This window comes from Agromyces sp. H66 (assembly GCF_004959775.1).
Classification (GTDB): Bacteria; Actinomycetota; Actinomycetes; order Actinomycetales; family Microbacteriaceae; genus Agromyces.
Map to the genome: position 1 here is coordinate 57672 of NZ_SJZG01000002.1, position 115343 is coordinate 173014.

The 115343-nt window shown below is 69.8% G+C and carries 105 protein-coding genes, 2 tRNA genes and 5 pseudogenes (1 of these 112 only partly in view); 67 read left to right on the forward strand and 45 right to left on the reverse strand.

Going from position 1 to position 115343, the window contains the following annotated elements; all coding sequences use genetic code 11:
- Positions 1-69 precede the first annotated feature (69 nt).
- Positions 70-1485: a pyruvate kinase gene (gene pyk, locus EZM51_RS03540; RefSeq protein ID WP_136706879.1), complete on the forward strand. Its 1416-nt coding sequence runs from the start codon at positions 70-72 to the stop codon at positions 1483-1485.
- Between the two features lie 31 nt (positions 1486-1516).
- Positions 1517-2500, forward strand: coding sequence for a CapA family protein (locus tag EZM51_RS03545; RefSeq protein WP_136706880.1), 984 nt, complete (start codon positions 1517-1519; stop codon positions 2498-2500).
- Between the two features lie 10 nt (positions 2501-2510).
- Here EZM51_RS03545 and EZM51_RS03550 read toward each other — a convergent pair.
- Positions 2511-2593, reverse strand: a tRNA-Leu gene (locus EZM51_RS03550).
- A 36-nt stretch (positions 2594-2629) separates the two neighbouring features.
- Between EZM51_RS03550 and EZM51_RS03555 the strand changes: the two genes are divergently transcribed.
- The 6 genes from EZM51_RS03555 to coaE all read left to right on the forward strand — a co-directional run bounded on the left by EZM51_RS03555 (position 2630) and on the right by coaE (position 12626).
- Positions 2630-3235, forward strand: a complete 606-nt coding sequence (locus tag EZM51_RS03555; RefSeq protein ID WP_136706881.1) for a response regulator — start codon at positions 2630-2632, stop codon at positions 3233-3235.
- Positions 3236-3321: 86 nt separating this feature from the next.
- A complete protein-coding gene (ppsA, locus tag EZM51_RS03560) occupies positions 3322-5652 on the forward strand; it encodes a phosphoenolpyruvate synthase (protein WP_136706882.1) in 2331 nt (776 codons plus the stop codon).
- A gap of 90 nt (positions 5653-5742) precedes the next feature.
- Positions 5743-8433 (forward strand): DNA polymerase I, encoded by a 2691-nt coding sequence (gene polA / locus EZM51_RS03565; RefSeq protein WP_136706883.1) that lies wholly within the window; start codon positions 5743-5745, stop codon positions 8431-8433.
- A 90-nt stretch (positions 8434-8523) separates the two neighbouring features.
- Positions 8524-10209, forward strand: a complete 1686-nt coding sequence (locus EZM51_RS03570; protein WP_136706884.1) for a DUF885 domain-containing protein — start codon at positions 8524-8526, stop codon at positions 10207-10209.
- A gap of 185 nt (positions 10210-10394) precedes the next feature.
- Positions 10395-11840, forward strand: coding sequence for a 30S ribosomal protein S1 (gene rpsA, locus EZM51_RS03575; protein ID WP_136706885.1), 1446 nt, complete (start codon positions 10395-10397; stop codon positions 11838-11840).
- A gap of 168 nt (positions 11841-12008) precedes the next feature.
- The gene (gene coaE, locus EZM51_RS03580; RefSeq protein ID WP_136706886.1) at positions 12009-12626 is read left to right on the forward strand and encodes a dephospho-CoA kinase; all 618 of its coding nucleotides are present in this window, start codon (positions 12009-12011) and stop codon (positions 12624-12626) included.
- Positions 12627-12663: 37 nt separating this feature from the next.
- Here the strand turns inward: coaE and EZM51_RS03585 are convergent, their stop codons facing one another.
- Positions 12664-13296 carry a TetR/AcrR family transcriptional regulator gene (locus EZM51_RS03585; protein WP_248305448.1) on the reverse strand — a complete coding sequence of 211 codons (633 nt, stop codon included), beginning with the start codon at positions 13294-13296 and terminating at the stop codon, positions 12664-12666.
- Between the two features lie 108 nt (positions 13297-13404).
- On the opposite strand from EZM51_RS03585, the gene EZM51_RS03590 reads away from it, so the two are divergent.
- The 13 genes from EZM51_RS03590 (at position 13405) to EZM51_RS03650 (ending at position 28477) form a co-directional block, all read left to right on the forward strand.
- A complete protein-coding gene (locus EZM51_RS03590; RefSeq protein ID WP_136706887.1) occupies positions 13405-14289 on the forward strand; it encodes an alpha/beta hydrolase in 885 nt (294 codons plus the stop codon).
- Complete coding sequence (locus tag EZM51_RS03595) at positions 14286-14798, forward strand: HPP family protein (protein ID WP_136706888.1); 513 nt, start codon at positions 14286-14288, stop codon at positions 14796-14798. Before EZM51_RS03590 ends, EZM51_RS03595 begins: the two co-directional genes overlap by 4 nt.
- 129 nt (positions 14799-14927) lie before the next feature.
- A complete protein-coding gene (uvrB, locus tag EZM51_RS03600; RefSeq protein WP_136706889.1) occupies positions 14928-16994 on the forward strand; it encodes an excinuclease ABC subunit UvrB in 2067 nt (688 codons plus the stop codon).
- Positions 16995-17121: 127 nt separating this feature from the next.
- The gene (gene uvrA, locus EZM51_RS03605; protein ID WP_136706890.1) at positions 17122-20013 is read left to right on the forward strand and encodes an excinuclease ABC subunit UvrA; all 2892 of its coding nucleotides are present in this window, start codon (positions 17122-17124) and stop codon (positions 20011-20013) included.
- A 4-nt stretch (positions 20014-20017) separates the two neighbouring features.
- Entirely contained in the window at positions 20018-21958 is a 1941-nt protein-coding gene (gene uvrC / locus EZM51_RS03610) for an excinuclease ABC subunit UvrC (RefSeq protein WP_136706891.1), read from the forward strand.
- A 36-nt stretch (positions 21959-21994) separates the two neighbouring features.
- Entirely contained in the window at positions 21995-22873 is an 879-nt protein-coding gene (rapZ, locus tag EZM51_RS03615; RefSeq protein WP_211195809.1) for an RNase adapter RapZ, read from the forward strand.
- A gap of 52 nt (positions 22874-22925) precedes the next feature.
- Positions 22926-23906: a DNA-binding protein WhiA gene (gene whiA / locus EZM51_RS03620; RefSeq protein WP_136706893.1), complete on the forward strand. Its 981-nt coding sequence runs from the start codon at positions 22926-22928 to the stop codon at positions 23904-23906.
- 105 nt (positions 23907-24011) lie between these two features.
- A complete protein-coding gene (locus EZM51_RS03625; RefSeq protein ID WP_136706894.1) occupies positions 24012-24638 on the forward strand; it encodes a superoxide dismutase in 627 nt (208 codons plus the stop codon).
- Between the two features lie 94 nt (positions 24639-24732).
- Positions 24733-25737 carry a type I glyceraldehyde-3-phosphate dehydrogenase gene (gene gap, locus EZM51_RS03630; protein WP_136706895.1) on the forward strand — a complete coding sequence of 335 codons (1005 nt, stop codon included), beginning with the start codon at positions 24733-24735 and terminating at the stop codon, positions 25735-25737.
- An 11-nt stretch (positions 25738-25748) separates the two neighbouring features.
- On the forward strand, positions 25749-26963 hold the full coding sequence (locus EZM51_RS03635) for a phosphoglycerate kinase (protein ID WP_136706896.1): 1215 nt from the start codon (positions 25749-25751) through the stop codon (positions 26961-26963).
- Positions 26954-27742 (forward strand): triose-phosphate isomerase, encoded by a 789-nt coding sequence (gene tpiA / locus EZM51_RS03640; protein WP_136706897.1) that lies wholly within the window; start codon positions 26954-26956, stop codon positions 27740-27742. The genes EZM51_RS03635 and tpiA overlap by 10 nt, the downstream gene beginning before the upstream one ends.
- 103 nt (positions 27743-27845) lie before the next feature.
- Positions 27846-28097 carry a preprotein translocase subunit SecG gene (gene secG / locus EZM51_RS03645; RefSeq protein WP_136706898.1) on the forward strand — a complete coding sequence of 84 codons (252 nt, stop codon included), beginning with the start codon at positions 27846-27848 and terminating at the stop codon, positions 28095-28097.
- 11 nt (positions 28098-28108) lie between these two features.
- Entirely contained in the window at positions 28109-28477 is a 369-nt protein-coding gene (locus EZM51_RS03650) for an RNA polymerase-binding protein RbpA (protein WP_136706899.1), read from the forward strand.
- Between the two features lie 77 nt (positions 28478-28554).
- On the opposite strand, the gene pgl is transcribed toward EZM51_RS03650, so the two are convergent.
- Genes pgl through tkt form a run of 6 tightly spaced genes read right to left on the reverse strand, consistent with a single transcriptional unit; the run spans position 28555 to position 36671 of the window.
- Entirely contained in the window at positions 28555-29325 is a 771-nt protein-coding gene (pgl, locus tag EZM51_RS03655) for a 6-phosphogluconolactonase (protein WP_136706900.1), read from the reverse strand.
- Positions 29322-30281, reverse strand: a complete 960-nt coding sequence (locus EZM51_RS03660; RefSeq protein ID WP_136706901.1) for a glucose-6-phosphate dehydrogenase assembly protein OpcA — start codon at positions 30279-30281, stop codon at positions 29322-29324. Before EZM51_RS03660 ends, pgl begins: the two co-directional genes overlap by 4 nt.
- On the reverse strand, positions 30278-31819 hold the full coding sequence (gene zwf, locus EZM51_RS03665; protein ID WP_136706902.1) for a glucose-6-phosphate dehydrogenase: 1542 nt from the start codon (positions 31817-31819) through the stop codon (positions 30278-30280). The genes EZM51_RS03660 and zwf overlap by 4 nt, the downstream gene beginning before the upstream one ends.
- A gap of 17 nt (positions 31820-31836) precedes the next feature.
- On the reverse strand, positions 31837-33441 hold the full coding sequence (locus tag EZM51_RS03670; protein ID WP_136706903.1) for a glucose-6-phosphate isomerase: 1605 nt from the start codon (positions 33439-33441) through the stop codon (positions 31837-31839).
- Positions 33438-34550, reverse strand: a complete 1113-nt coding sequence (tal, locus tag EZM51_RS03675) for a transaldolase (RefSeq protein WP_136706904.1) — start codon at positions 34548-34550, stop codon at positions 33438-33440. Before tal ends, EZM51_RS03670 begins: the two co-directional genes overlap by 4 nt.
- A gap of 27 nt (positions 34551-34577) precedes the next feature.
- Positions 34578-36671, reverse strand: a complete 2094-nt coding sequence (gene tkt / locus EZM51_RS03680; protein WP_136706905.1) for a transketolase — start codon at positions 36669-36671, stop codon at positions 34578-34580.
- Between the two features lie 326 nt (positions 36672-36997).
- Here tkt and EZM51_RS03685 point away from each other — a divergent pair, with 326 nt between their 5' ends.
- Positions 36998-37918 carry a heme o synthase gene (locus EZM51_RS03685; RefSeq protein WP_136706906.1) on the forward strand — a complete coding sequence of 307 codons (921 nt, stop codon included), beginning with the start codon at positions 36998-37000 and terminating at the stop codon, positions 37916-37918.
- Positions 37919-38033: 115 nt separating this feature from the next.
- Here the strand turns inward: EZM51_RS03685 and EZM51_RS03690 are convergent, their stop codons facing one another.
- On the reverse strand, positions 38034-38972 hold the full coding sequence (locus EZM51_RS03690) for a COX15/CtaA family protein (protein WP_248305449.1): 939 nt from the start codon (positions 38970-38972) through the stop codon (positions 38034-38036).
- A 248-nt stretch (positions 38973-39220) separates the two neighbouring features.
- On the opposite strand from EZM51_RS03690, the gene sufB reads away from it, so the two are divergent.
- Genes sufB through EZM51_RS03715 form a run of 5 tightly spaced genes read left to right on the forward strand, consistent with a single transcriptional unit; the run spans position 39221 to position 43306 of the window.
- Complete coding sequence (gene sufB / locus EZM51_RS03695) at positions 39221-40639, forward strand: Fe-S cluster assembly protein SufB (RefSeq protein WP_136706907.1); 1419 nt, start codon at positions 39221-39223, stop codon at positions 40637-40639.
- A 29-nt stretch (positions 40640-40668) separates the two neighbouring features.
- A complete protein-coding gene (gene sufD, locus EZM51_RS03700; protein ID WP_248305486.1) occupies positions 40669-41823 on the forward strand; it encodes a Fe-S cluster assembly protein SufD in 1155 nt (384 codons plus the stop codon).
- Between the two features lies 1 nt (position 41824).
- Complete coding sequence (locus EZM51_RS03705; protein ID WP_136706909.1) at positions 41825-42151, forward strand: non-heme iron oxygenase ferredoxin subunit; 327 nt, start codon at positions 41825-41827, stop codon at positions 42149-42151.
- A 54-nt stretch (positions 42152-42205) separates the two neighbouring features.
- Positions 42206-42967, forward strand: coding sequence for a Fe-S cluster assembly ATPase SufC (sufC, locus tag EZM51_RS03710; RefSeq protein WP_136706910.1), 762 nt, complete (start codon positions 42206-42208; stop codon positions 42965-42967).
- 9 nt (positions 42968-42976) lie between these two features.
- Entirely contained in the window at positions 42977-43306 is a 330-nt protein-coding gene (locus EZM51_RS03715; protein WP_136706911.1) for a metal-sulfur cluster assembly factor, read from the forward strand.
- A 50-nt stretch (positions 43307-43356) separates the two neighbouring features.
- Here EZM51_RS03715 and EZM51_RS03720 read toward each other — a convergent pair whose 3' ends face one another.
- Positions 43357-45399 carry a M3 family metallopeptidase gene (locus tag EZM51_RS03720; RefSeq protein WP_136706912.1) on the reverse strand — a complete coding sequence of 681 codons (2043 nt, stop codon included), beginning with the start codon at positions 45397-45399 and terminating at the stop codon, positions 43357-43359.
- A gap of 72 nt (positions 45400-45471) precedes the next feature.
- On the opposite strand from EZM51_RS03720, the gene EZM51_RS03725 reads away from it, so the two are divergent.
- A complete protein-coding gene (locus EZM51_RS03725; protein ID WP_136706913.1) occupies positions 45472-46305 on the forward strand; it encodes a methyltransferase domain-containing protein in 834 nt (277 codons plus the stop codon).
- On the opposite strand, the gene EZM51_RS03730 is transcribed toward EZM51_RS03725, so the two are convergent.
- From EZM51_RS03730 to EZM51_RS03765, 8 genes are all read right to left on the reverse strand, one after another.
- Positions 46306-46530, reverse strand: coding sequence for a hypothetical protein (locus EZM51_RS03730; RefSeq protein WP_136706914.1), 225 nt, complete (start codon positions 46528-46530; stop codon positions 46306-46308).
- A complete protein-coding gene (locus EZM51_RS03735) occupies positions 46530-46976 on the reverse strand; it encodes a GNAT family N-acetyltransferase (RefSeq protein ID WP_136706915.1) in 447 nt (148 codons plus the stop codon). The genes EZM51_RS03730 and EZM51_RS03735 overlap by 1 nt, the downstream gene beginning before the upstream one ends.
- An 11-nt stretch (positions 46977-46987) precedes the next feature.
- Positions 46988-49564: a valine--tRNA ligase gene (gene valS / locus EZM51_RS03740; RefSeq protein ID WP_136706916.1), complete on the reverse strand. Its 2577-nt coding sequence runs from the start codon at positions 49562-49564 to the stop codon at positions 46988-46990.
- 142 nt (positions 49565-49706) lie between these two features.
- Complete coding sequence (locus EZM51_RS03745; RefSeq protein WP_136706917.1) at positions 49707-50315, reverse strand: hypothetical protein; 609 nt, start codon at positions 50313-50315, stop codon at positions 49707-49709.
- Between the two features lie 85 nt (positions 50316-50400).
- Positions 50401-52044: an ABC transporter ATP-binding protein gene (locus tag EZM51_RS03750; protein WP_169053781.1), complete on the reverse strand. Its 1644-nt coding sequence runs from the start codon at positions 52042-52044 to the stop codon at positions 50401-50403.
- Positions 52041-52913, reverse strand: a complete 873-nt coding sequence (locus tag EZM51_RS03755) for an ABC transporter permease (protein ID WP_136706918.1) — start codon at positions 52911-52913, stop codon at positions 52041-52043. The genes EZM51_RS03750 and EZM51_RS03755 overlap by 4 nt, the downstream gene beginning before the upstream one ends.
- Positions 52910-53890 carry an ABC transporter permease gene (locus EZM51_RS03760; RefSeq protein WP_136706919.1) on the reverse strand — a complete coding sequence of 327 codons (981 nt, stop codon included), beginning with the start codon at positions 53888-53890 and terminating at the stop codon, positions 52910-52912. Before EZM51_RS03760 ends, EZM51_RS03755 begins: the two co-directional genes overlap by 4 nt.
- Positions 53868-55532, reverse strand: coding sequence for an ABC transporter substrate-binding protein (locus tag EZM51_RS03765; RefSeq protein ID WP_136706920.1), 1665 nt, complete (start codon positions 55530-55532; stop codon positions 53868-53870). Before EZM51_RS03765 ends, EZM51_RS03760 begins: the two co-directional genes overlap by 23 nt.
- A gap of 125 nt (positions 55533-55657) precedes the next feature.
- Between EZM51_RS03765 and EZM51_RS03770 the strand changes: the two genes are divergently transcribed.
- The 5 genes from EZM51_RS03770 to ndk all read left to right on the forward strand — a co-directional run bounded on the left by EZM51_RS03770 (position 55658) and on the right by ndk (position 61842).
- Positions 55658-56053 carry a GntR family transcriptional regulator gene (locus EZM51_RS03770; protein WP_136706921.1) on the forward strand — a complete coding sequence of 132 codons (396 nt, stop codon included), beginning with the start codon at positions 55658-55660 and terminating at the stop codon, positions 56051-56053.
- A gap of 245 nt (positions 56054-56298) precedes the next feature.
- Positions 56299-59610 (forward strand): isoleucine--tRNA ligase, encoded by a 3312-nt coding sequence (ileS, locus tag EZM51_RS03775; protein ID WP_136706922.1) that lies wholly within the window; start codon positions 56299-56301, stop codon positions 59608-59610.
- The gene (locus tag EZM51_RS03780; protein WP_136706923.1) at positions 59607-60983 is read left to right on the forward strand and encodes a folylpolyglutamate synthase/dihydrofolate synthase family protein; all 1377 of its coding nucleotides are present in this window, start codon (positions 59607-59609) and stop codon (positions 60981-60983) included. The genes ileS and EZM51_RS03780 overlap by 4 nt, the downstream gene beginning before the upstream one ends.
- Positions 60980-61423, forward strand: a complete 444-nt coding sequence (locus EZM51_RS03785; RefSeq protein ID WP_248305450.1) for a DUF4233 domain-containing protein — start codon at positions 60980-60982, stop codon at positions 61421-61423. Before EZM51_RS03780 ends, EZM51_RS03785 begins: the two co-directional genes overlap by 4 nt.
- The gene (ndk, locus tag EZM51_RS03790) at positions 61420-61842 is read left to right on the forward strand and encodes a nucleoside-diphosphate kinase (RefSeq protein WP_136706924.1); all 423 of its coding nucleotides are present in this window, start codon (positions 61420-61422) and stop codon (positions 61840-61842) included. Before EZM51_RS03785 ends, ndk begins: the two co-directional genes overlap by 4 nt.
- Before the next feature lie 78 nt (positions 61843-61920).
- On the opposite strand, the gene EZM51_RS03795 is transcribed toward ndk, so the two are convergent.
- Positions 61921-62547 carry a vitamin K epoxide reductase family protein gene (locus EZM51_RS03795; protein ID WP_136706925.1) on the reverse strand — a complete coding sequence of 209 codons (627 nt, stop codon included), beginning with the start codon at positions 62545-62547 and terminating at the stop codon, positions 61921-61923.
- Between the two features lie 428 nt (positions 62548-62975).
- Between EZM51_RS03795 and EZM51_RS03800 the strand changes: the two genes are divergently transcribed.
- Positions 62976-65471 carry an Rne/Rng family ribonuclease gene (locus EZM51_RS03800; RefSeq protein WP_349236056.1) on the forward strand — a complete coding sequence of 832 codons (2496 nt, stop codon included), beginning with the start codon at positions 62976-62978 and terminating at the stop codon, positions 65469-65471.
- On the opposite strand, the gene EZM51_RS03805 is transcribed toward EZM51_RS03800, so the two are convergent.
- On the reverse strand, positions 65460-65741 hold the full coding sequence (locus EZM51_RS03805; RefSeq protein WP_136706927.1) for a DUF4031 domain-containing protein: 282 nt from the start codon (positions 65739-65741) through the stop codon (positions 65460-65462). The two genes, EZM51_RS03800 and EZM51_RS03805, sit on opposite strands and share 12 nt — an antisense overlap.
- Before the next feature lie 217 nt (positions 65742-65958).
- On the opposite strand from EZM51_RS03805, the gene rplU reads away from it, so the two are divergent.
- From rplU to EZM51_RS03870, 12 genes are all read left to right on the forward strand, one after another.
- Positions 65959-66267, forward strand: a complete 309-nt coding sequence (gene rplU / locus EZM51_RS03810; protein ID WP_136706928.1) for a 50S ribosomal protein L21 — start codon at positions 65959-65961, stop codon at positions 66265-66267.
- Between the two features lie 26 nt (positions 66268-66293).
- Complete coding sequence (rpmA, locus tag EZM51_RS03815; RefSeq protein ID WP_136706929.1) at positions 66294-66551, forward strand: 50S ribosomal protein L27; 258 nt, start codon at positions 66294-66296, stop codon at positions 66549-66551.
- Between the two features lie 72 nt (positions 66552-66623).
- Entirely contained in the window at positions 66624-68183 is a 1560-nt protein-coding gene (obgE, locus tag EZM51_RS03820; RefSeq protein ID WP_136706930.1) for a GTPase ObgE, read from the forward strand.
- On the forward strand, positions 68180-68998 hold the full coding sequence (proB, locus tag EZM51_RS03825) for a glutamate 5-kinase (RefSeq protein ID WP_136706931.1): 819 nt from the start codon (positions 68180-68182) through the stop codon (positions 68996-68998). Before obgE ends, proB begins: the two co-directional genes overlap by 4 nt.
- Positions 68999-69007: 9 nt before the next feature.
- The gene (locus EZM51_RS03830; protein ID WP_136706932.1) at positions 69008-70276 is read left to right on the forward strand and encodes a glutamate-5-semialdehyde dehydrogenase; all 1269 of its coding nucleotides are present in this window, start codon (positions 69008-69010) and stop codon (positions 70274-70276) included.
- A gap of 51 nt (positions 70277-70327) precedes the next feature.
- Entirely contained in the window at positions 70328-70549 is a 222-nt protein-coding gene (locus EZM51_RS03835) for a hypothetical protein (RefSeq protein WP_248305451.1), read from the forward strand.
- Positions 70550-70561: 12 nt separating this feature from the next.
- The gene (gene nadD / locus EZM51_RS03840) at positions 70562-71164 is read left to right on the forward strand and encodes a nicotinate-nucleotide adenylyltransferase (protein ID WP_282568129.1); all 603 of its coding nucleotides are present in this window, start codon (positions 70562-70564) and stop codon (positions 71162-71164) included.
- On the forward strand, positions 71161-72345 hold the full coding sequence (locus tag EZM51_RS03845; RefSeq protein ID WP_136706934.1) for a hypothetical protein: 1185 nt from the start codon (positions 71161-71163) through the stop codon (positions 72343-72345). The genes nadD and EZM51_RS03845 overlap by 4 nt, the downstream gene beginning before the upstream one ends.
- A 43-nt stretch (positions 72346-72388) precedes the next feature.
- On the forward strand, positions 72389-72763 hold the full coding sequence (gene rsfS, locus EZM51_RS03850) for a ribosome silencing factor (RefSeq protein ID WP_136706935.1): 375 nt from the start codon (positions 72389-72391) through the stop codon (positions 72761-72763).
- Between the two features lie 92 nt (positions 72764-72855).
- Positions 72856-72931: transfer RNA gene (locus EZM51_RS03855), tRNA-Ala, on the forward strand.
- Between the two features lie 671 nt (positions 72932-73602).
- Positions 73603-74148 carry a hypothetical protein gene (locus EZM51_RS03865; protein ID WP_136706936.1) on the forward strand — a complete coding sequence of 182 codons (546 nt, stop codon included), beginning with the start codon at positions 73603-73605 and terminating at the stop codon, positions 74146-74148.
- Positions 74149-74181: 33 nt separating this feature from the next.
- Positions 74182-74580, forward strand: a complete 399-nt coding sequence (locus EZM51_RS03870; RefSeq protein ID WP_136706937.1) for a hypothetical protein — start codon at positions 74182-74184, stop codon at positions 74578-74580.
- Positions 74581-74681: 101 nt separating this feature from the next.
- Here EZM51_RS03870 and EZM51_RS21005 read toward each other — a convergent pair.
- Positions 74682-75058 (reverse strand): annotated as a pseudogene (locus tag EZM51_RS21005) (integrase core domain-containing protein); the annotation flags it as partial.
- Between the two features lie 145 nt (positions 75059-75203).
- Between EZM51_RS21005 and EZM51_RS03880 the strand changes: the two are divergent.
- Positions 75204-76496: an IS30 family transposase gene (locus tag EZM51_RS03880; protein ID WP_248305452.1), complete on the forward strand. Its 1293-nt coding sequence runs from the start codon at positions 75204-75206 to the stop codon at positions 76494-76496.
- A gap of 4 nt (positions 76497-76500) precedes the next feature.
- Here EZM51_RS03880 and EZM51_RS03885 read toward each other — a convergent pair.
- Positions 76501-76905: pseudogene (locus EZM51_RS03885) on the reverse strand (DDE-type integrase/transposase/recombinase); the annotation flags it as partial.
- A gap of 496 nt (positions 76906-77401) precedes the next feature.
- Here EZM51_RS03885 and EZM51_RS03890 point away from each other — a divergent pair.
- Entirely contained in the window at positions 77402-78088 is a 687-nt protein-coding gene (locus EZM51_RS03890) for a hypothetical protein (RefSeq protein ID WP_136706939.1), read from the forward strand.
- 202 nt (positions 78089-78290) lie between these two features.
- Here EZM51_RS03890 and EZM51_RS03895 read toward each other — a convergent pair.
- Positions 78291-78554 (reverse strand): annotated as a pseudogene (locus EZM51_RS03895) (ATP-binding protein); the annotation flags it as partial.
- Positions 78555-78623: 69 nt separating this feature from the next.
- On the opposite strand from EZM51_RS03895, the pseudogene EZM51_RS03900 reads away from it, so the two are divergent.
- Positions 78624-79795 (forward strand): annotated as a pseudogene (locus EZM51_RS03900) (IS3 family transposase).
- A 33-nt stretch (positions 79796-79828) separates the two neighbouring features.
- Here the strand turns inward: EZM51_RS03900 and EZM51_RS03905 are convergent.
- The 3 genes and pseudogenes from EZM51_RS03905 to istB all read right to left on the reverse strand — a co-directional run.
- Positions 79829-79930, reverse strand: a pseudogene (locus EZM51_RS03905) (AAA family ATPase); the annotation flags it as partial.
- 933 nt (positions 79931-80863) lie between these two features.
- Positions 80864-81652 carry a hypothetical protein gene (locus tag EZM51_RS03910; protein WP_136706940.1) on the reverse strand — a complete coding sequence of 263 codons (789 nt, stop codon included), beginning with the start codon at positions 81650-81652 and terminating at the stop codon, positions 80864-80866.
- Positions 81653-82108: 456 nt separating this feature from the next.
- Positions 82109-82909 carry an IS21-like element helper ATPase IstB gene (gene istB / locus EZM51_RS03915; RefSeq protein ID WP_136706941.1) on the reverse strand — a complete coding sequence of 267 codons (801 nt, stop codon included), beginning with the start codon at positions 82907-82909 and terminating at the stop codon, positions 82109-82111.
- 152 nt (positions 82910-83061) lie between these two features.
- Between istB and EZM51_RS03925 the strand changes: the two genes are divergently transcribed.
- Both EZM51_RS03925 and EZM51_RS03930 read left to right on the forward strand, forming a co-directional pair.
- A complete protein-coding gene (locus EZM51_RS03925) occupies positions 83062-83682 on the forward strand; it encodes a TetR/AcrR family transcriptional regulator (RefSeq protein WP_136706942.1) in 621 nt (206 codons plus the stop codon).
- A 138-nt stretch (positions 83683-83820) separates the two neighbouring features.
- A complete protein-coding gene (locus tag EZM51_RS03930; protein WP_169053782.1) occupies positions 83821-84357 on the forward strand; it encodes a peptidase inhibitor family I36 protein in 537 nt (178 codons plus the stop codon).
- Between the two features lie 22 nt (positions 84358-84379).
- On the opposite strand, the gene EZM51_RS03935 is transcribed toward EZM51_RS03930, so the two are convergent.
- Complete coding sequence (locus EZM51_RS03935) at positions 84380-84904, reverse strand: hypothetical protein (protein ID WP_136706944.1); 525 nt, start codon at positions 84902-84904, stop codon at positions 84380-84382.
- The gene (locus tag EZM51_RS03940) at positions 84901-85626 is read right to left on the reverse strand and encodes a sigma-70 family RNA polymerase sigma factor (RefSeq protein ID WP_169053783.1); all 726 of its coding nucleotides are present in this window, start codon (positions 85624-85626) and stop codon (positions 84901-84903) included. Before EZM51_RS03940 ends, EZM51_RS03935 begins: the two co-directional genes overlap by 4 nt.
- 432 nt (positions 85627-86058) lie before the next feature.
- Here EZM51_RS03940 and EZM51_RS03945 point away from each other — a divergent pair, with 432 nt between their 5' ends.
- The 5 genes from EZM51_RS03945 to EZM51_RS03965 are packed head-to-tail and all read left to right on the forward strand — an operon-like array spanning position 86059 to position 89652.
- Positions 86059-86313, forward strand: coding sequence for a hypothetical protein (locus EZM51_RS03945; RefSeq protein ID WP_136706946.1), 255 nt, complete (start codon positions 86059-86061; stop codon positions 86311-86313).
- A gap of 28 nt (positions 86314-86341) precedes the next feature.
- Positions 86342-86815: a hypothetical protein gene (locus tag EZM51_RS03950; RefSeq protein WP_136706947.1), complete on the forward strand. Its 474-nt coding sequence runs from the start codon at positions 86342-86344 to the stop codon at positions 86813-86815.
- Between the two features lie 8 nt (positions 86816-86823).
- Positions 86824-87999, forward strand: a complete 1176-nt coding sequence (locus EZM51_RS03955) for a peptidoglycan-binding domain-containing protein (RefSeq protein ID WP_136706948.1) — start codon at positions 86824-86826, stop codon at positions 87997-87999.
- Positions 87990-88628, forward strand: a complete 639-nt coding sequence (locus EZM51_RS03960) for an ATP-binding cassette domain-containing protein (protein WP_136706949.1) — start codon at positions 87990-87992, stop codon at positions 88626-88628. The genes EZM51_RS03955 and EZM51_RS03960 overlap by 10 nt, the downstream gene beginning before the upstream one ends.
- A gap of 43 nt (positions 88629-88671) precedes the next feature.
- Positions 88672-89652 (forward strand): hypothetical protein, encoded by a 981-nt coding sequence (locus EZM51_RS03965; protein WP_136706950.1) that lies wholly within the window; start codon positions 88672-88674, stop codon positions 89650-89652.
- Positions 89653-89747: 95 nt separating this feature from the next.
- On the opposite strand, the gene EZM51_RS03970 is transcribed toward EZM51_RS03965, so the two are convergent.
- From EZM51_RS03970 to EZM51_RS03985, 4 genes are all read right to left on the reverse strand, one after another.
- The gene (locus tag EZM51_RS03970) at positions 89748-90143 is read right to left on the reverse strand and encodes a hypothetical protein (protein WP_169053784.1); all 396 of its coding nucleotides are present in this window, start codon (positions 90141-90143) and stop codon (positions 89748-89750) included.
- Positions 90144-90151: 8 nt separating this feature from the next.
- Entirely contained in the window at positions 90152-90988 is an 837-nt protein-coding gene (locus tag EZM51_RS03975; RefSeq protein WP_136706952.1) for a hypothetical protein, read from the reverse strand.
- 353 nt (positions 90989-91341) lie between these two features.
- Complete coding sequence (locus tag EZM51_RS03980) at positions 91342-91614, reverse strand: hypothetical protein (protein WP_136706953.1); 273 nt, start codon at positions 91612-91614, stop codon at positions 91342-91344.
- A gap of 894 nt (positions 91615-92508) precedes the next feature.
- Positions 92509-92994, reverse strand: a complete 486-nt coding sequence (locus EZM51_RS03985; protein ID WP_136706954.1) for a GNAT family N-acetyltransferase — start codon at positions 92992-92994, stop codon at positions 92509-92511.
- A 371-nt stretch (positions 92995-93365) separates the two neighbouring features.
- Between EZM51_RS03985 and EZM51_RS03990 the strand changes: the two genes are divergently transcribed.
- The 7 genes from EZM51_RS03990 (at position 93366) to EZM51_RS04020 (ending at position 99308) form a co-directional block, all read left to right on the forward strand.
- Positions 93366-93995, forward strand: coding sequence for a hypothetical protein (locus EZM51_RS03990; protein ID WP_136706955.1), 630 nt, complete (start codon positions 93366-93368; stop codon positions 93993-93995).
- A 29-nt stretch (positions 93996-94024) separates the two neighbouring features.
- Complete coding sequence (locus EZM51_RS03995) at positions 94025-94210, forward strand: hypothetical protein (RefSeq protein ID WP_136706956.1); 186 nt, start codon at positions 94025-94027, stop codon at positions 94208-94210.
- Between the two features lie 3 nt (positions 94211-94213).
- A complete protein-coding gene (locus EZM51_RS04000; protein ID WP_136706957.1) occupies positions 94214-95746 on the forward strand; it encodes a multicopper oxidase domain-containing protein in 1533 nt (510 codons plus the stop codon).
- 236 nt (positions 95747-95982) lie between these two features.
- Positions 95983-96594: a TetR/AcrR family transcriptional regulator gene (locus EZM51_RS04005; protein ID WP_136707289.1), complete on the forward strand. Its 612-nt coding sequence runs from the start codon at positions 95983-95985 to the stop codon at positions 96592-96594.
- Positions 96595-96735: 141 nt separating this feature from the next.
- Positions 96736-98115, forward strand: coding sequence for an MFS transporter (locus EZM51_RS04010; RefSeq protein WP_136706958.1), 1380 nt, complete (start codon positions 96736-96738; stop codon positions 98113-98115).
- Between the two features lie 77 nt (positions 98116-98192).
- The gene (locus tag EZM51_RS04015; protein WP_136706959.1) at positions 98193-98690 is read left to right on the forward strand and encodes a glutathione peroxidase; all 498 of its coding nucleotides are present in this window, start codon (positions 98193-98195) and stop codon (positions 98688-98690) included.
- 87 nt (positions 98691-98777) lie between these two features.
- Positions 98778-99308 (forward strand): hypothetical protein, encoded by a 531-nt coding sequence (locus tag EZM51_RS04020; RefSeq protein ID WP_136706960.1) that lies wholly within the window; start codon positions 98778-98780, stop codon positions 99306-99308.
- Between the two features lie 42 nt (positions 99309-99350).
- Here EZM51_RS04020 and EZM51_RS04025 read toward each other — a convergent pair whose 3' ends face one another.
- From EZM51_RS04025 to EZM51_RS04050, 6 genes are all read right to left on the reverse strand, one after another.
- On the reverse strand, positions 99351-100850 hold the full coding sequence (locus EZM51_RS04025) for a dihydrolipoamide acetyltransferase family protein (RefSeq protein WP_248305453.1): 1500 nt from the start codon (positions 100848-100850) through the stop codon (positions 99351-99353).
- Positions 100838-101860, reverse strand: a complete 1023-nt coding sequence (locus EZM51_RS04030) for an alpha-ketoacid dehydrogenase subunit beta (protein WP_136706961.1) — start codon at positions 101858-101860, stop codon at positions 100838-100840. The genes EZM51_RS04025 and EZM51_RS04030 overlap by 13 nt, the downstream gene beginning before the upstream one ends.
- The gene (gene pdhA / locus EZM51_RS04035; protein ID WP_136706962.1) at positions 101857-102999 is read right to left on the reverse strand and encodes a pyruvate dehydrogenase (acetyl-transferring) E1 component subunit alpha; all 1143 of its coding nucleotides are present in this window, start codon (positions 102997-102999) and stop codon (positions 101857-101859) included. The genes EZM51_RS04030 and pdhA overlap by 4 nt, the downstream gene beginning before the upstream one ends.
- Before the next feature lie 109 nt (positions 103000-103108).
- A complete protein-coding gene (locus EZM51_RS04040) occupies positions 103109-103603 on the reverse strand; it encodes an Lrp/AsnC family transcriptional regulator (RefSeq protein WP_136706963.1) in 495 nt (164 codons plus the stop codon).
- Positions 103600-104430: an oxygenase MpaB family protein gene (locus tag EZM51_RS04045; protein WP_136706964.1), complete on the reverse strand. Its 831-nt coding sequence runs from the start codon at positions 104428-104430 to the stop codon at positions 103600-103602. The genes EZM51_RS04040 and EZM51_RS04045 overlap by 4 nt, the downstream gene beginning before the upstream one ends.
- Positions 104430-105572 (reverse strand): hypothetical protein, encoded by a 1143-nt coding sequence (locus tag EZM51_RS04050; protein WP_136706965.1) that lies wholly within the window; start codon positions 105570-105572, stop codon positions 104430-104432. Before EZM51_RS04050 ends, EZM51_RS04045 begins: the two co-directional genes overlap by 1 nt.
- An 80-nt stretch (positions 105573-105652) precedes the next feature.
- On the opposite strand from EZM51_RS04050, the gene EZM51_RS04055 reads away from it, so the two are divergent.
- On the forward strand, positions 105653-106819 hold the full coding sequence (locus tag EZM51_RS04055) for a glycoside hydrolase family 3 N-terminal domain-containing protein (protein ID WP_136706966.1): 1167 nt from the start codon (positions 105653-105655) through the stop codon (positions 106817-106819).
- Positions 106820-106939: 120 nt separating this feature from the next.
- Complete coding sequence (locus EZM51_RS04060; RefSeq protein WP_136706967.1) at positions 106940-107503, forward strand: YceI family protein; 564 nt, start codon at positions 106940-106942, stop codon at positions 107501-107503.
- 53 nt (positions 107504-107556) lie between these two features.
- On the opposite strand, the gene EZM51_RS04065 is transcribed toward EZM51_RS04060, so the two are convergent.
- Positions 107557-108663, reverse strand: coding sequence for a winged helix DNA-binding domain-containing protein (locus EZM51_RS04065; protein WP_169053785.1), 1107 nt, complete (start codon positions 108661-108663; stop codon positions 107557-107559).
- Between the two features lie 130 nt (positions 108664-108793).
- On the opposite strand from EZM51_RS04065, the gene EZM51_RS04070 reads away from it, so the two are divergent.
- Positions 108794-110392, forward strand: coding sequence for an ABC-F family ATP-binding cassette domain-containing protein (locus EZM51_RS04070; RefSeq protein ID WP_136706969.1), 1599 nt, complete (start codon positions 108794-108796; stop codon positions 110390-110392).
- Positions 110393-110433: 41 nt separating this feature from the next.
- Here the strand turns inward: EZM51_RS04070 and EZM51_RS04075 are convergent, their stop codons facing one another.
- Genes EZM51_RS04075 through EZM51_RS04085 form a run of 3 tightly spaced genes read right to left on the reverse strand, consistent with a single transcriptional unit; the run spans position 110434 to position 111856 of the window.
- The gene (locus EZM51_RS04075; protein WP_169053786.1) at positions 110434-111270 is read right to left on the reverse strand and encodes an SURF1 family protein; all 837 of its coding nucleotides are present in this window, start codon (positions 111268-111270) and stop codon (positions 110434-110436) included.
- The gene (locus tag EZM51_RS04080) at positions 111267-111515 is read right to left on the reverse strand and encodes a hypothetical protein (RefSeq protein ID WP_248305454.1); all 249 of its coding nucleotides are present in this window, start codon (positions 111513-111515) and stop codon (positions 111267-111269) included. The genes EZM51_RS04075 and EZM51_RS04080 overlap by 4 nt, the downstream gene beginning before the upstream one ends.
- A complete protein-coding gene (locus EZM51_RS04085; RefSeq protein WP_136706971.1) occupies positions 111512-111856 on the reverse strand; it encodes a DUF3099 domain-containing protein in 345 nt (114 codons plus the stop codon). The genes EZM51_RS04080 and EZM51_RS04085 overlap by 4 nt, the downstream gene beginning before the upstream one ends.
- 165 nt (positions 111857-112021) lie before the next feature.
- Here EZM51_RS04085 and fabG point away from each other — a divergent pair, with 165 nt between their 5' ends.
- Positions 112022-112732 carry a 3-oxoacyl-[acyl-carrier-protein] reductase gene (gene fabG / locus EZM51_RS04090; protein ID WP_136706972.1) on the forward strand — a complete coding sequence of 237 codons (711 nt, stop codon included), beginning with the start codon at positions 112022-112024 and terminating at the stop codon, positions 112730-112732.
- Positions 112733-112743: 11 nt separating this feature from the next.
- On the opposite strand, the gene EZM51_RS04095 is transcribed toward fabG, so the two are convergent.
- The 3 genes from EZM51_RS04095 to EZM51_RS04105 form a co-directional block, all read right to left on the reverse strand.
- Positions 112744-113694, reverse strand: a complete 951-nt coding sequence (locus EZM51_RS04095) for a superoxide dismutase (RefSeq protein WP_136706973.1) — start codon at positions 113692-113694, stop codon at positions 112744-112746.
- Between the two features lie 74 nt (positions 113695-113768).
- On the reverse strand, positions 113769-114431 hold the full coding sequence (gene serB / locus EZM51_RS04100; protein ID WP_248305455.1) for a phosphoserine phosphatase SerB: 663 nt from the start codon (positions 114429-114431) through the stop codon (positions 113769-113771).
- On the reverse strand, positions 114428-115343 hold the 3' portion of the coding sequence (locus EZM51_RS04105) for a glucose-1-phosphate adenylyltransferase (protein WP_136706974.1). It continues 332 nt past the right edge of the window; only the last 916 of its 1248 coding nucleotides appear in the window; the start codon falls outside the window, past its right edge; it ends in the stop codon at positions 114428-114430. The genes serB and EZM51_RS04105 overlap by 4 nt, the downstream gene beginning before the upstream one ends.

Genomic DNA, 115343 nt, shown 5'->3' on the forward strand with positions numbered 1-115343 from the left:
CCCCCGGGCGCCTGACGGCGTCCCGTCACCACCCCGCGCCTCGGCGCAGAACATGGGAGCACACACCACATGAGACGTGCGAAGATCGTCGCCACCCTCGGGCCGGCGACATCGAGCTACGAGCAGATCCGCGCGATCATCGATGCGGGCGTCGACGTCGCGAGGATGAACCTCAGCCATGGCACGCACGACGTGCACGAGGCCGTCTACCAGAACGTGCGGAAGGCTGCGAACGACTCGGGTCGTGCGGTCGCGGTGCTCGTCGACCTGCAGGGGCCGAAGATCCGCCTCGGCAAGTTCGCCGACGGACCGTACGAGCTCGCCGAGGGCGACATCTTCAAGATCACGACCGAAGACGTCGTCGGCAGCAAGGAGATCGTCGGCACGACGTTCAAGGGCCTCCCGCACGACGTGGAGCCGGGCGATCACCTCCTCATCGACGACGGCAAGGTCCGCGTCGAGGTCGTCGAGACCGACGGCACCGTCGTCACCACGCGCGTCGTCGTCGCCGGCCCCGTGTCGAACAACAAGGGCATCAACCTCCCGGGCGTCGCCGTCAACGTGCCGGCGCTGTCGGAGAAGGACGAGGACGACCTCCGCTGGGGGCTCGAGCTCGGGGCCGACCTCATCGCGCTCTCGTTCGTGCGCAACGCCAACGACATCGAGCGCGTGCACGAGATCATGGAAGAGGTCGGCCGTCGTGTGCCGGTCATCGCGAAGATCGAGAAGCCGCAGGCCGTCGAGGCGCTCGACGGGATCATCGAGGCGTTCGACGGCATCATGGTCGCGCGCGGCGACCTCGGCGTCGAACTGCCGCTCGAGGCGGTGCCGATCGTGCAGAAGCGCGCCGTCGAGATCGCTCGGCGTCTCGCGAAGCCCGTCATCGTGGCGACGCAGATGCTCGAGTCCATGATCCACAGCCCGGTGCCGACGCGCGCCGAGACCTCCGACGTCGCGAACGCGGTGCTCGACGGTGCCGACGCCGTGATGCTCTCGGGCGAGACGAGCGTGGGCGAGTATCCCGTCGTCACCGTGGAGACGATGGCCCGCATCGTGGCGTCGACCGAGCGGCACGGCCTGGAGCGCATCCCGCCGCTCGGCACGAAGCCCCGCACGCAGGCCGGAGCCATCACGCTCGCGGCCGTCGAGGTCGCGGACTTCGTCCAGGCGAAGTACCTGTGCGTCTTCACCGAGACGGGCGAGTCGGTCAGGCGGATGGCGCGCATCCGCTCGGTCATCCCGATCCTCGCGTTCACGCCCTATCCCGCCATCCGCCGGCGGATGGCGCTCAACTGGGGCGTCGAGTCGTTCGTCGTCGATCGCGTCACGCACACCGACCAGATGGTCGGGCAGGTCGACGAGGTGCTCGCCAAGACCGGCATGGCGGAGGCCGGCGAGAAGGTCGTCATCATCTCGGGTTCGCCTCCCGGCATCCCCGGCACGACGAACGACGTGCGCGTGCACGTCGTCGGCGACGTACTCTAGGAGCATCCCAAGCCCCGGCGGAGGAGGATCAATGGAGATCGCCTTCGTCGGTGACGTGATGCTCGGCCGGCTCGTGGCGGAGGAGCTCCGCCGACGGCCGCCCGAGTTCCCGTGGGGCGACACGCTTCCGCTGCTGCGCGGGGCCGACGTCCTGGTGGGTAACCTCGAGTTCGTGCTCGCCCGCGACGGGCGGCCGTGGCCCGGCAAGGTCTTCCACTTCCGCGCCGACCCCGAGGCCGTGGCGTGCCTCGAGGCGGCCGGCTTCGACCTGGTCTCCGTGGCGAACAATCACGTGCTCGATTTCGGAGCGGATGCCGCGCTCGAGTCCCTCGGGATCCTGGAGGCACGCGGCATCCGCTTCGCCGGTGCCGGGCCGGATGCCGCGTCGGCGCGCCGTCCGGCCGTCATCGACCGCGACGGCGTGACCGTCGCCATGCTCGCGTTCACCGACAACGAGCCCGGCTGGGAGGCGGGCGCCGATTCGGCCGGGGTGCGGCACGTGCCCGTCGACCTCGGCGACTCCAGGGCGACGGCGGTCGTCGACGACGTCCGCGAACTGCGCGAGGCCGCCGACCTCGTCGTCGTGTCGGCGCACTGGGGCGGCAACTGGGGCGTCGACGTGCCGACGAGCCACCGACGGTTCGCGCACGCGCTCGTCGACGCCGGCGCCGACGTGGTGTTCGGGCACTCGCCGCACATCGTGCGCGGCGTCGAGGTGTACCGGGGTCGGCCGATCCTCTACGGTGCCGGCGACTTCGTCGACGACTACGCCGTGGATCCGGTCGAGCGCAACGACCGCGCCTTCGTGTTCAGGCTGCGCACCGACGGGCCGGTGCCCGCACGGTTGTTCCTGCACCCGACCGAGATCGTGGGCTTCCAGGCCCGAATGGCAGGCCGGGACGCCCCTGAGTTCGCCCAGGAGATGACGCGACGCTGTGCCGCGCTCGGCACGCGCGCCGTCTGGGACGAGGGCCACCGATGCCTGACGATCGACCTCGTCGACCACGCCGAATGAGTCGGTTCGGTGCCGGTGGTGGGGGTCGAACCCACACGCCCTTTCGGGCAAAGCATTTTGAGTGCTCCGCGTCTGCCATTCCGCCACACCGGCCAGAGGCCTCGCCCAGAATACCGTAGGCTTTCCTGCGTGACAGACAGCGAACAGACCCAGCCGGTGCCGCGCCGCGTCGTCGTGGCGGAGGATGAGTCGCTCATCCGCCTCGACATCGTCGAGATCCTGCGCGACAACGGCTTCGAGGTCGTCGGCGAGGCCGGTGACGGCGAGACCGCGGTCGCGCTCGCGACCGAGCTGCGCCCCGACCTCGTCATCATGGACGTGAAGATGCCCCAGCTCGACGGCATCTCGGCCGCCGAGCGCCTCTCCAAGGGCCACGTGGCCCCGGTGGTGCTGCTCACGGCGTTCAGCCAGAAGGAGCTCGTCGAGCGGGCGAGCGAGGCGGGCGCCCTCGCCTACGTGGTGAAGCCGTTCACGCCCAACGACCTGCTGCCCGCGATCGAGATCGCCCTGGCGCGGCACGCGCAGATCATCGCGCTCGAGGCCGAGGTCGGCGACCTCGTCGAGCGATTCGAGACCCGCAAGCTCGTCGACCGGGCGAAGGGCCTGCTCAACGAGAAGATGGGCCTCACCGAGCCCGAGGCGTTCCGCTGGATCCAGAAGGCGTCGATGGATCGCCGCCTCACCATGAAGGACGTGTCGCAGGCGATCATCGAGCAGCTCGCGCCCAAGAAGTAGGACCTCCGTCCCCCGGCCCTCCCCGACGTCGTGGAACGATGTGGGAGTCCGGGCGCTCGAGCCCGGCCCGAGTCGGGGGAGCACACATGTCGGGCGACGCGCGATCCACTCTGGTCAGTCGGTTCGAGGAGGTGCGTCTCGGCGACGCCGCGTCGGTCGGCGGCAAGGGGGCCAATCTCGGGGAGATGACCTCGGCCGGCCTGCCGATCCCGCCGGGGTTCGTGGTCACGGCGGAGGCGTACCTCGAGGCGATCGACCACGCCGGCATCCGGCAGCAGCTGCTCGACGGGTTCCGCGAGGCCGCCGCGGCGGCCGACGATCCGGCGAGGCTCGCGAGTTCGGCCGCCGCCCTGCGGGAGGCGGTGCGCGCCGTCCCCATCCCCGACGACGTTCGCGCCGCCATCCTCGCCGAGTACCACCGCCTCGGTGAGGACGTCCCCGTCGCGGTGCGATCCAGCGCCACCTCGGAGGACGCCGAGGGCACGTCGTTCGCGGGAATGCACGAGACCTACAACAACGTCGTGGGCGACGACGCCGTGCTCGCGCGGCTCCGCGACTGCTGGAGTTCGCTCTACGGCGACCGCGTGATCTCCTATCGCGCGAGCCAGGGGATGGCCGAGGAGCCCGTGCTGGCCGTCGTCGTGCAGACGCAGGTCGTCTCCGACCGCTCCGGCGTGATGTTCACGGTCGACCCGTCGACCGGCGCCCGCGACCGGCTCGTGATCGAGGCCGCCCTCGGACTCGGCGAGGTCGTGGTCTCGGGCGCCGTCGAGCCCGACACCTACATCGTCGCCAAGGACGGACCGCGGATGCTGTCGGCCCGCGTCGGCCGGCAGACCCATCGACTGGTGGCCGACCCCGACGGGACGGTGCGCCGGGAGGAGCTCGAACCGGCGCGAGCGGACGCCCGCGTGCTGACCGACGAGGAGGTCCTCGCGGTGGCCGCGCTCGGCCTCGAGGTCGAGGCCCACTACGGCGAACCCCAGGACACCGAGTGGGCGTACTCCGGCGGGCGCCTCTACATGTTGCAGTCCCGACCCGTCACCACCCTCGGCGGCGGACCGGCACCGTCGGCGGACGCCGTCCCTCCGGGCGGAAGCGCACCCGCCGGCACCGTCCTGCTGCGCGGCCTCGCCGCGGCACCCGGTCGGGTCACGGGCCGCGTGCGCATCCTGCAGAGCCCGGCCGATGGTGCATCGCTCCAGGCGGGCGAGATCCTCGTCGCGCCGATGACGAACCCCGACTGGGTGCCGACGATGCGCCGGGCCGCGGCGGTCGTCACCGACGGCGGCGGCATGACCTGCCACGCCGCGATCGTCGCGCGCGAGCTCGGGGTGCCCGCCATCGTCGGCGCGCGCACCGCCACGACCGTGCTCCGCGACGACGAACTCGTCACGGTCGACGGCGCGAAGGGCGAGATCATCGAGGGAGCGGATGGCGCGGCATCCGCTTCGGGCGCTGCTCCCGCCGTCGTCTCCGCCGCGGCCGCGCCCGCCGTGCCCGAACCGCTGGCGACGAAGCTGTACGTGAACCTCGCCATCGCCGAACGTGCCGAGGAGACCGCCGCGCTCGACGTCGACGGCGTCGGCCTGCTGCGCGCGGAGTTCATGATCACGGATGCGCTCGGCGGCATGCATCCGCGTGAGATGCTCGCCCGCGGCGAGCGCGAGGACTTCCTCCACCGCATGACGGAGTCGTTGCTCTCGGTCACCCGTGCGTTCGCCGGGCGTCCGGTCGTCTACCGCACGATCGACTTCCGCAGCAACGAGTTCCGCGGACTCGAGGGTGGCGAGCGCTTCGAGCCGCAGGAGAACAACCCGATGATCGGCTACCGCGGCGCCTACCGCTACGTCAAGGAGCCCGAGCTGTTCGACCTCGAGCTGGAGTTGCTCGCCCGGGTGCGCGAGGAGACGCCCAACCTCCAGGTGATGCTGCCGTTCGTGCGCACCACCTGGGAACTGGAGGCCTGCCTCGAGCTCATCGACGCCAGTCCGCTCGGCCGCCAGCGCGGACTCAAGCGCTGGGTGATGGCCGAGGTGCCGTCGGTCGTCTACCGCATCCCCGAGTACGCCGCGATGGGGATCGACGGGGTGTCGATCGGCTCGAACGACCTCACCCAGTTGATGCTCGGCGTCGACCGCGATTCGGAGATCTGCGCGGAGCTGTTCGACGAGGCGGATGCCGCGGTGCTCGACGCGATCGAGCGCATCATCACCGCGTGCCGTACGGCGGGCATCACCTCGTCGCTCTGCGGGCAGGCACCATCGAACAATCCCGCATTCGCCGAGCACCTCGTGCGCTACGGCATCGACTCGATCTCGGTGAACGCGGATGCCGCGGACCGCACGCGCCGCGTCGTCGCCGCCGCCGAGCGGCGCATCCTGGTGGAGGCGGCGCGCGGGGCCGTGGGCGGCTGAGCCCCGAGTCGGGATGCCGCGGGGCCGCCCGCCGCCGGCGACGGTTCGGCCGCGACATCCGGTGACGGTGGCCGCTTGTAGTCTTGGTGGGTGCCGGACGCAGACAAGCCCACCCTCCTCGTGATCGACGGCCATTCGCTGGCCTTCCGAGCCTTCTTCGCCCTCCCCGTCGACAGCTTCTCGACCCGCGACGGGCAGCACACGAACGCCATCCACGGGTTCCTGTCGATGCTGCTCCTCCTGCTGCAGAACGAGAAGCCCACGCACCTCGCCGTCGCGTTCGACAAGTCGCGCGTCTCGTTCCGCACGCGCGAGTACGCGGAGTACAAGGGCACCCGAAGCGAGACGCCGCCCGAGTTCAAGGGCCAGGTGCCGCTCCTTCAAGAGGCTCTGCAGGCCATGCACATCCGCACCCTCGAGATCGACGACTACGAGGCCGACGACATCCTCGCCACGCTCGCCAGGCGGGGGCAGGCCGAGGGGTACCGGGTGCTCCTCGTCTCGGGCGACCGCGACACGATCCAGCTCGTGAACGACGACGTCACGCTGCTCTACCCGAACACGCAGGGCGTCTCGCAGCTCAAGCGCTACGACGTCGCCGCGGTCATGGAGCGCTACGGCATCCGCCCCGAGCAGTACCCCGACGTCGCGGCCCTCGTCGGCGAGACGAGCGACAACCTCATCGGCATCACGAAGGTCGGCGAGAAGACCGCGGTGAAGTGGCTCGGCCTCTACGGCGACCTCGACGGCATCATCGCGCACGCCGACGAGATCAAGGGCGTGGTCGGGCAGAACCTGCGCGACCAGAAGGAGAACGCGATCCGCAATCGGCGGCTCAACAAGCTCGTCACCGACGTCGAGCTCGACGTCGCGCTCGACGAGCTCCGCGCGCGGCCGATCGACCTCGAGTCGGTGCGGCCGATCTTCGAGCGCCTCGAGTTCCGCACGCTGATGGAGCGCCTCACGAAGATCGCCGCGGGGGAGGCCGCCGGCAACGGCGCCGCGACCGCCGCGGTCGCCCGCCCCGCCGAGGCCGCACAGGTCGCGCCGCTCGCGCCGACGCCGGCACGGCTCGTGGGCGAGGAGCTCGCGGCGTGGCTCGAACGCGCGACGGCCGCCGAACCCGCGGGCCTCGGGCTCAGTCTCGACGTGCTCGACGGCCGCGTGATCGGCGCCGGCATCGCGACCTCCACCGAGACGGTGCACCTGTCGTGGGAGCCCGGGCGCGGCGAGCTGGCGCCGTTCGAAGCATGGCTCGCGGGCGATGCGCCGAAGATCATGACCGACGCGAAGTCGCAGCTCAAGGCGCTCACCCGCTCGGGGCTCGCCCTCGACGGCCTCGTCGTCGACACCCTCATCGCCGGCTGGCTCGTGCGCCCGAACCTCACCGAGAAGTCCCTCGCCGACCTCGTGTCGTTCCATCTCGGCGAGACCGTGCCGCAGGCCGATCCGGCCCAGCTCGTGCCCGAGGAGGGCACCGACGCCGGCGCACCCGAGTACGCGTGGTATTCGCTCCGACTCGCGCCCGTGGTGCTCCGGGCCCTCAGCGAGGCCTCGCGGCGACTGCTCGCCGAGGTCGAGATGCCCCTCGTGCCCGTTCTCGCTGCGATGGAGCTCCGCGGTGTCACCGTCGACCACGCCGAGCTCGCGGCGCTCTCGTCGGAACTCGGCGATCGTGCGGCGGCGCTCGCGGCATCCGCCTACGCCGAGATCGGCCGCGAGGTGAACCTGGGCTCGCCCAAGCAGCTCCAGGAGGTGCTGTTCGACCAGCTCGGCATGCCGAAGACCCGCGCCACGAAGACGGGCTACACGACCGATGCCAGCGCCCTCGCCGATCTGCAGGAGTCCAACCCGCACCCGTTCCTCGGGTTCCTGCTCGAGCATCGCGACGTGACGAAGCTGCGCCAGATCGTCGAGTCGCTCGACAAGTCGATCGGCGCCGACGGCCGCATCCATACGACGTACTGGCAGATCGGGGCGGCCACCGGCCGCATGTCGTCGAACGACCCGAACCTGCAGAACATCCCCATCCGCACCGAAGACGGCCGCCGCATCCGCAAGGCGTTCCGCCACGGCCCCGAGTTCGCGGAGCTCCTCACGGCCGACTACTCGCAGATCGAGATGCGCATCATGGCGCACCTCTCGGGCGATCCCGGCCTCATCGAGGCCTTCAACGCCGGAGAAGACCTCCACCGCTTCGTCGGCGCCCGCGTGTTCGGCGTCGACCCGGCCGACGTGACACCGCTCATGCGCACGAAGGTCAAGGCGATGTCGTACGGCCTGGCCTACGGGCTCAGCGCCTTCGGCCTGTCGAAGCAGCTCCGCATCGAACGCGCCGAAGCGACGCAGTTGATGAAGGAGTACTTCCAGCGGTTCGGCGCCGTGCGCGACTACCTGCGCGGAGTCGTCGAGCAGGCGAAGATCGACGGCTACACCGAGACGATCTTCGGTCGGCGCCGCCCGTTCCCCGATCTCGCCAGCCCCAACCGGGTGCACCGCGAGAACGCCGAACGCGCCGCGCTCAACTCGCCCATCCAAGGCTCCGCCGCCGACATCATGAAGATCGCGATGGCGACGGTCGAGGCCGACATCGCCGAAAAGGGGCTCGAGAGCCGGATGCTGATGACCGTGCACGACGAGCTCATCTTCGAGGTCGCGCCCGGTGAATCCGATGCGCTCGAGTCGATCGTCCGCGATCGGATGGCCCACGCGGCCGAGCTCCTCGTGCCGCTCGACGTGCAGATCGGTCGGGGCTCGAACTGGGACGACGCGGCGCACTGACCGGGGTGCATACGCGGCGCGGCATCCATTCGTCGATCGTCGACGGGATCCCGTCGATGCGTGTCGGCGCGGTGTCATAGGCTCGCTCGCATGGCATTGAATGAACGCATCCCGACCGACGTCGACCGCATTGCCGAGCAGTGGGTCGACACTGCCGTCGAACTGAATCCGACCCTCGGCACGTACATCGGTCGCGCCGAGTCCGATTCGCGATTCGGCGACTACTCGCCCGAGGGTCTCGAACGCTCGGCCGAAGCGGTCCGGCGCACCATCGCCGCCCTCGACGCGGCGACGCCCGTCGACGAGGTCGACATCGTCACCGTCGCCGACCTTCGCAGTGAACTCGTCCTCGACCTCGAGTCGCACGAGGCCGGATTGCCGCTGCGCAACCTCAACGTGATCGCCAGCCCGGCGCAGGAACTCCGTGACGTCTTCGACCTCATGTCGACCGAGGGCCCCGACGACTGGGCCACGATCTCGACGCGGCTCGCGGCCCTGCCGGCCGCCCTCGACGGCTACATCGAGACGCTGCGACTCGGCATCGAGCGCGGAGTGGTGCCCGCGAAGCGCCAGGTGCGCGAGGTCGCGGCCCAGGCCCGCAAGCACGAGCGAAGCGACGGCTTCTTCGGCGAGTTCGTCGGCGGCGCACCCGAGAGCCTGCCCGACGCACTCCGGCGCGACCTCGACGCCCGCGCGCAGGGCGCCGGCGCCGCCTATGGTCGGTTGGCCGAGTTCCTCGAACAGGAGCTGCTCCCGTCGGCGGGCGAGCGCGACGCGGTCGGTCGCGAGCACTACGCGCTGCAGTCGCGCCGGTTCCTCGGCGCCGTCATCGACCTCGACGAGACGTACGAGTGGGGCATCGAGGAGCTCGCGCGGATGGTCGCCGAGCAGGAGGCGATCGCGAAGGAGATCCTGCGCGGTGCGCCTTCGGCGGGTTCGGGGAACGTCGTCGCCGAGGCGATCGCCTTCCTCGACGGCGATCCGAGCCGCAAGCTGCACGGCACCGATGCGCTCCAGCGCTGGATGCAGGAGACGAGCGACCGGGCCGTGGCCGAACTCGGGGCGACGCAGTTCGACATCCCCGCAGAGATCCGTACGCTCGAGTGCCTGATCGCGCCCACGCAGGAGGGCGGCATCTACTACACCGGTCCGACCGACGACTTCAGCCGGCCGGGTCGCATGTGGTGGTCGGTGCCCGAGGGCGTGACCGAGTTCGACACGTGGCGCGAGTTGACGACGGTCTACCACGAGGGCATGCCCGGGCATCACCTGCAGATCGGGCAGGCAGTCGTGAACCGGGGCAAGCTCAACACGTGGCGGCGCCAGCTCGCCGGCACGTCAGGGCATGCCGAGGGGTGGGCGCTCTACGCCGAGCGCCTCATGCAGGAGCTCGGCTATCTCGACGACCCCGCCGACCGGCTCGGCATGCTCGACGGGCAGCGCATGCGCGCGGCTCGCGTCGTGCTCGACATCGGCGTGCACCTCGGCAAGCAGCGGCCCGACGGCGAGGGTGCGTGGACGGGGGAGTACGCGTACGAGTTCCTCCGCGGGAACGTCAACATGAACGACGGATTCGTGCGCTTCGAGGTGAATCGCTACCTCGGTTGGCCGGGTCAGGCCCCCTCCTACAAGGTGGGGCAGCGCATCTGGGAGCAGCTGCGCGACGAGTTCCGGCGCCGCGAGGGCGATGCCTTCGACATCCGCGAGTTCCACCGCCGCGCGCTCGATCTGGGCGGTGTCGGCCTCGACACGCTGCGCAGCGCGCTGCTCGGCTGAGCGACGCACCCAGGCTGCGGGAGGCTCCGGCGCCGTGCGATCCGCGCGGTTGCCGGAGTCTCCGCCGTTCGGCTAGGATGGAGCGTCACTCGTGTGACATCCCTGTCCGCATGCCCATCGCGGAACCACACAACGCTCTACCGCCGCGATGGGCTCGATTTTGTCCTTTACGGAGCATTCACTACATGACAACCGCAACGACCAAGGCGCCCAAGCAGGTCGCGATCAACGACATCGGATCTGCTGACGATTTCCTCGCCGCGGTCGAGAAGACTTTGAAGTTCTTCAATGACGGCGACCTCATCGAGGGCACCGTCGTGAAGATCGACCGCGACGAGGTCCTCCTCGACGTCGGCTACAAGACCGAGGGCGTCATCCCCTCGCGTGAGCTTTCCATCAAGCACGACGTCGACCCCAGCGAGGTCGTCGGCGTCGGCGACACCGTCGAGGCCCTCGTTCTCCAGAAGGAGGACAAGGAAGGCCGTCTCATCCTGTCCAAGAAGCGCGCCCAGTACGAGCGCGCCTGGGGTGACGTGGAGAAGATCAAGGAAGCCGACGGCGTCGTGACCGGTACGGTCATCGAGGTCGTCAAGGGCGGCCTGATCGTCGACATCGGCCTCCGCGGCTTCCTCCCGGCCTCGCTCATCGAGCTCCGCCGCGTGCGCGACCTGACGCCGTACCTCGGCCAGGAGATCGAAGCCAAGATCCTCGAGCTCGACAAGAACCGCAACAACGTCGTGCTCTCGCGCCGCGCACTGCTCGAGCAGACGCAGTCCGAGTCGCGCTCGACGTTCCTCGCGAACCTCCACCCGGGCCAGATCCGCAAGGGCGTCATCTCGTCGATCGTCAACTTCGGCGCGTTCGTCGACCTCGGCGGCGTCGACGGTCTCGTGCACGTCTCCGAGCTGTCGTGGAAGCACATCGAGCACGCCAGCGAGGTCGTCGAGGTCGGCCAGGAGGTCACCGTCGAGGTGCTCTCCGTCGAGCTCGACCGCGAGCGCGTCTCGCTGTCGCTCAAGGCGACGCAGGAGGACCCGTGGCAGGTCTTCGCCCGCACCCACGCGATCGGCCAGGTCACCCCGGGCAAGGTCACGAAGCTCGTTCCGTTCGGTGCGTTCGTTCGCGTCGCCGACGGCATCGAGGGGCTCGTGCACATCTCGGAGCTGTCGGGCCGTCACGTCGAGCTCGCCGAGCAGGTCGTGTCGGTCGGCGAGGAGGTCTTCGTCAAGGTCATCGACATCGACCTCGAGCGTCGCCGCATCTCGCTCTCGCTCAAGCAGGCCAACGAGGGGGTCGACCCCGAGGGCACCGAGTTCGACCCGGCGCTGTACGGCATGCTCACCGAGTACGACGAGCAGGGCAACTACAAGTACCCCGAGGGCTTCGACCCCGAGACCAACGAGTGGCGCGAGGGCTTCGAGGCCCAGCGCGAGAAGTGGGAGCAGGACTACGCTGCCGCCCAGGCTCGCTGGGAGGCGCACAAGAAGCAGGTCGCCCAGGCTGCCGCTGCCGCTGCCGCCGACGACTCGTTCTCGGCCGGCGCCTCGTTCTCGAGCGACTCGACCGGCACGGGCACCCTTGCCGACGACGCGTCGCTCGCGGCACTTCGCGAGAAGCTCTCGAGCAACTGACGCATCCGCGATCCACGAACCGGAAGGCCGGTCCCCTCGGGGGCCGGCCTTCCGGCGTTCGAGGGGCTGCCGGCGACCGGCGGATGCCCCTGCCGCACGCGGCGCGCTCGGCGTCGCCGTACGACCACGACGACGAGGGTCGCAGTGGCGCACGGATAGAGTGGAGTCGTGTATCTGATCGGTCTCACGGGCGGCATCGCCTCAGGCAAGTCGACGGTGGCGAGGCGGCTCGTCGAGCACGGGGCGGTGCACATCGACGCCGACGAACTGGCGCGTCGCGCCGTCGAGCCGGGCAGGCCCGCCCTCGCGCAGATCGTCGAGGAGTTCGGCGCCGAGGTGCTCCGTCAGGACGGCACGCTCGACCGAGCGAAGCTGGGTGAGATCGTGTTCGGCGACGAGGCAGCGCGCGCGAAGCTCAATGCGATCGTGCACCCGGCCGTTCGCGCGCTCACCGGCGGGCTGATCGAGCGGGCCGTCGCCGAGGACCCCGATGCGGTGATCGTGTACGACGTGCCGCTCCTCGTCGAGGCATCCGTGCCCGACGACCTCCGCTTCGATCTCATCGTGGTGACGAACGCCCCGCGGCGCACCCAGGTGAAGCGACTCGTCGAGGAGCGCGGGTTCGAGACGATCCAGGCGGAGGCGCGCGTGGACGCGCAGGTCGGAAACACCGAGCGCCTGGCGATCGCCGACGTCGTCATCGACACCGATGGATCGATGGCGCACACCATGAGCCAGACCGACGCCCTGTGGCAGCGGATCCGCCAGGAGCGGGCGAGGGCCTGACGGCCATCGGACGCGCGACGGGCGCACCGGCCGTCGTTCACGGTCGGCCGTGCGGCGCCGCCGTCGGCATGTGCGTCGCCGCCTCGATGAGCACGCGTGCGACCTCCCTGGCCTCGAGGGCGGTCGCGGGCGACCCCGTGACGGGGGCCGTCACCAAGGCGCCGTTCGCCAGGATGTAGACGCGTTCCGCGAGCGCTTCCGACTCGACGTCGTCGAGTCCGAGCTCTCCGACGAGCTCCCGGATCAGGGCGCGGAAGGCGCGCTTGTGGTCGCGAACCGGCCCGGCGACGTGGGCGGCATCATCGCCGAGTTCGCCGAACGCGTTCAGGAACGCGCATCCGCGGAACGCGTCCTCCGCGAACCAGTCGTGCATCCAGTCGAACACGGCCAGGAGACGACCGGCGGGGGAGTCCTGCGTCCGGCCGGCGAGGAAGCGGCGCACCGATCCGGTGAGGTCGGCGTCGCGCGTGCGCAGCGTCGCCTCCACGAGGTCGTCCTTGGAGCGGAACGCCCGGTAGACGCGCTTCAGCGGGACGCCGGCCTCGGCACGCACCGCGTCCATGCCCACCGCCTGGATGCCGTGCGCGTAGAACAGGTCGGATGCCGCGGCGACGAGTGCGGCCCGGTCGCCGTCCACGTCGGCGACGGCGGTGCGGGATGACTCCGACACGATGTCCTCCTCGGTCACTGTTGCGCGAAAACGGTCGTTCTCATATTATGGCGTCCGACGAGAGAACGCACGTTCTCTCGCGACATCCGCATCTCTGGAGGAGATTCCATGCCGACCTTGCGCTACCGGACCGCCGTGGTGGACGGCCACACCCTCGCCTATCGGGAGGCGGGCGACCCCGAGCGCCCGAGCCTCGTGCTGCTGCACGGCTTCCCGACGAGCTCGCACATGTTCCGCGGACTGATCGCCGAGCTCGCGGACGAGTACCACCTCATCGCGCCCGATCATCTCGGGTTCGGGGCGAGCGACGCGCCCGACGCGGAAACGTTCCGCTACGGCTTCGAGCCGCTCACCGCACTCACCCTCGGGCTCCTCGATCGACTCGGCGTCGATCGGTTCGCGCTCTACGTGCAGGACTACGGCGCCCCGATCGGGTTCCGCATCGCCGCCCGCCATCCCGATCGGGTCAGCGCGATCATCACCCAGTCGGGCAACGCGTACACCGACGGATTCACGCCCTTCTGGGAGCCGCTCGTCGCGTTCGCCACGGCGCGTGCCGCCGGCGAGCGGCCCGACGACACCGCGGTCCGCGCGCTGCTGACGGCGGAGGCGACGCAGTGGCAGTACACGCACGGCGTGCCCGACGACCGGCTGGAGCGGATCGCGCCGGACACGTGGGCCCTAGACCAGGCGCGACTCGATCGCCCGGGGAACGAGGCGATCCAGCTCGACCTGTTCGCCGACTACCTGTTCAACCTCGACGAGTACCCGACCTTCCACGAGTACTTCCGAACCCATCGGCCGGCGTTGCTCGCCGTGTGGGGCCGCAACGACGAGATCTTCGGGCCCGACGGCGCGAGGGCGTTCAGCCGTGACCTTCCCGACGCCCAGGTGCACCTCCTGGACGCCGGGCACTTCGCCCTCGAGTCGCACCTCGACGAGATGGTCGCACTCATCCAGCCGTTCCTGCGGTCGGCGCTCGCCGCCTCGTGACCGCGTCGATCTCGGAGCATCGGCCCGGTCGCACGGCGGGACGCATCGCCGCGATCAAGGTGGCGGCGGCGCTCGTGCCGGGAGGCCTCGCGGCGGGGATGCTCGCGGCCCTGGCGGGACTGTCCTCGCTCGGACTCGACGCGTTCTCGATCCCGTTCGCCGCGACGGCCGCGGTGCTCGCGATGGCCCCGGCGAGTCCGCTCGCCCGCCCGCGCACGGTCATCATCGCGTACGCGGCGTCGACGATTCCGGCACTGGCGGCGGTCGCCGCCGTCCCGGCGTCGGTCGTCACGGCGACCGTGATGGCCGGCGTGGCGATCATCCTCATGGTGCTGCTCCGGGCCGTCCATCCGCCCGCGGCGGCCGGTGCGGCGATGATCGGGCTCCACGGCGGCGACTGGATGTTCCTCGTCGTCGGCGTCGTGCCGGCGCTCACGGCCGTCCTCGCGATCGCGCTGGCGGCCGGGGCGCTCATCCCGCGGTACGGGTACTCGTGGAGCTCGCGCTGATGACGTCGTCGCCCCGTTCCGATCCGTTCGTGGCAGTGCCCCGAGCGGGTCGGGACGGGTGGGTGGCCGGGTCGGAGACCGCGGCAACGCCCGGACCCGATGTCGGTGGGCGAACCTAGACTGGAAGGCATGCAGGCCACCCGATCCGTCCGCCCGTTCGAGGTGGTGAGCGAGTACCGGCCGAGCGGCGACCAGCCCACGGCGATCGCCGAGCTCGCCGGGCGCATCAACGCCGGCGAGACCGATGTCGTGCTGCTCGGCGCGACCGGAACCGGCAAGTCGGCCACCACCGCCTGGCTCATCGAACAGGTCCAGCGACCCACGCTCGTGCTCGCGCACAACAAGACCCTCGCGGCGCAGCTGGCGACCGAGTTCCGCGAGCTCATGCCGAACAACGCCGTCGAGTACTTCGTCTCGTACTACGACTACTACCAGCCCGAGGCCTACGTGCCGCAGACCGACACCTTCATCGAGAAGGACTCGTCGATCAACGCCGAGGTCGAGCGGCTGCGGCACTCCACGACGAACTCGCTGCTCAGCCGGCGCGACGTGGTCGTGGTCTCCACGGTGTCGTGCATCTACGGCCTCGGCACCCCCGAGGAGTACCTCGCCGCGATGATGCCGCTCCAGGTCGGGCAGCGGGTCGACCGCGACTGGCTCATCCGCAAGTTCGTGTCGATGCAGTACCAGCGCAACGACGTCGACTTCTCCCGCGGCACGTTCCGGGTGCGGGGCGACACGATCGAGATCATCCCGATCTACGAGGAGCTCGCCATCCGCATCGAGATGTTCGGCGACGAGATCGAGGCGCTCTACCATCTGCATCCGCTCACCGGTCAGGTGGTGGCGAAGCTCGACGCCGTGCCCGTCTTCCCCGGGTCGCACTACGTCGCCAGCACCGACGTCATGCAGCGGGCGATCGGCACGATCCGCACCGAGCTCGAGGAGCGCCTCGCCGAGCTCGAGCGCGAGGGCAAGCTCCTCGAGGCGCAGCGGCTGCGCATGCGCACGACGTTCGACCTCGAGATGATGGAGCAGATCGGCTTCTGCTCGGGCATCGAGAACTACTCGCGGCACATCGACGGCCGGGCCCCGGGCGAGGCGCCGAACTGCCTCCTCGACTACTTCGCCGACGACTTCCTCGTCGTGATCGACGAGTCCCATGTCACGGTGCCGCAGATCGGGGCGATGTACGAGGGCGATTCCTCCCGCAAGCGCACGCTCGTCGAGCACGGGTTCCGGCTCCCGAGCGCGCTCGACAACCGCCCGCTCAAGTGGGACGAGTTCAAGGCCCGCGTGGGCCAGACGGTGTACCTCTCGGCGACGCCGGGCCGCTACGAGATGGGCATCGCCGACGGCGTGGTGGAGCAGATCATCCGTCCCACCGGTCTCGTGGACCCGCAGATCGTGGTGAAGCCCTCGAAGGGGCAGATCGACGACCTCCTCGAGGAGATCCGCATCCGGTCGGAGCGTGACGAGCGCGTGCTCGTCACGACGCTCACGAAGCGAATGGCCGAGGAGCTCACCGACTTCCTCACCGAGGCGGGCGTCCGGGTCCGCTACCTGCACTCGGATGTCGACACGCTCCGACGGGTCGAACTGCTCACCGAGCTCCGCGCCGGCGTCTACGACGTCCTCGTCGGCATCAACCTGTTGCGAGAGGGGCTCGACCTGCCCGAGGTGTCGCTCGTGGCGATCCTCGATGCCGACAAGGAGGGCTTCCTCCGGTCGTCGACCTCGCTCATCCAGACGATCGGCCGGGCCGCCCGCAACGTGTCGGGTGAGGTGCACATGTACGCAGACACCCTCACCGACTCGATGAAGGCGGCGATCGACGAGACCACGCGTCGCCGCGAGAAGCAGCTCGAATACAACCGCGCCAACGGCATCGACCCGCAGCCGCTGCGCAAGCGCATCGCCGACATCACCGAGGTGCTCGCGCGCGAGGAGGCCGACACCGCCGAGCTCCTCGCCGGCCGTGACGCGCGCGCCAAGGCACCCGTGCCGAACCTCCGGCGCGAGGGCATCGCGGCGGCCGGCGCCAACGACCTCGAGGAGCTCATCCGCGACCTCAACGAGCAGATGCTCGAGGCGGCCGGCGAACTGAAGTTCGAGCTGGCCGCGCGCCTGCGCGACGAGGTCTCGGAACTCAAGCGCGAGCTCCGGCAGATGGAGAAGGCGGGTCACCTCGGCTGAGCCACCGCGCGCACGTCGGATCCACGGGCGGCCGCCTGCCTGTGAATCCGACCGAATCGAACGTATGTTCGCTGAGAGCACGCGCCCTCGCGGGGGCCGTGTCGGTGGCGCTCTCTAGACTCGTAAGGTGCCAGTTTCACGTCTCGATGCCCATTCGCGCCTGAGTGTCCGCGGTGCCCGCGTGCACAACCTGCAGAACGTCGACGTCGAGATCCCGCGTGATGCGATGGTGGTGTTCACGGGTCTGTCGGGCTCGGGCAAGTCGTCGCTCGCGTTCGACACGATCTTCGCCGAGGGGCAGCGCCGATACGTCGAGTCGCTGTCGGCCTACGCGCGTCAGTTCCTCGGCCAGGTCGACCGGCCCGACGTCGACTTCATCGAGGGCCTGAGCCCCGCGGTCTCGATCGACCAGAAGTCCACGAATCGCAACCCGCGTTCGACGGTCGGCACGATCACCGAGATCTACGACTACATGCGCCTGCTGTGGGCGCGCATCGGCGTGCCGCACTGCCCCGTCTGCGGTGAACGCATCCAGCGGCAGACGGTGCAGCAGATCGCCGACCAGCTCATGGAGCTGGCCGAGGGCACGCGCTACCAGGTGCTGAGTCCCGTCGTCTCCAAGAAGAAGGGCGAGTTCGTCGACCTGTTCCGCGAGCTGGCCGCCGGCGGATACTCGCGTGCGATGGTCGACGGCGAGCTCATCCGGCTCGACGAACCGCCCCTGCTCAAGAAGCAGGTGAAGCACGACATCTCGGTGGTGATCGACCGGCTCGTGGCCGGCCCCGACGTGCTCGGCCGACTCACCGATTCGCTCGAGACGGCCCTGCGCCTCACCGACGGCCTCGTGCAGGTCAACTTCGTCGACGAGTCGGGTCCCGACGCCTGGGCGACGTTCTCCGAGAAGCTCTCCTGTCCGAACCAGCACCCGATCCAGCTCACCGAGATCGAGCCGCGCACCTTCTCGTTCAACGCACCGTTCGGGGCCTGCCCCGAATGCTCCGGCCTCGGCACGCGGATGTCGGTCGACGAGGGCCTGCTCCTCGGCGACCCGTCGCTCAGCATCGCCGAGGGAGTCATCCTCCCGTGGACGTCGCAGGGCAAGAGCCTCTACAACTACTACGAGAAGCTGCTCGACGGACTCGCCCGCGACCTCGGCTTCTCGCTCGACACGCCGTGGGAGGAGCTCGACGAGACGGCTCGCGACGCGGTGCTGCGCGGTGACAACTTCGAGGTCAAGGTCCGCTGGCGCAACCGCTACGGCCGGGAGATGAGCTACACGTCGGGCTTCGAGGGCGTGGTCCCGTACATCGAACGCCAGTACGTCCAGGCCGAGACCGACGTGCAGCGCGCGCGGTGGGCGGAGTACCTCCGCGAGGTGCCCTGCCCCGTCTGCGGCGGCAAGCGGCTGAAGCCCGAGGTGCTCTCGGTGCTCATCCACGATCACAGCATCGCCGACGTGGGCGAGCTGAGCCTGACCGACGCTCGCAGCTTCATGGACCGCCTCTCGCTCACCGAGCGCGAGCAGGCGATCGGCGCACAGATCCTGCGCGAGATCAAGGTGCGGCTCGACTTCCTCATCCGGGTCGGCCTGAGCTATCTCGACCTCGCGCGCGCGGCCGGCACCCTCTCGGGCGGCGAGGCGCAGCGCATCCGGCTGGCGACCCAGATCGGCTCGGGCCTCACCGGCGTGCTCTACGTGCTCGACGAGCCCAGCATCGGCCTCCACCAGCGTGACAACCGCCGTCTGATCGACACCCTCGTCGCGCTCCGCGATCTCGGGAACACGCTCATCGTCGTCGAGCACGACGAGGACACCATCCGCACGGCCGACTGGATCGTCGACATCGGCCCGGGTGCCGGCGTCAACGGCGGCACGGTCGTGCACTCGGGCAGCTACGCCGACCTGGTGAAGAACACGCGTTCGCTCACGGGCGACTACCTGTCGGGCCGGAAGGAGATCCCGCTCCCGGCCCGCCGGCGTCCGATCGACCCCCAGCGCATGATCTCGGTGCAGGGCGCCGAGGCGAACAACCTTTGCGGCATCGACGTCGACTTCCCGCTCGGCACGTTCACCGCGGTCACCGGCGTGAGCGGCTCGGGCAAGTCCTCGCTCGTGAACGACATCCTCTACCGCGTGCTCGCCAATCGCCTGAACGGTGCCCGCAAGGTGCCCGGCAGGCACCGCCGGGTCAGCGGTCTCGAGCACCTCGACAAGGTCGTGCACGTCGACCAGGCGCCGATCGGGCGCACGCCGCGGTCGAACCCGGCGACGTACACGGGCGTCTTCGACCGCATCCGCACGCTCTTCTCCGAGACCACCGAGGCGAAGGCACGCGGCTACCTGCCCGGACGATTCAGTTTCAACGTCAAGGGCGGCCGGTGCGAGGCGTGCTCCGGCGACGGCACGATCAAGATCGAGATGAACTTCCTGCCCGACGTCTACGTCGCGTGCGAGGTCTGCGGCGGCAAGCGGTACAACCGCGAGACGCTGCAGGTGCACTACAAGGGCAAGAACATCGCCGAGGTGCTCGAGATGCCGATCAGCGAGGCGGCCGAGTTCTTCGAGCCGATCTCCGCGATCCACCGCTATCTGAAGACGCTCGTCGACGTCGGCCTCGGCTACGTGCAGCTCGGCCAGAGCGCCACCACCCTCTCGGGGGGTGAGGCGCAGCGGGTGAAGCTCGCCACCGAGCTCCAGCGCCGCTCGAACGGCCGCAGCGTGTACGTGCTCGACGAGCCGACCACCGGCCTCCACTTCGAGGACGTCCGCAAGCTCCTGAAGGTGCTCGGCAGGCTCGTCGACAAGGGCAACACCGTGATCGTGATCGAGCACAGCCTCGACGTCATCAAGTCCGCCGACTGGATCATCGACCTCGGGCCCGAGGGCGGCTCCGGTGGCGGGCAGGTCGTCGCGACGGGCACGCCCGAGCAGGTCGCGCGGGTGCCCGAGAGCCACACCGGGTACTTCCTCCGCGAGATCTTCGACGCGGCATCCGTGCACGCCGAGGTCGCCAGCTGAGGCGATGGACACCGCATTGCCGAAGAACGAGGGCGTCCCGTATCGCCCGAAGGCGGGGGAGATCCCCACCGCTCCGGGCGTCTATCGCTTCCGCGACGCCGAGCGACGCGTGCTGTACGTCGGCAAGGCGAAGAACCTGCGCGCGCGCCTGTCGAACTACTTCGCGCCCCTCCGCACCCTGCACGAACGCACGCGTCGCATGGTGACCAGCGCCGCGTCGGTGGAGTGGACCGTGGTCCGCACCGACGTGGAGGCCCTGAACCTCGAGATCACCTGGATCAACGAGCTGAAGCCCCCGTTCAACGTGCGGTTCAAGGACGACAAGTCGTACCCGTACCTCGTGGTGACGCTCGCCGACGAGGCGCCGCGCGCCATGGTCTCGCGCAGACGCGGCATCCCGGGCGCCCGGTACTTCGGCCCGTACCCCAAGGTCTGGGCGGTCAACGAGACGCTCGACCTCCTCATCAAGCTGTTCCCGATCCGCACCTGCAAAGACAGCGACTACCGCCGCGCGATGGCGTCGGGCAAGCCCTGCTTCGCCGGCCAGATCGGACGCTGCTTCGGCCCGTGCTCCGGCCGGGTCACGATCGAGGAGCACCGTGCCAACGTCGACCGGTTCGTGGCGTTCATGCAGAACCAGGATCCGCGCATCCTCGACGACCTGGAGCGCGAGATGCGGTCGGCGGCGGCGGTGCAGGACTACGAGACCGCGGCGCGGCGTCGTGACCAGCTCCAGGCGGCGCGGGCCTTCTTCGAGAAGAGCGCCATGGTGCTCGGCGACCGCGTCGACATCGACGTGTTCGGCGTCGAGCACGACGAGCTCGCCGCCGCCGTGCAGCTGTTCGTCGTGCGCGGCGGCCGGGTTCGCGGCGTGCACACGTGGACGGTCGACAAGGAACTCGACGTGCCGCTCGGCGAGCTCGTGGACTCCGTCGTGCAGAACGCGTACGTCGACGGGCTCACCCCCGCGCGCGAGGTCATCGTGCCCGAACTCCCCGACGACGCCGAGGCGCTCGAGACGTGGCTGGCCAGCCTGGCAGGCCGAAAGGTCCGGCTCCGCGCCGCGCAGCGCGGCGACAAGGCGGCCCTGCTGCAGACGGCGACCCAGAACGCCAAGCAGTCGCTCATGCTCTACAAGACCAGGCGCAGCGCCGACTTCACGACGCGCTCCCGCGCGCTCGAGGACATCCAGGAGGCCCTCGGCATGGCCGACGCGCCGCTTCGCATCGAGTGCTTCGACGTGTCGCACCTGAGCGGCACCAACATCGTCGCCTCGATGGTCGTCTTCGAAGACGGGCTGCCACGCAAAGACGAGTACCGCCGGTTCACCATCCCGAACTCGACCGACGACACCGACTCGATCCACCAGGTGCTGACGAGGCGGCTCGCCTATCTCGCGCCGAGCACGGCCGACGACCCGCCGGCCCCGACGGATGACGCGCCAACGCCCGGCGACGAGGCCCCCGCGACATCCGAGCGGCGGAAGAAGTTCGCCTACCGCCCGAACCTGCTCGTGGTCGACGGCGGCCAGCCGCAGGTCGCCGCGGCCGCCCGCGCGCTCGAGGCGTCGGGAGTCGAGGGCATCTACCTGTGCGGCATCGCCAAGCGCCTCGAGGAGATCTGGACCCCCGACGCCGACTTCCCGGTGATCCTGCCGCGCAACAGCGATGCCCTCTTCCTCTTCCAGCGCGTGCGCGACGAGGCGCATCGGTTCGCGATCACGCACCAGCGCCAACGGCGCAAGCGCGACATCGGCACCGTCCTCACCGAAGTCCCGGGTCTCGGGCCGGCGCGCGTGAAGGAGTTGCTCCGCCACTTCGGCTCGGTCTCGCGGCTGCGAGCGGCGACCGAGACCGAGATCGCCGAGGTCAAGGGCATCGGCCCGACCCTCGCGGCCACCGTGCATGCGCACCTGCGCGCCGACGGCGCGCCGGCGCCCCGGTAGGCTGGAGTGTCGACGCGCGGAAGGGGGCCCGAGACGATGGCAGCGGAGGCTGAGCAGCAACAGGAGGTGCTCATCGTCACCGGGATGTCGGGGGCGGGCCGTTCGACCGTCGGCAACGCGCTCGAGGACCTCGGCTGGTACGTGGTCGACAACCTCCCGCCGCAGATGCTCCGCCCGCTCGTCGAGCTCGTGGAGCGTGCGGGCGCCTCGCTGCCGCGTATCGCCGCCGTCGTCGACGTGCGCGGTCGCGACTTCTTCTCCGAACTGCAGGACATCATCCAGGCCCTTCGCACCGGCATCAACGTGCGCGTCGTCTTCCTGGATGCGACCGACGCGGTGCTCGTCCGGCGCTTCGAGTCGGTGCGTCGTCCGCACCCGCTGCAGGGCAACGGCACCATCCTCGACGGCATCGAGGCCGAACGGATCCGGCTCGCCGAGCTCCGGGAGTCGAGCGACATCGTCGTCGACACGTCCGATCTCAACATCCACCAGCTCGCGACGCTCATCACCGAGACCTTCGCCGAGGAGGGGCAGGCCGGCCTCCAGCTGACCGTCCTGAGCTTCGGCTTCAAGTACGGGCTGCCGGCCGATGCCGACCTCGTCGCCGACGCGCGATTCCTGCCCAACCCGTTCTGGATCCCAGAGCTCCGGCACCTGAGCGGCGAGGACGCCGCCGTGTCCGAGTACGTCCTGAGCCAACCGGGCGCCCGCGAGTTCATCGACGCCTACGCGACGGCGCTCGCGCCCGTGCTCGCGGGCTACCAACGCGAGAACAAGCGGCACGCGACCATCGCGATCGGCTGCACCGGCGGCAAGCACCGTTCGGTGGCGATCGTGCGCGAGCTCGCCGAACGGCTCGAGCAACTGCCGGGGGTCGTGGTGAACGTGAAGCATCGTGATCGGGGTCGTGAATGACCGGTACGAACGCACCGCGACACGACAGGATCGACGAAGGAGAGGATGCGACGTGGCGCTGACGGCCGACGTGAAAGAGGAGCTCGCGCGGGTCGAGGTGTCGAAGACGAGCGTCCGGGCGGCCGAGCTCGCCTCGGTGCTCCGCTTCGCGGGCGGACTGCACATCATCTCGGGACGAATCGCCATCGAGGCCGAGCTCGACTCGCCGACGATCGCCCGGCGGGTGACCCGCGACCTCGGTGAGCTGTACGGCGTGCGACCGGATGTCTCGGTCATCTCGCCGTCGGGCATCCGCCGCTCGAACCAGTACCTCGTGCGCGTGCTCGACGGCGGCGAGACGCTGGCTCGGCAGACGGGCCTGCTCGACGCGCGGCGCCGCCCGGTGCGCGGCCTGCCGAACAAGCTGACCACCGGATCGCGGGACGACGTCGCCGCGGTGTGGCGAGGCGCGTTCCTCGCGCATGGCAGCCTCACCGATCCCGGTCGATCCGCGGCCCTCGAGGTCACATGCCCCGGCAACGAGACGGCGATGGCGCTCGTCGGGGCCGCGGGCCGCCTCGGCATCTCGGCGAAGGCCCGCGAGGTGCGCGGTGTCCACCGCGTCGTGATCCGCGACGGCGAGGCGATCAGCGCCATGCTCGCGCTCATGGGAGCGACCGAGACCGTGCGCAACTGGGAGGAGTTGCGTCAGCGGCGCGAGGTGCGGGCCACGGCCAATCGCCTCGTCAACTTCGACGACGCCAACCTCCGCCGTTCCGCCCAGGCGGCCGTCGCGGCGTGCGCCCGCGTCGAGCGTGCGATGGAACTGCTCGGCGACGACATCCCCGAGCACCTGCGATACGCCGGCGAGCTCCGCCTCGCGCACCGCGAGGCGAGCCTCGACGAGCTGGGCCACCACGCCGATCCGCCCATGACGAAGGACGCCGTGGCCGGACGCATCCGTCGTCTCCTCGCGATGGCCGACAAGCGTGCCGTCGAGCTGGGCGTCCCCGGCACCGAGGCCAGCCTCCCGGCCGACCTCGACGACGTCTGAGGTCGTCAAGCCCCGGCGCGGGCGGAAGCCTCGGGCATAGGCTAGGGGATGCCGCGCTCGGACCGGGTAGAGGCTCGGTTCCCCGGCATCTGACAAGGAGAAGCAATGGCTGACTACACCCTCCCGGATCTGCCCTACGACTACTCGGCACTCCAGCCCGCGATCAGCGGCGCGATCATGGAGCTGCACCACTCCAAGCACCACCAGGCCTACGTGACCGGCGCGAACACCGCCCTCGAGCAGCTCGCCGAGGCCCGCGAGTCGGGCAACCTCGCGAACGTCAACAAGCTCGAGAAGGACCTCGCGTTCAACCTCGGCGGCCACGTCAACCACTCGATCTTCTGGACCAATCTCTCACCCGACGGCGGCGACAAGCCCACCGGCGACCTCGCGTCGGCACTCGACGACGCGTTCGGCTCGTTCGAGAAGTTCCAGGCCCACTTCACGGCGACCGCGCTCGGCGTGCAGGGCTCGGGCTGGGCGGTGCTGGCGTGGGATGCGGTCGGGCAGCGCCTCATCGTCCTGCAGTTCTTCGACCAGCAGGCGAACATGCCCGCGGGCATCGTGCCGCTCCTCATGCTCGACGTGTGGGAGCACGCGTACTACCTCGACTACAAGAACGTGCGCGCCGACTACGTCAAGGCGTTCTGGAGCATCGCCAACTGGGAGAACGTGCAGCAGCGGCTCGCGACCGCACGCGAGAAGACCTCAGGGCTGCTGCTACTGTCATAGCGGATGGGGTCCCCGGACGCCGTCCGGGGACACCCGCCGTCCGATCAGTACCCGTGCAAACGCGCTCTCGCGCTCGTTGAACAGGAGACTTCCCGTGCCCGTGAAGATCGGCATCAACGGCTTCGGCCGTATCGGCCGCAACTACTTCCGCGCCGCGCTCGCACAGGGCGCCGACCTCGAGATCGTGGCGGTGAACGACCTCACCGACAACAAGACGCTCGCGCACCTGCTGACGTACGACTCGGTCCTCGGGCGTCTCGACGCGACGGTCGACTACGACGACGAGCACATCATCGTGAACGGCAACGCCATCAGGGCGTTCTCGGAGCGCGATCCGGCGAACCTGCCGTGGGGCGAGCTCGGCGTCGACATCGTGATCGAGTCGACGGGCTTCTTCACGAAGGCCGCCGACGCCCGCAAGCACCTCGCGGCGGGCGCGAAGAAGGTGCTCATCTCGGCCCCGGCGACCGACGAGGACGCGACGTTCGTCATGGGCGTCAACGAGCAGACCTACGACCCCGAGCGGCACCACATCATCTCGAACGCGTCGTGCACGACGAACTGCCTCGCGCCGCTCGCGAAGGTCTTCAACGACGCGTTCGGCATCGAGCGCGGCCTGATGACCACCGTGCACGCCTACACCGCCGACCAGAACCTCCAGGACGGCCCCCACCGCGACCTCCGCCGTGCTCGCGCGGCGGCGATCAACATCGTTCCCACCTCGACCGGTGCCGCGAAGGCCATCGGCCTCGTGCTTCCCGAGCTGGTCGGAAAGCTCGACGGCTTCGCCCTCCGGGTGCCGGTGCCGACCGGCTCGATCACCGACCTCACCGTCACGTCCTCGCGTCCGGTGACCGTCGACGAGGTGAAGGCCGCGTACCGGGCGGCCGCGGACGGCCCGCTCAAGGGCATCCTGAAGTACAGCGAGGACGAGCTCGTGTCGAGCGACATCGTCTCCGACCCCTACTCCTGCATCTTCGACTCCGGGCTCACCCGGGTGATCGGCGACCAGGTGAAGCTGTCGGGGTGGTACGACAACGAGTGGGGCTACTCCAACCGCCTCGTCGACCTGACCGAATACGTGGCCGAGCGCCTCTGAAACGAGTGAATGTGACCCTGCGAACGATCGAGTCCCTCGGTCCGCTCGCCGGCAAGCGCGTCGTCGTCCGTTGCGACCTCAATGTCCCTCTCCAGGGCGAGGTCATCACGGACGACGGGCGTGTGCGGGCGTCGGTGCCGACCATCCAGGCCCTCACCGGCCAGGGAGCCCGCGTGATCGTGGTCTCTCATCTGGGCCGCCCCGAGGGCGCGCCCGACCCGAAGTACAGCCTCGCGCCCGTGGCCGCCCGCCTCGGTGAGCTGCTCGACGGACCCGTCGCCTTCGCGACCGACACGGTGGGTGCGGATGCCGCGGCCAAGGTCGCCGCGCTCGGCGACGGCGAGGTGCTCGTGCTCGAGAACCTGCGCTTCAACCCGGGCGAGACCTCGAAGAACGACGCCGAGCGCACCGCGTTCGCCGGCGAGCTCGCCGGCTTCGCCGATGCGGTCGTCTCCGACGGCTTCGGCGTCGTTCACCGCAAGCAGGCGAGCGTCTTCGAGCTCGAGGAGCTGCGGCCGAGCGCGGCGGGGCTCCTCATCGCCTCGGAGCTCGACGTGCTCGACCGGCTCACGGAGTCGCCCGAGCGGCCGTACACCGTCGTGCTCGGCGGATCGAAGGTGTCCGACAAGCTCGGCGTCATCGCCCACCTCCTGCCGCGCGTCGACACCCTCCTCATCGGTGGCGGCATGCTGTTCACGTTCCTCGCGGCCCAGGGCCACAAGGTCGCGTCGAGCCTGCTCGAGGCCGACCAGATCGACACGGTGAAGGGCTACCTCGCCGAGGCCGACGAGCGCGGTGTCGCCATCGTGCTCCCCACCGACGTCGTGGTCGCCGCCTCGTTCTCGGCCGATGCCGAACACGTCGTCGCGCCGGCCGACGCCATCGAGGAGACGGCGTTCGGGGCATCCGGCCTCGGCCTCGACATCGGACCCGAGACGGCGGCAGCGTTCGCCGCACGCATCCGCGACTCCAAGACGGTGTTCTGGAACGGGCCCATGGGCGTGTTCGAGCTCGCGCCGTTCGCGGCGGGCACTCGTGCCGTCGCCGAGGCGCTCACCGAGGTCGACGGCCTCAGCGTCGTCGGCGGCGGGGACTCCGCGGCGGCCGTGCGCCGACTCGGTTTCGCGGATGACGCATTCGGACACATCTCGACGGGCGGCGGCGCGAGCCTCGAGTTCCTCGAGGGCAGGAAACTCCCCGGACTGGAGGTCCTCGGATGGCAGTGAGCCGCACCCCGTTCATCGCCGGCAACTGGAAGATGAACCTCGACCACCTGCAGGCGATCGCATTCGTGCAGAAGCTGGCATGGGCGCTCGCCGACGCCAAGCACGACTTCGCCGACGCCGAGGTGGCCGTGTTCCCTCCGTTCACCGACCTGCGTTCGGTGCAGACGCTCGTGGCGGCGGACTCGCTGCCCATCGCGTACGGCGCCCAGGACGTCTCGGCCCACGACTCGGGCGCGTATACGGGCGAGGTGTCGGGGGCGTTCCTCGCACACCTCGACTGCGCCTACGTCATCATCGGGCACTCCGAGCGGCGCCAGTACCACGGCGAGTCCGACGCGGACGTCAACGCGAAGGTGCTCGCCGCGCACCGCCACGGGCTCGTGCCGGTGGTGTGCGTGGGCGAGACCGCGGAGGACCTCGAGGCGCATGGTCCGAGCGCGGTCCCCGTCGCCCAATTGCGCGCCGCGCTCGCAGGCGTCGACGGTGCCAAGGGGCTCGTCGTGGCGTACGAGCCCGTGTGGGCGATCGGCTCGGGCCAGGCCGCGACCCCCGAACAGGCCGAACAGGTCTGCGCCGCTCTGCGCGTCCTCATCGGCGAGCTGCTCGGCGAGGAGGTGGCCGCCTCGACGCGCATCCTGTACGGCGGCTCGGTGAAGGCGGCGAACATCGCGTCGTTCCTCCGCGAGCCGAACGTCGACGGTGCCCTCGTCGGCGGTGCCAGCCTCGACATCGACGAGTTCTCGAGCATCGTCCGGTTCAAGAAGCACGTCGGCGCGTGACATCCGGCCGCCGCCTGTGGACGCGAGTCCCCGGGCGGCGGCGAACGTCCCGTTATACTGATCAACGGCCCGACCCACTGCGTCGTGCCCGGAAAGGTTCACCGTGGAGATTCTCCAGGTCGTCCTGCAGGTGCTGCTCGGTCTCACGAGCCTCCTGCTGACACTGCTCATCCTGCTGCACAAGGGCCGCGGCGGCGGTCTCTCCGACATGTTCGGCGGCGGCGTCACCTCGAGCCTCGGTGCGTCCGGCGTCGCCGAGCGCAACCTCAACCGCATCACGATCATCCTCGGACTCGTGTGGGTGACCTGCATCGTGCTGCTCGGCCTCATCACCAAGTTCGACGCCGGAATCTGACGGGGAGAGACATGGCATCCGGAAACAGCGCCATCCGGGGCTCGCGCGTGGGCGCGGGCCCGATGGGCGAACAGGACCGCGGCTTCCACGCCGATCGCGTCGCGGTGAGCTATTGGGACGCCCAGGGGAACGAGACCGTGCGCTACTTCGCGGCGAACCTCCCCGAGGAGGAGATCCCCGACATCATCGACAGCCCCTCCACCGGCCTTCCCGCGGGCCGCGACAAGGAGAACCCGCCGTCGGTGTCGAAGCTCGAGCCGTACAAGACCCACCTCGCGTACGTGAAGGAGCGACGCTCCGACGAGGAGGCCGCCGCGCTGCTCGAAGAGGCGCTCACGCAGCTTCGCGCCCGCCGTGGGCAGGCCACCCCGCAGGACTGACGCCCGCAGCCACGAACCCGAGAAGGGGGCCAGCCGTTCGGCTGGCCCCCTTCCTCGTCGTTCGGTGCGACGCCCGGTCAGTCATCGCGCGAGATGAGCTCCTCGGGAACCTCGGCGGCGGCATCCGCGTCGACGAAGAACACCGTGCGGCGGCGCCCCTTGATCCCCGCGACGGGGACCTCGTCGCGACTCGCACCCGCGAGCGCCAGGCCGAGCGCCGAGGCCTTGTCGGCGCCGGCGAGCACGAGCCACACCCGTTGCGAGGAGTTGATGACCGGCCGCGTCAGGCTGAGACGCTCGGGCGGCGGCTTGGGGGAGTTCCGCACGGGGATGACCGTGCGATCGGCCACCTGGATGCCCGAGCGGTGCGGGAAGAGCGAGGCGATGTGCCCGTCGGGACCCACGCCGAGGAACGTGATGTCGAAGATGGGATGCGGCAGCCCGTCGACGCCGTGCACCGAGAGTTCCGCCGCGGCCGCATCGGCCGCCTCGTCGAGCGTCATCCCGGAATCGGACGCAGGCAGCGGGTGCACGTTCTCGGCGGGCAGGTCGAGGTCGTCGAGCAACGCCTCCTGCGCCTGCCGGTCGTTCCGCTCGGCGTCGCCGGCGGGCACCCAGCGTTCATCGCCCCACCAGAAGTGCACCCGCGACCAGTCGATCGAGGTGCGTGCGGGCGAAGCGGCGACCGCCTCCAGTACGGCGGCGCCCATGGAGCCGCCGGTGAGCACGACGTGAGCCACGGCCTGCGCGTCGAGGATGTCGAGCATCTTCGTGATGAATCGCGCAGCGACGGAACTCGCCAACGACGCCTTGTCGGGATGTACGATCACGCGTCGTTCATTCGTCATGCATGGACTCCTTCGGCCTCCGTGGCATCCAGGAGCGCGAGGCCCCTCGTGATCACTTCACCGTACAGCTCATCGGGGTCGAGGCGGCGGAGCTCGTCCGCGAGGCAGTCACGGAGGCTGCGCCGGGGGAGGGCCACGTCGTGCACGGGTTGGCCGGGCTGGCGCAGCGTGGCGACGCCGGGGAGGTCGCGCACGAGCTCGATGCTCCCGATCGAGCGATCGAGTCGGACGCCGTGGATGCCGTGGGATCCGGAATCGATGCTCGTCAGCACGCAGGTGCTCGGTGCATCGAGCTGCAGGCGGAGCCACGCGGCCAGCAGCGTCGTCGACGGCGAGTCGATCGCGCCCGTCACGGTGACGCCGATGACCGGCTGGTACGGCGGTTGGTCGAGCACCGCGGCGAGCTGGGCCCGCCACAGCGTGAGCCTCGTCCACGCGAAGTCGGCGTCGCCGGGGCGGTAGCTCGCCGCGAGGGCGTGCAGCGCCGCCTGCGGGTCGTGCTGCGTCGAGGCATCCGTGATCCGGCGCTGGGCGATGCGTCCGAGCGGCGCCTCCGCGGGGACGGCGGGCGCCACGCCGGGCCACCAGGTGACCACCGGGGCGTCGGGCAGCAGCAGGCCCATGACGAGACTCTCCTCGTCGAGCGCGGCGTCGCCGCACGCCCGCAGCACGATGACCTCGCTTGCGCCGGCGTCGCCGCCGACGCGGATCTCCGCGTCGAGTCGAGCAGGCAGGCCCGGGGCCTCGTTCGGGTCGCTCGAGATCACGATGACCCGCATCGGATGCTCCCGCGACGCGTCGTTCGCGGCCTCGATGGCCTCCTCCTCGCCGCCCGGCGCGGTCGCGATCACGAGGGTCAGCACGCGCCCGAGGGCGACCACGCCGCCCTCTTCGCGGATCTTCACGAGCGTCTTCGAGATCTGGCTCGTGGTGGTGTCGGGAAGGTCGACGATCATGGGCGCCTCCAGGTTCGTCCGTCGCGGGCGAGCAGCTTGTCCGCCGAGGCGGGACCCCAGGTGCCCGGCCGGTACTGCTCCGGCCGGCCCTGGCTCGCCCAGAACTGCTCGATGGGGTCGAGGATCTTCCAGGAGAGCTCGACCTCCTCCTGGCGGGGGAACAGCGGCGGGTCGCCGAGCAGCACGTCGAGGATGAGCCGCTCGTAGGCTTCGGGGCTCGCCTCGGTGAAGGCGTGACCGTAGCCGAAGTCCATGGTGACGTCGCGCACCTGCATGCCGGCGCCCGGCACCTTGGACCCGAATCGGATCGTGACGCCCTCGTCGGGCTGCACGCGGATGACGAGCGCGTTCTGGCCGAGTTCCGAGGTCTGGCTGTCGGCGAACACCTGTTGCGGCGCACGCTTGAACACCACGGCGATCTCGGTGACGCGACGGCCGAGCCGCTTGCCCGCGCGCAGGTAGAACGGCACGCCCGCCCATCGCCGCGTGCCGATCGTGAGCTTCATCGCGGCGTAGGTCTCGGTGGTGGATCGGGGGTTCATGCCGTCCTCGTCGAGGAAGCCGACGACCTTCTCGCCGCCCTGCCACCCCCCGGAGTACTGCCCGCGGGCCGTGCCGGTGGCGAGGTCCTCGGGGAGCCGCACGGCCGCGAGGATCTTCTCCTTCTCGGCGCGCAGGTCGCCCGCCTCGAACGAGATCGGTTCCTCCATGGCCGTGAGGGCGAGCAGCTGCAGGAGGTGGTTCTGGATGACGTCGCGCGCGGCGCCGATCCCGTCGTAGTAGCCCGCGCGACCGCCGACGCCGATGTCCTCGGCCATCGTGATCTGCACGTGGTCGACGTAGTTGGCGTTCCAGATCGGCTCGTAGAGCTGGTTCGCGAAGCGCAGCGCCAGGATGTTCTGCACCGTCTCCTTGCCGAGGTAATGGTCGATGCGGAACACCGAGTCGGGCGGGAACACCGAGGCCACGACGTCGTTCAGCTCGCGGGCCGACTGCAGGTCGGATCCGAACGGCTTCTCGATGACGACGCGACGCCACTGGTCGTCGCGCTGCTCGGTGAGGCCCGATCGCTTCAGCTGCTCGGTGACGAGCGGGAACGACTTCGGCGGAATCGACAGGTAGAACGCGTGGTTGCCCATCGTGCCGCGCTCCCGGTCGAGCTCCTCGACGACCGCGCGCAGGCGATCGAACGCGGCATCGTCGTCGAAGTCGCCCTGCACGAAGCGGATGCCCCGGGCCAGCTGCTTCCACACGTCCTCACGGAATTCGGTGCGCGCGTACTGCTTCACCGAGTCGTGGACGACCTGCTCGAAGTCCTCGTCGACCCAGTCGCGTCGCGCGAACCCGACGAGCGCGAACCCGGGCGGCAGCAGCCCGCGGTTGGCGAGGTCGTAGACGGCCGGCATGAGCTTCTTGCGCGAGAGGTCGCCGGTGACGCCGAAGATGATGAGACTCGACGGTCCGGCGATGCGGTTGAGGCGGTAGTCCTTGGGCGAGCGCAGCGGGTTGTGCTGCGCCGAGATCGCGGTCGGAGCCATTCGGGTCTTCCCTCGGGTCAGCCGACGGCGTCGAAGAGCGCCGGGATGTTCGATGCGGGCTCCGTCAGGGTGAGCGTCAGCACGGGCCTGCCGTGCTCGGCGAGCACGCTCGCGTCGCCCGAGGCCTGGGCGGCGATGAGCTCGCCGAACGTGAACGGGCGCTCGGGGATCTCGAGGTCGTCTGCGGCGACCTCGGTGATCTGCAGGAACGCGCCGACGGCGGGGCCGCCCTTGTGGAACTGTCCCGTCGAGTGCAGGAACCGCGGACCCCAGCCGAAGGTGACGGGGCGGCCGGCCCGGGCCGCGAGCGCGTCGCGAAGTTCGGCGAGCTCGGGGTGGGCGACGCGGTCGACGTACGCCTGCACCGACAGGTAGCCGTTCGGCGGGAGCTCTTCGAGGAGCACGTCGATGGCCGAGGCGAGGTCGCTCGATGCCCCGATCACGTCGGGCGTGCCGCGCACCTCGATGCCGTCGGCCACGAACGCCGCGGGTGCCGGCTCGGGACGCGCGTCGAGGAGGCCGCGTGCCGCGATCTTCGCCGACTCGACGTCGGGCTGGTCGAACGGATTGATCCCCAGGAGCCGGCCGGCGACGGCCGTCGCATACTCCCAGACGAGCAGCTGCGCGCCGAGCGTGCCCGACACGCGGATGTCGCCCGTCGGGTCGTCGACGAAGATCTCGTCGCCGGCGTCGTCGACGAGTCGCACGACCTGCACGTCGGGGAGGGCCGCGGTGAGCTCGGGGGCGTCGGTGTCGAGGACCACGGGCAGGATGCCGGTGCCCGCCTTGCCCGTCGACTCGGCGATGAGCTGTTCGGCCCAGTCGGCGAAGCCGACGATGTGCGTGCCGTCGGCCACGATCGCGAGCTTGTCGCGAAGCGGGGCGGTGGCGGCGATCGCCGCTCCGAGCACGAGTCCCGGGTTCTCGGCGGTGTCGACCGCGAGCGACAGCTCGATCGTCTCGGCCTCGTCGAGGATCTCGGCGATGTCGACGCCGGCGAGGCCCGAGGGCACGAGTCCGAACGCGGTGAGCGCGGAGTACCGGCCGCCCACGTCGGGATCGGCGTTGAACACGCGGTAGCCGGCGGCGCGGGCCGACTCGTCGAGCGGTGAACCGGGGTCGGTCACGACGATGATGCGGGAGGCGGGGTCGATGCCCGCGTCGCGGAAGGCCCGCTCGTACACGCGGCGCTGGCTGTCGGTCTCGACGGTCGAGCCCGACTTCGACGAGACGACGAGCGCGGAGCTCGCGAGGCGGTCGGCGAGCGCTGCCCGTACCTGCCCGGGCTCGGTCGAATCGAGCACGGTGAGCCCGACCCGCGTGGTGCGGGTGATGACCTCGGGAGCCAGGGAGGAGCCGCCCATGCCCGCGAGCACGATGTGGTCGACGCCGTCGGCCTCGAGCTGCTCGCGGAGCGCCTCGATCTCGGCGACGAGCGGCCGCGAGACCGCCACCGCCTGAGTCCACCCGAGCCGCTTGGCGGCCTCCGCCTCGGCGGCGGGCCCCCAGAGGGCCGCGTCCTGCGCGGTGATGCCGCTGGCGACGAGGTCGGCGACGAGCTGGGGCACGACCCGCCGCACGGCGACGGCGGCGGCGCCGCTGACCGAGATGCGGAAGCTCATCGCGCCGCCTCCAGCGCGCCGCGGACCGTGTCGAGCAGTTCGTGCCAGGAGACGATGAACTTCTCGACGCCCTCGCGCTCGAGCACCGCCGTGACGTCGTCGTAGTCGACGCCGACGCGCGCGAGCGCGTCGAGCACGCCGCCCGCGTCGGTGTAGGCGCCCGTGACCCTGTCGCCCTCGATGACGCCGTGGTCGAAGGTGGCCTCGAGGGTCTTCTCGGGCATGGTGTTGACGACGCCGGGCGCGACGAGCTCGGTCACGTAGAGGGTGTCGGGCAGCGAGGGGTCCTTCACGCCGGTCGAGGCCCAGAGCGGGCGCTGGCGGTGGGCGCCGTCGTCGAGCAGGGCGGCGGCGCGCTCGGTGGCGAACTGCGCGACGTAGAGCTCGTAGGCGAGACGCGCGTTCGCGATGCCGGCCTTGCCCTTCAGCGCGAGGGCCTCGTCGGTGCCGATCTCGCCCAGGCGCCGGTCGACCTCGGTGTCGACGCGCGACACGAAGAACGACGCGACCGAGTGGATGCTCGACAGGTCGAGTCCCGCCGCCTTCGCCTGCTCGAGGCCGGTCAGGTACGCGTCGATGACCTGGCGGTACCGCTCGAGGCTGAAGATCAGGGTGACGTTGACGCTGATGCCGGCGCCGATCGCCGCGGTGATCGCGGGAAGTCCGGCGAGGGTCGCCGGGATCTTGATCATGACGTTGGGCCGGTCGACCTTGTCCCAGAGGCGGTGCGCCTCGGCGATGGTCGCGTCGGTGTCGTGCGCGAGGTCGGGGGAGACCTCGATGGAGACCCGGCCGTCGTAGCCGTCGGTGGTGTCGTAGACCGGACGGAAGAGGTCGGCCGCGGCGCGCACGTCGGCGGTCGTGGTCTCGAAGACGGCCGTGTCGACGTCGGCGCCGCCGGCGGCGAGCTCATGCAGCTGCTCGGTGTAGCCCTCGCCCTTCGCGAGGGCGCCGGCGAAGATGGTCGGGTTGGTGGTGACGCCGACGACGTTGCGTTCGGCGATCAGCCGCTCGAGGCCGCCCGACGTGATGCGCTCACGCGACAGGTCGTCGAGCCAGATGCTCACGCCGGCGGCGGACAGCGCGGCGGTGGGGGAGGTGGTGGTCATGAGGTGTTGTCTCCTTCGTTGCGCGCGTCAGTCGGACGCGAGCGTCTCCTTCGCGGCGGCGACGACGGCGTCGGTCGTGAAGCCGAACTCGCGGAACAGGGTCTTGTAGTCGGCGGAGGCGCCGAAGTGCTCGATCGAGACGCTCCGTCCGCGGTCGCCGACGTAGCGGCGCCACGTGAGCGCGACGCCGGCCTCGACGGACACGCGGGCGGTCACCGACGCGGGAAGCACGGACTCGCGGTAGGCGGCATCCTGCTCCTCGAACCATTCGAGGCTGGGAGCCGACACCACGCGGGCCTGGATGCCCTCGGCGGCGAGCGCCTCGCGCGCGGCGACGGCGAGCTGGACCTCGGAGCCCGTCGCGATGAGGATGACCTCGGGCGTGCCCGAGGGGGCCTCGGCGAGCACGTAGGCCCCGCGCGCGACCCCGGCGGCCGAGGCGAGCGTGTCACCGGATGCCTCGCCCTCGCCGCGCGCGAACACCGGGATGTTCTGGCGGGTGAGCGCGATGCCGACGGGGGCGTCGCGGCGCTTCACGATCTCGAGCCACGCCTGGGCGACCTCATTCGCGTCGGCGGGACGAACGACGGTGAAGCCGGGGATGGCGCGCAGGCTCGCGAGCTGCTCGATGGGCTGGTGGGTCGGGCCGTCTTCGCCGAGGGCGACGGAATCGTGCGTCCACACGAAGATCGACGGCACCTTCATGAGGGACGCGAGCCGCACCGCGGGGCGCATGTAGTCGCTGAAGATGAGGAACGTGCCGCCGAACGCGCGGGTCTTGCCGTGCAGCACGATGCCGTTCACGATCGCCGCCATGGCGTGCTCGCGGATGCCGAAGTGCAGCACCCGCCCGTAGGGATTGCCCGAGAACTCGTGGGTGGAGTGCTCGGTCGGGATGAACGACGGCGCGTCGTTGACGGTCGTGAGGTTCGACTCGGCGAGGTCGGCCGAGCCGCCCCAGAACTCGGGGAGGACGCCGGCGAGGGCGTTGATGACCTTGCCGGATGCCGCGCGGGTGGAGAGGTCGGTGCCGCCCTCGAACACGGGCAGCACGGACTCGATGCCGTCGGGCAGCTCGCCGGCCTCGAGGCGGTCGAGGAGCGCCTTGCGCTCGGGGTTGGCCTCGGCCCAGGCGTCGAACGCGACCTGCCAGTCGGCTCGCGCCGCCGAGCCTCGCTCGCGTGCGCCGCGCGTGTGCTCGAGTACGTCGTCGGCGACGACGAAGCTCTGCTCGGGGTCGAAGCCGAGCGCCTCCTTGGTTGCGGCGAGCTCGGCCGCCCCGAGGGCGGATCCGTGGATCTTGCCGGTGTTCTGCTTGCCGGGGCTCGGCCAGCCGATGATGGTCTTCAGGATGATGATCGACGGCTTCGAGGTCTCGTCCTTCGCCGCCTCGATCGCCCGGTGCAGTTCGGCGACGTCTTCGACGTAGTCGCCCGTCTTCTTCCAGTCGACGGTCTGCACCTGCCAGCCGTAGGCCTCGTAGCGAGCGGCGACGTCCTCGGTGAACGCGATGTCCGTGTCATCCTCGATCGAGATCTGGTTCGAGTCGTAGATCACGACGAGGTTCCCGAGCTGCTGGTGGCCGGCGAGTGAGGATGCCTCGCTCGTCACGCCCTCCTGGAGGTCGCCGTCGCTCGCGATGACGTAGACGAAGTGGTCGAAGGGGCTCGTGCCGGCCGGGGCATCGGGGTCGAACAGGCCGCGCTCGAAGCGCGCGGCGTAGGCGAAGCCCACTGCCGAGGCGAGACCCTGGCCGAGCGGGCCGGTCGTGATCTCGACGCCGTCGGTGTGTCCGTACTCGGGGTGTCCAGGGGTCTTCGAGCCCCAGGTGCGAAGCGCCTTCAGGTCGTCGAGCTCGAGGCCGTCGCCGGCGAGGTAGAGCTGCACGTACTGGGTGAGCGAGGAGTGGCCGGCCGAGAGGATGAACCGGTCGCGCCCGAGCCAGGCGTGGTCGGCCGGGTCCCGTCGCATCACCTTCTGGAACAGGAGGTACGCGGCGGGGGCCAGGCTCATCGCGGTGCCTGGGTGCCCGTTGCCGACCTTCTCGACGGCGTCGGCCGCGAGCACGCGCGCCGTGTCGACCGCGCGCTCGTCGATGGGTTCCCACTGCAGATTTGCCACGAGGTGCTGTTCCTTCCGATCGTGACGGCGTCGGAAACCGTCGGGCCCGACCCGCCGAGGACGTTGCGGCGCGGTTTCGCCTGGCGGCGGATTCGCCGGGGCACGCGTTCGCGAACCGCCCGGTTGGTCGAACCCGTGGAGCCGGGCGCGCATTCCTCAAGTATATGGATGCAGGGGCACTCTATGACGGGCTGTGACTCACATGCGAGTCCGCGGGATGTGAGGCGGAAAACGCATTCCGATCGTCGTCCGCGCGGCCATGTCCTAGAATCGTGTGGGGTCGCGCGGAGTCTGGCCCGAACGTGCCCGCGCCCGGAAGAGGAACGATGCAGACAGCCCTACACATCCGCGAGTCGCGACCGCCCATGACGGTCCGGCGCAAGCTGTCCGCCTACCTGGCCCTCACGAAGCCTCGGGTCATCGAGCTGCTGCTCGTGGTCACCGCGCCCACGATGATCCTCGCCCAGGACGGACTGCCCGACCTCTGGCTGCTCGTCGCCACCCTCATCGGCGGTGCGATGAGCGCCGGTTCCGCCGGGGCGTTCAACTGCTACATCGACCGTGACATCGACCGCGTGATGAAGCGCACGCAGGGACGTCCGCTCGTCACCGGCGAGCTCACCGACCGCGAGGCGATCGTCTTCGCCTACGGCCTCGGCGCGGCATCCATCGTCTGGCTCTGGGTCTTCACGAACTGGCTCGCCGCCCTGCTCTCGCTCGTCGCGATCCTGCTGTACGTCGTCTTCTACAGCCTCATCCTCAAGCGTCGCACCGCCCAGAACATCGTCTGGGGCGGCATCGCCGGCTGCATGCCGGTGCTCATCGGATGGGCGGCCGTCACCGAGAGCCTCACCTGGACGCCCTTCATCCTCTTCCTGATCATCTTCCTGTGGACGCCGCCGCACTACTGGCCGCTGTCGATGAAGTACCGCGACGACTACGCGGCCGCCGGCGTGCCCATGCTCGCGGTCGTTCGCGGTCGCGCCCAGGTCGGGCTGCAGGTGATCCTCTACGCCTGGGCGACCGTCGCGTCGTCGCTCCTGCTCATCCCCGTCGCGGGCATGGGTCTCGTGTACTCGACCATCGCGTTCGTCACGGGCGCGTGGTTCATCTACGAGACGCACCGCCTCTACAATCTCGCCATCCGGCACGAGCAGGTCTCGCCGATGCGCGTGTTCCACGGCTCGATCGTGTACCTCTCGCTCCTGTTCCTCGCGATCGGCGTCGACCCGCTCCTGCCGTTCTAGCCCAGCCGCTCGGCTGGTGCAGGAGATCAGGACCCATGTCGCGCGTGGTGCGGGGATGGGGCCCCTTCTCCTGCACGAGCTGATCGAGCAATGCGAGGTCAGCGGCAGTGCGAGGTCAGCGAGCGGATGCCGCCACTGCGGTGCCGTCGGCCGACACGCCGGCGCCGGCCGGCCGCTTGAGTCCCAGCACGACCACGGTCATCGTCGCGGCCATCAGCGCCGCGAGCACCATGTGCACCCCGACCGCGAGCGGGGGCAGGCCGTTGCGGGCCTGGTACAGGCCGACGGCGATCTGAACGACCACGACGGCGAGGAGCACGACGACCCACCTGAGCGTGGGGAGCTGCTGCCGCCATGCGGCGACGAGCAGCACGAGGGTGAGCGCGAACAGCGCGTAGCCGGGCCACGCATGCACGTGCTCGAGCAGCTCGGAGTCGAAGCCGCTGCGGCCGGCGTTCGCGTCGCCCGAGTGCGGCCCGGAGCCGGTGGTGAGGATACCGAACACGATCGTGAGCGCGAGCACCGCCGAGGTGGCGTGGGTGAGACCCGCATACCAACCGGGCACCGCCGGTTCGCGCGGACCCGGCTCGGCGTCCATGCGCACGATGAAGGCGGCGGCGACGCAGACCAGCAGGAGCGACGAGACGTAGTGGAAGCCCACGATGTACGGGTTCAGCCCCGTCCAGACCGTGACGCCACCGACGATCGCCTGGGCCACGACGCCGCCGAGGACGACGAGCGAGAGGACGTACAGGTCGCGCTGCTCGACGCGCAGCCGCCACACGAACACGACGAGCAGCAGCGCCACGATCCCGACGACGCCGGTCATGAGCCGGTTCCCGAACTCGATCAGCGAGTGGTAGCTGAGTTCGTCGGTCGGCACGAGCGAGTCGGCCGTGCAGGTGGGCCAGGTGGGGCATCCGAGTCCGGAGCCGGTGAGCCGCACGGCGCCGCCGGTGGCGATGATGGTCGTCTGCGCGATGAAGGAGAGCCACGCGACGACCCGCACGCGGCGATCGATGCGGTCGGGCAGCCACTCGGTGAAGCGATTCACGCTCGTCGGTCCTGATCCGGGTCGGACTGTGACGGCACTGGGAGTACGGCCCGGGCGTCGGTTCGACCCTATAGACTTGATGGGTTGGCGATTCCGCGAGGCGCGCGTCGTGCGCGATGCGGGTTCCCAGCCATCTTAGGTTCGCACTGGAGCCACCCGCACATCATCGCCCACTCACCGAGCACCTCGACTCGCGAGGGGAATGAGCCGGACTGATAGCCGGTCGCACGGGAGGGAAGAGGAAGAGCATGACGGACGTACTGATCGACCGCCCAGAGCTGGAAGGGCTCGGCACCTACGAGTTCGGCTGGGCCGACTCCGATGTCGCCGGCGCATCTGCGAGGCGCGGCATCTCTCCCGAGGTGGTCGCCGACATCTCGAGGCTGAAGGAAGAACCCGAATGGATGCTCCAGCGCCGCCAGCGCGCGCTGCAGCTCTTCGAGCGCAAGCCCATGCCGACGTGGGGCGCAGACCTCTCCGAGATCGACTTCGACAACATCAAGTACTTCGTCCGCTCGACCGAGCGGCAGGCCCAGACGTGGGAGGACCTGCCCGACGACATCAAGAACACCTACGAGCGCCTCGGCATCCCCGAGGCCGAGCGGCAGCGCCTCGTCGCGGGCGTGGCCGCCCAGTACGAGTCCGAGGTCGTCTACCACCAGATCAACGAGGAACTCGAGCGCAAGGGTGTCATCTTCATGGACACCGACACGGCGCTGAAGGAGCATCCCGAGTTCTTCGAGGAGTACTTCGGCACGGTGATCCCGGCCGGTGACAACAAGTTCGCCGCACTGAACACGGCCGTCTGGTCGGGCGGCTCGTTCGTGTACGTGCCGCCGGGCGTGCACGTCGACATCCCGCTGCAGGCCTACTTCCGCATCAACACCGAGAACATGGGCCAGTTCGAGCGCACGCTGATCATCGCCGACGAGGGCAGCTACGTGCACTACATCGAGGGCTGCACCGCCCCGATCTACAAGAGCGACTCGCTGCACTCGGCCGTCGTCGAGATCATCGTGAAGAAGAACGCCCGCGTGCGGTACACGACGATCCAGAACTGGTCGAACAACGTCTACAACCTCGTGACCAAGCGGGCCACCGCCGGCGAGGGCGCGACCATGGAATGGATCGACGGCAACATCGGCTCGAAGGTCACGATGAAGTACCCGTCGATCTTCCTCATGGGCGAGCACGCCAAGGGCGAGACCCTCTCGGTCGCGTTCGCGGGGCCGGGCCAGCATCAGGACGCCGGCGCGAAGATGATCCACATGGCGCCGTACACCCAGTCGTCGATCGTCTCGAAGTCGATCGCCCGCGGCGGCGGTCGTGCCGGGTACCGCGGCGAGGTGCGGGTCGACGCGAACGCCCACCACTCGGCGAACACCGTGCGCTGCGATGCGCTGCTCGTCGACACCATCTCGCGCTCCGACACGTATCCGGCGATCGACATCCGGGTCGACGACGTGCACCTCGGCCATGAGGCGACCGTCTCCAAGGTGAGCGAGGAGCAGCTGTTCTACCTCATGTCGCGCGGAATCCCCGAAGACGAGGCCATGGCCATGATCGTGCGCGGATTCATCGAACCCATCGCGCGCGAGCTGCCGATGGAGTACGCGATGGAACTCAACAAGCTCATCGAGATGGGCATGGAAGGCAGTGTCGGCTAGGAATGACCGCGCAGATGACCAGCACAGCCATGCCCACAGCCGAGCAGCACGGCTTCCGACCCCACTCCGACGGGCCCTTCGTGCCCGTGCAGACCCGATCGGAGCGGTTCCGCTCCGTGAACGTCGACGACTTCGAGCCGGTGAACGGCCGCGAACACGAGTGGAAGTACTCGCCGGTCGCGGTCTTCGCCGACCTCACCTCGGGTGAGCTCGACGGTTCCCGCATCGAGATCGAGTCCGCGGATGTCGCGGGCGTCGACATCTCGTGGATCGGTCGCGACGACGCCCGCATCGGCCGTGCCGGAATCCCCGAGGAGCGTGCCGCCGCCAACGCGTGGAGCTCCTTCGGCGAGGCGCTGCTCGTCACGGTGTCCGGGGAAGACGAGAAGACCGCCGTCGTCAGCCGTCACGGCCTCGGCCGCGCGCCGCGCGCCGCGCACACCGTGATCGAGGCGGCGCCGAACAGCCGCGGCCTCGTCGTGCTGCGCGGCACCGGCGATGCGCGCCTCAGCGAGAACGTCGAGATCGTCGTCGGCGAGGGCGCATCGCTCACCGTCGTCTCCCTGCAGGAGTGGAACGACGACGCCGTGCACCTCGCGAGCCACTTCGCCCGACTCGGGCGCGACTCGTTCCTCAAGCACATCGTCGTCTCGCTCGGCGGCAAGGTCGTGCGCGTCAATCCGTCGACGCACCTCGCCGAGCAGGGCTCCGATGTCGAGGCGCTCGGCCTCTACTTCGCCGACGCCGGGCAGCACCTCGAGCAGCAGGTCTTCGTGCACCACGACGCCCCGCACACCCGCTCGCGCGTGACCTACAAGGGAGCGCTGCAGGGCGAGGGCGCCCGTACCGTCTGGATCGGCGACGTGCTCATCGGCAACTCGGCCGTCGGTACCGACAGCTACGAGCAGAACCGCAACCTGGTGCTCACCGACGGTACGCGAGCCGACTCGGTCCCGAACCTCGAGATCGAGACGGGCGACATCGAGGGGGCCGGGCACGCGAGCGCGACCGGCCGCTTCGACGACGAGCAGCTCTTCTACCTCATGGCCCGCGGCATCCCCGAGGGGGAGGCGCGCCGCCTCGTCGTCCGCGGATTCCTCACCGAGATCATCCAGAAGATCGGCTCGCCCGAGCTCGAGGAGCGGCTGAACGCCGCGCTCGAGGCCGAGCTGCAGGGGAGCTGACGTGGCATCCGTACGTGTCTGCGCGATCGACGACCTCGGCGTGAACGAGGCGGCCCGCTTCGTGATCGAGGGCGTGCCGATCGCGGTCGTGAAGGACGCCGCCGGCGAGATCTTCGCCATCGGCGACACCTGCACCCACGGCGACATCTCGCTCTCCGAGGGGTTCGTCGAGGACGACACGCTCGAATGCTGGGCCCACGGCTCCAAGTTCTCGCTCAAGACGGGCAAGCCGCTCACGCTTCCCGCATATGAGCCCGTCCCGGTCTACCAGGTCGAGCTCAAGGACGGCGACGTCCACATCGACCCCGCGGTCAAGCTGGCCGTCTGAATCATCCGCTCCGGTCAGCGCACGGCCGGCAACCGAAAGTGATCACCCACCACCATGTCCGTACTCGAGATCAAGAACCTCCACGTCAACGTCGAGACCGACCAGGGGACCCGCGAGATCCTGCGCGGCGTCGACCTGGTCATCAACGAGGGCGAGATCCACGCCGTCATGGGCCCCAACGGCTCCGGCAAGTCCACGCTCGCCTACACGATCGCCGGTCACCCGAAGTACACCGTCGTCGAGGGCGAGATCCTCCTCGACGGCGAGAACGTGCTCGACATGACCGTCGACGAGCGCGCCCGCGCCGGCCTCTTCCTCGCGATGCAGTACCCGGTCGAGATCCCCGGCGTGACCGTCACGAACTTCCTGCGCACGGCCAAGACGGCCATCGACGGCACCGCGCCCTCGGTTCGCACGTGGGTGAAGGACGTGCGCCAGTCGATGTCGAACCTCCGCATGGACTCGAACTTCGCCGAGCGCAACGTCAACGAGGGCTTCTCGGGCGGCGAGAAGAAGCGCAACGAGATCCTCCAGCTCGAGCTCCTGAAGCCGCGGTTCGCGGTGCTCGACGAGACCGACTCCGGCCTCGACGTCGACGCGCTGAAGATCGTCTCCGAGGGCGTGAATCGCGCCATGGAGAACACCGGCCTCGGCATCCTGCTGATCACGCACTACACTCGCATCCTGCGCTACATCCACCCCGATTTCGTGCACGTCTTCGTCGCGGGCAGGATCGCCGAGCAGGGCGGTCCCGAGCTCGCCGACCGTCTCGAGGAAGAGGGCTACGACCGCTACCTCGAGCCGGTTGCGAAGTAGACTGACGCCATGGTCACCTCACTCGCTCCCGAGCGCTTCGACCAGGTCACCGAAGCCCTCAAGGACGTGATGGACCCCGAGCTCGGCGTCAACATCGTCGATCTCGGGCTCATCTACGACCTCGGCTGGGACGACGAGAACGACGCGCTCGTCATCCACATGACGCTCACGAGCGCCGGATGCCCCCTCACCGACGTCATCGAGGAACAGACCGCAGAGGCGCTCGACGGCGTCGTCGACGCGTTCCGCATCAACTGGGTGTGGATGCCGCCGTGGGGTCCGGAACGCATCACCGACGACGGCCGCGACATGATGCGCGCCCTCGGCTTCGCGATCTGACCGAACGACTCCCGATGCCCCGTGCCGACGCACGGGGCATCGGTCGTTCCTCACTCGAGCAGACGGCGGCTTCGGAGCAGCGGCTCGACGCCGGCATCGCGCCCGCGGAAGGCGCGGTACGCCTCGAGCGGGTCGACGCTCCCGCCGGGCTCGAGCAGCATGCGCCGGAACCGCTCGCCGTTCTCCCGGGTCGCCCCACCGTGCTCCTCGAACCATTCGACGGCGTCGGCTCCGGGCACCTCGCTCCAGATGTACGAGTAGTAGCCCGCGTCGTATCCGCCCGCGAACACGTGCGCGAAGTACGTGCTCGAGTACCGCGGCGGCACGAGCGGGTGATCGAGCCCCGCGGCGGCGAGCGCTTCGCGCTCGAACGCGGCGACGTCGGCGACCTCGTCGTCGGGAGTGATCCGGTGCCACGCCTGGTCGAGCAGCGCTGCGGCGAGGTACTCGGCGGTGCCGAAGCCGGCGTTGAAGCCGCGGGCGGCGATGAGCCGGTCGACGAGGTGCTGCGGCATCCGCTCGCCCGACTCATGGTGCACCGCGTACCCGTCGAGGATCTCGGGGCGCAGCATCCACAGCTCGTTGACCTGGCTCGGGAACTCGACGAAGTCGCGGTAGACGTTGGTGCCGGCCTGCGACGGGTAGCGCACTCGGGCGAGGAGCCCGTGCAGGGCGTGGCCGAACTCGTGGAAGAGGGTCTCGGTCTCGTCGAACGTGAGCAGCGTCGCCTCGCCCGCGGCCGGCTTCGGCACGTTGAGGTTGTTCACCACCACGGGCAGCGTGCCGTCGAGCTCGGACTGCTCGACGAGCGAGCTCATCCACGCGCCGCCCCGCTTCGAATCGCGCGTGTACGGGTCGAAGAGGTAGAGGCCCACGGGCGCGCCGTCGTGCTCGAACACCTCGAACACGCGTGCGTCGGGGTGATGGGCCACGAGGTCGGATCGTTCCTCGAAGCGCAGACCGTAGAGCAGGGTCGCCGCGCGGAACACCCCGTCGACGAGCACGCGATCGAGCTCGAGGTACGGGCGGATGTCGCGCAGGTCGAGGTCGTGCCGCTCGGCACGCACCTGCTCGGCGAGGAAGGCCCAGTCGGATGCCTCGGGTGCGCGCGCGCCGCTCCGGGCCGCTCGCGCCGCGAGCTCCGCCTCCTCGCGCGCCACGTTGCGGACGGCGGGCGCGACGAGCTCGGTGAGCAGGGCCGCGACGGCGTCGGGTGAGCCGGCGGTCTCGCCCGCCGTCACGGCCGAGGCATGGTCGGCGAAGCCGAGGAGCCGTGCGCGTTCGGCGCGGAGGTGCACCAGCTCGAGGAGCGTGGCGCGGGTGTCGTGCGCGCCGCCGCGGCATCCGCGTGCCCGAGACGCGGCGAGGAGCCGGTCGCGCACGTCTGGCCGTTCGAGCGCGGCGAGGGCCGGCTGTCCCGTCGGCAGGACCAGCGTGATGAGCCAGCCGGGCAGGCCGCGCGCGGCGGCCGCCTCGCGTGCGGCCGAGCGTGCGCCGGCGTCGAGCCCGGCGAGCTCGGCCTCCTCGGTGAGGTGCAGCGCGAGGTCGTTCGTATCGGCGAGCAGGTGCTGCTGGAAGGCGGTCGCGAGCGCGGAGATCCGCTCGCCCAGCCTGGTGAGTCGCGCGCGGTCCGTGGCGTCGAGCGCGGCACCCGCCAGCACGGCCTCGCGGTGCACGCGTTCGAGGAGGTACGCCTGGTCGGGCTCGAGCCCGAGGCTGTCGCGCGTCGAGTGGAGCGCGTCGATGCGGGCGAAGAGGCGCGGGTCGAGTCGGATCGCATCCCGGTGGGCGGAGAGCCGCGGAGCGAGTTCCGCTTCCAGGGCGTCGATGGCCGTGTTCGTGTCGGAGGAGCTGGCGTTCTCGAACACGGGCAGCACACGCCGGAGCAGTGACCCCGATCGTTCGAGCGCGACGAGCGTGTTGTCGAAGGTCGGGGCGGCCGGATCGGCGGCGATGGCCTCGACCTCCGCGAGCTGTTCGGCCATGCCCGCCTCGATCGCCTCCCGGTAGTGCTCCGGACGAACGAGCGCGAACAGCGGCAGGTGGTAGGGGAGCGGGCTGGCCTCGAGGAACGGGTTGGATGGTTCGGTCACCCGACCACGATAGGGCGTCGGCGGGTGACGCGGATGCCGCCTCCCACGCGCCGCGGTCGTAGGCTCGGAGGTATGCAGCCCGAGGACGAAGCCATCGAGATCGCGCCGGCCGAGGCGTACACGCACGGCCACCACGAGAGCGTGCTTCGCGCCCACTCGTGGCGCACGGTGGAGAATTCGGCGGCCTACCTCGTGCCGCACCTGCGCGAGGGCCTTCGCGTGCTCGACGTCGGAAGTGGACCGGGCACGATCACGATCGACCTCGCGCGCCGCGTGCGTCCAGGGCTCGTGACGGGCGTCGATGCGGCCGACGACGTCGTGGCCCGGGCCGCGGGGCTCGCCGCGAGCGAACGCGTCGACAACGTCGAGTTCCGCGTGGGCGACGCCTACGCGCTGCCGTTCGACGACGGTTCCTTCGACCTCGTCCATGCGCACCAGGTGCTGCAGCACCTCGCGCGGCCGGTCGACGCGCTCCGCGAGTTCCGGCGCGTGCTGAAGCCCGGGGGCCTGCTGGCGGTGCGCGAGGTGGACTACGGCGGGGTCATCTGGAGCCCGGCCTCACCGGGCCTCGCACGCTGGCTCGAGCTCTATCACGACGTGCACGAGGGCAACGGGGGCGAGCCCGACGCAGGCCGCCACCTCAAGCGCTGGGTGCGCGAGGCGGGCTACGGCCGGATCGAGACCACGGCTTCCACCTGGGTGTTCTCCTCGGACCTCGAGCGCGAGTGGTGGGGCGGTTCGTGGGCCGAGCGGGCGACGCAGTCGCAGTTCGCGGCCCACGCCATCGAGCAGGGACACTCGAACCCCGACGAACTCGAGCGGATCGCCGCCGCATGGCGCGACTGGGCGGCCGACGAAGACGGCTGGCTGCTCATGCCGCATGGCGAGGTCATCGCCCGGGCGTGATCACCAGTCCTCGTCGGCGTCGTGCGCGTCGACGATCGCGTCGCTGACGCGGGTGCCGTCGTCGAGTTCGACGATCGGGCGTCCCTCGAGCCACGTGAGCGTCCAGTGCCGGCCGGCCACGGGTCCGGGGTGGGCCGCCTCGGCGGCCGCGATGCGCGGGCGCAGGTCGGCGGGAACGGAGGCCGGCGGCTCCGCGCCGAACTCCCATCTCGTGCCGAGTCGCATCAGGCCCCCATCTCGTACATCACCCAGTCCGTGCGGAGGGCGAGCGTGTCGTACAGGCGCTGGGCGTCGGCATTGTCGGCCGCCGTGATCCAGCTCACGCCGCCCGAACCGACCTCGAGCGATCGGGCGTGCACGAACTCGATGAGGGCGCGTCCGACGCCGCCGCCGCGCGCCTGCTCGTTCACGTACAGGTCGTCGAGGAAGACTCCGCGCGTCGCGCGCAGCGTGTCGGGCACGACGCGGAACTGGGCGAGACCGACGGGCGTGCCCTCGTCGTCGACCGCGAGGGCCGCCTCGAGCGGGTCGTTCTCGTCGCGGATCCAGTTCCACACGATCAGCGCCTTGGCGTCGTCGAGTTCGGTCTCGTAGAACTCGCAGTATGCGGCGAACAGGGGCAACCAGCCGAAGAAATCGTCGTCGCCCGCCATGCGGATCTCGTGTGCCATCGCGTCTCCCGTCACGGTGCCTCGAGCATGATGTCGCGTACCCCGAACACGTCGGCCTCGGTGAAGTCGAGCCCGGCGATGCGCCCGACCGCGCGCAGGTCGGACTCCGCGGATCGCAGCAGCGCGATCGCCGCGGCGGGGGCGGCGATCACGGCGCTCACCACGGGGGTCTTCTGCGATGCCTTCGCGTCGGTCTTCGCGCGTCGGATGCCGGTGAGGGCGAGGCTCGTGAGCTCGAGCAGCTCCACGCCGGCCTCGCCGCGGGCGTCGAGCTCGTCGAGTGTCGGCCACTCGGCCACGTGCACCGACTCGTCGTGCGACCAGCGCCACGCCTCCTCGGTCGCGAACGGGATCACGGGCGCGAAGAGGCGCAGCAGCACCCCGAGCGCGGTCTTCAGGGCGGCGACCGCCGAGGCCTGCTCGGGGCTCGGCTCGCCGTAGGCGCGCTCCTTGACCAGTTCGAGATAGTCGTCGCAGAACGTCCAGAAGAACGTCTCGGTGACCTCGAGCGCGCGGGCGTGGTCGTAGCCCTCGTACGCGCGGGTGGCGCTCGCCACGACGTCGGCGAGCCCGGCCAGCATGCTTCGGTCGACGGGCACGGTGACCGGGGCATCCGACCGCCCCTCGAAGCCGAGGATGAACTTCGCGGCGTTCAGCACCTTGATCGCCAGGCGCCGGCCGATCTTCACCTGCGTCGGGTTCTGCGGGTCGAAGGCCGCGTCAGTGCCGAGCCGCGAGGATGCCGCCCAATATCGCACCGCGTCGGAGCCGTGCTGCTCGAGCAGGCCCGCCGGCGTCACGACGTTGCCCTTCGACTTCGACATCTTCTTGCGGTCGGGGTCGACGATGAAGCCCGAGATCGCGGCGTTCGCCCACGGTGCGACGCCGTGCTCGAGTTGGGCGCGCAGGGTGGTCGAGAACAGCCACGTGCGGATGATGTCCTGTCCCTGCGGGCGGAGCGCGTACGGGAACACGAGGTCGAACAGCTCGGGATCCCGCTCCCAGCCGCCGGCGAGCTGCGGCGTGAGCGACGAGGTCGCCCACGTGTCCATGACGTCGTGCTCGCCGATGAAGCCGCCGGGCGCGCCGCGCTGCGACTCGTCGTAGCCGGGCGCCGGCGCCGAGGAGGGGTCGACGGGCAGCAGGTCGCGCGTGGCCACGATGGGCTCGTCGAACAGCGGGTTGCCGTCGCCGTCGAGCCGGTACCACACCGGGATCGGGACGCCGAAGAACCGTTGGCGGGAGACCAGCCAGTCACCCGAGAGGCCGCCCACCCAGTTGTCGTAGCGGACGCGCATGAACTCGGGATGCCAGTCGATCTCGCGACCGCGTTCGAGGAGGTTCGCCTTCAACGCCTCGTCGCGCGCGCCGTTCACGATGTACCACTGTCGCGTGGAGACGATCTCGAGGGGCCGGTCGCCCTTCTCGAAGAACTTCACCGGGTGCGTGATGGGCTTCGGGTCGCCGAGGAGGTCGCCCGACGCACGCAGCTGCTCGACCACCGCCTGCTTCGCCGAGTACGCCGTCTTGCCCGCGAGCTCGGCGAACGCGGCGCGGCCGGTCTCGGAGGTGATGGCCTCGGGTGCCTCGGCGATGATGCGGCCGTCGAACCCGATGATCGCGCGGTTCGGCAGGTCGAGCTCGCGCCACCACACCACGTCGGTCACGTCGCCGAACGTGCAGATCATGGCGATGCCCGTGCCCTTGTCCTTCTGCGCCAGGTGGTGCGCCACGACCGGCACCTCGACGCCGAACACCGGCGTCGTCACGGTCGTGCCGAACAAGGGCTGGTATCGCTCGTCGTCGGGGTGCGCGACGAGCGCGACGCAGGCGGGGATGAGCTCGGGGCGGCTCGTCTCGATCTCGACGGTGCCGCCGTCGGCGCGGTGGAAGGTCACGCGGTGGTAGTGGCCGGGCTGTTCCCGGTCCTCCAGCTCTGCCTGGGCCACGGCGGTGCGGAACGTCACGTCCCACAGGGTCGGGGCGAGCGCCTGGTAGGCCTCGCCGCGCTCGACGTTGCGGATGAACGCGAGCTGCGAGGTGAAGATCGCCTCGTCGGCGATGGTGCGATAGGTCTGCGTCCAATCGACCGAGAGCCCGAGCGAGCGCCACAGCGCCTCGAAGTGCTGCTCGTCCTCCACCGTCAGCTTCTCGCAGAGCTCGATGAAGTTGCGGCGGCTGATGGGCGCCTGGTCGGCGGCCCGGACGCTCTTGCCCTCGGCGCCCTCGAGCGGCGGCACGAAGTCGGGTTCGTAGGGCAGCGAGGGGTCGCAGCGCACACCGTAGTAGTTCTGCACGCGGCGTTCGGTGGGCAGGCCGTTGTCGTCCCAGCCCATCGGGTAGAACACGTGCCGGCCGCGCATGCGCTGGTATCGCGCCATGAGGTCGGTGTGCGTGTAGGAGAAGACGTGGCCGATGTGCAGCGATCCCGAGGCGGTGGGCGGCGGGGTGTCGATCGAGTAGATCGACTCGCGAGTGGCCTCCTCGCGATCGAACCGGTAGGTGCCGTCAGCCTCCCAGACACCGCCCCACTTGGCTTCGAGGCCCTCGAGCGCGGGCTTGTCGGGGATGCGGGCGTTGTCGGTCATGATGCTCCGGTTCGATATGTGCGGCACCGAGTCCGTGATGAGGTGCCTGAGTATGCGACGCTCCAGAATACCGGACCGGACTGCGTTCCCGAGCGCGCGGCGAGCGCGCATCGACCCGGGAGCCGGCGGTCGCCCATCGGCCTCAGCCCCGCACGATCGTCACGGAGTGGTGCGTGACGCCCGTCGGCCCGCTGATCGTGACCGTGTAGACCTGGCTCTCCTCCGAGCACTGGAACGCGAGGTTCGAGTAGCCCGACGCCGACGTCGGCACGGTCTCGTACGGGGCGGCCTGCGCGTCCGTGGTGCCGACGCCGATCCAGGCCTCGGTCGCGTCCTCGCTCGACCAGCTGAACACGAGGGGGACGGATGCCGCGCCGCCCGAGCAGTCGGCCGTCGCCGGCTCGGCGGTGAACGAGGTGAAGACCGGCCCGGTGGCCGGCGGCGGCGCGGGCTCCGTGGTGGGCTCGGGCGTCGGCTCGGCCGGGGGCGGGGTCGGCGTCGCACTCGGCGTCGCGCTCGGGGTCGGCGTCGCGGTCGCGTCGCCGGCGGGCGTCGGGCCGGGTCGGAGGAAGAGCAGGACGAGCAGCACCACCACGGCGAACGCGAGCACGCCGATGACGGCCCACAGCCAGTTCATCCGGCGCTCCTCGGCGGGGGGCGCCTCCCCGCCGGGTGCGGCGGCGGCCGGCGTGCCGATCCGCTCGGTCGCGGGCTCTCGCGGAACCGGTCGTGTCGCGTCATCCTCGCTCATGGCGCCTCCCTGGGTCGCCCTGATGCTAGTGGCGTCGCGGTTCGGTGGGCAATGCCCGTTCCGGGGGGCGGACTCACCCGCAACGTCATGGCGTCAGGCGCGGCGCGTCGGCGACGAGCTGGGCGGTGTACGGATGCCTCGGCTCGGCGAAGACCGCCTCGGTCCCGCCCGACTCGACGATGCGCCCCGAGCGCATCACCGCGACGTGGTCGCTCATGTGTCGTACGACGCCGAGATCGTGCGAGATGAACAGCATCGCCAGGCCGCGTCGGCGCTGCAGCCGGTCGAGCAGGTCGAGGATCTGCGCCTGGATCGTCACGTCGAGAGCCGAGACGGGTTCGTCGCAGATGAGCACGTCGGGCTCCGCGGCGAGTGCGCGCGCGATCGCGACGCGCTGGCGCTGGCCGCCCGACAGGTTCAGCGGGCGGCGCCCGGCGACGGATGCCACGAGTCCCACCTGGTCGAGCAGATCCTCGACGCGCGGGGCGGGCCGGCCGGTCCCGCGCGCGCCGACCGATGCCGCGTCGGCGAGGATGCGTCCGACGCTCCATCGCGGGTCGAACGAGCTGAGCGCATCCTGGTAGATCGCACCGATCCGCCGGCGCATCGGGCGGCGTTCGCGTTCGGGACGGCTCGACCACGCCTCGCCGTCGAGTAGTACCACGCCGGAGTCGGGGTCGGTGAGACCGAGGGCGAGCCGCGCCACCGTCGTCTTGCCCGACCCCGACTCGCCCACGAGGCCGAGGGTCTCGCCGGGGCGCAGCTCGAGCGATACGTCGTCGACGGCGAGGAGGCGACCGCCGGGCACGCTGAAGCCCTTCGCGACGCGGTCGAACCGGAGGAGCGGCGGTCGCTCGGGTGCGTCGGAGCCGGTGGGCACCACGGCCGGCGGTGACTCCGGGATGGCGACCGGGGCGGACCTGGCGACGGCCAGCGCGGTGCCACGCGGCCGGTCCGTGGGCACCGCGGCGATGAGCGCCCGGGTGTAGGGCTCGCGCGGCGACCCAAGCACGTCGTCGGCGGCGCCCTCCTCGATCACCTCGCCGCGACGCATCACGAGGATCCGGTCGGCGAGTCGGCTGACGACGGCGAGATCATGGCTGATGAGCAGGATGCCCGTGCCGGCCTTGCGGATCTCGCCGAGCAGCGACAGGATCCGCGCCTGCACGCTCACGTCGAGTGCCGTCGTGGGCTCGTCCGCGATGACGAGCGGTGGATCGAGGGCGAGCGCCGACGCGATCAGCGCGCGTTGGCGGAGCCCGCCCGACAGTTCGCCGGAGCGCCGACCGGCCGCGAACTCGGGATCCGGCATGCCGACTCGGGCGAGCAGTTCGAGGACGCGGGCGCGACGCGCGGCGGGCGGCATCCGCTCGTGGATGCGCAGCGGGTCGTCGATCTCGCGGCCGATCGGGCGCAGCGGATCGAGCGACACGAGCGCGTCCTGGAGGATGAGGCCGACCCGGCGGCCGCGCACGTCGCGCCAGATGCGCTCACTCGCATCACCGAGCTCCCTGCCGAGCACCTGGAGCCGATCGGAGCGCGTTCGAGCGCCGGCGCCGGCCATGCCGAGGAGCGCACGTGCGGTGACGCTCTTGCCCGAGCCCGACTCGCCGACGATCGCGACGCACTCACCGGCATCGATCCGGAGGGAGACGCCGTGCACGACCTCGTGGTCGCCGAAGGCGACGCGAAGCCCGGCGATGTCGAGGAGCGGCATCCGGTCGCTCAACGTCCCTCCCTCCCGCGGCGCGTGAGCGCCCGGCCGAGCATGGTCGTCGCGATCGTGGTGCCCACGATCATGAGCCCCGGGAACACGGTGAGCCACGGCGCGGTCGCCAGGTACGTGCGGCCGGCCGCGAGCATCGCCCCCCATTCCGCGGCGGGCGGCTGCGCGCCGAGGCCGAGGTAGCTGAGCGCCGCCGCCCACACGATCGCCTGTCCGACGCCCAGCGTCGCCAGCACGAAGAGGGGTACGAGCGCATTGGGCAGCAGGTGGCGCGCGAGGATGCGACCGGGGGAGTGGCCCAGCACCCGGGCGGCCTCGACGTAGTGCGAGGAGCGGATGCCGACGAGCTGCCCGCGGATGATGCGCGCATAGCCGGGCGCCGTCGACAGCCCGACCGCGATCGTCGCCGTCACCGGTCCGGGGCCGGCGACCACGATGACGAGGAGCGCCAGCAGGAGTCCGGGGAACGCGAAGAGCACCTCGATCACCCGGCCGACCCCGAAGTCGAGGGCTCGGCCGCCGAAACTCGCCAGCACGCCGAGCACGAGCCCGAGGGCGAGGCCGATGAGGGTCGCCGAGACGCCGATGAGGAGCGACGTCGCGGTGCCGGCGATGACTCGGCTGTAGACGTCGCGGCCCGACTCGTCGGTTCCGAACCAGTGCGCGAGCGACGGCGACTCGAAGGCGTCCGCGGCGGCGATCCGGTTCGGATCCTGGGTCCAGACGAGCGACGGCGCGACGGTGGCGACGGCCAGGAACGCGACGAAGGCGACGGCGAGCACGGTGCCGGCACGCGGCATCCGTCGCCGGCGCGGCTCGAGGTGCTCGGCGGATGCCTCGACCGTCGTCTGCCGCAGTTCGAGTTCGCTCATCGGGCGCCCTCCTGCCGCAGCCTGGGGTCGGCGAGGCGGGACGCGACATCCGTCACGACCGTCATGATCACGTAGACGAGCGCGACCAGGAGCACGACGCCGGTCACCACCGGCACGTCGCGCAGGGTGACGGCCTTCAGCAGCGTGCGGCCGAGCCCCGGCATCGCGAAGATCGTCTCGACCACGACCGCACCCGACAGCAGCCAGCCCAGCGCCCAGCCCGAGAGGCTGATCGCCGGCAGCGAGGCGTGCCGGATCGTGTGCCGGAGGCGGATGCCGGTCGTACTCTCGCCGCGGGCGCGCGCCGAGACCACGAACGGCTGCTGCATCGCGTCGAGGAGGCTCTCGCGCATGACCTGGGCGAGGAATCCCGCGAGCGGGATCGCCAGGGTGGCCACCGGCAGCACGAGGCCCGCCGCCGTGCCCGTCGCGACGGGCGGGAACCAGCCGAGGCCCGTGCTGAAGATCGCGATGAGCACGGCGGCAAGCCAGAAGTGCGGGAGGGCGGCCGCGGCGAGCTCGACGCCCTCGCCGACGGCGCCGGCCACGCGCCCGCGGCCGGTCGACCAGAGGGAGAGGCCGAGCGCGAGGACCCATGCGACGAGGAGTGCGAGCACGGCCAGCAGCATCGTGCCGCCGAGCTGACCGCCGAGCAGGTCGGCGACCGGCGTCCTGAGCGCATACGAGGTTCCGAGGTCGCCCGTGACGAGGCGCGCGAGCATGGCGAGGTACTGCACGAACAGCGGCCGGTCGAGTCCGTAGTCCCGGCGAACCTGGTCGAGTGCCTCCTGGGAGGCCTGCGAGCCCGGCCCGCCGAGGATCGCCTGCGCAGGGTCGCCCGGGATGAGCCGGATCGCGAAGAAGGTCAGCGTCGCGACCGCCCACATGACGAAGACCGCTCCGGCGGCCAGCACGGCGACGCGGCGCAGGATGCCGCCGCGTCGCCGCCGCGGGTCAGCCGGCGAGCCAGGCGTCATAGAACGTCGGGGTCGAGACGGTCGGCATCGCGCGCGCACCCTCGACCCGGGCGTCCAGCAGGAAGCTGTTCTGCTGGTCGTAGAGCGGGAGCAGGTAGTACCCGCCGAGGATGCGCTCCTGCGCCTGCCGGTACAGGTCGGCCCGCGCCGCCTCATCGCTCGTCGATGCGGCCTCGGTCAGGAGGGCGTCGACCTCGGGGTCGTCGAGCTGCGCGAGGTTCGCGAAGTAGCCGCTCGGAGCCGGCGTGATGCTGTCGGAGTGGTACAGGATGCGCAGCACGTCGGGGCCGACCTTCGTGTAGGGAGCGCTCACGATCTCGTACTCGTGCGCGAACAGCGCGCCGTACCAGCTCGACAGGTCGAGCAGCTCGATCACGACGTCGAACCCCGCCTGCTTCGCGGTCGCCTGCACCTGCTCGAAGAGCGACTGCTCGGCCGGGATCGACTGGTTGGTGCTGACGGGGAAGCGCAGCGTGAGGCGGACGCCCTCCTTCATGCGGGTGCCGTCGGCGTCGCGCGCGGTCCAGCCGGCCTCGTCGAGGAGCGCGTTCGCCGCGTCGAGGTCGGGATCGAAGAGCGCCTCGTCGGAGTAGGCGAGCTGCTCGGCCGAGGACAGGGCCGAGTACGAGCGCTCCGCGGTGCCGAAGAAGAGGGCGTCGATGCCGTCGTTCACCTCGACCGCTCGGATGAAGGCCTCGCGCACCCGCTCGTCGTCGAAGGGCGTCTGGCCCGAGTTCAACTCGATGCGGTTCGCGGCGCCGGGCCGGGGCGCGTCGATCCAGGTGAACGCGTCGTCGCCCTCGGCGGCGGCGATGGTGTCGGGCTGCGGGTTGTCGATGACATCGACCTGCCCGCCCTGGAGCGCCGCGTACCGCGACGCGGAATCGGGCACGAACCGCCATTCGATCGCCTCGAGGTAGGCGGGGCCGTCGTGGCCGGAGTCGGCGGGCGGCGAGCTGTAGTCGTCGTTCCGCACGAGGGTGACATGGTCCTGCTTGACCCACTCGTCCACGATGAACGGGCCGGTGCCGACCGGTGCCTCGCAGTTCTCCTCCATGCCGCGGGCGATGCCCGCGGGCGACTGCATGGCGGTCCACGGCTGGCTGAGCGACTCGAGCAGCGCACTGTCGGGAGCGGTCAGCACGAAACGGGCGGTGCGCTCGTCCACCGCCTCCACGCGGTCGACCTTGCCCATCGCGAGGTAGCCGGTGGACGACTGCGTCGCCGGGTCCTTCAGGTGCTCCACGTTGACCGCGACGGCCTCCGCGTCGAAGGGGGTGCCGTCGGTGAACGTCACGCCCTCGCGCAGCGTGAACTCCCACGCGAGTCCGTCGTCCGAGGGCTCCCACGACTCGGCGAGCCACGGAATGATCTCGCCCGATGCGTCGCGCGAGACGAGCGACTCGAGGAACTGCCCCGCGAGGAGGGCCTGCGGGTAGTTCCCCCCGACGTGCGGGTCGAGACAGGTCGGTTCGGCGTCTCCGCTCGCGTAGACGAGCGTGCCGCCCTCGACCGGGTCACCGGATGCCTCGTCGGGCTCGGCTGCCTGGCACCCGACGAGGGTGACGGCCGATACGAGCGCGATGGCGGGGAGGGCGATTCGCCGCCAGGGGCGGCGAGTGGTCACGGTTGCAGTGGGCATCGAGATCCTTGTGGGAGGGGAGAGGTGGACTGGGGTGCGTCGTCGGAGCCCGATTCATCCTGTCACCGGCCGGAGGGGGCGACAACCGACTTGTTCGACTATCGATAGAACAATAAACTCAATGCGTGCGCATCCGCATCGACCCGACCCTTCCGACACCGCTGTTCGAGCAGCTCGCCGGCGCCGTGCGGTCCGCGATCATCGACGGCCGCGTGATCGGCGGCGAACGCCTCCCGGCCGCCCGTCGGCTGGCCGAGGGCCTCGGCGTGAACCTGCACACCGTGCTGCGCGGCTACCGGCTGCTCCGCGACGAGGGCCTCATCGAGCTGCACCGGGGCCGCGGCGCCGTGGTCGCGACCCGCATCGGCGGGCATGCCGCGCTCGCGGGCGCCGTCCACGACCTCGTCGACGAGGCGAAGCTGCACGATCTGCCCGAGAGCGCCCTGCTCGCCCTCGTCAGCGAGGCCTATCGATCGGCGCCGTCGGCTCCGGGGGTGCTCCGCACCGGGCCGACGCGGTAGTCTGGAGGGCAACGACGTCGATCCGGCCATCACCGGGGAGTCTTCGGAAGAACGCGAACGGATGTCACGAGGCATCCGTTCGTCAGTAGAACCGAACGGGGCAGGCCCGTCACAGCCCGAGCAAGAGCGGCGAATCGGTCCCTGAGCCCGTCGAAGGGCCCGATTCGCAAGCGAGGTGGTACCGCGGCGGAGCTCGACGAGCGGCCGGCGTCCTCGCAGAGGCATCCGTCCCGCAAGGAGCGAGCGTGTACCCGCGCACCCCCGACGACCACGGCGTCGCCCCGTCACCCGACTTCCCGGCCGTCGAGCGCGACGTGCTCGCCTTCTGGAAGCAGGACGACACCTTCCAGGCGTCGATCGACCAGCGCGAGGGTGCCCCCGAGTGGGTGTTCTACGACGGCCCGCCGTTCGCCAACGGCCTGCCGCACTACGGGCACCTCCTCACCGGTTATGCGAAGGACCTCTTCCCGCGCTTCCAGACCATGCGCGGCCACCAGGTGCACCGCCGCTTCGGCTGGGACACGCACGGCCTGCCCGCCGAACTCGAGGCCGAGCGGCAGCTGGGCATCACCGACAAGAGCCAGATCGAGGAGATGGGCATCGCGGCCTTCAACCAGGCCGCGCGCGACGCCGTGCTCCGGTACACGAAGGAATGGGAGGAGTACGTCACCCGGCAGGCGCGCTGGGTCGACTTCGCCCACGACTACAAGACGCTCGACCTCACCTTCATGGAGTCGGTGATCTGGGCGTTCAAGACGCTGCACGACAAGGGCCTCGCCTACGAGGGCTACCGCGTGCTGCCGTACTGCTGGCGCGACCAGACGCCGCTCTCGAACCACGAGCTGCGCATGGACGACGACGTCTACAAGAACGTGCAGGACCAGACCGTCACGGTCACCTTCCCGCTCGTCGGGGCCAAGGCCGAATCGCTCGGGCTCACGGCCGTGCGCGCGCTCGCATGGACGACGACGCCGTGGACCCTGCCGACGAACTTCGCGCTCGCGGTCGGTCCCGACATCGAGTACGCGGTCGTCCCGGCCGGCCCCAACGGCACGCCCGACGCGACCGTGCTGCGGGAGAAGGCCGGCGACGGGGCATCCGACACCGAGGTGCTCGGCGCCGAGTACCTGCTCGCCCGCGACCTCGTGGGCGGCTATGCGAAGGAGCTCGGCTACGAATCGGCCGACGACGCGCGTGCGGCCGTCTCGCGCACGCTGCGCGGCGCGGAGCTCGAGGGCGTCACCTACGACCGGCTCTTCGACTACTACGCCGACGTCGAGCACCACGGGCTGCAGAACGCCTGGCAGGTCCTGGTCGCCGACTACGTCACCACCGACGACGGCACGGGCATCGTGCACCAGGCGCCCGCCTATGGCGAGGAGGACCAGCGGGTCGGCGAGGCGGCCGGCATCCCCGTGATCATCTCGCTCGACGAGGGTGGCCGGTTCCTGCCCGAGGTGACGGATGTCGCGGGCCTGCTCTGGAGCGACGCGAACCGTCCGCTCATCAACGTGCTGAAGGCCGAGGGCCGGCTGCTGCGCGAGGCGAGCTACGTGCACTCGTACCCGCACTGCTGGCGATGCCGGAACCCGCTCATCTACCGGGCGGTGTCGAGCTGGTTCATCCGGGTGCCCGAGTTCCGCGACCGGATGGGCGAGCTCAACCAGGAGATCAACTGGGTGCCCGACAACGTCAAGGACGGGCAGTTCGGCAAGTGGGTCGCGGGCGCGCGCGACTGGTCGATCAGCCGCAACCGGTACTGGGGCTCGCCGATCCCGGTGTGGAAGAGCGACGACCCCGCGTATCCGCGCATCGACGTCTACGGTTCGCTCGAGGAGCTCGAGCGCGACTTCGGCCGGCTGCCGCGCAACGCGCACGGCGAACCCGACCTGCACCGCCCGTTCATCGACGAGCTCACCCGACCGAACCCCGACGACCCCACCGGTCGCAGCACCATGCGGCGCATCCCCGACGTGCTCGACGTGTGGTTCGACTCGGGCTCGATGCCGTTCGCGCAGGTGCACTACCCGTTCGAGAACCAGGAGTGGTTCGACTCGCACAACCCGGCCGACTTCATCGTCGAGTACATCGGGCAGACGCGCGGATGGTTCTACACGCTGCACGTGCTGTCGACGGCGCTGTTCGACCGGCCGGCGTTCAAGAACGTCGTGAGCCACGGCATCGTGCTCGGCAGCGACGGGCAGAAGATGTCGAAGTCGCTGCGCAACTACCCCGACGTCTCCGAGGTGTTCGACCGCGACGGGTCCGACGCGATGCGCTGGTTCCTCATGTCGAGCTCGGTGCTGCGCGGCGGCAACCTCATCGTCACCGAGGAGGGCATCCGCGAGGGCGTACGGCAGCTCATGCTGCCGCTGTGGAGCACGTGGTACTTCTTCTCGCTCTACGCCAACACGGCGCGCCCGGGCGGCTACGAGGCGACCCGGCGCACCGATTCGACCGACGTGCTCGACCGGTACCTGCTCGCGAAGCTCCGCGACCTCGTGACCGCCGTCACCGCCGACCTCGACGACTTCGACTCGCCGCTCGCGGCGCAGAAGCTCCGCGACTTCGGCGACGTGCTCACCAACTGGTACGTGCGCCGCTCGCGCGAGCGCTTCTGGACCGGCGTCGGCGACGACGGCTCGGGCACCGAGGCCTTCGACACGCTGTTCACGGTGCTCGAGACGCTCACGCGCCTCGCCGCTCCGCTGCTGCCGCTCGTCACCGAGAAGATCTGGCGCGGGCTCACCGGCGGCCGCAGCGTGCACCTGGCCGATTGGCCGGATGCCGCGGAGTTCCCGGCCGACGATGCGCTGGTCGCCGCGATGGACGCCGTGCGCGAGATCAGCGGCGCCACGCTCGCGCTGCGCAAGCAGGCCGGACGCCGGGTGCGCCTGCCGCTCGCCAACCTCACGGTCGTGACGACGGATGCCGCGACACTGCGCCCCTTCGACGCGATCCTCCGTGACGAGCTCAACGTGAAGTCGGTCGACCTCGTCGAGCTCGACGAATCGAGCGCCGCGGCCTATGGCGTCACGAAGCGGCTCAGCGTGAACGCGCGCGCCGCGGGTCCCCGCCTGGGGAAGGGCGTGCAGCAGGCCATCCGGGCCGCGCGGGCGGGCGACTGGACGCTCGACGGCGACGCCGTCGTCGCGGGCGGCATCGCACTCGTGCCGGGGGAGTACGACCTCGTGCTCGAGGCCGGCGGCTCCGGCGACGGCTCGCGTGCGCTCGGCCTGCTGCGCGACGGCGGCTTCGTGATCCTCGACACGGCGACCACGCCCGAGCTCGAGGCCGAGGGCCTCGCGCGCGACGTGGTCCGCGCCGTGCAGGACGCCCGCAAGGCCGCGGGACTCGAGGTGGGCGACCGCATCCGGCTGGCGCTCACGCTCGATGCCGAGGGTGCGGCCGCGGCATCCGCCCACCATGTGCTCATCTCCCGCGAGACCCTCGCGGAAGAACTCGACATCGCGACGAGCGTCGACGTCTCGGGTGCGGCCGCGGCCCGCCCCGTCGGCGACGGCTCGTCGCTCCTCGTGGACCTGGAGAAGCTGTGACGGACGCCGACGACTACGACGACGCGGAGGCGCGCGACGCGGCCGACGCCGTGTACGAGGAGCTGATCGCGCGCGTCGGCGAGGGATCGCCGCGGCCGCGACTCGCGCCGACCCGGCGGGCGGTCGAGCTCCTCGGCGACCCGCACCGCGCGGCGCCCGTGATCCACATCACGGGCACGAACGGCAAGACCTCGACGAGTCGCATGATCGAGGCCATGCTCCGGGCGTCGGGCCTGCGCACCGGACTGCTCACGAGTCCGCACCTCGAGCGGTTCACCGAGCGCATCCGCATCGACGGCGAACCCATCTCGGATGAGGCCGTCGCGCGCAACTGGGACGAGATCCTCCCGTTCATCGCGATCGTCGACGCGGAGCTCGAGGGGGCCGGCGAGGAGCCGCTCACGTTCTTCGAGGTGCTGACGGTGCTCGCCTTCGCCTGCTTCGCCGACGCCCCCGTCGATGTCGCGGTGCTCGAGGTCGGCATGGGCGGGGAATGGGATTCCACCAACGTCGCCGACGGGCAGGTCGCGGTGTTCACGCCCATCGACCTCGACCACCAGGCGCGCCTCGGCTCGACCATCACCGAGATCGCCCGCACCAAGTCGGGCATCATCAAGCCCACGGCCGCCGTCATCACGGCCAGGCAGCCCGACGCGGCCCTCGCGGTGCTCGAGGAGGCCGCCGAGCTCACCGAGTCGAGCCTCGCCGTCGAGGGCGACGCCTTCGACGTGCTCGAGTCGCGCGTCGCCGTGGGCGGTCAGCTCGTGTCGGTGCGCGGCCTGGCGGGGGAGTACCGCGACGTGCCGTTGCCGTTCTTCGGCCGCCACCAGGCCGAGAACGCCGCGGTCGCGATCGCGGCCGTCGAGGCGTTCATCGGCGGCGGCGCGGTGCGGCTGGCCGACGAGGTCGTCGAGGGCGGACTCGCCGCCGCGACCTCGCCCGGCCGAATGCAGGCGATCGCGGCCGATCCGGTGGTGATCGTCGACGCCGCGCACAATCCGCACGGTGCGGCCGCCCTCGTCGCGGCGCTCGACGAGTACTTCGACTTCGACGAGGTCATGATCGTGCTGGGCGTGCTCGGCGACAAGGACGCCACCGGCATCGTCGATGTGCTCGCCCGCGCGAACGCGTCGTTCATCGTGACGAGACCCGACTCCGAGCGTGCCCGCGAGGTGTCTGAGCTCGCGGCGCTCGTGGCCGCCAGGGTCGGCACCGACGGCGTGCACGTGGCGGAGCGACTCGACGACGCGCTCGACGAGGCCCGCGCCTGGGCCGCCGAGGCGCCGAAGCGCGCCGTCGTGGTCACGGGCTCGGTCGTGCTCGTCGGCGAGGCGATGGCCATCGCCGCCGATCGGGGTTGGGGGCGAGCGTGAGCGACACCGACCCGCAGCCGGTCCCCGAGCCGGCGGCCGGCCCGCCCCGCCCCGCACGGCCGGCGCGCTCGGCGCGCCAGACCCTCGGCACCATGCTGCTCGGATTCGAGGTCATCGTGGTGTTCCTCGCCGCGCTCGTCATCTGGGGCCTCGCGCCCACCGAGAACAGCACGTTCGACCTGCCGCCGTGGGTCGCCCTCGCCGCGGGCGGTGTGCTCATCGTCGGCCTCATCGGCACGATCGGCCTGCTGCGGTTCTCGTGGGGCTTCGTGCTGGGATGGGTGCTGCAGGTGCTCATCATCGCCGCCGGATTCCTGAATCCGGCGATGTTCATCGTGGGCGCGATCTTCGGCGGCATGTGGTGGTACGGCATGATCGCGGGCGCCCGCATCGACCGAGACAGGACGGCGATCGCCGATCCGGGGAAGGAACAGGAATGACCACCGACATCGAGGAGACCCTCGTGCTCGTGAAGCCCGACGGGGTCGCGCGCAACCTGACCGGCGAGATCCTCCGGCGCATCGAGGCCAAGGGCTACTCGCTCGTCGACCTCCGCATGGTCCAGGCCGACCGCGAACTTCTCGCGAACCACTACGCCGAGCACGAGGGCAAGCCGTTCTACGAGCCGCTCATCGAGTTCATGCAGTCCGGACCGACCGTCGCGATGCGGGTCGCGGGCAACCGCGTCATCGAGGGGTTCCGCGTGCTCGCGGGCACGACGGACCCGACGACCGCGGCGCCCGGCACCATCCGCGGCGATTTCGGGCGCGACTGGGGCCTCAAGGTGCAGCAGAACCTCGTGCACGGCTCGGACTCCGTCGAGTCGGCCGAGCGGGAGCTCGCCCTCTGGTTCTCCTGAGCTCCTCGCGGTTCCCGAGCGTGCAGTCGCCGCCCTTCCGAGGGCGGGAACTGCACGGTCGACAGCGAGGCGCGCGCGTCAGCGGAAGAGGTTGCCGATCTCGATGATCGCCAGCGGAATCGCGTTGAGCTGCAGCTGCGCGAGGACGACGACGATCACGTAGCAGACGACCGTGATGAGCGGGATCCACCTGAACCACTCTCCGGCGAGCCGGCGGACACGTTCCGACGCCGGAATATGTCCCTCGCGCAGGTTGTGCAGGGTGACCGCGAAGAACGTCGGGATCGTCACCGCCCAGGTGAGCATGCACCAGGGGCAGAGCACGCCGAGCACGTAGATGCTCTGGGCGATGAGCCAGCCGACGAAGAGGATCGCACCGAGCACGCCGACGTTGAAGCCCAGCCAGAACCAGCGCGCGAAGCGGGCGCCGGCGAGCATCGCCACCCCGATCGTGATGACGACGGGCCAGGCCATGAGGCCGATGAACGGGTTCGGGAATCCGAACAGTGCGCCCTGCCACGAGCCGAGGTTGGTGCTGCAGCTCACGAGGATGCCGACATTGCAGTTCGGCACGTGCCCGGGATCGGCCAGCACGAGCACCTTCTCGAGGGAGAGCTCGAACGCGGCGAGGAGGCCGAGGGCCCCGGCGACGACGAGGAAGACCGCGAGTCCCGTGGATCGGGACCGGCTGGGGGTGTCCGGCATGGTCGTTATTCTGGCATGCCGGTTCCACACGTCGCTGTGAGACCGTGCGATAATCGAAGGAGTCGTCCGGGCCGCGCCCGGCACGACGCCAATGAAGGCTTTGAGGATGCACCGCATCCGAGTGAGCGGACGCATGCGCCGCGAGACGTGGCGACACAGGCACCCTGCCGGTCGCAGCAGTGGAGGATTGGCGGTTCCGCACAGGGCGCGAACCGCTCGAGACGAGAACGGAGACGGATGGCGCGGCCATCCCGATCCGTCGTAGGAGTGCACCAGAGATGGTGGAAGGCAACGACAACACGACCAATGATCCCGCAACCGGCGACAGCACACCCAGGCGACGAGGCGGCCTCTTCGGCGCCCGTCGCGGTGCGCGCGGTCGAGGCGCGCCCGCGCGAGCGGACCTGAACGGGGAGGTCGAGGCCCCGGTGGCTCCGGCAACCGGCGACGAGACGCGACCTGCCGAGCCACGGCAGCCGGCGGAGGCGGCTCCCGCCGACGCCGAAACACCCCCGGTCGCCGACGCGCGCTCCGCCGCCGAGGCGACGACCGCCAGCGCGGTGGCGAGCTCCGACTCCGATGGGGATGCCGCGGCGCCCGAGCCGTCCGCGGAGGGCCGGCCCGAGGCATCCGACGCCCCGGCGGAGCCGACCTCCGAGATCCCGGCGTCGCCGATCCCGGCTGCGCTCACGACCACCTCGCTGATCTTCCACGCGCCGCCCGTGTTCACGCCCGTCGAGCGGCCCGACCGCGCCGGCGACGAGGAGGAGGCGTCGAGCGCGCGCCGCCGCACGCGTCGACGCAGCGGCGACGAGGCACGCTCGAACGGCGACGAACCCGCGAACACCGTGGTCAAGGTCCGCAAGCCCCGCGAACCCGAGCTCATCACCGAGCCGCAGAAGGTCAAGGGATCAACGCGCCTCGAGGCCAAGAAGCAGCGCCGTCGCGACGGCCGGGATGCCGGCCGCCGCCGCGCCGTCATCACCGAGGCGGAGTTCCTCGCGCGCCGCGAGTCGGTCGACCGGCAGATGATCGTCCGCGCGAAGGACGGCCGCATCCAGATCGGCGTGCTCGAAGACGGCGTGCTCGTCGAGCACTACGTGGCCCGCAACCAGGACGCCTCGCTCATCGGCAACGTCTACCTGGGTCGTGTCCAGAACGTGCTGCCGAGCATGGAGGCCGCCTTCGTCGACATCGGCCGCGGCCGCAACGCCGTGCTGTACTCCGGCGAGGTCGACTGGGACGCCGCCGCCGAGAACGGCGAGAAGAACCAGCCCCGCCGCATCGAGCTCGCGCTGAAGCCCGGCGACCGGGTGCTCGTGCAGGTCACGAAGGACCCCGTCGGCCACAAGGGAGCCCGGCTCACGAGCCAGGTGTCGCTGCCCGGCCGTTACCTCGTGTACGTGCCCAACGGGTCGATGAACGGCATCAGCCGGAAGCTCCCCGACACCGAGCGTGCCCGCCTGAAGAAGATCCTCAAGGAGGTGCTCCCCGACAACGTCGGCGTCATCGTGCGCACGGCCGCCGAGGGCGCCACCGAGGAGCAGCTCACGCTCGACGTGAACCGCCTCATCGCGCAGTGGGCCGACATCTCGACGCAGCTCGAGAAGGCGCAGGCGCCCGCGTTGCTGCACTCCGAGCCCGACCTGCTCATCAAGATCGTCCGCGACGTCTTCAACGAGGACTTCCAGAAGATGATCATCTCGGGCGACGACGCGCGCGAGACCATCGAGCGGTACCTCCGCGCCGTCGCGCCCGACCTGCTCGAGCGCGTCGAGGCGTACACCGGCGAGCGCGACGCGTTCGACGAGTTCCGCATCACCGAGCAGATCGAGAAGGCGCTCGACCGCAAGGTGTGGCTGCCCTCGGGCGGCTCGCTCGTCATCGATCGCACCGAGGCGATGACGGTCGTCGACGTCAACACCGGCAAGTTCGTCGGCTCGGGCGGCAACCTCGAGGAGACCGTCACCAAGAACAACCTCGAGGCGGCCGAGGAGATCGTGCGGCAGCTCCGTCTGCGCGACATCGGCGGCATCATCGTGGTCGACTTCATCGACATGGTGCTCGAGTCGAACCGCGACCTCGTGCTGCGGCGGCTCGTCGAGTGCCTCTCGCGCGACCGCACGAAGCACCAGGTCGCCGAGGTCACGTCGCTCGGCCTCGTGCAGATGACACGCAAGAAGCTCGGCCTGGGACTGCTCGAATCGTTCAGCGAACCCTGCGAGGTCTGCGCCGGGCGCGGCATCATCGTGCACCACGAGCCGATCATGAAGCACCGCGCGCCGCAGCAGCCCGAGCGCGGTCGCGGCCGCAGCCGCGGCGGACAGCAGCAGGCGCCCGCCTCAGAGCCCAAGCCGCACACCGGCACCCACGCGATCACCGAGGACGTCAAGCACGCCCTCGCGCAGATCGCCGCGTCGACGATCCCGCATGCCGACCACAAGCCCGCCGAGCCTGCACCCGCCGGCGCGCCGGCGGCCGAGCCGGCCGCGTCGGCTCCGGCCGAGACCGAGCCGCAGGCGGGCACGGGACGTCGTCGCGGCCGCCACCGCCGCGTCACGCAGGAGCAGGGCGCGGCGACGGCACCGGATGCCGCGGCCCCGCCCGCCGAGCCGGCCGCCGTGTCGCCCGCGGCCGATGCCCAAGCCTCGTCTCCGGCAGGCTCGGAGGCTTCGGCCGCTCCGATCGTGGAACTCCCGCCCGTCGTCGCCGCGGAGCGCAAGCGTCCCGTCCGGATCGAGGACGCCGAAGTGCTCCTCGACTCCGTGCTCGACGCGCTTCCCGCCCCGAAGAAGGCGGGCGAGGGTCGTGCTCGCAGCCGACGGGTGTCGACGGCCGCGCTCAGCCCCGCGGGCGGTCCGCCGGTGATCACCCGTCCCGACAGCTCCACGTCCGCGACCGAGGAGTCGGCGTCAGGTCGTTGACCTGTCGCGACGCTCGCGCGGCGTGACCCGGAGCCCGCTGGCGGCCAGCCGGCGCACGAGCTCCCGTGGCGACACGGGCTCGGCGCCGGCGGCCACCAGTTCGTCGTAGCGCTCGACGGGCACGTCGTAGTGGTCGAGGTCGAACCCGCGCCGGGGGAGCCCCACCCGCTCGGCGAATGCCTGGAGCTCGTCGATCGAGCGGTCGCTCACGAGGTGCGCCCACACGGTGCCGTGCTTCGGCCAGAGGGGCGTGTCGATGAGCACCGTCATGCCGCCGATCCTACGCGTGGGCGCGCCCGACCCGCCGTCGCGCGCGTTTGACCGGCCACGGGACATCCGTGTAAACTCGACCGTTGGTGCCACCGCTTATCCCGGTGTGCCCACACAGTTTTCTGGCAGATGACCCTCCTTCCCGCTGGGGTCTCGCGCGCAGTGACATCCCCTTCACACGAACGGAGCCCTGGCTCCCCAGAGATAGGTACGAGTAGTGGTTTACGCAGTAGTGCGCGCCGGCGGTCGGCAGGAGAAGGTCGAAGTCGGCACCATCGTGACGATGGACCGCATCAAGGCTGACAAGGACGGCAACGTCCAGCTCACCCCGGTGCTGCTCGTCGACGGCGACAAGATCACCTCCGACGCCAAGTCGCTCGCGAAGGTCACGGTCACGGCTGAGGTCCTGAACGACCTTCGCGGCCCCAAGATCGTGATCCAGAAGTTCAAGAACAAGACCGGCTACAAGAAGCGCCAGGGCCACCGTCAGGAGCTCACGCGCGTCAAGGTCACCGGCATCAAGTAGCACGCGGCTCGCAAGGAGAGACAGACATGGCACACAAAAAGGGAGCGAGCTCGACTCGCAACGGTCGTGACTCGAACGCGCAGCGCCTCGGCGTGAAGCGCTTCGGCGGCCAGGTCGTCGGCGCGGGCGAGATCCTCGTCCGCCAGCGCGGCACGCACTTCCACCCGGGCGCGGGCGTCGGTCGCGGTGGCGACGACACCCTGTTCGCGCTCGAGGCGGGCGCCGTGCAGTTCGGCACCAAGGGCGGCCGCAAGGTCGTCAACATCGTGGCGGCCGGCGAATAGTCGATCGAACGGTTTCGTGAGGGCGGGCTTCGGCTCGCCCTCACGCGTTTCCAGCTCAAGGGAGGATGCAGCATGGTCAGCTTCGTCGACGAGGTGACGCTGTTCGTGCGCGCCGGTCACGGCGGGAACGGCTGCGTCTCGGTGCGCCGTGAGAAGTTCAAGCCGCTCGCCGGTCCCGACGGGGGCAACGGCGGACACGGCGGCGACATCGTGCTCGTCGCCGACCCGCAGGTGACCACGCTCCTGGCCTACCACGGCCGGCCGCACCGCTCGTCGGCGAACGGGCAGCCCGGCATGGGCGACAACCGGTCGGGCGCGGCGGGCGAGACGCTCGAGCTGCCGGTGCCGGTCGGCACCGTCGTGAAGGACCCCGACGGCACCGAACTGGCCGACCTCACCGAGCCCGGGATGCGCTTCATCGTCGCACCCGGCGGGCAGGGCGGCCTCGGCAACGCCGCGCTCGCCTCGACCAAGCGCAAGGCTCCCGGCTTCGCCCTGCTCGGCACGCCCGGCTTCGAGGGCGAGGTCACGCTCGAGCTGAAGACCATCGCGGATGTCGCGCTCGTCGGCTTCCCGTCGGCCGGCAAGTCGAGCCTCATCGCCGCGCTCTCGGCGGCGCGGCCGAAGATCGCCGAGTACCCGTTCACCACGCTGCACCCCAACCTCGGCGTCGTGCAGGCGGGCGATCACCGCTTCACCGTGGCCGACGTGCCCGGCCTCATCGAGGGCGCGAGCGAGGGCAAGGGCCTCGGCCTCGAGTTCCTGCGCCACGTCGAGCGCTGCTCGGCACTGCTGCACGTCATCGACTGCGCCACCCTCGACCCCGGACGCGACCCGATCAGCGATCTCGAGGTGATCCTCCGCGAACTCGCGGCCTACGAGGTGCCCGAGGGGCAGACGCCGCTGCTCGAGCGTCCGCAGCTCGTCGCCCTCAACAAGATCGACGTGCCCGAGGCGCGCGAGCTCGCCGAGTTCGTGCGGCCCGAGTTCGAGGCGCGCGGCTACCGCGTGTTCGAGATCTCGACGGTGAGTCACGAAGGGCTGCGTCAACTCGGATTCGCGCTCGGAGAGCTGGTCGACCGGGCGCGTGCGGAGGCGGCATCCGCCCCCGTCGCACCGCGCCTCGTCATGCGCCCGAAGCCGGTCGACGAGGCCGAGTTCGTGGTACGGGCCGAGGGCGGCAGCTACGGCACGATCTACCGCGTGCTCGGGGCGAAGCCCGAGCGCTGGGTCGCGCAGACCGACTTCACGAACGACGAGGCCGTCGGCTTCCTCGCCGATCGCCTCGCGCGGCTCGGCGTCGAGGACGAGCTGGTGCGCGCGGGTGCCGTCGCGGGCTCCACGGTCGTCATCGGCCCGGGGGCCGGCGTCGTGTTCGACTGGGAGCCCACGCTCACGTCGACGGCGGAGCTCATCACGTCGCCGCGCGGCTCGGACTTCCGCCTCGACGAGGGCCGCCGCGCCACGCGCGCGGAGCGGCGCAGCGAGTACCACGAGCGCATGGACGCCAAGGCCGAGGCGCGCGCGGAGCTCCAGCGCGAGCGCGAGGCGGGCATCTGGTCGGACGACGAGCCGGTCGACCGTGGCGACGAGCCACGCTCCGACACCGATGGCGAGGAGGGCGAACGGTGACCCCGCGCACGCGCGCCGACATCCCGCACGCCAGGCGCATCGTGGTGAAGGTCGGCTCGTCGTCGATCAGCGGCGACAACGCCGGGCAGATCGGCCCCCTCGTCGACGCCCTCGCCGATGCGCACGAGCGCGGCACCGAAGTCGTGCTGGTCTCGTCGGGCGCGATCTCCACGGCGATCCCGTTCCTCGACCTCGCGTCGCGTCCCACCGACCTCGCCACCCAGCAGGCCGCCGCCGCGGTGGGCCAGAACGTGCTGATGTGGCGCTACCAGACGAGCCTCGACCGCTACGGCATCATCGCGGGACAGGTGCTGCTCACGGCGGGCGACCTCGAGCACGCGACGCCGCGCTCGAACGCGCAGCGTGCCATGGACCGGCTGCTCGCCCTGCGCGTCCTGCCGATCGTCAACGAGAACGACACCGTCGCGACCCACGAGATCCGGTTCGGCGACAACGACCGGCTCGCCGCGCTCGTCGCCGAGCTCATCGGCGCCGACCTGCTCGTGCTGCTGTCCGACGTGGACGCGCTCTACACCAGGCCGCCGCACCTCGAGGGCGCCGAGCGGATCGCGCACGTGCCCTTCGGCGACGCGCTGACGGGCGTCGAGATCGGCTCGATCGGGCGCGCCGGCGTCGGCACCGGGGGAGCGGAGACGAAGGTCTCCGCCGCCCGCATCGCCGCCGAGTCGGGCGCCGCCGTGCTCATCACGGCGACCACCCTCGTCGCGGAGGCGCTCTCGGGTCGCGAGGTCGGCACCTGGTTCGACGCGGCCCGCGAGGGTCACACGGCGACCGGCGACGCGGCGCTCGCCTAGGCTGGTCGCATGGAGCACTCCGACCTCGATGTCACGGTGATCGACGCACGCCTCGCAGCCGCGAAGCAGGCCTCCTACCGACTCGCGCAGGCGACGACGGCCGAGAAGGACGCCGCGCTCGAGCGCATCGCCGAACTCCTCCGCGAGCGATCCGACGACATCATCGCGGCGAACCGGCTCGACCTCGAGGCGGGCCGCGAAGCGGGCCTCGCGGCGGGACTCCTCGACCGACTCACCCTCGACGAGCGCCGCGTGGGCGCCCTCGCCGACGCGGTGCTGGAGGTGATCGGCCTCACCGACCCCGTCGGCGAGACCGTCAGCGGCAGGTCGTTGCCGAACGGCGTGCGCATCGACCAGGTGCGCGTGCCGCTCGGCGTCGTCGGCGCCATCTACGAGGCCCGTCCGAACGTCACGGTCGACATCGCCGTGCTCGCCCTCAAGAGCGGCAACGCCGTGGTGCTCCGGGGCGGCACGGCCGCCGAGCAGACGAACCGGGTGCTCCTCGGCGTGCTTCGCGACGCGCTCGATTCCGTCGGACTCCCCGCCGACGCCGTGCAGACGGTCGACGACTTCGGTCGCGCCGGTGCACGGCACCTCATGCAGGCCCGCGACTACGTCGACGTGCTCATCCCGCGCGGCAGCGCCGGCCTCATCCGCGCCGTCGTCGACGAGGCGAAGGTGCCGGTCATCGAGACGGGTGCGGGCGTCGTGCACATGTACCTCGACGCGAGCGCCCGCGAGGACTGGGCCGTCGAGCTCGTGCACAACGCGAAGGTGCAGCGCCCGAGCGTGTGCAACGCCCTCGAGACGTTGCTCGTGCACCGCGATGCGGCGGAACGCCTCCTGCCCACCGTGATCGATCGGCTCGAGGCATCCGGCGTCACCGTGCACGCCGACGAGCGCGTTCGGGCCCTCCGCCCCGAAACGGTGCCCGTGACCGACGAGGACTGGGCGACCGAGCACATGAGCCTCGACCTCTCGGTCGGGATCGTGGATTCGATGGATGCCGCGCTCGAGCACATCCGCCGGTTCTCCACCAAGCACACCGAGTCGATCATCACGAACGACCTGGCGAACGCCGAGCGGTTCCTCAACGAGGTCGACGCCGCCGCCGTCATGGTGAACGCCTCCACGCGCTTCACCGACGGTGCCGAGTTCGGCTTCGGCGCCGAGGTGGGCATCTCCACGCAGAAACTGCACGCGCGGGGTCCCATGGGGCTGCCCGAACTCACGAGCACCAAGTGGCTCGTCCGCGGCGCAGGGCACGTGCGCACCTGACCTCGCTACAATGACTCGAGCACGACCCGAAGGATTCGAAAGGAACGGCGAATGAGCCTCACGACCGCGGTGCTGACCGGCACGGTGCTGACCGAGACGGTGCATGCGAGGGAGCTGCCCATCGAGCCGTGGGTGTACGGCCTCATCGCCCTCGTCCTCTTCGCCGCGCTGGCATTCGTCACCGCGTCGTATCGGGATGTCGCGAATCGCCACCGCAGCAAGGCGGAGGCGTACGCGGCGCGTCATGGCGGGGGCGAGCACGGCGGACACTGAGCGGGACCTCGCGTGACGACGCGCCTCCGACGCCGACCACGCATCGGCGTGATGGGTGGCACGTTCGACCCCATCCACCACGGGCACCTCGTCGCCGCGAGCGAGGTGGCGCAGTCGCATGGACTCGACGAGGTCGTGTTCGTGCCGACCGGCGCGACGACGTACAAGTCGGACGTCACGTCGGCCGAGCACCGCTACCTCATGACGGTCATCGCGACCGCGTCGAACCCGCGATTCACGGTGAGCCGGGTGGACATCGACCGCAAGAAGCCGACGTTCACGATCGACACGCTCCGCGACATCCGGCGGGAACGGCCCGATGCCGACCTGTACTTCATCACCGGCGCCGACGCCATCGCGCAGATCCTGTCGTGGAAGGACGTCGACGAACTCTGGGAGCTCGCGCACTTCGTTGCTGTGAGTCGCCCGGGACATGTGCTGTCCGTTTCGGGATTACCTGAGCAGGACGTAAGCTTGTTGGAGGTTCCGGCACTTGCGATCTCGTCGACCGACTGCCGGGACAGGGTGCGCCGGGGTTTCCCGGTGTGGTACTTGGTGCCCGATGGGGTCGTACAGTACATCTCCAAGCACCACCTCTACCGGAGTGTCGAATGACGTCGTCGCAGGAACCGCCGCTGACGCGCCGCGAGATGCGCGAGCGCGAACGTCTGCTGGCCCAGCAGGCGGAATCGTCGACCGCCGATGCCGTCCCGGCGCCCATGCCGCCGACCTCGTCGCCCGTGCCGCAACAGGCCTTCCCGTCTGCCCCGGTCCCGCAGCCCGCGCCGGTGGTGCAACCCGCGTCCATTCCCCAGCCGGCCGCGATGCCGCCGGTGGCGCCGACGCCACCACCGCAGCGACCGACCCCGTCGGCTGCTCCTCTCCCGCCCGGTTACGGCGCCGCCCGGTCGCCCGGCGGTTTCGGCGACCAGGCCTCGGCCTTCGGGGGAGCCATCGCGTCACCGGCTCCGTCGAATCCGTTCGCGCCGAGGCCTGAGCCCGTCGCCCCGGCCCCGCCGCCGGCGGCGCTTCCCGAGCCGACGACACCCGAACGAACGCTGACCCGGCGCGAGCTCCGCGCGATGCTGGAGGCGCACTCCGGCGAGGGCTTCGACGAGTTCGATCTGGATGACCCAGTCGCCGCCCCCGCACCTGATCCCGCTGCGCCGCAGCAGGTCGCGGCGTTCCCGCCGCAGCAGGCGGCTCCGTTCCCGCCCCAGACAGCGCCCGCCCCGCCGCAGTCCGCGCCGTCGCGCGCGCCGGCGCCGCACCAGGTCGCCGCGTCGTCGTTCGCCGACGAGTCGTCGGCTGCTCCGAAGCCGGTCGGGCACTGGACCGACCAGCTCAACGCTCCCGTCGAGCGGGCCGAGCCGTTCGACCAGCTCCTCTCTCGTGGCGGCATGAGCCATGGCGTGCCGACGACGACCAATGCCCTGATCCTGCCGACCCTTCCCGACCACAGCCCCATGGGCAATTCCTTGGCCCCGAGCGGGGAGGTGATCGTCACCGGCTCGATCGACCTGCCGCGCACCTTCGGGGCGACGGGTGCGCACCCCAGCCAGATCGACTCCTCCGATGTGGACCGCCTCTTCGATCAGGTGGAGGATGGCGCGGGCGTCGGCGCCCCGGTCTCCGCCACGCGTGCGATCAGCACCCAGAGCGCCTCGCGCGCGATGATGGCACCGCCGAAGAAGGAGGGCATGAACGTTCCGCTCGTGCTCGCCGTTACCGCCGGCGTGCTGGCGCTCGGCGTCGTCGCGACCCTCGTCATCGGGGCCGTCTCCGGACTGTTCTGATCCGGACCCTGAACTTCGATCTCCGATACCCGGAAGTGAGCGTATGACCGCATCCGACCAGGCACTCGACTCGCTCGCACTCGCGGTGCGGGCAGCGGACTCGAAGGGCGGCGAAGATCTCGTCGCCCTCGACGTGTCCGGGCCGCTCCCGTTCACCGACGTCTTCCTCCTCGTCACGGGCAACTCCGAGCGCAACGTCATCGCCATCGCCGACGAGGTCGAGGACGCGCTCCGCGAGGCAGGCGCGAAGACGCTCCGACGTGAGGGGCACTCCGCCGGGCGTTGGATCCTCCTCGACTTCGGCGACCTCGTCGTGCACGTGTTCCACCGCGAGGAGCGGCTGTACTACGGCCTCGAGCGCCTGTGGAGCGATTGCCCGGTAGTGCCGGTCGCCCCGTTGCTGGCCGCCGGCAGCTGAGGCACGGAGCATCCGCCGACCGAGGCTCGCTCGATTTCTTCCGAGAGCCGCGGCTGGTGTAAGCTCGTTCCGTTGCCCCGAACGGGGCGTCCGGGTCTGTGGCGCAGCTGGTAGCGCACCTGCATGGCATGCAGGGGGTCAGGGGTTCGAGTCCCCTCAGATCCACCAAATCCCTGATGAATCGATGATTCTCAGGGATTTTCGTGTTGGGGAGCGCTTTCCTGCGGCTCTTTTGGGGCCTTTTGGTGCCGTGCTGGGGATGCCACAGGCATCCACATCCGATTCCCACTGACCGACGCTCGTGCCGTGGTGATCGCGACTGCGGGCGTATTGCGCGCCGATGCTGACGTCGGGACATAGCTGACACCGCGGCCCACGGCCGAAGAGCGTCCTAATGTTACCGATCCGCTGACCAACGAACTGTCACCGAGGTACTGATGCAGGCCCGTCACCGTCGCGCGGATCGAACTTGGCCGTTTTCAGCTCGATGACCACGTAGCGCAGCTGCTCGACGTGGAAGAAGAGCAGGTCGAGGTTATGCCGACCTCGGCATAACCTCGATTGTTCCGATTCCCGGATTATCCGGAGCACGCTCGAGATTCGGCGCCTGATCGCGCTGTGATGACAGCAACGGCTGTGTGGCGGTCCGCCGGCGATCGGGATAATCCGGTCATGCAGTGAGCCCGCAGAGTCGCCGAATGACCGGATCCCGAATATGGAACCGATCGACGGTGCCGGACATCCATGTGTAGGCGGGACTCCCTCGCCACGATTGGAGTGATTCAAAGATGAGAAGAAGTCCGCTGGCCCTCGCCCCGGCTGCCGCAAGAGGAGTAAAGGTGCGACGACGCACTACTTCGATCACATTCGCCGGCGCGGTAGTCGGACTGATCGCTTCGTTGATGGCGGGCCCCGCATTCGCGGCTGATCCAGGAGACGGGCCGGATGGAACGCCATCGCCGGAGATCACGGTTCAGAATTTGCCGTACGAGGAACCCGCAGTGGTGCCGGCGCCCGGCAAGGAGGTGACCATCGTCGGCGCGGAAGGCGTCACGACCTACTACGGGATCACCGCGAGCTGTACCGAATCGGTCACCGCGAATAACCCGTACAAGTCCTCGGGCAAGGCGGTGGCCCACGTCCAGTTCCAGCGCAGTTCCGGATGCGTAGGCAGCAAAACCGGCACTGCCCTGCTCGATTCCTATACCATCTGGTGGAGCGAGTACAACCGTAAGGCGACGACGGTTAACCCGGGAGTCAACGTCGTCCTTACCGTCTCCTACCCCTGCCAGAACAGCAACTCAACCAGTTGGCGTTCTGGCGGACTCTTCAACAACGGCAGCGTGACGTACTCGGCGTCGACCTCGCTCTCATGTGGGCACTAATTGAGTCTCATGACTGCAGAGTCAATTGAAGGCGTGAAGGAGCACACCGTGGCTGTGACTATTGGTCGAATCGTGGTAGGCGTGGCGATCGGTGCCGTTACGTTCGGAATCATCAGCCTCATCTCCCTTTGGGCGACAGTGGACGCCTCGACGATTGCGATCGCCCTCGCGGTCGTCGCGGGAGCGTGCCTCATGCTGCTTCTTCGCCGAGCCGACCGCGTGCTGGCGTGGTCTATCGCGGGCAGCTTGGCGACGCTGTTCATCGTGGCCTTCGCATTCGGGTTCGATTCGTCGGCAGTCGGCAGCGTCAGCCCGGCTCCGACGACACTTCTCCGCCATGGCGGTCACAGTGCGGCCGTGGCGATCGTCGTTGGCGCCGTCGTCGCGACAGCAATACGGCCGCGTCGCCAACGCTCGGAGGAATCGGTATAAGTGCTGCGCTGGCCGCCCCCGCAAGCGATCTCAGCTCGGATCGCGGGAGCGGCCCGCGCTCGCTTCTGGCTCCATGAAGCGCCCCGGGTTTGATGCCGCTCCTATGCGGGTTGCGGCTCTCGGGTGAGGGTCGCGTAGTGGGCTTGCTCGAACTCGGCGGGTGGGACGTAGCCGAGGCTCGAGTGAAGCCTACGACTGTTGTACCAGTCGACCCAGCCGGCGGTCGCGAACTCGACGTTGACGGCGCTCGCTGAAATTCCCCGAGCAACTCTGGGGAGATTCGCTGAGCGCCGTCAACGTCCGCGATCGTGCGGTAGGGGCCATCGTGGAACACGGTCGTGCGGATGCATTCGGCCTAGTAGAGGCCGTTGATCGTCTCCATCAGCGCGTTATCGAACGCGTCGCCGACGGACCCGATCGAGGGTGCGATGGCCTCGAGGGCCAGGTTCTCGGTAAACGCCAGGGAGACGTATTGACTGGGCTCAACCGGTGGAAGCAACACCTGATCGGAGGGTGTTGTGGGAAGACCATCGAATTGGATGAGAGACGTGACCGGGCGTGCGCCGTTGCGGTCGCCGGGTGCTCCATCACATCCGCGTGCGCGGGAGCGCGAGTTCTGGGAGATGATCAGCACGGGCATGCTCCCGACCGAGGCGGGCATCGCGATCGGCGTGGCTCCCGTTGTCGGGTCACGGTGGTTCCGACAATCAGGCGGTATGTCACCGTATTCATGGCCGGCGCCGTCGGGCCGGTATCTGTCGTTGGCTGAGCGCGAGGAGATCGCGATCCTCAACGCGACCGGCAGCGGAGTCCGTGAGATCGCGAGGGCGCTGCATCGCAATCCGTCGACGATCTCGCGAGAACTGCGCCGCAACGCCGCGACGCGGGGCGGGAAGCTGGACTACCGGGCGTCTGTCGCGCAGTGGAAGGCTGAGCTGTTCGCTCGAAGACCGAAAGTCGCGAAGCTGGCCGCGAATCCGCGGTTGCGGGAGTACGTGCAGGAGCGGCTGTCGGGCCAGATCCGACGCCCAGATGATCGTGTCGCTCCAGGGCCGCAGCCGCCGCGATGGACAGGGCAGAACAAGCCGCATCGGAAGGACCGCGGCTGGGTGCAGGGCTGGAGTCCCGAGCAGATCGCGAACCGGATCAAGCTCGACTTCCCCGATGATGACAGCATGCGCATCAGCCACGAGGCCATCTACCAGGCGCTGTTCATCGAAAGCCGCGGAGCGCTCAAGCGAGAGCTCATCCTGTGTCTGCGCACCGGCCGAGCCCTGCGCATGCCGCGGGCGCGATCGAAGCGGGTGCCCTGGGCTCACGTCACCGCCGACGTCCTGATCAGCGAGCGACCCGCCGAGGCTGAAGACCGCGCGATCGCCGGTCACCACGAGGGCGACCTCATCATCGGCATCAACAGATCCGCGATCGGGACCGTCGTCGAGCGGACGACGGGCTTCACGACATTGGTCCACCTTCCTCGAGAAGATGGCTGGCGAGAACAGCCGATCGTCAAGAACGGCCCGGCGCTGTCCGGCTACGGCGCAGTCTCGATGAACCGGGCACTTGCGAACGCGATGAGCACCCTGCCCGCGGAACTCAAACGTTCCCTGACCTGGGACCGCGGGAAGGAGATGTCCGCGCATGCTGAATTCGCGATCGACACCGGGCTGAAGGTCTACTTCGCCGACCCTCACAGCCCGTGGCAGCGCGGCACGAACGAGAACACGAACGGGCTGCTCCGACAGTACTTCCCGAAGGGCACCGATCTTTCACGCTGGTCCCCGGACGACCTCGCCGCCGTCGCCCATGCGCTGAACACCCGGCCACGCAAACGCCTCGGCTGGCGCACCCCAGCAGAGGCGCTCAATGAGCACCTACATTCGTTACAAACAGGCGGTGTTGCGACGACCAGTTGAATTCGCCTTGCGACCCGGCGTCCGAGTGCGCTCGGAGCTGATCGGGTAGGACCGGGTGGCCTTGCCGGCCGCGCTCCCAGAGCCCCATCCGCAGCGGGATCATCACGAGCTCGACATGCTTGGTGGTCTGCGCATGCCATGCCACGATGCGCTGCGAGAAGACATCGACGATGAACGCGACGCACACCCACCCAGCCCACGTCCGGCAGTAGGTGAAGTCCATCACCCAGGTGTGATCGGGCCGCAGCGCGGTGAAGTCCCGGTTCAACAGATCCCCGGCGCGTACCCCGTCTTTGGCGGGAACCGTGGTCCGCACGCCCTTGTCGCGGCGGATGCCAGACAACCCGAGGGCGCGCATGGCCCGGTCGATCGCTCCTCGCGAGGCGTTCGGGATCCGGGTGCGGCGGATCAGCCCCTTGCTGGCCAGATCTGCGATCTGTATCCGCTCTTCCTCGGACAGGAAGCGAGGCGAGATGGGGCGCAGCGCGAGCGGTTCGAGCGGAAGCGCACGACTTTCACCGTGCCATCCTTCCGACGAACCGTGGTGCCGTCCCGCCAATGTATGCGGCGGTCCGGCTCACACCGACCTCTCGAGCGGCCGCCATCAGCGGCCAGCCCTGCGCGAGCAGTTCCATGAACCGGCTCCGCGCCAGCGAGTTCGGCCGCCGGCCCGGACCCTTCGGAATACGACGAGACGACAACAACATGACCTCCGATTGACGTGATCACGTTGCGACCATCACTGGAAACCACCCCGCCGCTACTGTCCAGTTTTCAAGCGTCGTCGACAAAGGCGCCTGTGGCAGCTGGAGGCAGTTCTCAGAAGGTTGCAACCGCTCAGCATGGTTCGGACATCAGTGATTAAGACCCGGCATCGCGCCGCGTCCAAGACTGGAGGGAACACAATGGCAAAACTGGTGAGAATGGGGGCCGCAGTCGCGGCGGCATCACTCGCGATGGGGCTTCTGGCCACGTCGCCGACATTCGCAGATGAGCCGTATCCGGACGCCACACCCGGTCAACTCACGGCGATCGCCGACGCAGGCGACTTCCTCACCGAGTACGGCGTCGATCAGGCCACACAGGACGCTCTCTTCGAGAAGTTCCTCGCCGGCGAATCGTGGGAGTCGTTCACGAGCGCTTCCACGCCGGTGCGCGTCGAGGAGTCCGTCGAGGACGGCCACAACAAGACCGTGTCGTACTACTCGGACGGCTCCGTGGCGGTGTCTCGAATCGAGATCCCGGTGGCCAAGGCCAGCAGCGGCGGCGTCAGCACCATGAGTGAGCCGAACGGCTGCACCATCGGCAGCGGGGGCGCACGCACGAACTGCAACGTCGACACCTGGGTCGGGCTCATTTCGATGGGCTTCAAGGCCAACTACAATGTCGTGACCAACACTGTTTCCAGCGTTTGGGGTGCATCATGGACTATCGGCGGCTCGTGCTCGTCGTCTCTGGCTTACCTCGGGCGCCCGAACAGCTACACCGGACTCGAGACCGTTTCGGCCCAGATGTGCGGTGTGCCGTACGCCACGTCGTTCAACCTCCAGGTGCAGGTCAGGGGCGGAGTGGCAACCGAAAGCTGGTGGTGATCTAGATGGTCGAATGGCATCTGCTCGTCGCAGGGCAAGTCGTCCTGCTCGCTGGCGTGGTGACCGCACTCGTGATCTGGGTGCGTCGTCGCAACCACGCTCGGCAGCGGTAGCTCGAACTCACAACGAAGGGCGGCTCTCCTCAAGGAGGGCCTGCCCTTCGTGCGCACCTCCGGGTGTCGTAGCGTAGCTCAGCGATGCCTCAGCCCGAGCTGGCCGCACCACGTGGGTGCTGCCGCCATGCGTGGTTGAGCCGGCAGGAGGTGGTGCCGGTTTCGGTGATAGTGCCGTTGAAGGTGAGCCGGTCGACGATCGCGGCGCACAGCCGCGGGTCGGTGAAGGTCTTCGTCCATCCGCTGAAGGCTCGTTCGACGCGATCGCTACGGACGCCTTCTCTTCGCGTTCAGGTGAGGACCTGGAACAGCAGCTCGGCGCCCCTTCGGTCGAGTTCCATGTAGCCGAGTTCGGGTCTGCTGCACGGATAGGTGACATCTGAGTTGGCTTGCCCTGCGGGGTGGGCTGGAAGGATGTTGCTGTGCCCAAGCCTTACCCGAGTGAGTTCCGTGATGACGTGGTCCGTGTCGCACGGAACCGCGAGCCCGGCGTGACGATCGAGCAGATCGCGCACGACTTCGGGGTCCATCCGATGACGCTGCAGAAGTAGCTCCACCGCGCCAAGGTCGACGAAGGGTCGGCGCCCGGCCAGACCCGGACCGAATCGGCGGAGTTGCGTGAGGCGCGGAAGCGGATCCGGCTCCTCGAGCAGGAGAACGAAGTCCTGCGGCGGGCGGCAGCGTATCTGTCGCAGGCGAACCTGCCGTCAAAAAGTTCTACCCGCTCGTGAAGGAGCTCGCCGAGGACAGGAAGATCCCTGTCTCGGTGACGTGCCGGGTGCTCAAGCTCGCCCGCCAGCCCTACTACCGGTGGCTGGCCGACCCGATCACCGACGCCGAACTGACGGAGGCGTACCGCGCGAACGCGTTGTTCGACGCCCACCACGACGACCCCGAGTTCGGACACCGGCTCCTGGCCGACGAGGCCCGCGACGCCGGCCAGGCGATGGCCGACCGGACCGCGTGGCGGATCTGCGCGGACAATGGCTGGTGGTCCGCATTCGGGAAGAAGAAGGCCCGCGGGAAAGGCCGGCGCCCCGGGCCGCTGGTGCACGACGACCTCGTCGGCCGCGACTTCACCGCCCACGCCCCGAACCAGCTGTGGTTGACGGATATCACCGAGCACTGGACCGGAGAGGGCAAGCTGTACCTCTGCGCGGTCAAGGACGTCCACTCGAACCGGATCGTCGGCAACTCGATCGATTCGAGGATGAAGTCCCGCCTGGCCGTCATCGCGATCGAGAACGCCGTCGCCCGCCGCGGTGACGTCGCCGGCTGCATCGTCCACTCCGACAGGGGCAGCCAATTTCGAAGCCGGAAGGTGCTCCGCACCCTGGCCCGTCACCACATGGTCGGATCGATGGGCAGGGTCGGCGCCGCCGGCGACAACGCGGCCATGGAAAGCTTCTTCAGCCTGCTGCAGAAGAACGTCCTCAACCGACGCACTTGGGACACCCGTGAGGAGCTCCGGATCGCGATCGTGACCTGGATCGAGCGGACCTACCACCGGCGCCGCCGCCAACCCCAGCTCGGGCGTTTGACCCCGATCGAGTTCGAGGCCATCATGAACACGCCAGCCGCACTGGCTGCGTGACTACAACCTGTCACCTATCCGTGCAGCAGACCCTTCGTCGATGCAGAGCAGGTCGACGCGGCCGTAGCGGGCGATGGTGCGGGCGAGTTGTTTCTCGTCGGCGGCTTCGACGAGCTCGTTGACGAGCTTGGTCGCGGGCATCACGCCGGATGCGTGTGAACAGGTCCACGCGCCTTCCCATCTGACCGACTCCTGATTCCGCGCCGCATCGTCCGGGGCGCGGACAACCGTCGGAGGTGGTCCTGACTCAAGCCGGGCTCGATTCAGGACCACCTCGTTTGTTGAAAGGTCATGATCGATTTGCTCCGTGGTCGCGCAAGGTCGTCAGGACGTTCGTGCGTCGACCGCTGGGTATTTCTGGGCCCAGTGGGAAGCCACCCGTAAAAGACGTGGCTCGCATAGTGAGATGAGAAGTCTGGCTTCGACCTGTTTGGCAACGAGCTGATGGTCAGGCGTGAGCTCCGCTTCGGCAGAATTTCCGCCCACCGCCCAACCCGTATTGATCAGGGAGCCCGCTACCGCATCCGAGCTGTGCACGATTTCGCGCCGCACCCCAAGCCAAACGGCGGGGTGCGGCCCGAAGCGTTCGAGTGATTCGGCTATTGACCAATGTCTTCGAATTGGCTCCTCGGTATCGGTTCAGTCAACAGAGGAATCGTGCCGGTGCTGTACTGGGCGCCACAGTCGATAACGCCGCCGTACCCGGCGGATGAAATTCCCGCTGCGTCTGGTGGATTGAACGTGACGCTTACGCCGCCCGCCGTGCATCCCCACTGGCCTGCAACGGCGTCCCACGGCACCCGGTCCCACCATGAGGCGACGGCCCTCCAATACTCGTTCCGCCCATCGGCAGATTGAGCGAAGTCGCCACTTTCGGGCCGCGGATTCTCGTGAAGAAACTCGACGAGAACCGCCTCGAACTCAGATTGGGAAGCCGGACTCAGGACGGGCTGATCAACGGGCAGGGGTTCGGTCGCTGCCGCAGCAACTCCACTAACCGCACCGGCCGCTAGTAGGCCGATCCCGAGTATCGTCGTCCATCGTCGTGAGTGCATCTCGGACCCCCAATCACATCCAAGCGCAGAAAATCCCGTACTGCGACCCGCCGACGACGAATGCAGACGAGAATCTCCCGCTGTACGCTGCTGACCCTGTCGCATACCAGGTCGCATACAGTCCGCCCGTGCCCAACGCGCTGATGGCGACCTGGGTGCCCTGGGTGCACGAGGACGGAGACGAGTTGCCGAGGCGAACCTTCCCGGTGATCGTGGAGTTGTATCCGCGCTGATAGCTTGCGGTCAGCGTCGGGCTCCCGCTCGAAGGCCGCGTCAGGCAATAGTTGTCGTATCCCGGGAGATCGCAGGTCTGCACCGATGCGATGCCAACGTCACTGCGCGTTGCCTCATCGATCGCCGCGCGCTGCATCGAACGAGTCTCCGGAATCCCGATCCGACCACTGGTGGCCTGGTCCGTCTTGCGATCGCACTTTGCAAAGCCGCCGTACTGCGCGGTGATCGCGCCATCGGCCGATTCGATCAGCTCCACCTCCGTGGTGCCCGGCTTGCAGCCCCACTGCTCAGCAACGGCATCCCACGGAACCTGCTTCCACCAGTGATACATATCCGTCCAGTACACGTTCCACTCTGCCTGCGGAGCGCTCTGCGCCGGCGGCGTGGGTTCTGGGTTCGCGGATCGGAATGACTCGAGCTCGCTCTCAGCGATGCGTGCCGCACCGTCCGGATCCGGCTCTGACGCAACCGCAGGCGCGTAGCCCGCGCCCACGATCAGCGCTCCGATCGAGGCGGTCAAGATGACGATCCTCCGCAGCATCCGTCGCTGCAGCGTGGCGTTCTTCATGTGCCAACCCTTTCAACTTCGTTGTCGACACGAGGTCCTATACGAACTCTCGTGAAGGGGCCCCCAGTGTGGCTCAATAGGGGATGTCCGGGAGTGGCCAGAAGGTTCCAAAATCTGAGTCCGCGCAGAATCGCCAGAGGATCGTCACGGACATGCGTAGCATTGTGGAATGGACAGGGAAGACCACAGCGAGGTTCCGTCTTCCGCGGAGGAGCCCCCGTATCAGGCGATCGCCCCGAACCTCGATAAGTTCTCGCGTGCATCGCTCCAACCGGGCAGCGTAAGCCGGCGGCGAATCGGACGAGCGGTTATCGTGCTCAGTGTCCTGCTACTCGCAGTGATTGCCTTCGTTGCCTGGTCGATATACCTCGCGTAGACCCTCCCAGTCCTTTGCACCGTTACCCATAGGACGCCCTACTGCAGCTTTCACCCGAGCCGAATCGCCGATCCGGATGGCTACCGCTGCCGCCGTGCGTGGTTGAGGCGGTAGGAGTCGGTGCCGGTTTCGATGATGGTGCCGTTGAAGGTGAGCCGGTCGACGATCGCGGCGCACAGCCGCGGGTCGGTGGGGGTCTTGGTCCAGCCGGAGAAGGACTCGTTGGAAGCGATCGCGACGGAGGCCTTCTCCTCGCGTTCGGTGAGGACTTGGAAGAGGAGTTCCGCGCCGCGGCGGTCGAGCTCCATGTAGCCGAGTTCGTCGATGCAGAGCAGGTCGACGCGGCCGTAGCGGGCGATGGTGCGGGCGAGTTGTTTCTCGTCGGCGGCTTCGACGAGTTCGTTGACAAGCTTGGTCGCCAACGTGAACTTGACGCAGTAGCCGTGTTCGGCGGCCGCGGTGCCGAGCCCGATCAGGAGGTGGCTCTTGCCGGTGCCGGAGTCGCCGATCAGGCAGAGCGGGTCGCCGCGGCGGATCCAGTCGCCGGTGGCGAGCGTGTGGATGGTGGCGGCGTTCACGTTTGGGTTCGCGTCGAAGTCGAAGTCGCCGAGCCACTTGCTCCGGGGGAAGCCCGCGGCTGAGACGCGGCGGATCGTGGAGCGGCGGTCGCGGTCATCGCATTCGGCGAGGAGGAGCTCGGCGAGGAAGCCGTGGTAGGAGAGCTGTTCCCGTTCGGCGATGCGGATTGCTTCATCCATCACCGCGCGCATGGTCGGAAGCCGGAGCCTTCGGCAGGCTTGGTCGACGGCGGCCGCGGCGGCTTCCTCGGTCATCCCGCGTTGCCGGCGGAGGGTGGTGGTGATCTTCGTGGGGGCGCTCATGTTCCGGCCACGTCGGACGAGCCGATGGATGTCTCGATGCGCATCCTGCTGGGAAGGCTGCGCGAGCGGCACGGAGATGCACTCGCCCCGCTTCGCGCGGCCGGCCTCGGCGACGAGACCATCGCCCGGCTGCAGGCTCGGGCGCTCACGGCATGAGTGCCGCCGTGAGCGGAGCCGCGACCGTGCGCCATCGGGGCCCCGGCCGGCCACGCGACGACGATCTCGACGACCAGATCATCGCGGCGACCCTCGCGCTGATCGACGCCGAAGAAGAGGTCACGGTCGCGAGGGTCGTCGCAGCCAGCGGCGTGAGCAGGGCGGCGCTGTATCGCCGGTGGCCGTCGCTCACCACGCTCATCGCTGCGGCACTGGTCGTCGGCCGCACCGTGCCACCGGAGATCCCCGCGTACGGCGACCTCCGCGAGGCGGTGTTCGCCTCGATGCTCGAAGAACCCAGATCAGTGACCGCGGCCGGGTACTCCGAGGCGAGGTTCCGGCAGCGGATCCGGCTCGTGATGGCCGACCGGCAGCTGCAGAAGGCGTACTGGTCCTCGCATGTCGCCAGGCGCCGCGTCCCGATGGAGACCGCCCTCCGCACCGGCATCGAGCGAGGCATCCTGCGCGCCGACCTCGACGTCGAGGCCTGCTTCGACACGTTCGCCGGAATCGTCTACTACCAGATCGTCGTTCGCGGTGACGCGTTCGACGCACCAGCCACATGCGTCCGGGTCCGGGCCGCGTTCGACGTGATCTGGCGCGGCATGACGGCGTGACGCCGGAGATCTACGTTGACCGGAGCCGCTCCTGCTCGGCGGCTGGCACGGCTACACCAGCGCGAGATGCAACCGCCCGGGGCTTCAGGACATCTCCTTTCATCGGCGTTCCTCGCCGCAGAACGAAGGAGATCCCCCGTGAACATCGCTGCTGCTGCATCCGCCCTGCTCCTTGCCGCAGGTGTCTTGGGCGCACCTGCTGAACTGTCGACCGCCGGTACCGGCGCGGGCACCGGTGCCGAAGTCCATTGCGTCGCCGAAGTGCTACCCGTCGGGAGCGCGGGCAGCGCAGACGCCCCGGACCCGGTCTGCTTCGACACGGAGGAGGAAGCCGCTGCGTACTTGGAGACTCTTGCCTCGGCGCGCAGCCTGTCGACAGCTTCGAGCATCGTCCTCGGTACCGTGTACGCCGATGTGAACTACGGCGGCTCCAGCTACACCATGTGGGGCTCGAGCGGGTGCGCCGGAGTCACGTTCGGGTTCGCGTCGCTGAGCGGTGGCTGGGACACCCGGATCAGTTCCGCCCGCGCAGCCAACGGCTGCTGGGTGACGCTGTACAAGGCCACGAACTACGGCGGCGAGAAGCTCACCTGCACGCCGAACTGCCCGAGCGTCGGGACGCTGAACGATCAGGTGCGTTCGCTCGTCTTCCGCCCGGAGGGCACGTTCGGTTGAACGTCCGTTCCCGCCTCGGCTCCTACCCTTGTTCCTCCAGGGGTGCGAGACCGAGGCGGGAACAGATCGCCGGCTCTTCCGATGGCACGACAGCGGCGCTCCCATCCGGCATCACGCAGACGATGAACGCGCTCGGCACCTGGCCGGGCGGGTTCGTCGTCGAGGTCGGGTCGTAGCCGGGCTCGAGGGCTCCCTGCTCCCACATCATCGTGCAGACCTCGATGGCGTCGCCGGCCCGGCCCTGCTCGTCGGCCGACGCGATCGACGCCATCGCTCCGGGGTAGCTGCCGTCGGCTGCACGCTGGTCAGAGCTCAGGCAATGGACGATGTGGTCGTTCGAGACGGACTGCGCCTGCAGGACGATGCTCGCCGCCGTCGCGCCCACGCCGACCGTGAGGAGTCCGATGCCGCCCCACACGAACCATCTGCGCTGCTTGCGCTTAGCCTTCTCGTGATGGGAGTCGGCGACCTGCTGCAGTACGAGCGCGCGGATGGCGGCCTCGCGGCCGGGCCGCATCTCGGGTCCGTCGTCGCGGCTGTCGCTCATGCCGGGGCTCCTTCCTGGCCGGGAGCGAATGGCTCGAGGTCCACCCGGAGCCTACTTTTCGCCCTGGAGAGCTTCGATTTCACCGTGCCGACCGGCAGCTGCAGCGCTGCGGCGACCGTCGATGGAGACAGTTCCTCGATGAGGCAGAGCTCGATAATGCGCTGGTCCGAGGAGCTCAGGCGCTTCAGCCCCTCTCTCAGTGCCATCATCGCCTGGTCCGTTGCGAACCGGGCGAGCGTCCGCTCGCTGTGATCCGGCTCGGCCTCGGGAGCGGGGAGCTTCGCGATCAGCATCCGGTACCTGCGGTTGGCGCGGTTCCGGTTCATGGTCACGTTCACCGTGACGACCAGGAGCCACGGCCGCAGCGATCCGTCGACGAACCGGACGTCGTCGCGTTTGCGCCACGCCTCCATGAACACGATCGCGACGATGTCCTCGGCGTCGGTGACGTCCTGCACACGGGCGTATGCCTTCCGGAACACGAGCCGGCGGTAGCGGTCGAAGATGATCCCGAACGATGTCTCGGATCCCGAAACTGCTTCCAGCCACAGCGCAGAATCCGGGGTCGTCTCGTCCACGCTCGGAAGTATATGCGCGCGAATCGGCGACCCGGCAAACCGGCGGTCCCGGAGGCGCGCCCACCCTCGCGTCTTCCCAGCCTCGAGGGGAGGACACGCCCCCGGTGCCACATGGCTAACGTTGCGGCGCGCGACGACGTCCAAGGCAGATCGCGAGTCCGGTTGCCACGCCGACGAGGAACAGGCCGTGGGCAACGTGCAGAAGGGATCACTCGACCATCAGGCCAACGCCCGCTCTCGGTTGCGACTCTCATGCTGATGTTCATGGTCACCCTCTCTTCCAGGGCGCGGCCGCCATACCCGCCCTGTATTGAGATGTCCGGATCCTGGCACTTGGTTTCAGATCGGGACGATGCGACATCAGGCCATCGCATTGAATATGCAACCCCGCCCAGGCCGGCGGACATCCCTCATTAACGGTCGTGGGGGCTGGCCCCGCGCTTCAAAGAGGAAGGCCAGGGATCAATGAGGAGAATCAGACGCCTGACGGGGGGCGCGGTACTCGCCGCGGGAATAGTGGCTGCGTCGCTGATGACAGCCGGACCGGCGATGGCCGGTCAGGACAAGTATCGGTGCGTGAGCGACATGTACGTCGCGGGGGCCAGCTACAGCTCCGGGGCGTACACGACCAAGCCGGACGCCACCCGGTGCGGCAGCGTCGGAGAACGGGCGTTCTACCAGCTCTACTCCGGATCGCCGATCTACTACGCCGCGTGGTCGTACGGAAGCTACCAGGCCACGAGCCAGCCGGGGAACACGATCCTCGGCGGCAACCACACGACGACGTCGCCGTACAGCGGCTACACCGGCAACTTCCCGTTCTCGACCTGATATGGCATTCCAACCCAAGCTCGCAGGTGTGGTTGTACTGCTGGCTGTTCTGACGGGCTGCTCGGCGACACCGGGCGGCCCGTCAGGGCCATCGCCGCAGCAACAGCCTGACGAAGGCGCCATCGCGCTCTCCGCCGAGCAGGAGGCTGCCCTTGCCGACGGTGAGGTGACCCACGATGAGTACGAGGCCGGCTACCGCCGCTACGTGGACTGCCTGGCCGCGTCGGGATACACGGTTCTGGACAACGGGGTGGAGTACGACATCCACCAGTTCGGCGTCCCCGCCGAAGCTGTTGAGTCCGGCGATGACGACCGTTGCTACTCAGCGGAGTTCAAGCTCATCGACGTCGAGTGGCAGATCGCCCACGAAGACTCGTCCGTGACCGCCCGCCTCATCGCCGACTGCCTCACCGCCGCCGGGGTGGCGCCGAAGTCCACGATGGCGGAGCTGAATGCGCAGCTCGAGGAGAACGGGCTCACCTTCGAACAGTGCGTGCAGTAGTCGAAGAGATGACCGAAAAGGACAAGCACGGCTGGCGCGACCTTCGTTTCGTCGCGCCCGTCGTGCTGTGCTTCGCCGTTCCGATCCTCGCCGCTGTCCTGCTGATCCCGCTCGCGCAACGTGGAGAAGCCTCCGCCGCCTCCGCCCCGGTGTCCGCGGTTGTCGAAGTGGGGTCACGCGAGGCGGACTTCCGGCAGGCTGTGGGGGTCGAGATCAAGCTGAATCCAGCGGGCGTCGTCAAGACGAATGCCACCGGAAGGATCACTGCGGTGCACGTGAGCCCGGGTGACCCGGTCACCAGCGGCACCAAACTAATCGATGTCAACGGCGCCCCGGTCTTCGCTATGCCGCAGACCCCGCCGCTCTACAGGGATCTCGCCGTCGGCACGGAGGGTCCGGATGTCGCCGCCGTGCAGGCCTTCCTGGTCGCCGGCGGGTTCCTCGCAGACTCCCCGGACAGCACAGACGGCGACTTCGGGTACCGCACTGCCGATGCGGTGTGCGAGTTCCAGGAAGCGGCCGGTGTGGAGTGCACCGAGGTGTTCTCCATGTTCCACGTCGCGTTCGTGCCAGCGAGCATCACCACGGTGGGCACGATCGAGCATGTCGTCGGTGACACTGTGAACGCCGCCGAGCCGGTCCTCACCGGGACGCCGACACCTGCTGCGGCGGTCTTCGCTCCTGCGGCCGAGAACGGCGACCTCCGTGCCTATGGTGACGAACCGGTCGTCATCTCGACGAGCGCGGGCGCCGATCTCATCCTTCCTCGTGCCTCGCCGCTTGACGGCGCCGAAGTTGCCGCGTTGTACGAGTTCGTCCAAGCGGCCGTCCGGTCCGGAGATCTCGCTGCGCCGCCGGCCGCCACGAACGACGACGCCGGCTCCGGGACCAGCGTGAGCTACACCGGGCTGACGCTGCGGAAGGAGTCGGCCAGCAGGGTCGCCGTGGTTCCAGGCAACAGCGTGCTCGCCGCCCCCGGTGGGGTGAACTGCGTGATCACCGTCGCGGGCTCCGAAGCCGGGTCGACGTCTGCTCCGCCACGCTACGAAGCGGTGCGGGTGCGTAGCGTCGCGCCCGCCGTCGGTCAGCTCGGACAGGTGTTCACTGACGCGGAACTGGTGGGCAGCGTCGTCCTCCGAGACCCGACCACCGCTCCGGCTGACGTGCGCTCCGCATGCGGGTAGAGATCCAGGACGCGTCGAAGTCGTTCGGTGACGTACTCGTCTTCGATGGCTTCAGCTGCACGATAGAACCGGGGCAGGTGACGGCCCTGGTGGGCCCTTCCGGGAGCGGGAAGTCCACCCTCCTCGCCGCGATGGCGGGATTCCAGAGACTCGACTCCGGCAGGGTCATCTACGAGCACGCCGACGGCACGACTGAGCCACCCAGTCCGCAGCATGTTGCCTGGGTCCCGCAAGGCGCGAACGCGCTCGGTGCCCGGACTGCGATCGACAACGTCATGCTGAGCGCGCTTGCCGCCGGCGCCGGACTCGAGACCGCGAGACGGGCAGCCCGTGACCAGCTCGAGAAGGTCGGCATGACCGACCGCATGGACACGCTCGCGAAGTACCTGTCCGGCGGCGAGCTCCAACGCGTCGGGTTCGCTCGCGCCCTCGCCGCGAAGAAGCCGCTCATCTTCGCCGACGAGCCGACATCGAGTCTCGACGCCGCGAACACGGAACACGTGGCCGAGCTGCTCCACACCCTCCGCGAGTCGGCAACGATCGTCGTTGCCACTCACGACCCCCGCCTCGTCGAATCCGCCCGGCACGTGATCCAAGTCAGGAGAGGTCATGGCTCGCGGCCAGCGTGACGGATGGCGCATGCGGCACCTCTGGCGAGAGGCTAACCGGAACGTGTTCTCACGTCATTCACGGTTGCTGCTCCTGTTGTGCTTCGGGGTGTTCACGGCCGCGGGCGCGTCGGCCTTCGCCGCGTACCAGTGGGCCTCCTTCACAGATGCCCTCGCGGTCAGCGCGCTTCACGGCCGGAACACCATCGCCTTCCAGTCGGCGGATGTCACGGCACCGGCTGAGATCGACCGCGGCAGCTGCGAAGCGCTCATCGCCCAGCCGGGCGTCGTCCACGCAGGCGGGGTCAGCCTGATCAGGTCGGCCACGTTCGCTCAGCTCGGGCCGGCGGTCCAGGTGTACGCCGCCAGTCCCACACTCCTGCCCCAGCTGGCGGTGGCAGACGTGGTCGTCGGGCGCGAGCTCGGCTTCACCGGCGACGGCCGCCTGCTCCTCATGCCCGACGGCTCCACCTTGGTCGCCGCAGAAGGCCGTGAGGAGCCAGCCGGTCTCAACCTCGGCTCAGCAGTCGCGGTGCCGATGACCCCGACGCAGAAGACGGTCGAGCGGTGCGTCGTCACGCTTGACCGGTTCGTCGATGCCACGGAAGCGACGCCTCGGATCTCCAGCAGCCTCCGCGCATCCGGAGGTGCCGTAGCCGCCTCCTCTGAGTTCAGCGAGAGCACCGACCCGGTCGACGCGTTCGTGAACCGCCCCGACCGGTACCTGCCGGTGGTGCTCGGAGTGCTGTGCGGCATCGTCGGTCTCGGCATGAACCGGTTCCGTTCCAGTGACATCGCCAGCTACCGCTTCTCAGGCACCACCGTCCGCTCGATGTTCCTCCTCCTCTTCTTCGAGCAGAGCCTTCTCGCCGGCTGCTTCGCCGCGGCAGGATCCCTCGCGCTCGCGTTCATTCCGGGCTTCTTCGTGCAGCCCTCAGCTCAGATCCCGTGGGTCCTCGCGGGCGCAGCCGCCTGGCTCATCGTGGCCACCGCGAACGTCCTGCACTCCCGCGGCGACCCGAGCAGCCTCTCGAAAGACCGGTGAGCCGACGCGCCTCTCCCGCCACACAGTGAGGTCGCCCCTCCCCGATGCCGGGGAGGGGCGACCTGATCAGTGATCTGACAGAACCGTGGAGCGCATCATGATGAGCCGGCCTCCTGACCCGGACCGTCTGTCGTCGACATGGCAGCCAGGATGGTCCCGACGATCGCCGTTCCGATGGCCAACACGGCCATCGTGACGCTGCCGGCACTCATCCCGGCCAAGCCGAAAGCGAGAGCCGCGAGTGCGAAGACGAACGCCGCTGCCAGCGGGATCGCGAGCGAACGTCGGCCGCTGCCCGAGTTCCGTCCGGTCATGACCAGCGCTGCCGGGACGACGATCGCGGCGACGATCAGAAGCAAGCCCCAGTCGGCGATGCTCGGCCAGACTGACTGCGCGGCGATGAAACCCGCAACGACGGCCAGGAGCCAGAGGAAGCCGACACCGACACGCCCTGTCAGCCGCGGCCGTTCCACGAGTTGATGCATGGTCACCCCCCTCCTTATGCGTAGCAGCTTACGACCACGGGGAACATGACGGTTGCGTAGTTGAACTTCCGGAACCCGAGGCACTTGCCCTGGGAGAGGGCCTCGTTCGCCGTACCGATGATCGTGGCTGAGGCGAGTCCGCAAAGTGCTCCGCCGAGAGGGGTTGCCAGCCAGGTACATGCGATGGAGACCAGCGAGGTCGCTGATGCTCCCCAGTTCCGGATCGTGGTCGTCTCCGAGCGGGTGTACTCGACGGTGCAGAAGAGCAGATCGCACATCAGCCGCGGGTCGGCGACCACCGGAAACGCAGCGCCGGTCGTGTCGACATGCTGCACGAGGGTCGTCCCCTCGACGGAGTACCACGTCGGCAATTCGACCCCGTCCGCGTCCACTGCCCACGGGCGAAGGATGCCGTTCACCAGGGCACCGGACTCGTCCTTGATCATGACCATGCCGTCGACGAGCTCGAGGTCCGCCGCGGCGCCGTCAGCGCTGATGTCGAACGAGTAGGAGTCAGGCGCGCTCTCGTCGTTGATCACGATGTACCCTGCGTTCGCGGCGGAGCCTTGGCCGGTGAGGACGAAGGCGTGCGAGCTCGCCTCGGCGTAGGTGAGCGTTGACTTGTCCGGGCCCAGCACGGGGTCGGCTGCCGTTACAGGCCGGATGGACACTCCGACACCATCGCTGGAGACGGTCAATCCGCCCTCCTTGGAGAGCACCCCGCTCGCAGCGATACCCTCAATGTCGGCGGGCTGGAGCAGTCCGATCGCATCGAGTGCGTCGAGAGCGTCCGCTTGTTGCGGGGCAGCGTTGGCTGGCGCCACTGCGACGCCGGCGAACACCGAGACCATGATCGTTGAAGCCAGGGCGGACCAAATTCGTGTTCGAGTCACTTGCATACCTGCTTTCAAATGAGATACCCAGCCCGCAGCGACGCTGCGTTGCCCACGAGTTTGGAGGAGCTTCGATCGGGCTGTCCGTACCCCACTTTTGGGGGCATTTTTATGCAACTCGCCGGGCTCTGCCGGAAATCTATGTATGGCAAACGATGGCCCAAGGCCCTCGTGTAGCCGCCGAAATCCGAACCCTCAGCTGGAAGTGAAACGCCCGGCATCCTTCGAAGTGAAGGATGCCGGGCGTTCGAGGAGCGGCCGGTCAGGGGCCGCTCCTCACCCTGGAGAGGGGGTCCCTGTGCAGGTCGGGGCTACTCGCCCTGCTCCGCGAGGCGGCGGCGCTTCGTGAGGAGCATCGCCCCAGCGGCCAGTGCGAGCACGCCCGCGCCGCCCGCCACCAGCACGCCGGCGTCGACACCGGTGACCTTGCCGTCCTTGTCGACGATGGTCTCCACCCAGAAGGACTTGCCGGGAACGTTGAACACCGTCGAGGGGCCGGTATACTCGACACCGTCGACGACGCCGGGGGCCAGCCCCACGGGCTTGTCGCTGCCGTCGAACACGATGGTTTCCGCGGTGCACACGGGCTGGTCGTCGTCCTGCTTGTAGGCGCTGAAGGTGCCGCCTCCGGGATGGTCCCGCGGATGACCGCGGTGTCCTTCGCCGGAGAACCGAGCTCGACCTCGGGTGTGGCCTTCGTCGAGACGATGACCTGCTCGATGACCGTGGTCTCGTTCTCAGCGCCGCAGTCTGAATCGGCCTGACTTTCGTTCCTATCGGTTTCATTGTCCCGGCAGGTGCCGGGTGGGCTGATTCGAGGTCTGAATCGGCTAGACCTTCGTTCCGATCGATTTGCCGGTCCCACAGTCGCCGACCCTGCGGCCTTTTTGGGGCTCTTTTCAGCTATGAACATCTGCATCTGACGGCAACGAGCGGCCACGTTCACCGCCTCGAACAGCCCGCCCTGCCTTACAATTGCTGGCATCCACGACCAACACGTGCGCGTCCATCACGGTGCACACCGTCAGGGGGTCAGGGGTTCGAGTCCCCTCAGATCCACCAAAACCCCTGATGAATCGGTAGATTCTCAGGGGCTTCTTCATTGGGGAACGGCCAGTCCGAGGCGGTTGAGGCCCCTTTTGGGGCCGTCTTCTTTTCGGGCGGCGGGATGCCACAGACATCCACATCCGATTCCCACTGACGTCGAGCATCGCGGGGCGACGCGCACTCCAAGCTCGGCAAGCACCTGAGATACAGCCGCGAGAACGTGGCGGCCTGGCTGAAGGACCGCACGGATCGACGATGAGGACGCTGACGAGTCGTCTGCTCTGCTCAGACAGAGGACGAACACGATGCCACGACGCAAGTTGGAACCCGGATCGCACGGCGAGATCTCGTACCAGGAGCTGCCGGACGGGAGGGGTGAATGGGACGATCAGATTCCGTCGGCTTGACGGGCTGACGACCGGTCGGTGCCGCTAGTCCCCGGCGAACTCACGGATGTAGCAAAGCATGCGGTAGTCGGTGCCGGGTTCGATGTTGAAGAAGCCGTGGCGCTCGTAGAATCGACGGGCGTCTATGTCGATCTCATCGACGTTGATGTGCATCTCGCCGCCGCCACGACGGCGCGTCTCCCGCACCGCGGTTGTCAGCAGTGCCGTGCCGATGCCGTTGCCACGGACTTCCGGCCGCACATACAGCTCGTCGAGCACCGCGAGTGGCCCATCGCAGTACACAGTCGGTCGCAGTGTGACGACGGCGTATCCCTGGGTCGCGAGCCGCGGTCCAGCCAGCAGCGCGAAGGCGGCGGGTTCGTCGTCCAGCAGTCGGCGGAAGCGCGGCAACAGGATCTCGAAGGGCGGTTCATGCGAGCCGAACTCGGCGCCGAAGTCGATCTGCATCTGGGTCAGCGTGTCAGCATCGCTCACGTCGGCCAGTCTGATCGAGGGGTTGTGCAGTGTCATGCGCGACTCCTATTCGATCTCATGCTCCGGGGGTCTATGCGACCAGCGGATCGTCGGAAGGATCGACCTCCACTCCTCGTGGAGACGCTCTTGAGGATGATCTTCTCCCACCTCGACCTGCACGTCATCCGGCCCGCACAGCATGAATCGTCGTCGGCCTTCCGGACCGGCCCAGGTCGGACCGTCAACGGCCACCCGGCGGCAACGACGTCCCGGTGATCCAGTGTGACCTGGCAGTCCAGCACCGACATGATCCGAATCCTCCTGCTCGAGTGGCCGTTGGCCGCCTTGATGCCCCGTCCGGCAGCCAGATGGGTTCGTCGTCTACCATACCATTCAGTATGGTATGGTTTCGAAGTGAAGGGGAACTCGTGAGCGCATCACGTGCATCACGTGATCGTCGGTTGAACGAAGGTGCGACGGTGCTGGCCGAAGAAGGCGCGGGCGATGTGCGCATCGATCGGATCGCCGCGCTCCGGGCCATCGAAATGTCGTTCCACCTTCACTTCGCTGGAGTCGATGGATACAAGAAGGCGTTGTTGGACCACATGGAGACGATGATCACGGCGCCGCTGCGCGCGGCCAGGGCGAACCCCGGCGAAGAGGCGGTCGCCCGCAGCATACTCGGCCGGCTCACATCTCTTCCGGGTGAACCGGACGCCGATCCCTATGGTCGCCGCCTAGAGGTCGCCCCGCACGCCTGGGCGGCGGCCGTCGTGGACGCGGCGATGACGCGGGCGAGAACCGACTCCGCTCGTCTGGCCGTTCTCCGCAGGGCCTGGTCTACGGCCACGGATGACGAGGAGCGGGTTCGTCTCGCGGCATCGCTGCCGTACGTCGTCGGCGTCGGCGCCACCGATCTCATGCCGCCCAGAGAGGCTGGCGACATTCAACGAATCCACGAACTCATCCACCCTCTCGTTCCCGGATGCAATGAAGACCGAGCGGGCACCGATGGCGGAAGGACCGAGCAGCCGAGGGCGCACGGTGGTCGGTCATGAATGCTCGTCGCGCTCCAAAGGCCGCGTTGGTGCGGCGCGCCATCGGAGTCGTACTCATCGCGCTCGGCGCCTACGCCCTGTTCGGAGGCCTGTTCGCCCCGCCATGGGCGATCCTCGCCGGCCCGACCGTCATCCCGCTTCCGGAGGCTCTCATCGCGGCGGCGATCATGTGCCTCGGTGCGGCGCTCGGTGTCTGGCCCGTCAGGAAGGGGTGATCCATGGGTGGTACTCCGACACGGCGCGCGTTCCTGAAATGGACCGCGCTCGGTGCGGGCGTGATACTGCTGCCGATCGGCGTCGGGAGCGGCTATCTCTGGGCACAGGCGAGTCGCGGCAACGTCGGCCGTGTCGTCTTCGCGAGCCCCCTGCGGATTCCTCCGCTTGCTTCCGTCTCGGCTGGGGCAGACGGACGTCGCGTGATCGACCTCAGTGTGCAGGAGGGCCGGATCCAGCTGCGGCCGGGCGGTGTCGCGCGTACGTGGGGCGTGAACCAAGCGTATCTGGGGCCTACGATCCGGATCCGGCGAGGGGAGACCATCGCGCCGCGAGTGCGCAATCTCCTGCCCGAGCCGACATCGTTGCATTGGCACGGGATGGAGCTTCCCGCCGCTTCGGATGGCGGGCCGCACGAGCGCATCGCGCCCGGCGACATCTGGGAACCGGTGTGGCGCATCGACCAACATGCCGCGACGCTCTGGTACCATCCCCACCTGCACGGGACGACGAAAGAACATGTCTACCGTGGCGTCGCTGGACTGCTCCTCGTCGATGACGATAACGACCCGGGGCTGCCAGACGAGTATGGGGTCGACGACATCCCGGTGGTCGTGCAGGACAAGAAGTTCACCGGCGATGGGGCCCTCGACCTGTCGGGCATCTCCTTCGGCGGGATCGACGTCGTCGGCATGCTCGGCGACGAGATTCTCGTCAACGGCACCTGGGGGCCCTTGCTCTCGATCCGTCGCGAGCTGACACGGCTGCGCGTGCTGAACGCATCGAACGGCCGCGTCTACCGCTTCGTGTTCGATGACCGACGCGGGTTTCATGTGGTCGGCACCGACGCCGGCCTCCTTTCCCATCCGATCGCTGCTGAGGAGATCCAGCTCAGCCCGGGTGAACGTGCTGAGCTCGTCGTCAGGATGCGCCCGGGTGAACGCATCCGACTGTGCAGCGAGCCCCCGGACCTGACAGGGAGCCTCATTCACGAGCACTTCGCCGGTGGCGACGACCGCTTCGAGATTCTCCAACTTGACGCTGCCCCCGAACTCGAGTCATCCGAACCATTACCCACCGCTCTCCCCTCGGCGCCCCCGGTCGCGGTGCCCGCCCCAGGACGGGAGTTGCGCGAGTTCGCGCTGGGTGAGTTCACGATCAACGACCGGACCATCGATATGCACCGCACGGACCTTGTGGTCGAGACCGGCAGCACCGAGGAATGGAGAGTGCGGAACACGACGGACACCCCGCACAACTTCCACATCCACAACGCTCGCTTCGACATCCTCGCCATCGACGGGCAGGCCCCAGCGATCACCGGACCGAAGGACACCGTGTATGTCCGACCAGGCACCCGGGTCGATCTCCGGGTGCATTTCGGGCAGCACGCCGATCCGCACACGCCGTACATGTATCACTGTCACGTCCTCGCCCACGAGGACGCTGGAATGATGGGCCAATTCGTCATCGTCGACCCCGGCACCGCGCCGCCCGGAACCACTGATCGCGGTATGCACTCGACAGGGGGATCATGATCGATCGAGGTGTCTCCGGCTTCCCACGGCGGTACTCATCGACCGTGACCCCGATCAAGGTCGCCACAGCCGCTGGGCTCATCCGGGGGATATGCCTGCGCCACGGGAATGTCATCGACCAGCCCTCGAGGATCGTCGGGAACGGCGCCCCGGTCGGTCCCCACGGCGTGCAACGACGGCGACGCCCGGGCGAACAGTTAACATGGACGCAGGTGTTCGATCTGGGAGGTGGGGCGATGCCGTCGACGCAGAGCCCGGCGAGCGAACCCGCCGTCGACGGCGTTCCGGATCGCGCGTTGCGCGCCGACGCACTGCGGAACATCGAGACGATCATCGCCACCGCCACCCGACTGCTGGCCGTCGATCCTGACGCGAGCGTCAACGAGATAGCGAAGGCGGCCGGCGTCGGTCGGGTCACCCTCTACGGTCACTTCGACTCCCGCGCGACACTCGTCCGTGAGGTCGTGGATCGTGCGATCGCGCAGACCGAGGAGGCGCTGTCGCAGGTCGATCTCGACGGCGACCCGCGGGCTGCGCTGGGTCGGCTTCTGGAGGCATCCTGGCAGTTGACCCACCGGTTCGGCGCGCTGGTGGTCGCAGCCTCCCAGGCGCTGCCGCCCGAGGGGATGCACCGCGCGCATGAGGAGCCGGCGGCTCGCGTCCGCGCTCTGCTGGTCCGAGGTCGCGAGGTCGGTGAGTTCCGCAGCGACGTGCCGATCGAGTGGCAGGTCAGCGTCGTGCAGGCGATCCTGCACGGCGCCTCGGCCGCCGTGCACCGTGGCGAGATCACCGCCGACGACGCACCGTTCCTCGTCCGCGACACCGTGCTCGCCGCCCTCGCTGCCTGACCGCCCTCGCTGCCTGACCGCCCTCGCTGCCTGACCGCCCTCGCGCTCCGCCTCGCCGTACTCCCACCTCTGTTTGTCGAACAGGCATGTTCAGGTTAGTGTACTCGTACATCACTGTACGAGTTAGAGGAGGATGGTGTCATGACCGCTCACGAGGCGACCGCACCCGAGGCATCCGTATCACCGGACCCGCGGCGTTGGCGCACCCTGGCGTTCCTCAGCATCGCCCAATTGATGCTGATCGTCGACGTCACCGTCGTCGCGATCGCGCTTCCCGACATGGCTGCCGACCTCGGCCTCGAGCGCACCGGACTGACCTGGGTGGCGAGCATCTACGCCCTGGTCTTCGGCGGCCTGATGCTGCTCGGCGGCAAGGCCGCCGACATCGTCGGCCCACGCCGGATCGTGCTCGCCGGGCTCGGGCTGTTCACCATCGCCTCACTGCTCGCCGGACTGGCGAGCAGCGCCGAACTGCTCCTGATCGCGCGTGCACTGCAGGGGGTCGGTGCCGCGGCCATGTCCCCGGCCGCGCTCTCGGTGATCGCCCGCACCTTCGCCGGTGTCGAGCTCGCCCGTGCGCTCGGCGTCTGGTCGGCGCTCGGTGGCGCCGGCGCCGCGATCGGGGTGCTGGTCGGCGGCCTGCTCACCGCAGGTCCCGGTTGGCCCTGGGTGTTCTACATCAACGTCCCCGTCGGCGCCGCCCTGCTCCTGGCGCTGCTCCGCTCGGTCCCGCCACTGCGAGGAGCGGGAGGCAGCCTCGACACCGTCAGCGCCGCCCTGGCCACCATGGCGACCGCTTCCGTCATCTACGGCCTCGTTGCTGCCGGTGACCACGGCTGGCTCAGTCTGCACACGCTCATCGCGGTGATCGTCGCACTGATCGGATACGCCCTCTTCGGCCTGCGCATCACCAAGGCCGCGGCGCCACTCGTCGACCCGAACATGCTGCGACGGCCCCCGGTCCTGCGCGGCCTCGGCCTGATCTTCGTCGCTACGGCGCTGATGATCTCGGTGTTCTTCCTCGGATCCTTCGCCCTGCAGGAGCTGCACGGCTTCACCCCACTGGCCACCGGACTGTCGTTCCTTCCGGTCGCGTTGGGCACCATTCTCGGCTCCAACCTCGCCGGCCGTGTCCTTCCTCGCTGGGGAGTGCGCACGGTCTCAGTCGCCGGGCTCCTCGTCGCCGCGGCCGGTCTGGCCGCAGCCGCCGGGATCTTCTCGATGACGGTGCTCGTGGCCGCCACGAGCATCGCCGGGTTCGGGATCGGCGCGGTCTTCGTGGCCGCGGCGGGCAGCCTGTTCTCCGCGGTGCAGCCGCAGGAGGCGGGAGTGGCGTCGGGCGCGCTCAGCACGTTCCACGAGTTCGGCGCGGCGACCGGCGTCTCCGCCGTGTTCAGCATCGCCGCGGCGGCGCTGCTGGTACCGACATTCCACGCCTTCGCCGCCGGCTACTGGTTCGCTGCCGCCGTCGCGCTGCTCGCCGGCCTGGCCTCGCTGGCTCGGCCGCGCATCGTCGGCTGACGCATCCGCCCGGTCGCCGGTGACCGCTTGAGCCGCTCGTCGTCCTCGAGGCGACCACACGGGGTTAGGCTCGAGAAATGGACCTTCGCGACATCCCGATCATCACGATCGACGGCGACGAGACCTCGCTCGCCGAGTATGCCGATCGGGTGGTCATGGTGGTGAACGTCGCGTCCCGCTGCGGGCTCACGCCGCAGTACGAGAAGCTCGAGGCGCTGCAGCGCGAGTACGGCGATCGCGGCTTCACCGTGCTCGGGATCCCGTGCAATCAGTTCGCCGGGCAGGAGCCGGGCGACGCCGACGAGATCAAGGCGTTCTGTTCGATGACCTACGGCGTCTCGTTCCCGCTCATGGCCAAGGTGAAGGTCAACGGTCCGAAGCGGCATCCGCTCTACGACGAGCTGAGGAGGACACCGGATGCCGCCGGCAAGGCCGGACGGGTGAAATGGAACTTCGAGAAGTTCCTCGTGCTGCCGTCGGGGGAGGTGCGTCGGTTCCGTCCGCAGGCGCAGCCCGACGATCCCTCGATCATCGCGGTGATCGAGGAGGGGCTCGCCGAAGCCGCCGCCGCCTGAGCGAGGTCCGGCGCGCTTCCTTGACCGGCATCCCGCCACGCCCCACAATTGGGGGGTTGATCCATTCCACGGGAGCGGGGGAAACGAATGACCGACGCGTATGCTCGACCGATCGTCGATCAGGGCGCCGCCTCGGGCGAAGTCCCGACGCCGCGGGTCGATGACACCGCGGTGCTCCAGGAGTCGGCCGCCCAGGCCGAGCGCGGCGGGCCAGGCCCGTCCGGCGCAGGTGGGGGCATCTGGAGCCGCGACCTGCGGTTCATGCTCGTCGTGCTCGCGGCCATCGTGGTGCTGTTCCTGGCGTTCGCGCTGTTGATCGCCTTCAGCCCGACCGGTGCGGCCATCAGCGCCCTCGCGATCATCGCGGCGCCGATCGCGACCATGGTCGCCGCCTACTACGGGATCTCGCTCGCCCTGCGGCAGGTCAACGACGCGCGGAACGCCGCCCAGGCGGCCGAGGCGCGCGCGAGGGCCGCCGAGGTCAGCGCCCGCGAGTCCGATGCCTGGGCCGCCCAGATGGAGTCGGGCCTGCGCGTCGCGGTGGCCAAGCTGAAGGCCGACGGCCAGAACACGCGCGACGTCGAGCGGGCCGCGGGCACGCCAGAGGAGTTCTTCTGATCGATTCGACGGCGGGAACTCGTCGGCGACCCGCACCCGAGGTCAGAGGTCTGCGAGCACCGCCACCGGCCGCTCGATGCAGCCCGCCACGTAGGTGAGGAACGCGGCCGCCTCTGCGCCGTCGCACACCCGATGGTCGAACGAGAGCGTGAGTTCGGTGACGGTGCGCACCGCGAGCGCGCCGTCGACCACCCACGGACGCTCGACGAGTCGGCCGATGCCGAGCATTCCGGCCTCGGGGTGATTGATGATCGCCGCCGAGCCGTCGACGCCGAGCGTGCCGTAGTTGTTCAGCGTGAACGTGCCGCCCGTGAGCGCCGACGGCGGGAACGCGCCCGTCGCGGCCTCCTCGCTGCGAGCGCCGATCGCGTCGCGGAGCCCGCGCAGGCTCATGCGGTCGACCCCGTGCACGACGGGCACGAGCAGCCCGCGCGGGGTCTGCGCGGCGATGCCCAGGTTCACGGCCCCGTGCACCACGATCTCGTCGCGCTCGGCGTCGAAGCTCGAGTTCAGCAACGGATGCCGCGCCAGGCCGGCCACCACGAACCGCGCCACGAGCGCGGTGACGCCGAAGCGCTCACCCGTGGCCTCCTGCAGCTGGCGGCGGGCGGCGAGCAGTTCGGTGGCGTCGACGTCCATCCAGACGGTCGCCTCGGGGATCTCGCGGCGAGACCGTGAGAAGTGCGCGGCGGCGGCGCGCCCCATGCGGTCGAGCGGCACGCGACGGTCGCCGGGCGCGGCAGGCCCGGCCGCAGCGGGCGCGACGGGAACGTCGGGCGTCGCGGGGGCCGCCGTTCCGGCCGCCTCGGCTTCGAGCTCGCGCAGGAACGCCTCGATGTCGCGGCGCATCACGAGGTGGTCGGGACCCGAGCCGTCGAGCTGGCTGGCGTCGAAGCCGTGCTCGCGGGCGATGCGACGCACGATGGGCGAGACGACGGGGGAACGTCGCGTCGGGTCGAGGCGCGCGCGCCCGCGCGCGGGACCCGTCGTGGTGGTGGTGCCCGACGATGCGCCGCCCCCGCTGCCGGCGGCGGCACCGGCCGAGCGCCGGCGCCCGAACCGTGCGGGGGCCGAGGCGGCGCGCTTCGTCGCGCCGCTGGCGCGCGTGCCATAGCCGATGAGCACGGCGCCGGATTCCTCGGTCGCGGCCTCGGTCGGCACCGCGACGCCGGGCTCCGCGGGTTCCGCCATGGACTCGGGTCCCGAGACGGACTCGGCCGCGGACTCGGTCACCGGTGCAGCTGCGGCATCCGTCGACTGCGCCCCATCGGGCGGAGCGGTGTCGCCGCTCGCCGTCGGCGCGAGCGTCATGAGCACCTGGCCCGCGTGCAGCACCTCGCCGACCTCGCCGCCGAGCGTCTCGACGACGCCCGCGAACGGGGTGGGCAGCTGCACCACGGATTTCGCCGACTCGAGTTCGACGACGGGCTGGTCGATCGCGACCTCGTCGCCGGGGGCGACGAGCCACGCGACGATCTCGGCCTCGGTGAGTCCCTCGCCGAGGTCGGGCAGGATGAAGTCGCGGCCCATCAGTCGTCCCACTCCCAGGTGTCGAGCGCGGCGAGCACCCGGTCGGCGGTCGGCAGGTAGTGCTCCTCCAGCTTCGGCGACGGGTAGGGGATGTCGAATCCCGTGACCCGCAGCACGGGCGCGGCGAGGTGATGGAAGTTGCGTTCGGTCACGCGCGCCGCGACTTCGGCGCCGTAGCCGCCGAACTGGGCGGCCTCGTGGATCACGGCGGCGCGGGAGGTCTTGCGCACGGATGCCCCGACCGTCTCGTCATCGAAGGGCGAGAGGCTGCGCAGGTCGACGACCTCGATCGACAGTCCCTCGGCCGAAGCTGCGTCGGCCGCCTCGAGGGCGGTGCGCACCGTCGGACCGTAGCCGAGGAGGGTCACGTCGGTGCCCTCGCGCACCACGACGGCCCGGTCCATCGGCGCGGTCGTGACAGGCAGGCTGATGGGGGCCTTCGACCAGTACCGGCTCTTCGGTTCCATGAAGACCACGGGGTCGTCGCTGTCGATCGCCTCGCGCAGCATCGAGTAGGCGTCGGCGGGGTTCGAGGGCATCACGACGGTGAGCCCGGGAGTGGCCGTCCAGTACGCCTCCGAGGAGTCGGAGTGGTGCTCGACACCGCCGATCGCGCCGGCGCAGGGGATGCGCACGACCATCGGCAGGGACATCCGGCCCTTGGTGCGGTTCCGCATCTTCGCGACGTGCGAGACCATCTGCTCGAACGCCGGGTAGCTGAACGCGTCGAACTGCATCTCGACGACCGGTCGCATGCCGTACATCGCCATGCCGATCGCCGTGCCGATGATGCCCGACTCGGCGAGCGGCGAGTCCCAGATGCGGTCCTCGCCGAACTGCGCCTGCAGGCCGTCGGTCACCCGGAACACGCCGCCGAGCGGGCCCACGTCCTCGCCGTAGACGACGACGCGGTCGTCGGCCGCCATCGCGTCGCGGAGCGCGGCGTTCAGCGCGCCCGCCATGGTCAGCTGCGTGGGGGCGGATGCCGCGGGCGTCTCCTGCTCGGTGGTGGTCGCGGTCATCGGGCGGCTCCGGCGTGCTCACGGCCGGCGTCGGACGCGGCATCCGCCAGCTCGGCCTCGAGGCGGGCGCGCTGCTCGAGGAGCGCGGCACGCGGGCGGGCGTACACGTGGTCGAAGAGCTCGAGCGGGTCGAGCACGGCCTCGGTCGTCATGACGTCGCGGGTGTGCGCGGCGACGTCCTCCGCGGCATCCGTGATCTCGGCGCGCAGCGACTCGGTGAGGGCACCCTCGGAGACGAGGTACTTCTCGAGGCGCTCGATGGGGTCGCGGCGCTTCCAGTGCTCGACGTCGCGCGCGCTGCGATAACGCGTCGGGTCGTCGGAGTTCGTGTGCGATTCGATGCGGTAGGTGAGGCCCTCGATGAGCGTCGGACCGCCGCCCGAGCGCGCGCGCTCGACCGCAGCACGCGTGACCGCGTACATGGCGGCGACGTCGTTGCCGTCGACGTGGAAGCCGGGCATGCCGTAGCCGACGGCCTTGTCGGCGAGCGTGACGGCGTGGGTCTGCCGGGAGAGGGGCACGCTGATGGCGAACTGGTTGTTCTGCACGAGGAACACGGTGGGCGTCTGCCAGACCGCCGCGAAGTTGAACGCCTCGTGCGCATCGCCCTCGCTCGTGGCGCCGTCGCCGAGGTAGGTCATGGTGACGATCGGGTCCTGGCGCAGTCGGGCCGCGTGCGCCATGCCGACGGCGTGCAGCGCCTGGGTCGCCAGTGGCGTGGCCTGGGAGGCGCACCGGTGCGCGTGCTGGTCGTAGCCGTTGTGCCAGTCGCCGCGGAAGGACTGCAGGATGTCGCCCGGGTCGATGCCGCGGGTGAGCAGCGCGATGCTGTCGCGGTAGGTCGGGAAGAACCAGTCCTGCGCGTCGATGGCCGAGATGGCGCCGATCTCGCACGCTTCCTGGCCGTACGCGGACGGATAGGTCGCGAGCCGGCCCTGCTTGGTGAGCGCGGTCACCTGAACGTCGAAGCGACGCGCGACGACCATGCGCCGGTAGAGCTCGACCAACGTGTCGAGCTCGGGCAGCTCGAATCCGCCGGCCGCGGCACCGCGCACGGCGTGACCGGCGTTGTCGAGCAGCCGGATGGGCTTCTCGGAGGGGAGCGTACGCACGCTGTGGTGCTCGACGTTGAGGCTCATACGGCCAATGTTGCGCCAGCGCGCGGGCGCGCGCAGGGCGTCTCGACGAAGCGTGAACGATCGGCTCTGACGGGTCGAAAGCGTTGCCATCCGTCCGCCGCGCGGTGCGTCAGGTGCGCCAGATGTCCAGCGTCTGCGCCGGCGGATGTCCCTCGAGTTCGGCGAGGATCAGGTGCGACCTCGTCGAGACCACGCCCGGCATGTCGTGGATGTCGCGGAGGATCGCCTGGCTCAGCTGTTCGTGATCGGGCGCGCTCACCGTGAGGATGATGTCGATGTCGCCCGAGACCGCCTGCACCTTCTCGACGAAGGGGAGGGTCGCGAGCTTGGCGGCGATCTCCTCCCACGACACGTCGCCGATGCGCACGACGACCAGGGCCGAGATGTTCAGCCCGATCGCCTTGCGGTCGATCTGCGCACCGAAGCCCGTGATGACCCCGCGCTTCTGCAGCTGCTGCACGCGATTGTGGGCGGCGGTGCGGGAGATGTGCACCCGCTCGGCCAGCGTGCGCACCGACAGGCGGCCATCGCGGCTCAACTCGGCCACGATGCGCCGGTCGATGCTGTCGAGCGGCTCATGCCGGTGCGGTGTCTGCTGGGTCATCGTCGTCCTCGTGGCTCATGCTCAGCGTACCGGCTGCGACGCCGCACGCGTCGGAGCGATGCGTGCATCGGCGCGTGCCGAACGATCCGGGGCAGGCGTGGCCAGACGAGTGCGATGCCGGCGAGCCAGGCGTTCGCGACGCGTTCGGCTCGGGGGGTCCAGCGGAACCCGTACGCCCGGCGCACCTCGGGCGGGAGCAGCGCCGCCGTGACGAGGCGCACGAGCGGGAGCAGCGCGGCGGTGCCGAAGGGCAACGCGGATGCCCCGGAGAGCAGCGTTCGCGCCACCGATCGCGCCTCGGCGCCCACCTCGAGCCCGGCGAGGCGTTCGGCCCACCACGCGTCGAACTCGGTGCGCGAGGCGGGCCAGCCGGCCCTCCCGGCCTGCAGGCGCAGGCCCAGGGGCTCGTAGCCGCGCACGATCGCGTCGCCGGTGGCGACGTCGAGGGGACCCCACAGGCGTTCGTGCAGGCGCAGCGCCACCGCGAGCAGCGTCGAGGCCACCCAGCGCTGCGCGTCGGGATCGAACGCGCTGTATGCGGGCCGACCCTCGGCGGCGGCCGGGCCGCGAACGGGTGCGTGGCGCGCGTTCACGGCGCGCACGGCCGCAGCGGCGATCTCGTCGTCGCCGAAGCCGACGGCGTAGACGTAGTCGAGCGTGCCGAGGAGGCGGTCGAGCGGGCGGTCGCGGAAGCCGCTGTGCCGCGCCACGCCGCGCGCCACACGGGGGTCGGCGAGTTGCAGCAGGATGGCGGCGCCGCCGCCGAGGAGGAGCACGCCCTCGGCGCCGTGGCGCCGGAAGACCTCGCGTGCGTCGTCGTGTGGCATCAGTACCAGTTGACCGCCTCGGAGTGCGCCCATGCCGCGCAGGGCGTTCCATACCGCGCGGAGATGTACGAGAGGCCCCAGTCGACCTGGGTCGCGGCGTTGGTGCGCCAGTCGGAGCCGGCGCTCGCCATCTTGCTGCCCGGCAGCGACTGGGGGATGCCGTAGGCGCCGCTCGACCAGTTGTACGCGTCGGCCCGCCAGCCCGACTCCCGCGTCCAGAGCAGGTCGAGGCACCGGAACTGCTCGGAACCCCAGCCGTAGGCGGCCATGCGGCTCGCCGCGTACGCCTTCGCCGCATCCCGGTCGACGACCACGCCCGGCGGGGGAGCGCCACCGTCGTCGCCGCCACCGCCCGAGGAGGCCGCGGCCGCCGCTGCCTCGCGCGCGGCCTGCTCGCGTGCCGCCTGCTCCCGTGCCGCCTCTTCGCCGATCCGGAACTGCCGCTCGAGCTCGACCGACCGGTCGCGCAGGCTCGCGAGTTGCGCATACAGCGTGTCGAGCGTCGCTCGTTGCTCGGCGACCCGTGCTTCGGCCGCCACGTGCGCCGCCTGTGCGGCGTCGGCCGCCGCCGCCGCCTCGCCCGCGAGCCGGGTGCGCTCCGCCTCCGCGACGTCGGCCTGCGCGCTGAGCGCCGCCGCGTCGGCGCGCGCGGCCCGGGCCCGCGCGGCGACGCCCCCGTAGACGTTCGCCAACTGCGCCGCGCGGGAGAGCCCGACGAGCAGGTCGTCCTCGCCGCCGTCGAACAGGAGTCGCAGGGTCACGTCGGCTCCGCCCGAACGCGCGAGCACGGCACCGGCGCGGCCGAGCTGCGCGCCCGCCGCCGCCGCCTCCTCGACCGCGTCGTCCGACGCGGCGCGAAGGGTCGTCGCGCGGGCCTCCGCGGCGATGCGTGCGGTCTCCGCCGCCGCCGACACGGCTGCGGCCTCGACGGCAGCGTCGCCGAGCCGACCGGACTCCGCCTCGAGCTCGTCGACGAGGGCGGTGATCCGGGCCGCCTCGGCCTCGCGCGACGCGACGTCGGCCTTCGCGGCCTCCACCTCGTCCCAGCTCGGGTACTCCGCGGCGAGCACCGCGTTCGCGGGCACGACGAGTGCGACGGCGAGCACGATCGCTGCGCCGACGCCCGTCATCCTGCTTCGCATGGCAGACCCCTCTCGAGCGCGGCGAGTCTACCCATGGTCGAGCGCGGCGGTGCGTGGGACACGCAGCGTAGACTCGGCGGATGCGTGCGAAGCGAGTGGCGGCGCTGCCGATCCTGGTCGCGGCGGTGCTCCTCGGTGCGACGGCCTGCGGGAGCGCGGCCACCACCGAACCCACGGTGACCCCGCCTCCCGCCTTGCCGTCGACGACGCCCCCACCGGCCGATCCCGTGGCCGCGTGGGTCGACGAGCGGATGTCGCAACTCACGATGGAGCAGAAGGCCGCGGCCCTCCTCATGCTGCACGCACCCGGCACCGACCCGGCGCCGCTCCGGGCGTACGTCGACGCCGGCGTCTCGGGCCTCATCCTCATGGGGGACAACGTGCCCGCCGGGCCGACCGAGCTCGCGGCGCTCACCGCCGCGGCGCAGTCCGATCCCGAGGCGCCGGTCCTCATGGGGATCGACGAGGAGGGCGGCGAGGTGCAGCGGCTGCCGTGGGACGGGGCCGCCAGCGCCGAAGGCCTGCGCTCCGAGCCGGCTGCCGCCAGCCGGGACGCCTTCGCGTCACGCGCCGCGACGCTCGCGCAGTCCGGCGTCTCGGTGAACTTCGGCATCGTCGCCGACGTCACGAGCGACCCCGAGTCCTTCATCTTCGGTCGAGTGCTCGGCACCGATCCGGCGGCGGCCGCGGAGCGGGTGGCCGCTGCGGTGTCGGGCGAGCAGGGTGTCGTCTTCTCGACGCTCAAGCACTTCCCGGGACACGGCGCCGCGCCCGGCGACTCCCACTCGAGCGTTCCCGAGGCGCCGCTCACGATCGACGAGTGGCGCGCGGGCCCGGCGATCCCCTTCGGCGCGGGCATCGACGCCGGGGCCGAGATCGTGATGACGGGCCACCTGGCGTATCCCGCAGTCGACCCGGCGCCGGCGTCGCTGTCGGCGGAGTGGCACCGCATCCTCCGGGAGGAGCTCGGTTTCGACGGCGTCGTCGTGAGCGACGACATGCTCATGCTGCAGCACAACGGCCTGCCCGAGTACGCCGACCCCGGTGAGAACGCCGTGCGTGCGGTCGCGGCGGGCACCGACCTCCTGCTCTACGTGCTCCCCGCGGATCCGTCGGAGTTCGGCATCTCCGTCGACGGGCTGGCCGCATCGGTCGTCGCCGCGGTGCAGTCGGGCCGGATCAGCGAGGCGCGGCTCGATGAGGCCGTCGGGCGCGTGCTGACCCTTCGGCGGTCGCTCGTCGCATAACCCGGCGCCCTCGAGACGCGCGGCCGGGGCATCCGGGAATACTGCGCCGGGATACATGCGTTTGCATGGGTGTGGCCGAAACGGCCCGCACGAAATCCCTACGACGGAGAGAACCGCAACATGACGAACACCGCCACGACGACCGAGATCCCCGGCTACCGCGTCGGCACCTGGACGATCGACCCCGCCCACACCGAGATCGGCTTCAGCATCCGCCACATCATGATCAGCAAGGTGAAGGGCAAGTTCGAGCGATTCGACGCGACCTTCGTGACCGCCGAGAACCCGCTCGAGTCCAGCGTGACGGCATCCGCCGAGGTCGCCTCGATCACCACCAACGAGCCCACCCGCGACGCGCACCTGCGCACCGGCGACTTCTTCGAAGCCGCGACGTACCCCACCATCGACTTCGTCTCCACGGGCGTGCGCGTCGAGAACGGCGACTACAAGGTGGACGGCGACCTCACCATCCGCGGCATCACGAAGCCCGTCACGTTCGACTTCGAGTTCGGTGGCTTCGGCGGCGACCCGTTCGGCAACTACAAGGGCGGCGCCACGGCCAAGACGGTCATCGACCGCGAGGACTTCGGCCTCACCTACAACGCCGCGCTCGAGACCGGCGGCGTGCTCCTCGGCGACAAGGTGACCATCACCCTCGAGCTGCAGGCCTCGCTCCAGCAGTAGATTCTCCGAGCCCGGACGGGCGGTGCCGCTCGGCGGTGCCGCCCGGTCCGCGTTCAGGCGACGGTCACGCTGCCGAGCGGGTGGCCCCAGAACCGGGCCCACGCTCGCAGCGACGCCGTGAATGTCGCCGGATCGAGGGCGGATGCCGCGTCGAAGCCCTCGAGCACGACCGAGGTCGCGTCGCGACCGCGACCGCGCCGCCACGTGCCCACGACCCGTCCGCCTGCGACGAGGATCGACTGGAAGACACCGTTGCCGCCGGGGATGACGCGCCCGGCGTGCGCCGGATCGCACACCGCGTCGCGCTCGGTGTAGCCGAGGAAGTACTCGTCGAAGGGCGCGAGGGCGAGGCCGGCGACCGCCCGCGGCGTCGGCGACTCGGGATCGGCCGGCCACCCGGCATCCGTCGCGACGAAGCGATCGTCGTCGAAGGGCGTGACCGCGTCGCCCGCGGCGGCGCTGGCGAGCCGCGCGTCACCGAGCGTGAGGCCGCTCCACCACGCGAAGTCGCGGACCGTCGCGGGGCCGTGACCGGCGATGTACGCGCGGAACAGTTCGGCGAGGGTCTCGTCGCGATCCTCGGCGGCCGCCGGTCGTGGCAGCCACTCGTCGAGCAGCACGAGCCGCTGCCCGCGCCCTTCGACCGGCCCCCAGCAGACGACCGCGTCATGGGCGAGCCACGAGATGAGGTGATACCCGCGCTGGCCGCGCGTGTCGATGCCCGCCGCCTCCCAGGCGGCCTGGAGCTCATCGCGGGAACGCGCGGCGCCGCCGGCGAGCTCGGCCTCGGCCACCGTGCGTGCGCGCCGGTACGTGTGCGCATCGAGCTCCAACTGCCGGTGCCGCGTCGCGACCTGCTGCAGCACGCGCGGGCCGGTGATCGCGAGGATCGGTCGCAACCGGTCGCCGGGCAGCACGTGCAGCGTGCCGCGCATCGGCCATGAGCGCACGATCTCGCGCGACTCGACGGCCGCGTCGACGTCGGTCGCGACCGACCCGGGCACCCGCGCGCCCAGCACCCACTTCGCGGCCGTGAAGTCCTGCGCCTGCACGGCGCCGAGGCGGCGCACCGCATCGGCGACCGTGGGCAGGCCGGTGCGCAGACCGTGCGACTCGAGGCGTGCCGCGCGCAGCCGCGCGGCGCTGGGTGGCTTCGGCATGCCACGAGTCTGGCGGATGCCGGTGACATCCGACGGTCGGCGGTGCAACCCGGCCCTCGAGGAGCGGGATAGACTGGGAGGCTGTGCCCGTCGGCACGCTCCCACACCGTCATCCGCCCGGAGGCTCACCGTGCTCGCCGTCCATGATCTCGAGATCCGCGTGGGCGCACGCGTGCTCATGGAGCACGTCGACTTCCGCGTCACCGCGGGCGACAAGGTCGGCCTGGTCGGACGCAACGGCGCGGGCAAGACGACCCTCACCAAGACGCTCGCCGGCGAGACGCTCCCGACGGCCGGGCGCATCGACCGATCCGGCCAGATCGGCTACCTGCCGCAGGACCCGCGATCGGGCGATCCCGAAATGCTCGCACGCACGCGCATTCTCGATGCGCGCGGACTCGGTTCCCTCGCGCTCGGCATGCACGAGGCATCCGTCGCCATGGCCAGCGACGACGGGGCGGTGGCCGAGCGTGCGATGCGCAAGTACGGCAACCTCACCGACCGCTTCACGGCGCTCGGCGGGTACGCCGCCGAGGCCGAGGCCGCATCCATCGCCTCGAACCTCAACCTGCCCGACCGCATCCTCGACCAGCCGCTGAAGACCCTCTCGGGCGGCCAGCGCCGCCGCATCGAGCTTGCGCGCATCCTCTTCTCCGACGCCGAGACGATGATCCTCGACGAGCCCACGAACCACCTCGACGCCGATTCGGTGGTCTGGCTCCGCGAGTTCCTCAAGAACTACAAGGGCGGCGTGATCGTGATCAGCCACGACGTCGAGCTGGTCGGCGAGGTCGTGAACCGCGTCTTCTACCTCGACGCGAACCGGTCGATCATCGACATCTACAACATGGGCTGGAAGCACTACCTGCGTCAGCGGGCAGCCGACGAGGAACGCCGCAAGAAGGAGCGCGCCAACGCCGAGAAGAAGGCGTCGGCACTGCAGGCGCAGGCGGCGAAGTTCGGCGCGAAGGCGACGAAGGCCGCCGCCGCGCACCAGATGGTCGCCCGCGCCGAGAAGCTCCTCGCGGGCCTCGAGGAGGTGCGCGCCGTCGACCGGGTGGCGAAGCTGCGCTTCCCCACACCGGCGCCGTGCGGTCGCACCCCGCTCACGGCGAGCGACCTCTCGAAGAGCTACGGCTCGCTCGAGATCTTCACGGCCGTCGACCTCGCCATCGACCGCGGCTCGAAGGTCGTCATCATCGGGCTCAACGGCGCCGGCAAGACCACGCTGCTGCGCATCCTCGCGGGAGTCGACCGAGCCGACACCGGGGTCGTCGAACCGGGGCACGGGCTCCGCATCGGCTACTACGCGCAGGAGCACGAGACGCTCGACGTGACGCGCACCGTGCTGCAGAACATGGTGAGCGCCTCACCGAACCTCACCGAGACCGAGGCGCGCAAGGTGCTCGGATCGTTCCTGTTCACGGGCGACGACGTGCACAAGCCGGCCGGGGTGCTCTCGGGCGGCGAGAAGACCCGGCTCGCGCTCGCGACCATCGTCGTGTCGGGCGCGAACGTGCTGCTGCTCGACGAGCCGACGAACAACCTCGACCCGGCGAGCCGCGCCGAGATCCTCGACGCGCTCGCCCACTACGAGGGCGCTGTCGTGCTCGTCTCGCACGACCCCGGTGCGGTCGAGGCGCTGAACCCCGAGCGCGTGCTCATCATGCCCGACGGCACGGAGGACCACTGGAGTCGCGAGTACCAGGAGCTCATCGAGCTGGCCTGAGCAGCGGTGCGGCGGCGAGACGCCGAATCGAGATCCGGCACCTATCGCCGGTCGAGGATCTCGTCCTCGATGTCGGCATCTCGGCGTTCGCGCGGCGGCTTGCGCGGCTCGCGTCGCGTCGCCGGCGCGTCGGGTGAGGCGGATGCCTCCGCGAGCGCGCGCCGCTCCTGGTTCGCGGCCCACCCGAGGCCGACGAACGCCATCAGCGCGAAGACGAACCACTGCAGCGCGTAGGAGAGGTGCGGTCCCTCGTCGCGCACCGGGCGAGCGGCCGCGAGCGGCGGCTCGTCGGCGTCGGCCCCCGACTGCACGAGCACCCCGTAGGCGCCCGTGTACGCGGGCGCGTCGACCCGGTCGGCGAGCTCGGCGAGGTCGAGGGTGGCGAGCTCGTCGCCCGAGGAGGTGCGCCCGGGAATGCGGTCCTCGCCGGCCTTCAGTCGCGCCTCGATCTCGACGTGACCCGGCGGCGGCGCGGCGTAGTCGCTCGGTCGGCCGTCGGACGCCTGCGCGATCCAGCCACGGTCGACCATGAAGACGGTGCCGTCGTCGAGCCGGAACGGCGTCACGACCTCGAAGCCCGAGCTGCCCTCGAACGGGCGGTTCCGCACGACGACCTCCTCGTCGGCGAGGTACTCGCCGTCGAGCGCCACGACGAGCCAGCGCTGGTCGATGTCGAACGCAGCGGGGTCGGGCAGCGCCTCGGCGACCGGCACCGCCTCGGCGTCGTAGTTCGCGTCGATGCGCGCCACCTCGGCGAGCGCCTCGGCGCGGCGGTTCAACTGCCAGACGCCGAGCGCCGAGCTCGCGACGGCGAAGACGACGACGAGGGCGAGGTAACCCGCCCATCGCGGCGACCTGAGGAACGACCATTCCCTCACGAGCCGGCCTCCGCTGCGGCATCCGTCGCGCCTGCCTCGAATCGGCCGAGGCGCACCGGGAACGACCGGGCCTCGAGGAACCCGCGCAGGTAGTCGACGTGCTCGTCGCAGGCGAGCCACGTCTTCCAGCGGTCACCCGTGTGGATCCGGGGGTTCTGCCAGTCGATGCGCCACGCGGCCGGCTCGCGGCACGCCGCGCGCGAGCAGACGCCCTGGGCGGCATCCGCCCCGATGCCGCCGATCACGCGGCACCGCGGCCGTCGTCGTGACGGCCGGCGTCGTCGGGCGGGCTGGCGTTCGGCGCGGCGCCCGCACCGCCGGGCGGGGGAGTGACCGGCACGATGCCCCCGGGGCGCAGCACCTCGGTGTCGCGGGACGGACCGCTCACGTTCGCGAGCACGACCGCCACGTACGGCAGGAAGACGGCGCCCGCCGCGAAGACCACCAGCCACCAGCCCTGCGCGAAGAGCATGGCGAAGATGCACGCGACACGGATCGACATCGCGATCGTGTACCTGATCATGCGCGCGCGTCGCTCCGCCTCCGGCGAAGGCGGCAGCGAGGTGATCGTCTGGTGCTGCTTCATCGTGGACGCCGCGGGTCGGGCGGCACTCCTCTCCATCAAGCCTACGTCCGTCTGCGCCCGACGGATGCCCCGATCGGTCAGCCTCTATGCTGGGACGGGCCCAGGGCCCCGCCGCCCCCGGCACCCGGGACGGCACCCCAGCACGCACCGCAGAAGGAGTCCAGCATGACGACGAGCCGCACCGTCCTCGTGACCGGTGGCAACCGGGGGATCGGGCACGCGATCGCCCGCGAGTTCCTCGCGCAGGGGCACCGCGTGGCCGTCACGGCACGCTCGGGCGAGGGCCCCGAGGGTTCGCTCACGGTGCGAGCGGACGTCACGGATGCCGCATCCGTCGACCGGGCCTTCACCGAGGTCGAGTCGGCCCTCGGCCCCGTGGAGGTCGTCGTGGCGAACGCCGGCATCACGCGCGACACCCTCCTCCTGCGGATGAGCGAGGACGACTTCACGAGCGTCGTCGACACGAACCTCACCGGCGCGTTCCGGGTCGTGAAGCGCGCCTCGAAGGGCATGCTCAAGGGGCGGTTCGGACGCATCGTGCTCATCTCCAGCGTCGTCGGCCTCTACGGCTCGGCCGGGCAGGTCAACTACTCCGCGTCGAAGGCGGGCCTCGTCGGCATGGCCCGCTCGCTCACCCGTGAACTCGGGGCCCGGAACATCACCGCGAACGTCGTCGCACCGGGATTCATCGAGACCGACATGACCGACGAACTCCCCGAGGCGCAGAAGGCGGAATACCTGAAGAGCATCCCGCTGGGGCGCTTCGCCTCACCCGAGGAGGTCGCGAAGGTCGTCGCCTGGCTCGCCGGCGATGACGCCGGGTACATCTCGGGTGCGGTCGTCCCCGTCGACGGTGGACTCGGGATGGGGCACTAGCCCGCGACCGATCAGCGGTCGATGCGCGTCACCCAGTACTCGGTGTCGGATGTCGGTGGCGTGCTGAACCGCGCGTTCGGCAGGAACAGGCTGCGGCCGTATGCGGCGGCTGTCGTCGGGATGTCGAACGTCGGACTCGTCAGCGTGTCGACGACGCGGCCGCTGAAGCCCTTGGCGCCGAGCTCGAGCACCGCGACGGTGTTCAGCTGGTTCTGCACCACGTAGAGCGTGCGGCCCGAGCGCAGCAGCCCGTCGCCGTTCAGGAGCAGGGCGCCGCCGAGGTCGACCGCGGTCGCCTGACCCGAGTCGGGATCCACGCGGAAGAGCGTTCCCGTCGAGGAATGCACGACGAGCAGCGCCTTCCGGTCGGCCGTCGTCTCGATGCCGTTCGCGTTGAAGCCCGGCTGCTGCACCCAGTCCCCGCCGAGCGGGAGAGTCACGACCTCCGAGGTGCCGGGCAGCGCGCCCGACGGATCGATCGGCAGGAAGTACAGCTGCGCCTGCATGCTGTCGGTGAACCACGCACCGTCGTGGGTCAGCACGACGTCGTTGACGAACGACGGGTTCGTCGTCAACTGGTAGCTCGCGAGCACGTCGCCGGTCGCGGTGTCGACCACCCGGGCGCTGCCCGACGGCCCGCCCGAGACGAACAGGCGGCCGTGCCGATCGACCTTCAGCCCCACCGACGGGGTGTCGGGGCCCTCGCTGATGACCTCGCCCTCGCCGGTGCGCACGTCGGCGGCGTAGATGTCGCCGTCGGCCAGGGAGCCGAGATAGGCGATGCCGCGCGGGTCGATCGCGATGCCCTCGGGCCGGAACCCGTCGGGCAACCCGATCAGGTCCTCGACCGGGCCGCCGACCGGCGGCGAGCTCGCGGCCTGCGCGACACCCGCGGCGGTGAACGCGAGAAGGCCCGTCAGGGCTGCGGCGGTGAATGCACGTGCGACGAGTCGTCCGGACATGGGCACATGCTACGTCGCGATCGTCGACGCGGCCAGCCCCCGGCGCGTCCACGCGTCGACCGGGTGCGAAGAGGTCAGCCCCGGAGCCCGAGGAGCGCCAGCACCTGGCTCAGATCGGGGCGGTCGATGGCGACATCCGCTCGCTCGCGCACGACCGGCTTCGCGCAGAACGCGATGCCGAGCGCCGCCCGCCCCAGCATCTCGAGGTCGTTCGCGCCGTCGCCGACCGCGACCGTGCGGTCGGGACGGATGCCGCTCGCCTCCGCCCACTCGTCGAGCGACGTCGCCTTGGCGTGCGCGTCGACGATCGGACCCTCGACCCGGCCCGTGAGCCGCCCGTCGGCGACCCCGAGCCGATTGGCGCGGCAGAAGTCGAGGCCGAGGCGCGTCGCGAGCGGGTCGAGGAGTTCGTGGAAGCCGCCCGACACCACGCCGATGCGCCCGCCCGCGGCATGCACCCCGTCGATGAGCTCCTGCACGCCCGGCGTCGGCGTCAGCTGCGGGCGGACCCGTTCGAACACGGCGACATCGAGCCCCTCCAGCGTCGCGACCCGCTCACGGAGGCTGGCGGCGAAGTCGAGTTCGCCGCGCATGGCACGCTCGGTCACGGCCGCGACGAGCTCGAGGCTGCCCGCGGCATCCGCGAGCAGTTCGATGGCCTCCTCGCGGATGAGCGTGGAGTCGGCGTCGAGCACGACGAGAGGGCCGCCCACGCGGCCGAGGTCGTCGCCCGTCACGCCGAGGCCCGAACCCTCGAACCCTTGCCGACCACCGTGATGCCGCTGTCGGTCACGCTGAAGCCGCGCGCCAGGTCTTCGGCGCGGTCGACCCCGATGCGGGCACCCGATTCGACGACGACCTCCTTGTCGAGGATGGCGCGCTGCACGGTGGCGCCGGCGTCGATGCGCGCCCGTTCGAACACGATGGAGTCGGCGACGTGCGCGCCCGAACCGATGATCGCCCAGGGACCGAGCACGCTGCGCTCGACGTGCGCCCCGGAGATGACGGAGCCGAGCGAGACGATCGAGTCGATCACGGTGCCGAGCGTGCCCCGCGCATCGCGCGTGAACTTGGCGGGCGGCGAGTTCAACTGCTGGCTGAAGATCGGCCACTCACGGTTGTAGAGGTTGAAGACCGGCAGCACCGAGATGAGGTCCTGATGGGCCTCGAAGAACGAGTCGATGGTCCCCACGTCGCGCCAGTAGTAGCGGTCGCGGTCGGTGGAACCGGGCACGTCGTTGCGCTTCAGGTCGTAGACACCCGCTCGCCCCTGCGCCACGAACGCCGGGATGATGTCGCCGCCCATGTCGTGGCTGGAGTCGGTGCGCTCGCCGTCGCGGAGCACGGCGTCGATGAGGGCGTCGGCGTCGAACACGTAGTTGCCCATCGACGCGAGGACCTCGTGCGGCGCATCGGGCAGACCGACGGGGTCCTTGGGCTTCTCGAGGAATCGGTGGATGCGATCGGGCTGCTTCGGGTCGACCTCGATGACGCCGAACTGGTCGGCGAGCGTGATCGGCTGACGGATCGCCGCGACCGTGGCGGCGAGCCCCGATTCGAGGTGCGCGTCGATCATCTGGGCGAAGTCCATGCGGTAGACGTGGTCGGCGCCCACGACGACGATGATGTCGGGCTGCTCGTCGTAGATG

Excerpts from the sequence above, each read along its gene's own strand:
- EZM51_RS04045 (WP_136706964.1), bottom strand. The coding sequence starts at position 104,430 with ATGCCACACGACGACGCACGCGAGGTCTTCCGGCGCCACGGCGCCGAG.
- EZM51_RS03830 (WP_136706932.1), top strand. The coding sequence starts at position 69,008 with ATGGAGCACTCCGACCTCGATGTCACGGTGATCGACGCACGCCTCGCA.
- EZM51_RS03765 (WP_136706920.1), bottom strand. The coding sequence starts at position 55,532 with ATGCCCACTGCAACCGTGACCACTCGCCGCCCCTGGCGGCGAATCGCC.
- sufC (WP_136706910.1), top strand. The coding sequence starts at position 42,206 with ATGTCCGTACTCGAGATCAAGAACCTCCACGTCAACGTCGAGACCGAC.
- EZM51_RS03570 (WP_136706884.1), top strand. The coding sequence starts at position 8,524 with ATGGCATTGAATGAACGCATCCCGACCGACGTCGACCGCATTGCCGAG.
- EZM51_RS04000 (WP_136706957.1), top strand. The coding sequence starts at position 94,214 with ATGGGTGGTACTCCGACACGGCGCGCGTTCCTGAAATGGACCGCGCTC.
- rpsA (WP_136706885.1), top strand. The coding sequence starts at position 10,395 with ATGACAACCGCAACGACCAAGGCGCCCAAGCAGGTCGCGATCAACGAC.
- EZM51_RS04015 (WP_136706959.1), top strand. The coding sequence starts at position 98,193 with ATGGACCTTCGCGACATCCCGATCATCACGATCGACGGCGACGAGACC.
- zwf (WP_136706902.1), bottom strand. The coding sequence starts at position 31,819 with ATGGCTCCGACCGCGATCTCGGCGCAGCACAACCCGCTGCGCTCGCCC.
- EZM51_RS03910 (WP_136706940.1), bottom strand. The coding sequence starts at position 81,652 with ATGAAGAACGCCACGCTGCAGCGACGGATGCTGCGGAGGATCGTCATC.
- EZM51_RS04020 (WP_136706960.1), top strand. The coding sequence starts at position 98,778 with ATGACCGACGCGTATGCTCGACCGATCGTCGATCAGGGCGCCGCCTCG.
- EZM51_RS03760 (WP_136706919.1), bottom strand. The coding sequence starts at position 53,890 with ATGACGCCTGGCTCGCCGGCTGACCCGCGGCGGCGACGCGGCGGCATC.
- EZM51_RS03545 (WP_136706880.1), top strand. The coding sequence starts at position 1,517 with ATGGAGATCGCCTTCGTCGGTGACGTGATGCTCGGCCGGCTCGTGGCG.
- EZM51_RS03755 (WP_136706918.1), bottom strand. The coding sequence starts at position 52,913 with ATGAGCGAACTCGAACTGCGGCAGACGACGGTCGAGGCATCCGCCGAG.
- sufB (WP_136706907.1), top strand. The coding sequence starts at position 39,221 with ATGACGGACGTACTGATCGACCGCCCAGAGCTGGAAGGGCTCGGCACC.
- EZM51_RS04055 (WP_136706966.1), top strand. The coding sequence starts at position 105,653 with ATGCGTGCGAAGCGAGTGGCGGCGCTGCCGATCCTGGTCGCGGCGGTG.
- tal (WP_136706904.1), bottom strand. The coding sequence starts at position 34,550 with ATGACCACCACCTCCCCCACCGCCGCGCTGTCCGCCGCCGGCGTGAGC.
- rpmA (WP_136706929.1), top strand. The coding sequence starts at position 66,294 with ATGGCACACAAAAAGGGAGCGAGCTCGACTCGCAACGGTCGTGACTCG.
- EZM51_RS03685 (WP_136706906.1), top strand. The coding sequence starts at position 36,998 with ATGCAGACAGCCCTACACATCCGCGAGTCGCGACCGCCCATGACGGTC.
- rsfS (WP_136706935.1), top strand. The coding sequence starts at position 72,389 with ATGACCGCATCCGACCAGGCACTCGACTCGCTCGCACTCGCGGTGCGG.
- EZM51_RS03715 (WP_136706911.1), top strand. The coding sequence starts at position 42,977 with ATGGTCACCTCACTCGCTCCCGAGCGCTTCGACCAGGTCACCGAAGCC.
- EZM51_RS03730 (WP_136706914.1), bottom strand. The coding sequence starts at position 46,530 with ATGCGACTCGGCACGAGATGGGAGTTCGGCGCGGAGCCGCCGGCCTCC.
- fabG (WP_136706972.1), top strand. The coding sequence starts at position 112,022 with ATGACGACGAGCCGCACCGTCCTCGTGACCGGTGGCAACCGGGGGATC.
- EZM51_RS03660 (WP_136706901.1), bottom strand. The coding sequence starts at position 30,281 with ATGATCGTCGACCTTCCCGACACCACCACGAGCCAGATCTCGAAGACG.
- EZM51_RS03795 (WP_136706925.1), bottom strand. The coding sequence starts at position 62,547 with ATGCCGGACACCCCCAGCCGGTCCCGATCCACGGGACTCGCGGTCTTC.
- EZM51_RS04095 (WP_136706973.1), bottom strand. The coding sequence starts at position 113,694 with ATGTCCGGACGACTCGTCGCACGTGCATTCACCGCCGCAGCCCTGACG.
- EZM51_RS03590 (WP_136706887.1), top strand. The coding sequence starts at position 13,405 with ATGCCGACCTTGCGCTACCGGACCGCCGTGGTGGACGGCCACACCCTC.
- EZM51_RS04005 (WP_136707289.1), top strand. The coding sequence starts at position 95,983 with ATGCCGTCGACGCAGAGCCCGGCGAGCGAACCCGCCGTCGACGGCGTT.
- EZM51_RS03935 (WP_136706944.1), bottom strand. The coding sequence starts at position 84,904 with ATGAGCGACAGCCGCGACGACGGACCCGAGATGCGGCCCGGCCGCGAG.
- EZM51_RS03985 (WP_136706954.1), bottom strand. The coding sequence starts at position 92,994 with ATGACACTGCACAACCCCTCGATCAGACTGGCCGACGTGAGCGATGCT.
- valS (WP_136706916.1), bottom strand. The coding sequence starts at position 49,564 with ATGACCGACAACGCCCGCATCCCCGACAAGCCCGCGCTCGAGGGCCTC.
- EZM51_RS04010 (WP_136706958.1), top strand. The coding sequence starts at position 96,736 with ATGACCGCTCACGAGGCGACCGCACCCGAGGCATCCGTATCACCGGAC.
- rapZ (WP_211195809.1), top strand. The coding sequence starts at position 21,995 with ATGGCAGCGGAGGCTGAGCAGCAACAGGAGGTGCTCATCGTCACCGGG.
- EZM51_RS03725 (WP_136706913.1), top strand. The coding sequence starts at position 45,472 with ATGCAGCCCGAGGACGAAGCCATCGAGATCGCGCCGGCCGAGGCGTAC.
- EZM51_RS03975 (WP_136706952.1), bottom strand. The coding sequence starts at position 90,988 with ATGGTCTCGGTGTTCGCCGGCGTCGCAGTGGCGCCAGCCAACGCTGCC.
- EZM51_RS04065 (WP_169053785.1), bottom strand. The coding sequence starts at position 108,663 with ATGCCGAAGCCACCCAGCGCCGCGCGGCTGCGCGCGGCACGCCTCGAG.
- EZM51_RS03960 (WP_136706949.1), top strand. The coding sequence starts at position 87,990 with ATGCGGGTAGAGATCCAGGACGCGTCGAAGTCGTTCGGTGACGTACTC.
- EZM51_RS03625 (WP_136706894.1), top strand. The coding sequence starts at position 24,012 with ATGGCTGACTACACCCTCCCGGATCTGCCCTACGACTACTCGGCACTC.
- EZM51_RS03735 (WP_136706915.1), bottom strand. The coding sequence starts at position 46,976 with ATGGCACACGAGATCCGCATGGCGGGCGACGACGATTTCTTCGGCTGG.
- EZM51_RS03845 (WP_136706934.1), top strand. The coding sequence starts at position 71,161 with ATGACGTCGTCGCAGGAACCGCCGCTGACGCGCCGCGAGATGCGCGAG.
- uvrB (WP_136706889.1), top strand. The coding sequence starts at position 14,928 with ATGCAGGCCACCCGATCCGTCCGCCCGTTCGAGGTGGTGAGCGAGTAC.
- EZM51_RS04050 (WP_136706965.1), bottom strand. The coding sequence starts at position 105,572 with ATGCGAAGCAGGATGACGGGCGTCGGCGCAGCGATCGTGCTCGCCGTC.
- EZM51_RS03880 (WP_248305452.1), top strand. The coding sequence starts at position 75,204 with ATGATCAGCACGGGCATGCTCCCGACCGAGGCGGGCATCGCGATCGGC.
- EZM51_RS03805 (WP_136706927.1), bottom strand. The coding sequence starts at position 65,741 with ATGACGGTGCTCATCGACACGCCCCTCTGGCCGAAGCACGGCACCGTG.
- ppsA (WP_136706882.1), top strand. The coding sequence starts at position 3,322 with ATGTCGGGCGACGCGCGATCCACTCTGGTCAGTCGGTTCGAGGAGGTG.
- pgl (WP_136706900.1), bottom strand. The coding sequence starts at position 29,325 with ATGACGAATGAACGACGCGTGATCGTACATCCCGACAAGGCGTCGTTG.
- obgE (WP_136706930.1), top strand. The coding sequence starts at position 66,624 with ATGGTCAGCTTCGTCGACGAGGTGACGCTGTTCGTGCGCGCCGGTCAC.
- EZM51_RS03955 (WP_136706948.1), top strand. The coding sequence starts at position 86,824 with ATGACCGAAAAGGACAAGCACGGCTGGCGCGACCTTCGTTTCGTCGCG.
- EZM51_RS03745 (WP_136706917.1), bottom strand. The coding sequence starts at position 50,315 with ATGAGCGAGGATGACGCGACACGACCGGTTCCGCGAGAGCCCGCGACC.
- pyk (WP_136706879.1), top strand. The coding sequence starts at position 70 with ATGAGACGTGCGAAGATCGTCGCCACCCTCGGGCCGGCGACATCGAGC.
- EZM51_RS03650 (WP_136706899.1), top strand. The coding sequence starts at position 28,109 with ATGGCATCCGGAAACAGCGCCATCCGGGGCTCGCGCGTGGGCGCGGGC.
- EZM51_RS04040 (WP_136706963.1), bottom strand. The coding sequence starts at position 103,603 with ATGACCCAGCAGACACCGCACCGGCATGAGCCGCTCGACAGCATCGAC.
- EZM51_RS04085 (WP_136706971.1), bottom strand. The coding sequence starts at position 111,856 with ATGAAGCAGCACCAGACGATCACCTCGCTGCCGCCTTCGCCGGAGGCG.
- EZM51_RS03835 (WP_248305451.1), top strand. The coding sequence starts at position 70,328 with ATGAGCCTCACGACCGCGGTGCTGACCGGCACGGTGCTGACCGAGACG.
- EZM51_RS04060 (WP_136706967.1), top strand. The coding sequence starts at position 106,940 with ATGACGAACACCGCCACGACGACCGAGATCCCCGGCTACCGCGTCGGC.
- EZM51_RS03890 (WP_136706939.1), top strand. The coding sequence starts at position 77,402 with ATGGCAAAACTGGTGAGAATGGGGGCCGCAGTCGCGGCGGCATCACTC.
- EZM51_RS03925 (WP_136706942.1), top strand. The coding sequence starts at position 83,062 with ATGAGTGCCGCCGTGAGCGGAGCCGCGACCGTGCGCCATCGGGGCCCC.
- uvrC (WP_136706891.1), top strand. The coding sequence starts at position 20,018 with ATGGACACCGCATTGCCGAAGAACGAGGGCGTCCCGTATCGCCCGAAG.
- tpiA (WP_136706897.1), top strand. The coding sequence starts at position 26,954 with ATGGCAGTGAGCCGCACCCCGTTCATCGCCGGCAACTGGAAGATGAAC.
- ndk (WP_136706924.1), top strand. The coding sequence starts at position 61,420 with ATGACCACCGACATCGAGGAGACCCTCGTGCTCGTGAAGCCCGACGGG.
- sufD (WP_248305486.1), top strand. The coding sequence starts at position 40,669 with ATGCCCACAGCCGAGCAGCACGGCTTCCGACCCCACTCCGACGGGCCC.
- pdhA (WP_136706962.1), bottom strand. The coding sequence starts at position 102,999 with ATGAGCCTCAACGTCGAGCACCACAGCGTGCGTACGCTCCCCTCCGAG.
- istB (WP_136706941.1), bottom strand. The coding sequence starts at position 82,909 with ATGAGCGCCCCCACGAAGATCACCACCACCCTCCGCCGGCAACGCGGG.
- EZM51_RS03670 (WP_136706903.1), bottom strand. The coding sequence starts at position 33,441 with ATGAGCTTCCGCATCTCGGTCAGCGGCGCCGCCGCCGTCGCCGTGCGG.
- EZM51_RS04030 (WP_136706961.1), bottom strand. The coding sequence starts at position 101,860 with ATGACCGCGACCACCACCGAGCAGGAGACGCCCGCGGCATCCGCCCCC.